Origin of the sequence: Neisseria sp. P0008.S002, from assembly GCF_051962805.1 — a bacterium.
Lineage (GTDB): Bacteria > Pseudomonadota > Gammaproteobacteria > Burkholderiales > Neisseriaceae > Neisseria > Neisseria perflava.
Genome location: NZ_JBQCUY010000002.1, coordinates 57,672 through 170,350 on the forward strand (window position 1 = coordinate 57,672; position 112,679 = coordinate 170,350).

General features: G+C 50.1%; 110 protein-coding genes, 4 tRNA genes and 1 other RNA gene (2 of these 115 cut by a window edge). 34 read left to right on the forward strand and 81 right to left on the reverse strand.

The features are described 5' to 3' along the window. Positions 1-332: the 5' portion of an outer membrane protein assembly factor BamE gene (locus ACTHSA_RS02135; protein ID WP_070587613.1), read on the reverse strand. 64 nt of this gene lie to the left of the window's left edge; the window shows 332 of its 396 coding nt (coding positions 1-332); it begins with the start codon at positions 330-332; its stop codon lies beyond the left edge, outside the window. A gap of 151 nt (positions 333-483) precedes the next feature. Here ACTHSA_RS02135 and fur point away from each other — a divergent pair, with 151 nt between their 5' ends. The 3 genes from fur to dapD all read left to right on the forward strand — a co-directional run bounded on the left by fur (position 484) and on the right by dapD (position 2,889). Next, a complete protein-coding gene (gene fur, locus ACTHSA_RS02140; protein ID WP_003682812.1) occupies positions 484-981 on the forward strand; it encodes a ferric iron uptake transcriptional regulator in 498 nt (165 codons plus the stop codon). A 77-nt stretch (positions 982-1,058) separates the two neighbouring features. Further along, on the forward strand, positions 1,059-1,805 hold the full coding sequence (gene aat, locus ACTHSA_RS02145) for a leucyl/phenylalanyl-tRNA--protein transferase (protein WP_070587610.1): 747 nt from the start codon (positions 1,059-1,061) through the stop codon (positions 1,803-1,805). Positions 1,806-2,067: 262 nt separating this feature from the next. Next, positions 2,068-2,889 (forward strand): 2,3,4,5-tetrahydropyridine-2,6-dicarboxylate N-succinyltransferase, encoded by an 822-nt coding sequence (gene dapD / locus ACTHSA_RS02150; protein ID WP_004520923.1) that lies wholly within the window; start codon positions 2,068-2,070, stop codon positions 2,887-2,889. A 198-nt stretch (positions 2,890-3,087) separates the two neighbouring features. Here the strand turns inward: dapD and ACTHSA_RS02155 are convergent, their stop codons facing one another. The 5 genes from ACTHSA_RS02155 to ACTHSA_RS02175 form a co-directional block, all read right to left on the reverse strand. Continuing rightward, positions 3,088-3,882, reverse strand: coding sequence for a glycosyltransferase family 8 protein (locus tag ACTHSA_RS02155; RefSeq protein WP_070625226.1), 795 nt, complete (start codon positions 3,880-3,882; stop codon positions 3,088-3,090). Between the two features lie 37 nt (positions 3,883-3,919). Next, complete coding sequence (gene rmuC / locus ACTHSA_RS02160) at positions 3,920-5,722, reverse strand: DNA recombination protein RmuC (RefSeq protein ID WP_070625224.1); 1,803 nt, start codon at positions 5,720-5,722, stop codon at positions 3,920-3,922. A 1,026-nt stretch (positions 5,723-6,748) separates the two neighbouring features. After that, complete coding sequence (mnmE, locus tag ACTHSA_RS02165; protein ID WP_049336933.1) at positions 6,749-8,113, reverse strand: tRNA uridine-5-carboxymethylaminomethyl(34) synthesis GTPase MnmE; 1,365 nt, start codon at positions 8,111-8,113, stop codon at positions 6,749-6,751. 112 nt (positions 8,114-8,225) lie between these two features. Continuing rightward, on the reverse strand, positions 8,226-8,765 hold the full coding sequence (locus ACTHSA_RS02170) for a DUF924 family protein (RefSeq protein WP_004520918.1): 540 nt from the start codon (positions 8,763-8,765) through the stop codon (positions 8,226-8,228). A 432-nt stretch (positions 8,766-9,197) separates the two neighbouring features. Further along, positions 9,198-9,854, reverse strand: coding sequence for an NAD(P)-dependent oxidoreductase (locus ACTHSA_RS02175; protein WP_440367516.1), 657 nt, complete (start codon positions 9,852-9,854; stop codon positions 9,198-9,200). A 119-nt stretch (positions 9,855-9,973) separates the two neighbouring features. On the opposite strand from ACTHSA_RS02175, the gene ACTHSA_RS02180 reads away from it, so the two are divergent. The 4 genes from ACTHSA_RS02180 to ubiG all read left to right on the forward strand — a co-directional run bounded on the left by ACTHSA_RS02180 (position 9,974) and on the right by ubiG (position 13,012). Further along, positions 9,974-10,864, forward strand: a complete 891-nt coding sequence (locus ACTHSA_RS02180; protein WP_440367517.1) for a LysR family transcriptional regulator — start codon at positions 9,974-9,976, stop codon at positions 10,862-10,864. Next, complete coding sequence (locus ACTHSA_RS02185) at positions 10,861-11,133, forward strand: GIY-YIG nuclease family protein (protein ID WP_070607242.1); 273 nt, start codon at positions 10,861-10,863, stop codon at positions 11,131-11,133. The genes ACTHSA_RS02180 and ACTHSA_RS02185 overlap by 4 nt, the downstream gene beginning before the upstream one ends. A gap of 469 nt (positions 11,134-11,602) precedes the next feature. Further along, complete coding sequence (locus ACTHSA_RS02190) at positions 11,603-12,136, forward strand: c-type cytochrome (RefSeq protein ID WP_440367519.1); 534 nt, start codon at positions 11,603-11,605, stop codon at positions 12,134-12,136. 162 nt (positions 12,137-12,298) lie between these two features. Further along, the gene (gene ubiG / locus ACTHSA_RS02195; RefSeq protein ID WP_199900968.1) at positions 12,299-13,012 is read left to right on the forward strand and encodes a bifunctional 2-polyprenyl-6-hydroxyphenol methylase/3-demethylubiquinol 3-O-methyltransferase UbiG; all 714 of its coding nucleotides are present in this window, start codon (positions 12,299-12,301) and stop codon (positions 13,010-13,012) included. A gap of 157 nt (positions 13,013-13,169) precedes the next feature. Here ubiG and ACTHSA_RS02200 read toward each other — a convergent pair whose 3' ends face one another. Together ACTHSA_RS02200 and ACTHSA_RS02205 are read right to left on the reverse strand one after the other, a co-directional pair. Further along, on the reverse strand, positions 13,170-13,640 hold the full coding sequence (locus ACTHSA_RS02200; RefSeq protein WP_440367522.1) for a CYTH domain-containing protein: 471 nt from the start codon (positions 13,638-13,640) through the stop codon (positions 13,170-13,172). Between the two features lie 38 nt (positions 13,641-13,678). Beyond that, a complete protein-coding gene (locus ACTHSA_RS02205; protein WP_003681587.1) occupies positions 13,679-14,098 on the reverse strand; it encodes a CopD family protein in 420 nt (139 codons plus the stop codon). Between the two features lie 234 nt (positions 14,099-14,332). Between ACTHSA_RS02205 and ACTHSA_RS02210 the strand changes: the two genes are divergently transcribed. Beyond that, positions 14,333-14,596 carry a hypothetical protein gene (locus ACTHSA_RS02210; RefSeq protein ID WP_004520905.1) on the forward strand — a complete coding sequence of 88 codons (264 nt, stop codon included), beginning with the start codon at positions 14,333-14,335 and terminating at the stop codon, positions 14,594-14,596. Positions 14,597-14,829: 233 nt separating this feature from the next. Here the strand turns inward: ACTHSA_RS02210 and ACTHSA_RS02215 are convergent, their stop codons facing one another. The 5 genes from ACTHSA_RS02215 to ACTHSA_RS02235 all read right to left on the reverse strand — a co-directional run bounded on the left by ACTHSA_RS02215 (position 14,830) and on the right by ACTHSA_RS02235 (position 20,072). Beyond that, on the reverse strand, positions 14,830-15,501 hold the full coding sequence (locus tag ACTHSA_RS02215) for a DUF4145 domain-containing protein (protein ID WP_249967793.1): 672 nt from the start codon (positions 15,499-15,501) through the stop codon (positions 14,830-14,832). A 95-nt stretch (positions 15,502-15,596) separates the two neighbouring features. Further along, positions 15,597-17,633: a M3 family metallopeptidase gene (locus ACTHSA_RS02220; protein WP_070625216.1), complete on the reverse strand. Its 2,037-nt coding sequence runs from the start codon at positions 17,631-17,633 to the stop codon at positions 15,597-15,599. A 121-nt stretch (positions 17,634-17,754) separates the two neighbouring features. Further along, positions 17,755-18,621, reverse strand: a complete 867-nt coding sequence (locus ACTHSA_RS02225; protein WP_440378792.1) for a hypothetical protein — start codon at positions 18,619-18,621, stop codon at positions 17,755-17,757. A gap of 71 nt (positions 18,622-18,692) precedes the next feature. Continuing rightward, positions 18,693-19,556, reverse strand: coding sequence for a mechanosensitive ion channel family protein (locus ACTHSA_RS02230; RefSeq protein ID WP_004520900.1), 864 nt, complete (start codon positions 19,554-19,556; stop codon positions 18,693-18,695). A gap of 21 nt (positions 19,557-19,577) precedes the next feature. After that, the gene (locus ACTHSA_RS02235) at positions 19,578-20,072 is read right to left on the reverse strand and encodes a restriction endonuclease (protein ID WP_004520899.1); all 495 of its coding nucleotides are present in this window, start codon (positions 20,070-20,072) and stop codon (positions 19,578-19,580) included. Positions 20,073-20,360: 288 nt separating this feature from the next. On the opposite strand from ACTHSA_RS02235, the gene ACTHSA_RS02240 reads away from it, so the two are divergent. Both ACTHSA_RS02240 and ACTHSA_RS02245 read left to right on the forward strand, forming a co-directional pair. Next, on the forward strand, positions 20,361-20,696 hold the full coding sequence (locus tag ACTHSA_RS02240; protein WP_039862525.1) for a hypothetical protein: 336 nt from the start codon (positions 20,361-20,363) through the stop codon (positions 20,694-20,696). 109 nt (positions 20,697-20,805) lie between these two features. Next, positions 20,806-21,162 (forward strand): hypothetical protein, encoded by a 357-nt coding sequence (locus tag ACTHSA_RS02245; RefSeq protein ID WP_004520896.1) that lies wholly within the window; start codon positions 20,806-20,808, stop codon positions 21,160-21,162. Between the two features lie 127 nt (positions 21,163-21,289). Here ACTHSA_RS02245 and dnaE read toward each other — a convergent pair whose 3' ends face one another. Then, positions 21,290-24,724, reverse strand: coding sequence for a DNA polymerase III subunit alpha (gene dnaE, locus ACTHSA_RS02250; protein ID WP_070625214.1), 3,435 nt, complete (start codon positions 24,722-24,724; stop codon positions 21,290-21,292). Positions 24,725-24,889: 165 nt separating this feature from the next. Here dnaE and ACTHSA_RS02255 point away from each other — a divergent pair, with 165 nt between their 5' ends. Both ACTHSA_RS02255 and ACTHSA_RS02260 read left to right on the forward strand, forming a co-directional pair. After that, the gene (locus tag ACTHSA_RS02255) at positions 24,890-25,123 is read left to right on the forward strand and encodes an RNA-binding S4 domain-containing protein (RefSeq protein WP_002221492.1); all 234 of its coding nucleotides are present in this window, start codon (positions 24,890-24,892) and stop codon (positions 25,121-25,123) included. Continuing rightward, the gene (locus tag ACTHSA_RS02260) at positions 25,101-25,319 is read left to right on the forward strand and encodes a hypothetical protein (protein ID WP_070625212.1); all 219 of its coding nucleotides are present in this window, start codon (positions 25,101-25,103) and stop codon (positions 25,317-25,319) included. The genes ACTHSA_RS02255 and ACTHSA_RS02260 overlap by 23 nt, the downstream gene beginning before the upstream one ends. Before the next feature lie 100 nt (positions 25,320-25,419). Here ACTHSA_RS02260 and ACTHSA_RS02265 read toward each other — a convergent pair whose 3' ends face one another. Beyond that, a complete protein-coding gene (locus ACTHSA_RS02265) occupies positions 25,420-25,881 on the reverse strand; it encodes a PepSY domain-containing protein (RefSeq protein ID WP_234394609.1) in 462 nt (153 codons plus the stop codon). 343 nt (positions 25,882-26,224) lie between these two features. Further along, on the reverse strand, positions 26,225-26,866 hold the full coding sequence (yihA, locus tag ACTHSA_RS02270) for a ribosome biogenesis GTP-binding protein YihA/YsxC (protein ID WP_070625210.1): 642 nt from the start codon (positions 26,864-26,866) through the stop codon (positions 26,225-26,227). Between the two features lie 215 nt (positions 26,867-27,081). On the opposite strand from yihA, the gene ACTHSA_RS02275 reads away from it, so the two are divergent. From ACTHSA_RS02275 to rarD, 5 genes are all read left to right on the forward strand, one after another. Next, the gene (locus tag ACTHSA_RS02275; protein WP_004520892.1) at positions 27,082-27,705 is read left to right on the forward strand and encodes a c-type cytochrome; all 624 of its coding nucleotides are present in this window, start codon (positions 27,082-27,084) and stop codon (positions 27,703-27,705) included. Between the two features lie 265 nt (positions 27,706-27,970). After that, the gene (locus tag ACTHSA_RS02280) at positions 27,971-29,923 is read left to right on the forward strand and encodes a cytochrome c biogenesis protein ResB (protein WP_070625208.1); all 1,953 of its coding nucleotides are present in this window, start codon (positions 27,971-27,973) and stop codon (positions 29,921-29,923) included. Continuing rightward, positions 29,916-31,103, forward strand: coding sequence for a c-type cytochrome biogenesis protein CcsB (gene ccsB / locus ACTHSA_RS02285; RefSeq protein WP_004520889.1), 1,188 nt, complete (start codon positions 29,916-29,918; stop codon positions 31,101-31,103). The genes ACTHSA_RS02280 and ccsB overlap by 8 nt, the downstream gene beginning before the upstream one ends. Positions 31,104-31,202: 99 nt before the next feature. Beyond that, entirely contained in the window at positions 31,203-32,273 is a 1,071-nt protein-coding gene (tsaD, locus tag ACTHSA_RS02290) for a tRNA (adenosine(37)-N6)-threonylcarbamoyltransferase complex transferase subunit TsaD (protein WP_107737696.1), read from the forward strand. A gap of 176 nt (positions 32,274-32,449) precedes the next feature. Further along, positions 32,450-33,355 carry an EamA family transporter RarD gene (gene rarD / locus ACTHSA_RS02295; RefSeq protein ID WP_070625203.1) on the forward strand — a complete coding sequence of 302 codons (906 nt, stop codon included), beginning with the start codon at positions 32,450-32,452 and terminating at the stop codon, positions 33,353-33,355. An 89-nt stretch (positions 33,356-33,444) separates the two neighbouring features. Here the strand turns inward: rarD and murU are convergent, their stop codons facing one another. The 30 genes from murU to ACTHSA_RS02445 all read right to left on the reverse strand — a co-directional run bounded on the left by murU (position 33,445) and on the right by ACTHSA_RS02445 (position 63,467). Next, a complete protein-coding gene (gene murU / locus ACTHSA_RS02300) occupies positions 33,445-34,140 on the reverse strand; it encodes an N-acetylmuramate alpha-1-phosphate uridylyltransferase MurU (protein ID WP_070625201.1) in 696 nt (231 codons plus the stop codon). A 93-nt stretch (positions 34,141-34,233) separates the two neighbouring features. Next, on the reverse strand, positions 34,234-35,184 hold the full coding sequence (locus tag ACTHSA_RS02305) for a ketopantoate reductase family protein (protein ID WP_070625199.1): 951 nt from the start codon (positions 35,182-35,184) through the stop codon (positions 34,234-34,236). An 18-nt stretch (positions 35,185-35,202) separates the two neighbouring features. Next, positions 35,203-35,703: a 4-hydroxyphenylacetate 3-monooxygenase, reductase component gene (gene hpaC, locus ACTHSA_RS02310; protein WP_070625197.1), complete on the reverse strand. Its 501-nt coding sequence runs from the start codon at positions 35,701-35,703 to the stop codon at positions 35,203-35,205. 10 nt (positions 35,704-35,713) lie between these two features. After that, entirely contained in the window at positions 35,714-36,151 is a 438-nt protein-coding gene (gene hpaR / locus ACTHSA_RS02315) for a homoprotocatechuate degradation operon regulator HpaR (protein WP_004520883.1), read from the reverse strand. A 340-nt stretch (positions 36,152-36,491) separates the two neighbouring features. Then, positions 36,492-37,001 carry a protein disulfide oxidoreductase gene (locus ACTHSA_RS02320; RefSeq protein ID WP_070625195.1) on the reverse strand — a complete coding sequence of 170 codons (510 nt, stop codon included), beginning with the start codon at positions 36,999-37,001 and terminating at the stop codon, positions 36,492-36,494. A gap of 85 nt (positions 37,002-37,086) precedes the next feature. Further along, positions 37,087-37,479: a 30S ribosomal protein S9 gene (rpsI, locus tag ACTHSA_RS02325; protein WP_003681515.1), complete on the reverse strand. Its 393-nt coding sequence runs from the start codon at positions 37,477-37,479 to the stop codon at positions 37,087-37,089. A gap of 12 nt (positions 37,480-37,491) precedes the next feature. Then, positions 37,492-37,923, reverse strand: coding sequence for a 50S ribosomal protein L13 (gene rplM / locus ACTHSA_RS02330; RefSeq protein WP_003684605.1), 432 nt, complete (start codon positions 37,921-37,923; stop codon positions 37,492-37,494). 179 nt (positions 37,924-38,102) lie between these two features. Next, positions 38,103-38,283: non-coding RNA, 6S RNA (gene ssrS / locus ACTHSA_RS02335), on the reverse strand. Positions 38,284-38,291: 8 nt separating this feature from the next. After that, positions 38,292-38,594 (reverse strand): cell division protein ZapA, encoded by a 303-nt coding sequence (locus tag ACTHSA_RS02340; RefSeq protein WP_003681511.1) that lies wholly within the window; start codon positions 38,592-38,594, stop codon positions 38,292-38,294. Between the two features lie 11 nt (positions 38,595-38,605). Continuing rightward, positions 38,606-38,929, reverse strand: coding sequence for a hypothetical protein (locus tag ACTHSA_RS02345; RefSeq protein WP_039862529.1), 324 nt, complete (start codon positions 38,927-38,929; stop codon positions 38,606-38,608). 74 nt (positions 38,930-39,003) lie between these two features. After that, a complete protein-coding gene (locus ACTHSA_RS02350; RefSeq protein WP_004520880.1) occupies positions 39,004-39,993 on the reverse strand; it encodes an NAD(P)H-dependent glycerol-3-phosphate dehydrogenase in 990 nt (329 codons plus the stop codon). Positions 39,994-40,128: 135 nt separating this feature from the next. After that, positions 40,129-42,288 carry a polysaccharide biosynthesis tyrosine autokinase gene (locus ACTHSA_RS02355; RefSeq protein WP_004520879.1) on the reverse strand — a complete coding sequence of 720 codons (2,160 nt, stop codon included), beginning with the start codon at positions 42,286-42,288 and terminating at the stop codon, positions 40,129-40,131. 26 nt (positions 42,289-42,314) lie between these two features. Beyond that, the gene (locus tag ACTHSA_RS02360; RefSeq protein ID WP_004520878.1) at positions 42,315-42,764 is read right to left on the reverse strand and encodes a low molecular weight protein-tyrosine-phosphatase; all 450 of its coding nucleotides are present in this window, start codon (positions 42,762-42,764) and stop codon (positions 42,315-42,317) included. Between the two features lie 169 nt (positions 42,765-42,933). Continuing rightward, complete coding sequence (locus tag ACTHSA_RS02365) at positions 42,934-44,061, reverse strand: polysaccharide export protein (RefSeq protein ID WP_004520876.1); 1,128 nt, start codon at positions 44,059-44,061, stop codon at positions 42,934-42,936. 43 nt (positions 44,062-44,104) lie between these two features. Further along, positions 44,105-46,006: a polysaccharide biosynthesis protein gene (locus ACTHSA_RS02370; RefSeq protein ID WP_070625193.1), complete on the reverse strand. Its 1,902-nt coding sequence runs from the start codon at positions 46,004-46,006 to the stop codon at positions 44,105-44,107. Positions 46,007-46,115: 109 nt separating this feature from the next. After that, a complete protein-coding gene (locus ACTHSA_RS02375) occupies positions 46,116-47,291 on the reverse strand; it encodes a DegT/DnrJ/EryC1/StrS family aminotransferase (protein ID WP_004520874.1) in 1,176 nt (391 codons plus the stop codon). Further along, on the reverse strand, positions 47,284-48,063 hold the full coding sequence (locus ACTHSA_RS02380) for a methionyl-tRNA formyltransferase (RefSeq protein WP_440367595.1): 780 nt from the start codon (positions 48,061-48,063) through the stop codon (positions 47,284-47,286). The genes ACTHSA_RS02375 and ACTHSA_RS02380 overlap by 8 nt, the downstream gene beginning before the upstream one ends. Before the next feature lie 13 nt (positions 48,064-48,076). Further along, positions 48,077-48,769, reverse strand: coding sequence for an HAD family hydrolase (locus ACTHSA_RS02385; protein ID WP_004520872.1), 693 nt, complete (start codon positions 48,767-48,769; stop codon positions 48,077-48,079). After that, complete coding sequence (locus ACTHSA_RS02390) at positions 48,762-49,736, reverse strand: ATP-grasp domain-containing protein (protein ID WP_004520871.1); 975 nt, start codon at positions 49,734-49,736, stop codon at positions 48,762-48,764. Before ACTHSA_RS02390 ends, ACTHSA_RS02385 begins: the two co-directional genes overlap by 8 nt. Further along, on the reverse strand, positions 49,723-50,340 hold the full coding sequence (locus ACTHSA_RS02395) for a sugar transferase (RefSeq protein WP_004520870.1): 618 nt from the start codon (positions 50,338-50,340) through the stop codon (positions 49,723-49,725). Before ACTHSA_RS02395 ends, ACTHSA_RS02390 begins: the two co-directional genes overlap by 14 nt. Beyond that, positions 50,333-51,505 (reverse strand): glycosyltransferase, encoded by a 1,173-nt coding sequence (locus ACTHSA_RS02400; RefSeq protein WP_070503970.1) that lies wholly within the window; start codon positions 51,503-51,505, stop codon positions 50,333-50,335. Before ACTHSA_RS02400 ends, ACTHSA_RS02395 begins: the two co-directional genes overlap by 8 nt. Before the next feature lie 13 nt (positions 51,506-51,518). Continuing rightward, positions 51,519-52,589 (reverse strand): glycosyltransferase family 4 protein, encoded by a 1,071-nt coding sequence (locus tag ACTHSA_RS02405; RefSeq protein WP_070503967.1) that lies wholly within the window; start codon positions 52,587-52,589, stop codon positions 51,519-51,521. Next, positions 52,586-53,896, reverse strand: coding sequence for an O-antigen ligase family protein (locus ACTHSA_RS02410; protein WP_070503964.1), 1,311 nt, complete (start codon positions 53,894-53,896; stop codon positions 52,586-52,588). Before ACTHSA_RS02410 ends, ACTHSA_RS02405 begins: the two co-directional genes overlap by 4 nt. 42 nt (positions 53,897-53,938) lie before the next feature. Further along, positions 53,939-55,366, reverse strand: a complete 1,428-nt coding sequence (locus ACTHSA_RS02415) for an oligosaccharide flippase family protein (RefSeq protein WP_070587530.1) — start codon at positions 55,364-55,366, stop codon at positions 53,939-53,941. A 170-nt stretch (positions 55,367-55,536) separates the two neighbouring features. Continuing rightward, the gene (locus tag ACTHSA_RS02420) at positions 55,537-56,844 is read right to left on the reverse strand and encodes a nucleotide sugar dehydrogenase (protein WP_004520865.1); all 1,308 of its coding nucleotides are present in this window, start codon (positions 56,842-56,844) and stop codon (positions 55,537-55,539) included. A 560-nt stretch (positions 56,845-57,404) separates the two neighbouring features. After that, positions 57,405-58,523 carry a bifunctional diaminohydroxyphosphoribosylaminopyrimidine deaminase/5-amino-6-(5-phosphoribosylamino)uracil reductase RibD gene (gene ribD, locus ACTHSA_RS02425; RefSeq protein WP_049344287.1) on the reverse strand — a complete coding sequence of 373 codons (1,119 nt, stop codon included), beginning with the start codon at positions 58,521-58,523 and terminating at the stop codon, positions 57,405-57,407. Positions 58,524-58,537: 14 nt separating this feature from the next. Beyond that, positions 58,538-58,990, reverse strand: a complete 453-nt coding sequence (nrdR, locus tag ACTHSA_RS02430; protein ID WP_004520863.1) for a transcriptional regulator NrdR — start codon at positions 58,988-58,990, stop codon at positions 58,538-58,540. 200 nt (positions 58,991-59,190) lie between these two features. Further along, positions 59,191-60,033: a class II glutamine amidotransferase gene (locus ACTHSA_RS02435; protein WP_039862509.1), complete on the reverse strand. Its 843-nt coding sequence runs from the start codon at positions 60,031-60,033 to the stop codon at positions 59,191-59,193. Positions 60,034-60,168: 135 nt separating this feature from the next. After that, positions 60,169-61,005 (reverse strand): PHP domain-containing protein, encoded by an 837-nt coding sequence (locus tag ACTHSA_RS02440; RefSeq protein WP_039862508.1) that lies wholly within the window; start codon positions 61,003-61,005, stop codon positions 60,169-60,171. A 65-nt stretch (positions 61,006-61,070) separates the two neighbouring features. Further along, complete coding sequence (locus ACTHSA_RS02445) at positions 61,071-63,467, reverse strand: penicillin-binding protein 1A (protein ID WP_070503954.1); 2,397 nt, start codon at positions 63,465-63,467, stop codon at positions 61,071-61,073. Positions 63,468-63,619: 152 nt separating this feature from the next. Here ACTHSA_RS02445 and pilM point away from each other — a divergent pair, with 152 nt between their 5' ends. The 7 genes from pilM to aroB all read left to right on the forward strand — a co-directional run bounded on the left by pilM (position 63,620) and on the right by aroB (position 70,466). Further along, positions 63,620-64,711: a type IV pilus assembly protein PilM gene (gene pilM / locus ACTHSA_RS02450; protein ID WP_440378793.1), complete on the forward strand. Its 1,092-nt coding sequence runs from the start codon at positions 63,620-63,622 to the stop codon at positions 64,709-64,711. A 4-nt stretch (positions 64,712-64,715) separates the two neighbouring features. Beyond that, positions 64,716-65,339 carry a PilN domain-containing protein gene (locus ACTHSA_RS02455; protein WP_070625188.1) on the forward strand — a complete coding sequence of 208 codons (624 nt, stop codon included), beginning with the start codon at positions 64,716-64,718 and terminating at the stop codon, positions 65,337-65,339. Then, entirely contained in the window at positions 65,339-66,010 is a 672-nt protein-coding gene (locus ACTHSA_RS02460; protein WP_070822735.1) for a type 4a pilus biogenesis protein PilO, read from the forward strand. Before ACTHSA_RS02455 ends, ACTHSA_RS02460 begins: the two co-directional genes overlap by 1 nt. Positions 66,011-66,025: 15 nt before the next feature. Beyond that, positions 66,026-66,568, forward strand: a complete 543-nt coding sequence (locus ACTHSA_RS02465; protein ID WP_049347906.1) for a pilus assembly protein PilP — start codon at positions 66,026-66,028, stop codon at positions 66,566-66,568. Positions 66,569-66,588: 20 nt separating this feature from the next. Further along, entirely contained in the window at positions 66,589-68,721 is a 2,133-nt protein-coding gene (gene pilQ / locus ACTHSA_RS02470; RefSeq protein ID WP_070625184.1) for a type IV pilus secretin PilQ, read from the forward strand. A gap of 121 nt (positions 68,722-68,842) precedes the next feature. Beyond that, positions 68,843-69,364 carry a shikimate kinase gene (locus ACTHSA_RS02475; protein ID WP_083307459.1) on the forward strand — a complete coding sequence of 174 codons (522 nt, stop codon included), beginning with the start codon at positions 68,843-68,845 and terminating at the stop codon, positions 69,362-69,364. Positions 69,365-69,386: 22 nt separating this feature from the next. Next, positions 69,387-70,466, forward strand: a complete 1,080-nt coding sequence (gene aroB / locus ACTHSA_RS02480; protein ID WP_070503951.1) for a 3-dehydroquinate synthase — start codon at positions 69,387-69,389, stop codon at positions 70,464-70,466. A 129-nt stretch (positions 70,467-70,595) separates the two neighbouring features. Here the strand turns inward: aroB and ACTHSA_RS02485 are convergent, their stop codons facing one another. The 3 genes from ACTHSA_RS02485 to ACTHSA_RS02495 form a co-directional block, all read right to left on the reverse strand. Next, positions 70,596-71,909: a sensor histidine kinase gene (locus ACTHSA_RS02485; RefSeq protein ID WP_049344271.1), complete on the reverse strand. Its 1,314-nt coding sequence runs from the start codon at positions 71,907-71,909 to the stop codon at positions 70,596-70,598. A 29-nt stretch (positions 71,910-71,938) separates the two neighbouring features. Then, positions 71,939-72,616: a response regulator gene (locus ACTHSA_RS02490; RefSeq protein WP_049344268.1), complete on the reverse strand. Its 678-nt coding sequence runs from the start codon at positions 72,614-72,616 to the stop codon at positions 71,939-71,941. A gap of 147 nt (positions 72,617-72,763) precedes the next feature. Beyond that, entirely contained in the window at positions 72,764-73,330 is a 567-nt protein-coding gene (locus ACTHSA_RS02495) for an NADPH-dependent FMN reductase (RefSeq protein WP_070587528.1), read from the reverse strand. A 136-nt stretch (positions 73,331-73,466) separates the two neighbouring features. On the opposite strand from ACTHSA_RS02495, the gene ACTHSA_RS02500 reads away from it, so the two are divergent. Next, a complete protein-coding gene (locus tag ACTHSA_RS02500; protein ID WP_049336971.1) occupies positions 73,467-74,894 on the forward strand; it encodes an MFS transporter in 1,428 nt (475 codons plus the stop codon). Positions 74,895-74,964: 70 nt separating this feature from the next. Next, positions 74,965-76,377, forward strand: coding sequence for a D-alanyl-D-alanine carboxypeptidase/D-alanyl-D-alanine endopeptidase (gene dacB / locus ACTHSA_RS02505; protein WP_049336968.1), 1,413 nt, complete (start codon positions 74,965-74,967; stop codon positions 76,375-76,377). A 287-nt stretch (positions 76,378-76,664) separates the two neighbouring features. Here the strand turns inward: dacB and ACTHSA_RS02510 are convergent. From ACTHSA_RS02510 to ACTHSA_RS02585, 16 genes are all read right to left on the reverse strand, one after another. Then, a tRNA-Asp gene (locus ACTHSA_RS02510) sits at positions 76,665-76,741 on the reverse strand. A gap of 32 nt (positions 76,742-76,773) precedes the next feature. Beyond that, a tRNA-Val gene (locus tag ACTHSA_RS02515) sits at positions 76,774-76,849 on the reverse strand. A 39-nt stretch (positions 76,850-76,888) separates the two neighbouring features. Next, positions 76,889-76,965 (reverse strand) — tRNA-Asp (locus ACTHSA_RS02520). Between the two features lie 33 nt (positions 76,966-76,998). Continuing rightward, a tRNA-Val gene (locus tag ACTHSA_RS02525) sits at positions 76,999-77,074 on the reverse strand. 69 nt (positions 77,075-77,143) lie between these two features. Continuing rightward, the gene (locus ACTHSA_RS02530; protein ID WP_440368002.1) at positions 77,144-79,126 is read right to left on the reverse strand and encodes a cation:proton antiporter domain-containing protein; all 1,983 of its coding nucleotides are present in this window, start codon (positions 79,124-79,126) and stop codon (positions 77,144-77,146) included. Positions 79,127-79,390: 264 nt separating this feature from the next. Then, positions 79,391-80,137, reverse strand: a complete 747-nt coding sequence (fabG, locus tag ACTHSA_RS02535) for a 3-oxoacyl-ACP reductase FabG (RefSeq protein ID WP_440378794.1) — start codon at positions 80,135-80,137, stop codon at positions 79,391-79,393. Between the two features lie 44 nt (positions 80,138-80,181). Then, positions 80,182-81,219, reverse strand: coding sequence for a glycosyltransferase family 8 protein (locus tag ACTHSA_RS02540; RefSeq protein ID WP_049336358.1), 1,038 nt, complete (start codon positions 81,217-81,219; stop codon positions 80,182-80,184). Further along, positions 81,212-82,282 carry a hypothetical protein gene (locus ACTHSA_RS02545; RefSeq protein ID WP_049336417.1) on the reverse strand — a complete coding sequence of 357 codons (1,071 nt, stop codon included), beginning with the start codon at positions 82,280-82,282 and terminating at the stop codon, positions 81,212-81,214. The genes ACTHSA_RS02540 and ACTHSA_RS02545 overlap by 8 nt, the downstream gene beginning before the upstream one ends. A 55-nt stretch (positions 82,283-82,337) precedes the next feature. Beyond that, on the reverse strand, positions 82,338-83,339 hold the full coding sequence (locus ACTHSA_RS02550) for a hypothetical protein (RefSeq protein WP_049336360.1): 1,002 nt from the start codon (positions 83,337-83,339) through the stop codon (positions 82,338-82,340). 73 nt (positions 83,340-83,412) lie between these two features. Beyond that, entirely contained in the window at positions 83,413-84,339 is a 927-nt protein-coding gene (gene fabD / locus ACTHSA_RS02555; protein ID WP_070625182.1) for an ACP S-malonyltransferase, read from the reverse strand. Between the two features lie 153 nt (positions 84,340-84,492). Next, a complete protein-coding gene (locus ACTHSA_RS02560; RefSeq protein ID WP_224783389.1) occupies positions 84,493-84,696 on the reverse strand; it encodes a DUF1294 domain-containing protein in 204 nt (67 codons plus the stop codon). 51 nt (positions 84,697-84,747) lie between these two features. Further along, positions 84,748-85,710, reverse strand: coding sequence for a beta-ketoacyl-ACP synthase III (locus ACTHSA_RS02565; protein ID WP_049336364.1), 963 nt, complete (start codon positions 85,708-85,710; stop codon positions 84,748-84,750). 152 nt (positions 85,711-85,862) lie between these two features. After that, entirely contained in the window at positions 85,863-86,933 is a 1,071-nt protein-coding gene (gene plsX, locus ACTHSA_RS02570; RefSeq protein WP_049336419.1) for a phosphate acyltransferase PlsX, read from the reverse strand. Between the two features lie 122 nt (positions 86,934-87,055). Further along, on the reverse strand, positions 87,056-87,580 hold the full coding sequence (locus ACTHSA_RS02575; RefSeq protein WP_049332638.1) for a phosphoribosyltransferase: 525 nt from the start codon (positions 87,578-87,580) through the stop codon (positions 87,056-87,058). A gap of 92 nt (positions 87,581-87,672) precedes the next feature. Further along, positions 87,673-87,852 (reverse strand): 50S ribosomal protein L32, encoded by a 180-nt coding sequence (rpmF, locus tag ACTHSA_RS02580; protein WP_002240035.1) that lies wholly within the window; start codon positions 87,850-87,852, stop codon positions 87,673-87,675. 33 nt (positions 87,853-87,885) lie between these two features. Beyond that, positions 87,886-88,389 (reverse strand): YceD family protein, encoded by a 504-nt coding sequence (locus tag ACTHSA_RS02585; RefSeq protein ID WP_049336368.1) that lies wholly within the window; start codon positions 88,387-88,389, stop codon positions 87,886-87,888. A gap of 55 nt (positions 88,390-88,444) precedes the next feature. On the opposite strand from ACTHSA_RS02585, the gene ACTHSA_RS02590 reads away from it, so the two are divergent. Further along, positions 88,445-89,035, forward strand: coding sequence for a Maf family protein (locus ACTHSA_RS02590; protein ID WP_049336421.1), 591 nt, complete (start codon positions 88,445-88,447; stop codon positions 89,033-89,035). A 54-nt stretch (positions 89,036-89,089) separates the two neighbouring features. Further along, positions 89,090-89,800, forward strand: a complete 711-nt coding sequence (locus tag ACTHSA_RS02595) for an SAM-dependent methyltransferase (RefSeq protein ID WP_049336370.1) — start codon at positions 89,090-89,092, stop codon at positions 89,798-89,800. A gap of 94 nt (positions 89,801-89,894) precedes the next feature. Here ACTHSA_RS02595 and yidC read toward each other — a convergent pair whose 3' ends face one another. From yidC to rpmH, 4 genes are all read right to left on the reverse strand, one after another. After that, complete coding sequence (gene yidC / locus ACTHSA_RS02600; protein WP_049336372.1) at positions 89,895-91,541, reverse strand: membrane protein insertase YidC; 1,647 nt, start codon at positions 91,539-91,541, stop codon at positions 89,895-89,897. A 118-nt stretch (positions 91,542-91,659) separates the two neighbouring features. Beyond that, positions 91,660-91,881 carry a membrane protein insertion efficiency factor YidD gene (gene yidD / locus ACTHSA_RS02605; RefSeq protein WP_003682178.1) on the reverse strand — a complete coding sequence of 74 codons (222 nt, stop codon included), beginning with the start codon at positions 91,879-91,881 and terminating at the stop codon, positions 91,660-91,662. Beyond that, positions 91,881-92,219 carry a ribonuclease P protein component gene (rnpA, locus tag ACTHSA_RS02610; protein ID WP_049343532.1) on the reverse strand — a complete coding sequence of 113 codons (339 nt, stop codon included), beginning with the start codon at positions 92,217-92,219 and terminating at the stop codon, positions 91,881-91,883. Before rnpA ends, yidD begins: the two co-directional genes overlap by 1 nt. Positions 92,220-92,221: 2 nt before the next feature. Next, positions 92,222-92,356 carry a 50S ribosomal protein L34 gene (gene rpmH, locus ACTHSA_RS02615; protein WP_002214728.1) on the reverse strand — a complete coding sequence of 45 codons (135 nt, stop codon included), beginning with the start codon at positions 92,354-92,356 and terminating at the stop codon, positions 92,222-92,224. A 319-nt stretch (positions 92,357-92,675) separates the two neighbouring features. Between rpmH and dnaA the strand changes: the two genes are divergently transcribed. Then, positions 92,676-94,244: a chromosomal replication initiator protein DnaA gene (gene dnaA / locus ACTHSA_RS02620; protein ID WP_049343534.1), complete on the forward strand. Its 1,569-nt coding sequence runs from the start codon at positions 92,676-92,678 to the stop codon at positions 94,242-94,244. A gap of 106 nt (positions 94,245-94,350) precedes the next feature. After that, positions 94,351-95,454 carry a DNA polymerase III subunit beta gene (gene dnaN / locus ACTHSA_RS02625; protein WP_004520410.1) on the forward strand — a complete coding sequence of 368 codons (1,104 nt, stop codon included), beginning with the start codon at positions 94,351-94,353 and terminating at the stop codon, positions 95,452-95,454. 137 nt (positions 95,455-95,591) lie between these two features. Here dnaN and ACTHSA_RS02630 read toward each other — a convergent pair whose 3' ends face one another. From ACTHSA_RS02630 to orn, 6 genes are all read right to left on the reverse strand, one after another. Next, complete coding sequence (locus tag ACTHSA_RS02630; protein WP_003748906.1) at positions 95,592-95,954, reverse strand: ACP-like domain-containing protein; 363 nt, start codon at positions 95,952-95,954, stop codon at positions 95,592-95,594. A 297-nt stretch (positions 95,955-96,251) separates the two neighbouring features. Continuing rightward, positions 96,252-97,838, reverse strand: a complete 1,587-nt coding sequence (locus tag ACTHSA_RS02635) for an L-lactate permease (protein WP_440367363.1) — start codon at positions 97,836-97,838, stop codon at positions 96,252-96,254. Between the two features lie 332 nt (positions 97,839-98,170). Beyond that, on the reverse strand, positions 98,171-98,806 hold the full coding sequence (locus tag ACTHSA_RS02640; protein ID WP_049343538.1) for a 7-carboxy-7-deazaguanine synthase QueE: 636 nt from the start codon (positions 98,804-98,806) through the stop codon (positions 98,171-98,173). A 107-nt stretch (positions 98,807-98,913) separates the two neighbouring features. Continuing rightward, positions 98,914-99,285: a DUF1304 domain-containing protein gene (locus ACTHSA_RS02645; protein ID WP_004520404.1), complete on the reverse strand. Its 372-nt coding sequence runs from the start codon at positions 99,283-99,285 to the stop codon at positions 98,914-98,916. A 74-nt stretch (positions 99,286-99,359) separates the two neighbouring features. Further along, positions 99,360-99,782: a 6-carboxytetrahydropterin synthase QueD gene (gene queD / locus ACTHSA_RS02650; RefSeq protein WP_004520403.1), complete on the reverse strand. Its 423-nt coding sequence runs from the start codon at positions 99,780-99,782 to the stop codon at positions 99,360-99,362. A 63-nt stretch (positions 99,783-99,845) separates the two neighbouring features. Continuing rightward, entirely contained in the window at positions 99,846-100,403 is a 558-nt protein-coding gene (gene orn, locus ACTHSA_RS02655) for an oligoribonuclease (RefSeq protein ID WP_039862353.1), read from the reverse strand. 133 nt (positions 100,404-100,536) lie between these two features. On the opposite strand from orn, the gene dxs reads away from it, so the two are divergent. The 3 genes from dxs to ACTHSA_RS02670 are packed head-to-tail and all read left to right on the forward strand — an operon-like array spanning position 100,537 to position 104,909. Next, on the forward strand, positions 100,537-102,426 hold the full coding sequence (dxs, locus tag ACTHSA_RS02660) for a 1-deoxy-D-xylulose-5-phosphate synthase (protein WP_004520402.1): 1,890 nt from the start codon (positions 100,537-100,539) through the stop codon (positions 102,424-102,426). A 36-nt stretch (positions 102,427-102,462) separates the two neighbouring features. Then, entirely contained in the window at positions 102,463-103,473 is a 1,011-nt protein-coding gene (locus ACTHSA_RS02665; RefSeq protein WP_004520400.1) for a glycosyltransferase family 2 protein, read from the forward strand. A 35-nt stretch (positions 103,474-103,508) separates the two neighbouring features. Then, positions 103,509-104,909, forward strand: coding sequence for an L-serine ammonia-lyase (locus tag ACTHSA_RS02670; RefSeq protein ID WP_440378795.1), 1,401 nt, complete (start codon positions 103,509-103,511; stop codon positions 104,907-104,909). An 80-nt stretch (positions 104,910-104,989) separates the two neighbouring features. On the opposite strand, the gene ACTHSA_RS02675 is transcribed toward ACTHSA_RS02670, so the two are convergent. Together ACTHSA_RS02675 and ACTHSA_RS02680 are read right to left on the reverse strand one after the other, a co-directional pair. Next, on the reverse strand, positions 104,990-105,211 hold the full coding sequence (locus tag ACTHSA_RS02675) for a hypothetical protein (RefSeq protein ID WP_004519529.1): 222 nt from the start codon (positions 105,209-105,211) through the stop codon (positions 104,990-104,992). A gap of 8 nt (positions 105,212-105,219) precedes the next feature. Next, positions 105,220-105,849: a C40 family peptidase gene (locus tag ACTHSA_RS02680; RefSeq protein ID WP_039862067.1), complete on the reverse strand. Its 630-nt coding sequence runs from the start codon at positions 105,847-105,849 to the stop codon at positions 105,220-105,222. A gap of 260 nt (positions 105,850-106,109) precedes the next feature. On the opposite strand from ACTHSA_RS02680, the gene hslO reads away from it, so the two are divergent. Beyond that, a complete protein-coding gene (gene hslO, locus ACTHSA_RS02685; RefSeq protein WP_004519531.1) occupies positions 106,110-107,006 on the forward strand; it encodes an Hsp33 family molecular chaperone HslO in 897 nt (298 codons plus the stop codon). A 175-nt stretch (positions 107,007-107,181) separates the two neighbouring features. On the opposite strand, the gene tyrS is transcribed toward hslO, so the two are convergent. The 4 genes from tyrS to ppc all read right to left on the reverse strand — a co-directional run. Beyond that, a complete protein-coding gene (gene tyrS, locus ACTHSA_RS02690) occupies positions 107,182-108,480 on the reverse strand; it encodes a tyrosine--tRNA ligase (RefSeq protein ID WP_004519532.1) in 1,299 nt (432 codons plus the stop codon). A 91-nt stretch (positions 108,481-108,571) separates the two neighbouring features. After that, positions 108,572-109,189 (reverse strand): hypothetical protein, encoded by a 618-nt coding sequence (locus ACTHSA_RS02695; protein WP_004519533.1) that lies wholly within the window; start codon positions 109,187-109,189, stop codon positions 108,572-108,574. Positions 109,190-109,277: 88 nt separating this feature from the next. Continuing rightward, positions 109,278-110,369, reverse strand: coding sequence for a redox-regulated ATPase YchF (gene ychF, locus ACTHSA_RS02700; protein ID WP_004519534.1), 1,092 nt, complete (start codon positions 110,367-110,369; stop codon positions 109,278-109,280). A 140-nt stretch (positions 110,370-110,509) separates the two neighbouring features. Next, positions 110,510-112,679: the 3' portion of a phosphoenolpyruvate carboxylase gene (gene ppc / locus ACTHSA_RS02705; protein WP_440367954.1), read on the reverse strand. It continues 533 nt past the right edge of the window; 2,170 of the gene's 2,703 nt are visible here — the last part of the coding sequence; the start codon falls outside the window, past its right edge — the gene reads right to left on this strand; its stop codon occupies positions 110,510-110,512.

A 112,679-nucleotide genomic window follows, 5' to 3' on the forward strand; every position in this document is an offset into this window, starting at 1 on the left:
TTTTGGATGGCATCGCCTTCGGCGCGTGCGAGGACGTCGTTTTCAAAGTACAGAGTCAGGTTGCTTTGTTCTTTGATGATGCCGTTGCGGCTGGTGTTGAAAGTGTAATCCCAGCGGTCGGCATGGAAGGCATCGCGCAGGAGTGGCGTACCGAGCAGCAGTTGGACTTGGTCGCGGGTCATACCTTGGCGCAGGGAAACCACGGAGCGGGGATTGAGCTCGTTACCTTGAATGATTTTGAGTTTGTAGGATGGAAAGTTGGATACGCGCTCGGCACTGCATGAGGCCAGACCTAAAATAGCGGCGATGGCAAGGCATAAGGCTTTATTCACGGGCTTACCTTTCTGTGTCATTTCGGGAAAGATGTTTATCATCGCTTGAATATTTTTAAAAAGCAAACGATAATCATCTTCTTAATTTTTCTTTTCGCCGATTTTCAATTGCAAGACCGGCGGCAGATTGCCGCCCTTTAACGGCCCAATAGTGGGCAAACGGGCGGAAAGTGCGTATTATAACGGTTATTACCTTACAGGGATATTGAATATTATGGAAAAATTCAGCAACATTGCGCAATTGAAAGACAGCGGTTTGAAAGTTACGGGTCCGCGTTTGAAAATTTTGGACTTGTTCGAGACTCATGCCGAGGAGCATTTGAGTGCAGAAGATGTGTACCGTATCCTGTTGGAAGAGGGTGTGGAAATCGGCGTGGCGACGATTTACCGTGTGCTGACCCAGTTTGAACAGGCCGGCATTTTGCAACGCCACCATTTTGAAACCGGCAAAGCGGTTTATGAATTGGACAAAGGCGATCACCACGACCACATCGTCTGCGTGAAATGCGGCGAAGTAACCGAATTCCACAATCCGGAAATCGAAGCGCTGCAAGACAAAATCGCCGAAGAAAACGGCTACCGTATCGTTGACCACGCGCTGTATATGTACGGCGTATGCGGCGAATGCCAAACCAAAACCAAACGTTAATCAGTTTGTATGTTGATTTTTCAGACGGCCTTGGGCATTTTCAGCCTGAGGCCGTCTGAAACTTTATGGGCTTTACGATGAAGATTCCTTTTCTTGCGCCACGGGATTATCGTTTCCCCGACCCGTCTTACGCTTTGGCGGAATGCGACGGCTTGGTCGGCGTCAGCGGCGATTTGGATACGGGGCGGCTGTTGTCGGCGTATGTGCAGGGGATTTTTCCGTGGTTTAGCCGCGACGGTTGGTTTTTCTGGTATGCGGTTGCGCCGCGAGCCGTGATTGTGCCGGAAAACCTGCATATCGGCCGTTCGCTTGCCAAAACTTTGCGTCACAAGCCGTATCGGGTAACGGTCAACCGCTGTTTTGAAAAAGTGATTGCCCATTGCGCCAATGTACCGCGTCCGGAACAGGACGGAACGTGGATAGAACCTGCGTTTCAGACGGCCTATTTGAAGCTGCACCATCAGGGGCATGCGCATTCGTTTGAATGCTGGCTACCGGATGAGCAAGGTGAAATGCAATTGGCAGGCGGGTTTTACGGCGTGCAAATCGGCTGCGTGTTTTATGGCGAGTCGATGTTTGCCTTGCTTCCCGATGCGTCCAAGATTGCGTTTGCCCGCGCCGTACCGTTTTTGGCGGATTTGGGCGTTGCGCTGATAGACTGTCAGCAGGATACCGAACATATGCGCCGTTTCAGTTCGCGGTTGATGGATTTTGCCGACTTTCAGACGGCCTTGAAGGATTTGAACGCGAAACCGTTAAAGCGGAATATCGAATGCGGCGTGGTGGCTGAAAATCTTCTGCAAAAGATTGGCGGCAAAGATTGATTTATCGGCACGGCGTGTCGGCAGAATCGACAGTTTGCATATTGCGGCTGGGAAACCGGTTGGAAAATAAATGCGATTCCATTCACTTGAACAGGCCGTCTGAAAATCTTGGCTTAGCCGAAATCCAGCCGTGTAACGCTCGGCGATAATCATGTTAATAGCTGACGAAATCGCTTTTACATGGCAAAATAACAAGTTAAATATTTGTAATAGGGTGGCCTGAATAGATTTCAGACGGCCCTGATCTCTTGAAGGAATCAACATGTCTTTGCAAAACATCATTGAAACGGCTTTTGAAAACCGTGCCGAAATCAATCCGAATACCGTTACCCCAGAAGTGCGTGAAGCGGTTTTGGAAACCATTCATCAACTCGACTCCGGCAAACTGCGCGTTGCCGAGCGTCTGGGCGTGGGCGAGTGGAAAGTCAACGAATGGGCGAAAAAAGCTGTATTGCTGTCTTTCCGCATTCAGGACAATGAAATCCTCAACGACGGTGTGAACAAATACTTCGACAAAGTGCCGACTAAATTTGCCGATTGGTCGGAAGACGAATTCCGCAGCGCAGGTTTCCGCGCAGTTCCGGGTGCGGTTGCCCGCCGCGGCAGCTTTGTGGCGAAAAATGTCGTATTGATGCCTTCTTATGTCAATATCGGCGCATACGTTGACGAAGGTGCGATGGTTGATACTTGGGCGACTGTCGGCTCTTGCGCACAAATCGGTAAAAACGTGCACTTGAGCGGCGGCGTCGGCATCGGCGGCGTACTCGAGCCTCTGCAAGCCAGCCCGACCATTATTGAAGACAACTGCTTCATCGGCGCGCGTTCTGAAATCGTCGAAGGCGTGATTGTCGAAGAAGGCAGCGTGATTTCTATGGGCGTATTCATCGGTCAATCCACCAAAATCTTTGACCGTACTACCGGCGAAATCTATCAAGGCCGCGTACCGGCAGGTTCGGTTGTCGTATCCGGCAGCATGCCTTCCAAAGACGGCAGCCACAGCCTCTACTGCGCGGTTATCGTCAAACGCGTGGACGCGCAAACCCGTGCGAAAACCAGCGTGAACGAATTGTTGCGCGGTATCTAATCGGATAACGATAACGTTGATTGAGGGTGGTATGCTCACTCTATGGTTAGTTTTGAACAAAAAAACAGGCAGAATGTTCTGCCTGTTTTTTTTTATGGCTTAAAGGCCGTCTGAAACGATTTCAGACGGCCTTTTGTTTTTGATGATGGGTTGTTTTAAGGTCAATTGAGGCAAGGGAAGGGTATTCCCTGTCTGAGACTACGCTTCCGGCCAGTCAGCGCAATAGTATTGCCAATATATTTCTTCAAAAGGAATCTTGCCGTAATCGCACAACCACGGTTTGGCGCGTGTGGTGTAGTGGATGATGGGCGGGGCGGTATCCGGCAGAGGGAACATTTCGTCAAGGTCGTATGTTTGGAAAAATCTTCCGGCGCCGGTTTGGTAATTCCAAGACTCTTCCAATTGCAGCCAGTTCTCTTGAAATACGGTGTTTAGAAAGCATTGGTCACCAAAGGGGACGGCTTTATCAATGGTGGCGGCGGTTTGCAGCAGTTGCTCCGCGATATTGTGTTTGCGCCATTGACCCAAATCGGCCAGCAGCATGCCGGAATTGAAATAGGGTGTGGTGTGCAGGCCGGTCGGATGGTTCCAATCGGTACGGGCAAGATAGGAATCTTGTACGGCGGCGACGGGATAGCCGCGCATATCGAGGTTGAACAAATCGTGCAGGGACTGGGTAACCACCATATCGCTGTCGAGGTAAAGGGCGCGGTCGACGGGCAGGTGCTGCATCATCAGGCGGAAAAATGCGGCATCCGAAATATGGGACAGGCGGCGATATTGGCTGAAGTCCATTTCAATTTTGACATCATTCAGACGGCTGCCGCTGGCGGCGAGTTTTTGGTTGGTATAGTTGATCCATTCCTTCCTGAAGGTGTTGTGCATAAGGTAGAAATTGACACCTGTATTGTGCGTACAGATGGACTTCATCAGGGTATGGACTTGTTCGGCGTAGCCGGTATCGGCGGCAAGGACGATGGTGATGTTGCTCATTGGTTAAATTCCCTTTTTTACAATGTTTTGGAGTTGGTCAGTTATTTTCTTGATTTTGTGTGGTGGGTAAAGCGGCATGGTCTTCGGTTTCCGACACGGCCTTTTCTACTAAATCCCGTTGCAGTTGTTTGCCGGCTTTGATGCCCAATTTGCGCAGTTTTTCGGTGCTGCTGATGAGGTTGCCCCTACCGGAAACCAAGCGGCTGTAGGCAGTCTGAAACTGGGATTGAGCCTGACCAAGCGCTTTATTGATGCCGTCCATGCTTTCGACAAAGCCAACAAATTTGTCATAGAGTTTGCTGCCTGCTTCGGCAATGGCCAGCGCGTTTTGGTTTTGCTGCTCATTGCGCCAGATGTTGGCAACGGTGCGCAGGGTGGCGAGCAGGGTGCTGGGGCCGGTCAGCATGATGCGTTTGTCGAAACACTCTTGGAAGAGGTTTGGATCGTGTTGCAGGGCGAGGAGGTAGGCCGGTTCGACAGGGACGAACATAAAGACGAAGTCCAGCGTTTTGACGCCCTCAAGGTCGGTGTAATCCTTGGCAGCCAAGCTTTTGATGTGGGCGCGGATACTGGCGACGTGGTTGGCAAGCTCGCGCTCTGCTTCTGCACCGGTGCTTTGCGTATAGCGGACGTAGGCGGTCAGCGATACTTTGGAGTCGATGATGATTTGTTTGTTGTCGGGCAGATTGATGAGGACGTCGGGCTGGAGGCGGCGTTGGGTACCGTCTGCTTCGTGGCGGACGCTGGAGGCTTGAACGATGTATTCACGGCCTTTTTGCAGGCCGGAATTTTCCAATACGCTTTCCAAAATCATCTCGCCCCAGTTGCCTTGGGTTTTGTTTTGCGTGCCGGTCAGCGCAGTGGTCAGCGCTTTGGCATCGTGGTGGAGCTGGGTGTTGAGGGTTTGCAGGCGTTTGAGCTCGTTTTCGATGGTCAGGCGTTCTTTGGCTTCTTTTTCATAAGTCTGCTGAACCAGCTCGCTGAAGCCGTGGATGCGTTCGTTGAGCGGATTGAGCAGTTGTTGGAGATGGTCGTGGTTTTGTTCGGTAAAGCGGCGGCTTTTCTCTTCCAGAATAGTGTTGGCGAGGTTTTGGAACTGGTCGCTCAGGTTTTGACGCGCATCTGCCAGCAGGGCCAATTTTTCTTCGGCGGCCTGACGGTCTTTTTCCGATTGGGTGTTGAGGCGCTCGTTTTGGACTTGAAGTGCGTGGTTTTGCTCCAAGAGAGCGGCGTATTCTTGTTTCAGACGGCCTTTTTCGGTTTCTTGCTGTTGCAAAAGGCTGTTTTTGTCGTCGATATTGGCTTTTTCTTGCGCCAGTTGTGTGGAGAGGCGCTCGTTTTGGACTTGCAGCGCATGGTTTTGCTCTAACAGCGTGTCGTATTCTTGTTTCAGACGGCCTTTTTCTGCTTCTTGTTGTTGCAAAAGCGTATTTTTATCCGCACTCAATGCCTGCTCTTGAACCAGCTGCGTGTTTAGGCGCTCATTGTTGATTTGCAGGTTTTGCGCGCTTTGCTGCCATTTTGCACATTCGTGTTTTAAAGCCTCGGCTTCGGCCTCGCAATCTTGCAGATAGGCAATCTGTTTTTCGGCCGCGGCAAAGCGGTTGCCCGTCTCCTGCAATTCGTCTTGCAATTCCTGCACGGTATGGCGGCTTTGCGCCAAGTCTGCTGCAGTTTGAGTCTGCACCTGTTCGGCAAACTCATGTAGGCGGCGACTTTCGGCCAATTCTTGCAAAACAATAAAGTGTCGGCTTTGGGCTTGGTAGCGTGTTATCAGCCAAGCAAACAGCGCGCCGATAAAAAATGCGGCCGCGCCGGTCAGGATTAGGGTGTTGTTCATGCTGGAAATAGTCAATACGCAGAATGTTTCACTATATCATATATTTGCAGCGCATTTTATGGTCGGATATGCGCTAGAAACGTGTGTTTTCTTTAAAAGAAGCTATCAAAGGTATTGATTTTGACTAATTGAATATTTTTGTTGTAAAAAATATAAATTCATAAAATATTGAATTTTAAAATATATTTTATTTAGAGTGCAATTTTGCAACAAAAAAAGCAAGATTTTATGGGGAAAATGAAACACGTTTGTAGTGCGTATGTAATTAAGACATCGGTGTCATTGAGAAAGACATCGGTGTCATTTTCAAAACAAAATATAAATTAACTAAAATCTTTGTTATGTATGTTTTTAGTATTTTATCTTTACGGAAAAGTTGTATTAATTAACAATTAACACGGTATGATTCGTCCTGTCGGCAGCGCAGATGCCGACGAAAAAATGTGTATGTTGTTAAATAACATTTTGTATCTATGAAAAAGGACTACTTAAAATGGGATATTTAATAACGCTTGCCACCGCTTCTTTAATCGGCATGTCGGGATACCGGCCTCCGCCCTCGGCGTCGCCTACAATATCGAAACGGTAGTACACAAATAATTCAATCATAAACGAATTAATTACAATACTTCAGAAAACGCAACTTAGGCCGTTTTTCGGCCGACAGACAAGAAAGTGAGATAAACAATGAAAACTTTAATCAAACTGGCAGCAGCCTCTTTAATCGGTATGTCCGGCCTGACCGTCGGTGCAACCAATATCGCCCACAATATGGCTGATGCCGATAAATAAAAAATACACAACACACCCTTAAATACACAGAAAAGAGTTAAAATGAAAACATTAATCAAATTGGCTGCGGCTTCTTTGATCGGTATGTCCGGTTTGACAGTTGGTGCGACCAAAATCGCAAAAAATATGGCAGAAGCTGCCAATAAATAAACGCAAGTGAAATTAAGCTTGTTTTGGTGATAAAAAAGGCCGTCTGAATATTCAGACGGCCTTTGTATTTGATGGCAAACCGTTTTATTTGCCGATACAGAAGCGCGAGAAAATCACGCCCAGCAAATCGTCGGCGGTAAATTCGCCGGTGATTTCGCTGCAGGCGTTTTGGGCGAGGCGCAGGTGTTCGGCGAAAAGCTCGATTTGGTTGTTGTTGCAGAGTGCGGCGTTTTCCAGCTCGGCTTCGGCTTCGTGCAAGGCGTTGAGGTGGCGGCTGCGGGCGAGGAACAGGCTTTCGCTTTCGCCCTGCCAGCCGACTTCCTGCAATAGGGCGTGTTTGAGCAAGTCGAGACCCGCGCCGGTTTTGGCGGACAGGCTGATGACACTTTCCACACCGGTTTGCGCGAGGCCGTCTGAACGGACGGCGACAGGTTCGCCGGTCAGGTCGGCTTTGTTGTGGATTTCGATTTTTTTCAAACCTTCGGGCAGGCTGTTTAAAATCGCTTGGGTTTTGGCGTTCACACCTTCGCGCGGGTCAATCAGAATCAGGGCGACATCGGCTTCGGAGACGGCTTTGCGGCTGCGTTCGATGCCGATTTGCTCGACCACGTCGTCGGTTTCGCGCAGGCCAGCGGTGTCGATGATGTGAACGGGCACGCCGTCGAGGGTGATTTGTTCGCGCACGGTGTCTCGGGTGGTGCCGGCGATGTCGGTTACGATGGCGATGTCGTCGCCAGCTAAGGCGTTGAGCAGGCTGGATTTGCCGACGTTGGGCGCGCCGACGAGGACGACGTTCATGCCTTCGCGCAAAATCGCACCTTGTTCCGCACTGGCAAGCACGGTTTTCAGACGGCCTTGCAGCGCTTGGAGCTTGCCGCGCGCGTCGGCGGCTTCGAGAAAGTCGATGTCTTCTTCGGGGAAGTCCAGCGTGGCTTCAACCAGCATCCGCAAAGTAATAAGGTCGTCCACCAGCTCGTGTATGTGTTGGGAAAACGCGCCTTTGAGCGAACGCAATGCCATGCGGGCGGCGGACTTGCTGGAGGCGTCGATGAGGTCGGCGACGCTTTCGGCTTGGGCTAGGTCGAGTTTGTTGTTGAGGAAGGCGCGTTTGGTAAATTCGCCCGGCTCCGCCATGCGCGCGCCCAGTTCGAGGCAGCGCGAGAGCAACATGTCCATCACGACAGGGCCGCCGTGCCCCTGCAATTCAATCACGTCTTCGCCGGTAAAGCTGGCGGGAGCGGCGAAGTAGAGCAGGATGCCGTTGTCTATCGGCTGTCCGTCGCCGCCGAGAAAGTCGGTGTAAAGCGCGGTGCGCGGTTTGGGCGTTTTGCCGCCGCTGAGGGTTTGCGCCAAAGGTAGCAGGTTTTTGCCGGAAAGACGGATCACACCGACGCCGCCGCGTCCGGGTGCGGTGGCGATGGCGGCGATGGTGGGTTGGGTTGCGGACATGGTTGGCTCGTATCTGGAATTTAATAGACGGTATTATATAGTGATTTCACGATGATGCAGGCCGTCTGAAAACCTTGATTTCGGTTTCAGACGGCCTTTGACTTTGATGGAATTAAAATGATGAACCTTCCTGCTTCAGAAATTCTGCTTCTTCTTCCGTGGTTTTACGCCCCAATACGGCGTTACGGTGCGGATAGCGTCCGAAGTGGTCGATGATGACTTTGTGTTTGATTTCAAAGGCCAATGCGTTTTCATTGGTATAGCGTTCAAACAGCGGTACGGCTTGTTCATGGATAACTTGGCTTTCGCTGTGCATCAACGGCATCAGCATGAAATGGCGTTCATGCGGAAGGAGGTCGGCGAAGCCGGGTTGGCGAACGGCTTCTTGGGCAAGAATGAGTGCAGCAGTATCTTGGGCAAACGCTTGAGGGCTGTCGCGGAACAGATTGCGCGAGAATTGGTCAAGAATAATGATTTCGGCGAGCCTGCCTTGCAGAGTATCGCGCCAGTGTGAAAGTTCGCCGCGAGCTGCCTGCTGCCAGATATCGAAAAATTGAGCGCGAATTTGGGCATCGAATCCATTGTTGCGGGCAAATTGGAAAGGGTGGTTTTCTTCGGTAAACCAGAAATCTAAGACAGTTTGAGGTGTCATGAAAACTCCTTGAAATAGAGTACAGGGAAAATTGAGGCCGTCTGAAAAATTAGAGAGATGCTTTCAGATCATCTTAACCATCAGCGCTTGCGTGAGAAAAGATCGGTAGCGGAGCGGATTGTTGCTCACAATATACAATTTATGATCTACATCTTTTCAGGATGGGCTCCTTACTACTCTGGTACAGTTCCTTCACTTTGTTCAAAATATTTTTGTAATTTTGATATAAATTGCCGACAGATTTTATTCGTATGTGGAGACGACGACAATATTTTGCACTTGGAAAACTTTGCTTGCGTTGCCGACATAAGCTGTTGCACCAATCACTGCGATTTTCATGTGTGACTTCTTGTTGAGATTCGATTGATGAGATGAGCGCATGCAAAGGCCGTCTGAAACTTTTAGTTTCAGACGGCCTTTAAATTAAGATGATTAAACAGCGGCGACGGTAAAGCGTTCAAACAAATGCGCTTTGTTTTCCGCATCGTTGGCGATGGCGACTGCCAAATCGGCCACGCTGATGCCTGCCGGAATTTCACCGTCCATCAGCAAATCGTCTTTACCCAAGCGGTATTTGCTGGTTTTGTCTTCGCTGAAACCGCCGGTCGCGCCCAGTCGTGCCGGAGGGGAAACGAAAGACCAGTTCACGTCGCGGCGCGGCAGGAGTTCTGCCAAAAGATGGCGTGCGGCATTGGCGCCGTCGAAAATTTCTTTCGGGAAGTCGGGCGTATCGATAACTTGCAAACCGGGTGCCACATACAGGCTGCCCGCGCCGCCGACGACCAATAAATAAGGCACTTGCGCTGCTTTTGCTGCTTCGACAATGCTGTTTGCGCCACGTGTGAAATCTGCGCCGATGTTGGGATTGGTCCAGCCCGGGTTGAATGCGCTGACTACGGCATCAAAACCGGCCAGTTTGTCGGCGAAATCTGCTGCGTTGACATCTGCAGAGACTGCGGCAACATTTTGCGCTTGGAACACTTTGTCTGTATTGCGAGCGAAAGCGGTTATTTCATGACCGCGGCCTGCCAATTCTTGGACGACTGCGTTGCCGACATAACCAGTTGCACCGATAACTGCGATTTTCATATTTGACTCCTTGTGGGGATGTGATTGATTAGATGAGTGCATTGTAAGGCCGTCTGAAACGCTTGATAATCCCTGATTTGCTGTTATGATTGTGAAGTTGAACTACATAATTAGTCGAAATGCAAGACATCAAACCCCTGCTTGTTTTCGCCGCCGTCCTCGAACACGGCAGCATGAACGCCGCTGCGGCCGCACTGGGCATGACGCCGTCTGCCGTCAGCCAGCACATCAACCGCCTCGAAACCCTGCATGGCATCAAGCTGTTAAACCGCAGCACGCGCAGTCTTGCGCTTACCGATGCCGGCCGCGCCTTGGGCGAATACTGCTGCCGCCTCGCCGCCACCCTTGCCGATACGCGTACCGTTATCGACAATCTGAAAACCGAACCCGTCGGCGAATTGCGTATTTCCCTGACTTCCTGCGTCATCGGTTCCCGCGCTTTTCAGACTGCGTTTTCACGATTGCAAGCCGAGTTTCCCAAAATCCGCCCTGTCTTCAATTTCAGCGATACTTTGGACGACCTGCAACACAATCAGACCGACATCGCCATACGCGGCGGCGACCGGGCTTTGGACGATCCCAACTTGGTTGCGCGCCATCTCGTGACTTGGCCGTACATCATTTGCGCCGCGCCCGATTATCTCGATCGGTATCCGCCCATTACCCATCCCTCTCAGCTTCATGCACACAGCTGGCTGCATTTTTTACCTGTCCGTACGACCTTGCAAAATGGTGAAGAAAGCTATTTTCTCGACGTCGCCGACAGCATCGCCTGCACGCATTTGGCCGCTGTGCGCAGCCTGACCGAAAGTGGTTTCGGTTTGTCTTTACAAGTGGGCGGCGAAGTGAGGGAGAAAATCGAACAAGGCCGTCTGAAAGCGGTTTTGCCTGAATGGACATTGCCGCCGGTCAGCCTTTATTTGGTAACGCCTTATCGTGTGCAGTCTGTTAAAACCGAGGTTGCCGTGCGCATTTTTACCGATAGTTTTGCCAAGGAAGGGGATTTATGAACGCGGACAATTGGAGCGTTTACCTGATTTTGTGCGAAAACGGCGCGTTTTATTGCGGCATCAGCAACCGTCCGCAAGAGCGATTTGCGGCGCATTTGTCAGGAAAAGGCGCGAAATACACGCGGTTGAACAAGCCTGTCGAGATGCGCATTGTTTCAGACGGCCTGAACAAAAGTGAAGCGCTGAAACGGGAAATCGGCATTAAGAAATTGACGGCAGAGCAGAAGCGGGGATTGTGGACTGAAGCTGAAATATTGGCAAAAGACTAATGGCGGCACTGGATTAAATTGTAGTCGGGATATGAAAAACTCTATAAACAAGTAGGCCTGCCGGTGTCTTTTGCATGGCCAAGCGGCAAATGTTTATTAACATGATTCAAAAAGGCCGTCTGAAACCTGATTGGGATTCAGACGGCCTTTTTGAGATGGGGATGGCTTTCAGGTTGACGCTACTCATGGAGAAGTCGGTAAAAATTTGAATTCTAAAAGAAACTTTGAAAATAAAATGAGTAACTGATTGAACAATAAAATGAAAATTATCACGCCAAATGACAAATGGGCGTGGATTTCTATCTGAGTAGAGGTGTGGTGTCAATATGTTTTTCCTGTTTTTGTGACAAAATCTGATTTATGCCAATATTTATTATAGTGTAGGTCGAAGGTATTAGTTTCTATGCTAGAATTTTTAAGCTGTTTATATAAAACAGTGATTTAAACTAAAACTAAGGAAAGACAGAACATGAACAAATTACTGATTGCCGTAATGATGATGGCTGGTTTGACAGCTTGTTCCCAAGAGGCTAAACAGGAGACTCAAGAGACTGCTCAAGCCGTTGCATCTGAAGTTAAAAACGAAGTTGCTTCTGCTGCCGATGCTACTGCATCTGCTGCTCAAGAAGCTGCCGATAAAGTCGAAGCCGCTGCCAGCAAAGCAGAGGAAGCCGCTAAACCTGAAGAAGCTGCCAAGCCCGAAGAGAAAGCCGAAGCGCCTGCCGCTGAAGCCAAGCCTGCCGAATCCGCCAAAGTGGACGGCAAAGCTGTTTTTGAAGCGAACTGTAAAGCATGCCACAGCGGCTTGATTCCCGGTGCTCCGGCCGTAGGCAAAAAAGAAGACTGGGCGCCTCGCATTAAACAAGGCAAAGACACCTTGCACAAACACGCCCTCGAAGGCTTCCAAGCCATGCCTGCCAAAGGCGGCAACGGCAGCTTAAGCGACGACGAAGTGAAAGCCGCAGTTGATTACATGGCCAACGAATCCGGCGCTAAATTCTAAATCGTACTGATTGAAACGCACCTTGCTACAAGGTGCGTTTTTTATGGGTGGGCGGATAAAAGTTGAAATAGTGCCGATAAACAGGCAAAGGCCGTCTGAAACATTTTATTTTGAAGCACAATCGGCTAAAATCAGGCGAATTATTTTATGCAGGAGCAAACCATGAGCAATCAACACGACAACGTAGATGCCGGCGAAATCGCCAAGTTCAGCCAAATCGCCGACAAATGGTGGGATAAAAACGGCGAATTCAAGCCCCTGCATGACATCAACCCCTTGCGCCTCGACTATATCGACGGCTATGCCGGATTGGCAGGCAAACGCGTGTTGGATGTAGGCTGCGGTGGCGGGATTTTGTCGGAAAGCATGGCCAAACGCGGCGCAGAACACGTGACCGGCATCGATATGGCGGAAAAATCCCTGCAAACCGCCGCTGCCCATGCAGCCAGCCAACATGTTGCCAATATTGATTACCGCTGCATCCGCGTCGAAGACCTCGCCGCCGAGCAGCCGCACAGCTTTGACGTGGTAACGTGTATGGAAATGATGGAACACGTTCCCGATCCGTCCGCCATCGTTCAAGCCTGCGCGAAACTGGTCAAACCCGACGGCATGGTGTTTTTCTCCACCATCAACCGCAATCCCAAATCTTATCTGCATCTGATTGTCGGCGCGGAATATCTGTTGAAATTCGTCCCCAAAGGCACGCACGACTGGAAAAAATTCATCACGCCGGCAGAGCTTGCACGCATGTGCCGCCAAGCCGGATTGGATACCGTCGGCAGCAAGGGCATGACCTACAATTTGTTGAGCGGCCGTTATTCTTTGTGCGACTCGACCGAGGTCAACTATATGGTGGCCTGCCGTCCGGCGTAAGGTTACATGGATAAAACACACGGGCTTGCCCGATATCTGAAACAGTATGTCGAAAGCAGCTTGATACAAATATCGGTAAGGTAAATCAGGCCGTCTGAAAAGAAAAAAGGCATGTGCGATACATGCCTTTTTTGTATGTGCAGAGAAGTTGTCGCCCTTATTCCGTCCAAGACGAATACGAATGTTTGCTCAAATACGCATTGGTGAATTTCCCGTCTGACGTGATTTCCTGGCCCAGCCAAGACGGTTTGGGAAACTCGGTATCTTCAGACGGCAATTCGATTTCCGCCACAATCAATGGCGCATTGTCGCCGAAATATTCGTCGATTTCATACACAAAGCCTTTAAATTCGACCCGATAGCGGTATTTTTCCATTTTAAACGGACACATATCCGCCATCATCGCTTGCGCATGAGCCAGCGGGATTTCGTATTCAAACTCGCTGCGCGTCATGTCGGAAATATAGCCTTTCAGGGTCAGCCATGCTTGAGAACCGATAATCCGCACACGGATGGTGCGCTCTTTTTCCACGCTCAAATAGCCCTGTTGCAACACCAGCGGCTCGCTTGCCGCTTCGCGCCAACTGTCATCTGCCAGCAAAAAGCGGCGTTCGATTTCGACCGTCATGAATTCTTTCCTTATTTACCAAACAGGCCGTCTGAAGATCAAAACGGCTTGAAAACCACCATATAAAGCGCAGCCACCATCATCAATACGGGGAGTTCGTTGAATACCCGATACCAGCGGTGCGAATACACATTGCTGCCGTTTTGAAAACGGCGCAGCAGCAGGCCGCAATAAAGCTGATAAGCCAAGAGCAGCAGGCCGCACAATAATTTAACCGCCAGCCAGCCGTTGCCCCACCAATTGTTTACAAACCCGATGGCCGCGCCAAATATCAGCGTTCCCCAGCCCAAAGGCGACATAAAGCGGTATAGCCTGCGCGACATATCCGTCAGCCGTACATATTCCACGCTGCCGGGTTCTAATTGCGCCAGATTCACATAAATCCGCGGTAGATAAAACAGTCCGGCAAACCAAGAAATTACAAAAAACACATGCAGCAGCTTAAACCACAAATACATTTCAGACGGCCTCAAAACCTAAAACCATTATTTTATCCGCAATACTGCTTAAGCCAAAACAAAATAGTCAAAACAATCCGATTTAGTGCGCCGCAACAATGTGTTGCAGGCATGATTTTACCCAAAAACCAAATTGTAAATTCCGCAATAATATGCAAGTTGAGATATGCACGATGCAAAAAACTTGCTAAAATTCTATGCTATTTAATTATAAAAACATTATGGACGGAAAACATGAAACAATTCGAAATCAGCAACAGCGTCAGGAAAGAGCTTAGCAACTACCTGAATACGCACAATCTAAACCTCAAAGCCGCCATGGACAACGAAACAACCAATGGCGAAGTCGCGGCCATCGTTCACGCAGGATTGCCGGCGATGATTCGGAAAATCTATTCTTTGGAAAAAATGAAAACCTTTTTCTGGACGAAAAAAGATTTGATGATGGAATTTATCAATATGCGCTTGGCAGCCGGCGATAAAAAGGGCAAAAACTAATTTTAGCGATGGGAGGGGGAGATAGGAGTCTGAAATGCGGACTTCTGTTTTTCTCGAAGTCTTGTTAGGGACAGTGCTTGCTCATTGTTCCTAATAAGTTTTGACAACCGAAAGGCCGTCTGAAATTCAAATGATAGGGCATGGGAACATGCCCTGTTTTTATGGGTGGCTTGTCTGCCTTTAGAAATAAAAAAACTATCCCTTAACTACTCCTTGATAGAATAAGGTTATGTTCAAGGTTTGGAGTTCTTTTTATCTTGCGCTTCTGCGGCGTTTCTTGCATTTTCGGGCATCAGCTGATAAAGCTCGTCTAGTTCTTTCGGTTCGGTAATCGCTTTCTTCACAATGAAATTAATTAAGTCGAACATTTTGGCAGCAGCCCTATCAAAATCTGCATCTGAAATTTGACCGGGATGGACGGCATTATTGCCGGTAATCCGCAAAGTATCGGCAACTTGGATGACTTGACCTGAGAATACACCTTTGTTTACTAGTGACCTGATGTCGGCATTGATATTTTTCCCTTCTTCTCCCAAATGAATACACAATTTTTGCAAGCCCAACCGCAATAATGCCGCTGCTCCTCTGGGCGATTGGATGAAAATTCGGGCGGCTTCTTCGTAGTCATTTTTGACATCTTTGGGCATATCTTCGGTTGGAAGTGGAGCAGATCCGCAATTTGGGTAGAGCATTTCGCCTTCAGTCGGAAAAGTGAAATGAACATGATTAGTCGCTGTTTGGGTTACTCTCCAAAGGCTATATTTTGAGCAATAAGCACAAGTAGCTTGGTAATAAACAAGAGCGTCGTTAGACTCCCATCTCATATGAGCAAATGCTCCACAGTGTGGGCAATTAAAAGCCCCTTTCTTAAACTTAGGTGCTATGTATTCTGTCATTTCTAACATCTCCCTCTCAATGCTAACAAAGCAATATTTATTGGTTTCGATAAAGACCGTCTGAAAAATTTTCAGACGGTCTTTTTATTATGTCAATCTTCCAGTTAAGCTGCGTTGTCAAAACCGCTGTGGCGGAGCAGGGCATCCAGACTTGGTTCGCGGCCGCGGAAGGCTTTGAAGGATTCTGCTGCGCTGCGCGAACCGCCGACGGCCAGTATTTCTTTCCAGAAGCGGCGGCCGGTTTCGGCAACGTCGTCGCTTTCTTCAAACGCCGCATAAGCGTCTGCACTCAAAACTTCCGCCCATGCATAGCTGTAATAGCCTGCGGAGTAGCCGCCGGCGAAGATGTGGCTGAAGCTCAAGGCAAAGCGGTTGTATGCCGGCGGTTGGGTCACGGCGACTTCTTGACGCACTTTGTCCAAGATTTGCGGCCATTCTTTCAGACGGCCTTCATCTTCCTGATGGTAGATTTCCATGTCGAAGAGGGCAAATTCCATTTGACGGACGAGGAACATACCGCGTTGGAAGTTTTTAGCCGCGTGCATTTTGTCGAACAGCTCTTTCGGTAATACTGCGCCGGTTTCTTCGTGCGAGGACATTTGCGCCAATACGTCGTATTCCCAAACGAAGTTTTCCATGAATTGGCTAGGCAGCTCGACCGCGTCCCATTCGACGCCGTTGATGCCGGATACGCCCACTTCGTCAACCTGGGTCAACAAGTGGTGCAGGCCGTGGCCGGTTTCATGGAAGAGGGTGATGATTTCGTCGTGGCTCAAACGCGCTTCTTTGTCGCCGACCGGCGGGGTGAAGTTGCAGACGAGGTAGGCGGTCGGCAGTTGCAGCGCACCGTCGGCAAAACGGCGGCGACTTTTATAGCCGTCCATCCATGCGCCGCCGCGTTTGCCTTCGCGTGCGTACAAGTCCATGTAAACGCCGCCGATGGTTTGGCCGTCTTGTTTCAGCTCGAAATAGCGCACGTCTTTGTGCCAAACGGGGACGGTTTTTTCAGCCAGCTCGATGCCGTAGAGTTTTTTGATTTGGGCAAACAGGCCTGCCAATACTTTGCTGATAGGGAAGTATTTTTTCACTTCGGTTTCGCTGAAGGCGTATTTGGCTTGACGCAGTTTTTCGGCGGCGTAGCTCAAATCCCAAGATTGCGGATCTTCGATATTCAGGCTCTCGCGTGCAAAGGCTTTGATTTCGGCAAAGTCTTTTTCGGCAAACGGTTTGGCGCGGCGGGCAAGGTCGTGCAGGAAGTTTAAAACCTGTTCGGGCGTGTCGGCCATTTTGGTTGCCAGCGACAGCTCGGCGTAGTTTTTGAAACCGAGCAGTTTGGCGGTTTTCAATGCGTTTTCGAGAGTGCGGTCGATGTTGGCCGTATTGTCGAATTTGCCGTCGTCAGACAATTCGCTGGCGCGGGTAACGTAGGCACGGTAGATTTGTTCGCGCAGTTCGCGGTTGTCGGCGTATTGGATGACGGCGAGGTAGTGCGGAATTTGCAGGCCGATTTTGTAGCCTGTTTTACCTTCGCTTTGCGCGGCGGCGGCAAACATGGCGAGGGAGTCTTCGGGAATGCCGGCAAGCGGCGCGGCATCGTCAAAGTGAATGCCGAAAGCGTCGGTTGCGTCTTGGATGTTTTGTGCGAATTTGGCACCCAGTTGCGCGCCTTCGGTTTGCAGTTGCGCCAGTTCTGCCTGCTGTTCGGGCGGCAATTCGGCACCGCTGAGGACGAAATCGCGCAAGTCGTGGTTGAGCTTGGTTTGCTGCGCCGGGGAGAGGGTGTCGAATTCGGCAGAGTTTTTGATGATTTTAAAGCGGTTGTACAACTCGATGTCTTGACCGATTTCGGTGAAGAAGATGGTGATTTCTGGCATCAATTCGTTGTATACGGCACGCAATTCGGGCGTGTCGACTACGGAGTTGAGATGGGAAACCACGCTCCAAATGCGGCCGACGCGTTCGGTAATGTCGGTCAGTTTTTCGACGGTGTTGGCCCAGTCGGTGTGCGTTTGCGCTTTGATGGCGGCGATTTGTTCGCGCGCTTCGGCAATGGCGGTTTGCAGGGCGGGTTTGATGTCTTCGGTTTTGATTTGGTCGAAACGGGGTTCTTCGCCCAAGTGGAGCAGGACGTTGTCGCTCATATGGTTTCTCCTGAATAAGATGGATTCAGACGGCCTTGTGGCCGTCTGAAAAGAAAACGATAGGCGTTATATGGTGGCAGACAGGCAGAATTAAAGTGTCCTGCCTTCCTGTCGGCCAATCTTATTCTGCGCCGCGCGGATTGGCGTGCAATGGCGCAGCCAGCTCGAGGCGCATGGTGGTGCCTTCTGGGGCATAAACCGCATTGGCAACATTGGTTTGCAGGGATTCGGCAAACGAGCCGCGATACACTTTTGCGCCTTGGTGGGTCAGGTTGGATTGCACGTCGACGTACACTTCTCCGCCGATTTGACGCCAGAGGTAGCAGAAGGTGTAGTCTTCAGACAGGTAGCGTTTGCTTTCGGGATCGACCATGCAGTCGAAGAAGCGGTAGTGCAGGCCTTTGTTTTCCGGGCTGTAGTCGCTGTCGGAGACGTAGTTCAACTCGGGGAAGGCCTCTATCATTTTTTCAAATACGCTGCGTTTGATAACCATGAAGCCGGTTGGCGCGTCATGGACTTTCATAAAACCGTCTTCATCGACTTTCAATACGATTTCACCGTTTTCATCTTTGTCGTTGGTGTTGACGGTGTAAGAAGTGTACATACGCTCAAAATCGGCTTGGGTCATGCCGGCCGGAAGGCCTGCTTTCGGCCAGTTTTCGCGTTTGAGCGGATAAACGCCGGCTACAACGTCTTTATCGGCCAAGAGCAGGCGGTAGAATGAGTCGGGAGAGAAGCCGATGTCGGAGTCAATCCAGAATAAATGCGTCCATTCTTTGTTTTCCAAAAATTTGGCCACGCAGTTGTTGCGCGCGCGCGTAATCAGGCTTTCGCCGCGCTGCATCATTACTTGCAGCGGCAGGCCGAGGGAGGCGTTGGTGTGGACGATGTTCAGAAGCGAGAGGGTGTAGTTGTGGAAATATTTGCCGTCATGGCTGGGGGTCATAATGACGGGATACATTTCGGCAAGGGCTGATTCGGGCAACATGACTTTTCCTTATTGTTGATTGTGAACTTCATTATTGTAAGGGATTTAATTGTATCAATAAACAAACCGTACTATTTTGTTTGGTTGATCAGTCGGTATTGCGTGCGCAAAAATTCGTCTAAGACGGCCTGTTGTATTTCCAGCCGTTTGGAAACGGGGGAGGCGAAGCGTACGATGATGTGGTACACCTTGTCATCATGCGGCACGCGGGACACGCGCGGCTGGGCGGCGGGGGTAATAAAGAGTTTTTGCGCTTGAACGTTTTCCAAATATTGTTGGATAACGGGAACATAGGCTGCGCACAAGGGCTCAAGAACGGCTTTCAGACGGCCTATGATTTCGTCCGAATCCAAATGAATCGGCACGGGGATTTCCACCGTATGAATCACATAATTGCCCAAAATATTGTCGCGGCGCACGGTGTGGCTCAGAAGCAGGCTGTTGGGAAACGAGAGCGTTTTGCCGGAAAGTTGGCCGATCAATGGATTAGGGCCGATTTGCATCATCAGCGTGTTCAGCATATTGATATCGACCACCCGTCCGCGCAGGCCGTTGATTTCGATGTAGTCTCCGATGGAGTATTGTTTGGTTACCGAGCGCAGGATGCTGCCGGACAAACACATAATCAGCTCTTTGGTTGCCACCACAATCGCCGCGGCCACTGCAAACATCGACAAGGCCAAAGTTTGAATCTGCGCCGCCCAAATCATCGCCAGCCCGAGCAGGATCAGCAACATGGTCACGTTGCGGCTGAACACCAGCGAGCGGCGTTTGTTTTCAATGCTCAAATCCGGATGGCTGCGAAAATGCGCCGAGAGCAAAATGCTGCGCCCGGCAATGACGGCCACAATCATCAATACCGACATCAATGCCGATTTAATGATTTCTTCACTGACAGGCAAAGCGTTCAGCCATTCATGCATGGTGTTCCACATAATCCTGTTTCCTTTCCCTTCTTAGGCCGTCTGAAAACCCACGCGTTCAAAAATTTCTGCCGCACACGCTTCCGATACCGCAAACAAAGTTGCCACGCTGCCCAAAGCCCGTTGCGTAGCCGCACTCAAATCATCACGGCACACTTCGCCCAGCCACTCAACCGGCCGCACCAGCGACATTTTTTCATCGTCCCATTGCGGACAATGTACCGCGCCGCCCGTAATCCTGCCGACCCGATAACGGCGCAAAGCAGGCGAGTAGGTCAGTACGGCATCTCCATCAGCCAATTCGTTGACAAACCGCCACACCTGAGCCGCGCCCGATTGCGCCGTTCTCAACTTCACATCCGGTACGGCCGAACGGTAAATATCGGTCAGCTCCTCACGGCCAAAACCCTTGGCCGCCGCTTCGGCCAGCATAGGCCAGGCCAATGCCGCAACACCGCGTTCAAAAAATACATCATAAAGCGCACCTTGCGTGCTGCGAACCATATAAAGTTTGGCTTGTTTTCCCATTACAGTACCTGTTTGTTTGAAGGATTCATCCCTTTGTTTCCATGTTACCTGTTACGGCTGAAAAATTCGATATTTTACATTGCCGGAAGGGTTTGAAGTTCTCGCTGAAAATAAATGAATTATAGATGAAAGGCCGTCTGAAAAATAAAATAGGCTTATATATCAACAGATGATATAGCGTAACAATATATTAATAACTGTAAAATTATTTACGTTTGCATCAAAAAAAGATAAGATGGAATAATCAATCGAGAAAGATTGCTATTCACTGAACATTAGGAGAGAAAAATGACCTGTAAAACCCACGAACATCATGACCACGTTCACAGCGCAAACTGCGGCCACACTGCCATCAAACACGAAGGCCACGTCGATTATCTGCACGACGGCCACCTGCACCATGAGCACAACGGCCACTACGACGAGCATGCTCTGAGCGTCAATGAAACCAACCCTGACGGCTGCCATCCGGTTGACACCTGCCACGGCCACGTTCACGGCGAAGGTTGCGGCCACGAAGCCGTACCGCACGGCGATCATGTTGACTACATCGTCAACGGCCGTCTGCATCACCAACATGGCGACCACTGCGACGACCACGGCCCGGTTGAAATCGTTAAATAAAACTGTTTTTCAGACGGCCTTTAATATGGAGCATCTGTAGGGAAAGGGGGGGTATTTTCACCCCCTTTTCATATATATTGTCGTACCCTACACTAAAACAGCCATTATTATGTTTGACATCATATTTGTATTGGTATTCGGCAGGCTCCAAGCCTCCGGAACACTGAATTTTCCCGATAGGCTTTATCCCATCTGGAAATGGGCGCTAGGCGCAGGCATGCTTTATGCCACGATAGGGACAATGCTGGGATACGCTTTCTCCGGTTCCTTCTCCCTAGTCAGCTTTTTGCTGATTATTGCCTTGTCATCAACCTGGTTCTCTCTGTATTTCAAACTGTTGCGGCTTACCGCCTCAAAAACTGTACTGAACCAATGTATTTACTGGGTGCTGGGTATTGTTTCGGCATTGTCGTTCCCCTTTATTGTGGGCTACTTTTCCCTATTGGCCAAAGGCTTTGTACAATAAACTTTTCAGATAATCTCCCTATACAATAAGGTCGTCTGAAAGCCTGAATCTTTATCTGATTTATGTTTTTAAAGCGCTTTTTAAATTAAAGGCCGTCTGAACGTATAGTTTCAGATGGCCTTTAGTTTTACCAATTCACGCGGACGGCCCTGCTGCCGAGCAATGTTTCCAGTTCGTCAAACAAGGCGGTGCTTGGCGTTACCATCCATTTTGGCGCAATTTTCAATTTGCCTGATGCTTTGCCGTTGCTGTACGACAGTTGCAGCGGAATGTGCGACGTGTCGGGCAGGCGGTGGGCGGTGAGGATGGCGGCGAGGCGTGCGATATCGTGGCCGGGGGCGAGGACGAGGCTGAGGCTGCGGGCGTAGCGTTCGCGCGCCATTTGCAGGGTCATGACTTGGTTTGCCATAATGCGCAGACCGTCGCCGCCGCCGTAGTCGTCGCGGCTGACTTTGGATTCGATAATCAGCACTTGGTCGGATTTGAGGTAGTCGGCGCAGTTTTCCAGCGTGTGGCCGCTGACCATGATTTCCACCAGACCGCTCAAATCTTCAAGGCTGACGAAGGCGATTTTGCCGCGTTTGCCCATCATGGTGCGCACAGCGGTAACGAATCCGGCGAGGCGTACGCTGTCTTGCGGTTTCAGACGGCCCAATTTGGTCGGGGCGATTTGGCGGACTTCTTGGGCATACGGGCCGAACGGGTGGCCGGACAGGTAAAAGCCGATGACGGTTTTTTCTTCGGCGAGTTTTTCCGATTCGCTCCACATGGGCGCGTCGATGAGCTGCACCGGTTCAATGGCGTCTTCCATCATGTCGAAAAGTCCGCCCTGATTGACGTTGGCGGCTTTTTGGTCGGCGTTGCTCATGGCAAGGTCGATGTTCGCCAAGAGCATGGCGCGGTTGGGCTCGATGCTGTCGAACGCGCCGCCGCGTATTAGGGCTTCGAGGGTGCGGCGGTTCATGTGTTCTTTGCCGACGCGCTCGCAGAAGTCCAAGAGGCCGGTAAACTTGCCGCCACTTTGCCGCGCGGCGATGATGGATTCGACGGCGGCTTCGCCCGTGCCTTTAATCGCGCCGAGTGCGTAGCGGATTTTCATGTTCGGATACGGCGTGAAGCGGTAGTCGGATTCGTTGATGTCGGGCGGCAGGAACTCGATGCCGTTGGCGCGGCAGTCGTCGTAGAAATGCTTGAGCTGGTCGGTGTTGTCCAATTCAGACGACATGGTTGCCGCCATAAATTCGGCAGGATAATGGGCTTTGAGCCATGCGGTCTGATAGGAAATCAGGGCGTAGGCTGCGGCGTGGGATTTGTTGAAACCGTAGCCGGCGAATTTTTCCATGTAGTTGAAGATTTCGTCGGATTTTTCGCGCGAAATGCCTTGTTTTGCCGCGCCTTCGGCGAAAATTTCGCGGTGTTTCACCATTTCTTCGGGCTTTTTCTTACCCATGGCGCGGCGCAACAAGTCTGCGCCGCCGAGCGAGTAGCCGCCGATAATCTGCGCCGCCTGCATTACTTGTTCCTGATACACCATAATGCCGTAGGTCGGCGCGAGGATGCCTTCGAGCAGCGGGTGGATGTATTGGAATTCCTGTCCCTTCATGCGCGCGACGAAGTCGGGGATGTTGTCCATCGGGCCTGGGCGGTAGAGCGACACGAAGGCGATGAGTTCTTCAAACTTGGTCGTGTGCGCCGTTTTCAGCATTTTTTTCATGCCGGTCGACTCGAACTGGAAGACGGCGGTGGTGTTCGCATCGCGGAAGATTTGGTAGGCAGCTTGGTCGTCAAGCGGAATCTTGCCGACATCGACAATATCGCCGGTGGTGTTTTTGATGTTGTTCTGCGCCATTTCGATAATGGTCAGGTTGCGCAGACCCAAAAAGTCGAACTTCACCAAACCCACGTCTTCCACGTCGCCCTTGTCGTACATGGATACGGGCGAGGCGGATTCGTCCGCCTGATACACGGGGCTGTAATCGGAAATCTTGCCCGGCGCAATCAACACGCCGCCCGCGTGCATACCCAAACCGCGCGTCAGGTCTTCCAGCTTTTTCGCCAGCGTAATCAGTTCGTCCGCTTCTTCCGCTTCAATCAATTCCTGAATCTGCGGCTCGGCCTCCATGGCTTTTTCCAAACTCAGGGGTTTGTTGGCTTCCAACGGAATCAGTTTGGACAGTTTGTCGCACAGCATAAACGGCAGTTCCAGCACGCGTCCGACGTCGCGAATCACCGCTTTGGACGACATCGTGCCGAAGGTGACAATCTGGCTGACCGCTTCCGCGCCGTATTTCTCGCGCACATATTCAATCACGCGGCCGCGGTTTGCCTGACAGAAGTCCACGTCAAAGTCAGGCATGGAAACGCGTTCAGGGTTTAAGAAACGCTCGAACAGCAACGCGTATTTGAGCGGATCAAGGTCGGTAATCTTCAATGAATACGCCACCAGCGAACCTGCGCCCGAACCACGGCCCGGTCCCACCGGACAGCCGTGTGTTTTCGCCCAGTTGATAAAGTCTTGTACGATAAGGAAATAGCCGGGGAATTTCATCTGGATGATGATGTTCAGCTCAAAATCCAAACGTTCCTGATATTCCGGCATTTTTGCCGCACGCTCCGCCTCGTCTGGATAAAGCTGAACCATGCGTTCCTGCAAACCCTCGTTGGAGAGTTTCACCAAATAATCATCCAGCGACAGGCCGTCCGGAGTAGGGAAGAGCGGCAGGAAGTTTTTGCCCAATGTGATGTGCAGATTGCAGCGTTTGGCAATTTCTACCGTGTTTTCCAAGGCTTCGGGCAAATCGGCAAAACGTTCGGCCATGGTTTCCGGCGGAATGAAAAACTGGCTCGGCGTAAAATCGCGCGGACGTTTTTTGTCCGTCAGTACCCAGCCGCCTGCGATGCACACACGCGCCTCGTGCGCGTTGAAATCATCGCTGCTCATAAACTGGGTTGGATGCGTTGCCACTACCGGTAAGCCCAATTCTTCCGCCAGTTTCACGCTGCCCGAAACGCAAGCCTCCCATTCAGGGCGTTCGGGCAGGCGTTGCAGCTCTAAATAAAACGCATTGGGGAACCACGCCGCATATTTCAACGCTGCCGCACGCGCCGCGTCTTCATTGCCGTTCAAGAGATTCACGCCCACTTCGCCGTAATGCGCGCCACTCAAACAAATCAAGCCGCTGTTGTCGCCGTTTTCCAGCCATTCGGGATTGAGTTCCGCATGATGGATATTGCGGTCTTTACCGACATAGGCCTCCGTCAAAAGCTCGCTCAAGCGCAGGTAGCCCGCATCGTTGCGGATAATCAGCATGGCGCGGAACGGCTTGTCGGGCGCATTCGGATTGCCTATCCACACATCCGCCGCGCCGATGGGCTTAATCCCTGCACCGCGGCAGGCTTTATAGAATTTCACCAAGCCGAATTCGTTCATCAAATCGCTGATGCCCAAAGCAGGCAAACCGTATTCCTGCGCTTTGGCAATCAGTTTTTTTATCCGCACCATACCGTCGGTAATCGAGAATTCGGTATGCAGGCGCAGGGGGATGTAGGTCGGCTCGGTCATGGCAAAATCGGCGTGAACAATAAAAGGCGTATTGTAGCAGGGTTGGCAGCTAAAGGCCGTCTGAAAACTAAATGTAATGGGGTTGGATAAAGCAAATAAAACATAAGGGGGCTTTCTTTCAGACGGCCATGTTAAAATATCGCTATTATTGAAGAGGATTAAATGATGGAAGCGACAGTTTATCTTGAAGACAATGAATACATCGCTTTGTGCGACCTTTTGAAACTGGCTGGCCTTGCCGAAAGCGGCGGACAGGCAAAAGCGTTTATCGCCGAAGGGCTGGTATTGCGCAACGGCGAAACCGAAACCCGTAAAACCGCCAAAATACGCGGCGGTGAAGTGATTGAATTTGACGGCGCACGCTTGGAAATTGCCGATGGATATGACCCTGAAGAATAAAGCCGAAGCCATCTTGGGCGAACCTCTTTTAGACGAACCCGTTCGTCCCGAATCGTGGGAATGTTGCGGCAGCGAATGCGACGATGCCTGTATCCAGACAATGTATTGGGCGGAAAAAGCCCGATATGACGCGCAACAGCGGAAGTTGAAAGAAGCAGGTTGGATAGACGGCGAAGATGGTGCAAAGGCCGTCTGAAAATGATTGGGCTTGATAGGAGCTGTGTTTCAAACAATGCTGCATTAAAGCCAATGCCGTCTGAAAGTTTCAGACGGCATTGGCTTTTTTAAAGTTTAAATTAAGATTGTGTTACCTCGGAAGCGGTTGCATTTTCAGGTGTGCCAGGTGCAGCATCGGCAGGAGCCTGATAATCTGTATTTTGCGATGAAGAGGGCTCGGCATTGTCATGTTTATGATGCTTATCATGTTTACCAAAGTGTCGTTTGTCCTGATCGTCATCTTGTGCTACTGCCAATACTTTGCCGTTTTGAGCATCAACCAAAGCTTCGTATTCGACGCCGTCTTTCAAGATTTCTACTTTGTAACGGCCGCCCAAATGTTGTTTGTATTTGTAATCGACATCTTTAACGACGCCGCCCACTTCTGCTACCGCTGCTGCGGCTGCTTGCTGGCCGGAAACCTTTGCGAACATACCTTCTTTGAAAGCCATGGTACCTGCCGCACCGGCAACGCCCAAACTTGAAGCAATAATACCGGCAATGATGAGTTTTTTTGAAATAAAAGCGTTAATGCGTTTCATGATTTTCTTTCCTACTGTGTTGTTGAACGATGAATGTATTCTATGCCTCAACAATTAGCTGAACATGAGCAAAACGCTAAGATGTGTAATGGGTTGCAATACTAAAATTAACACTTTAATAATAATGGAGATCGAAGCCGCGCTTTCAGACGGCCTTGCTAATATGTTGTGATGGCATATTTGGCGGGGATTGTGGTTTGCGTGTGAAAACAAAAAAGCGTGATGAAAAAAGGGCATGTGTGAGACATGCCCCGGATTAAATGGTAAACGCGATGGTGAGAAACCAAATGACGGAATAAGATTTGCGGTTGGTCAACTTATCTTATTCCGCCTTGTTTTACAATCATTCAGGCGATGCTTCGCCTGCAAGATTCTTGATTTCTTCGCGATGCGCGTCAAACCATGAACCGACCACCTGATTGACTTCGTCCATGCCTTGTTTTTTCAGGCTGGAGAACAGTTGAACGCTGATTTTTTGACGCTCAGTGTAGGGTTTGAGTGATTTTTTTACCGCTGCCAAAGTTTTAATCTGGTCGTTTTTAGACAGCTTGTCTGCTTTTGACAGCAGGATATGCACAGGACGGCCGGTGATGTGGAAGAAGTCCAGCATCTGAATGTCTAAAGCCTTGAGCGGATGGCGCGAGTCCATAATCAAAATCAGGCCGATCAGTTGGCGGCGTTGTTGCAGGTAGTCGCCCAAGAGTTTGACCCAGTGCGTACGGATGGCCTCCGGTACTTGCGCGTAGCCGTAGCCGGGCAAATCGACCATGAAATTGCCGTTTTCCAGTTCAAAGAAATTGATGTGTTGGGTGCGGCCTGGTGTTTTGGAAACATAGGCAAGGCGCACATGATTGGTTAAGGTATTGATGGCGCTGGATTTGCCGGCATTGCTTCGGCCGACAAAGGCAATCTCGGCCGGCGTGTCGGGCAGGTCTTTCAGATGGTTGACCGTCGTAAAGAATTTGGCGTTTTGAAAAAGGTTCATCAGTATTTCCTTACATGGAAACAAAACTGCAACATCATAATTTGTATCGGGCATTTATGTTGCAGCAGTTTGGTAATTTGAGTAGTAATTTAATGTAAACTTGGTATAGAATAGCACGTTTATAGAATTATCGGTTTTAATCGGGAAAATTCCCCGGTATTTGAGTATAAAAAAGGCATTGACGCGGTACGCAATGCTGTAATCAGGAGCACTCCATGAAACGATTGACTTTATTGGCCTTGGTATTGGCTGCCGGTGCGGTTTCCGCTGCCCCTAAAGCAGATGCTGAAAAAGGCAAACAGGTAGCGACTACTATCTGTGCGGCGTGTCACGCAGCCGATGGTAACAGCGGTATCGCAACTTATCCTAAACTGGCAGGTCAGGCTGCGGCTTACACCTACGGCCAAACCATGGCCATCAAAGACGGTACCCGTTCCCACGGTGCTGCCGGTGTGATGAAACCGATGGTGATGAACTTGTCCGAACAAGACATCCGCGACGCTGCCGCCTACTACGCCAAACAACAAGGCAAACCGGGCGAAGCCAATCCTAAAGAAAACCCAGAGCTGGGCGCGAAAATCTATCGCGGCGGCCTGAGCGCTAAAAAACTGCCGGCATGTATGTCTTGCCACGGTCCTAGCGGCGCAGGTATCCCTGGCGGCGGTACTGAAATCCAAGCCTATCCTCGTCTGGGCGGCCAACACAAAGCTTACGTTGTTGAGCAAATGAAAGCTTACCAATCCGGCCAACGCAAAAACGCCATTATGGCCGATATTGCCAACCGCCTGAGCGAAGAAGAGTTGAACGCAGTAGCCAACTTCATCCAAGGTTTGCACTAATTTCGTTTTGAAACGAGCTTATTGATACAGGCCGTCTGAAAACTCTTCAGACGGCCTTAGCCAATATATGCCGATAAGCCTGATTGGTTTTTTCAAATAGCGACAGCAAGATTTTGACTACAATATGCAGTATTCTTCCTTTCGCATCATAACGTCCATCGCAGCCCGATTGATTGGGTTGTTCAAAGCCGACAGTTGAAACATGAGTAAATCTTCATCATCCGTCCCACTTATCCGTAGACCATGGTTTGCCTTTTTCAGCTCCATGCGCTTTGCCGTTGCTCTGCTCAGCCTGCTGGGCGTGGCTTCGATTATCGGTACGGTCTTGCAGCAAAACCAGCCACAAGTCGATTATTTGGTGAAATTCGGCCCGTTTTGGTCGCAGATTTTCGGCTTTTTGGGTCTGTACGACGTGTACGCCTCGGCGTGGTTCGTTGTCATCATGATGTTTTTGGTGATTTCCACCGGATTGTGCCTGATTCGCAATGTTCCGCCGTTTTTGCGCGAGATTCGTTCGTTCCGTGAAAACGCGAAGGAAAAATCGCTGGCGGCAATGCGCCATTCCATCGTTTTAGACGGACAGGTAACGCCCGAAGTCGCGCAACGTTATTTGGAAGTGCAGGGCTACGGCTGCAAAACCGTTACGCGTGAAGACGGTTCGGTTTTGGTGGTGGCGAAAAAAGGTGCGATGAACAAATGGGGCTATATCTTTGCCCATGCCGCGCTGATTGTGATTTGTTTGGGCGGTTTGATAGACAGCAATATCCTGCTGAAAATCGGCATGCTTACCGGCCGGGTCGTGCCGGACAATACAGCGGTTTACGCCAAAGACTTTAAGCCCGAAAGCGTGTTGGGTACGTCTAATTTGTCGTTTAGGGGCAATGTCAATATTTCGGAAGGTCAGAGCGCGGACGTGGTATTTCTGAATGCGGATAACGGCATGCTCGTGCAAGACTTGCCGTTTTCCGTCAAATTGAAGAAATTCCATATTGATTTTTACGATACCGGTATGCCGCGCGATTTCGCCAGCGACTTGGAAGTCACGGACAAGGCAACCGGCAAAGTCAGCGAACACACCATCCGCGTCAACTATCCTTTGACGCTGCACGGTATTACGGTTTATCAGGCAAGTTTTGCCGACGGCGGCTCAGACTTGACGTTTAAAGCGTGGAATCTGGCTGATGCCGACCGTACTCCGGTCAAACTCAAAGCAACTTCAATGCGCGAGTTTCCGCTGGATTTGGGCAAGGCTTCTTATAAATTGGAATTCGACCAGTTTACTTCGATGAACGTCGAAGACATGAGCGAGCCGTCTGAAAAAGAGCAAAACCTGAAATCCGCCATCAATGATGTTCGTTCTGTCCGTCAGGAAGGCAAAAAATACACCAATATTGGCCCATCTATCGTTTACCGCATCCGCGACAAAGCAGGGCAGGCGGTCGAATATAAAAACTATATGTTGCCGGTAAAACAAGATGAAGACTATTTCTTCATTACCGGCACGCGCAGCGGCTTGGCGCAGCAATACCGCTGGTTGCGCATTCCAATGGATAAAAACGGTAAAATCGATACCTTTATGGCTTTGCGCCAATATTTGAAAGACGATGCGGCACGCCGTAAAACCGTTGCCAACGCCGTCAAAGGCGCACCCGCCGAAATCCGCGAGCAATTCATGGCGGCGGCGGAAAATACTTTGTCGATTTTTGCCAAAGGCGGCTATTTGGCTTTGGACGAATTTGTTACCACCAACATTCCCAAAGATCAGCAGGAAAAAATGCAGGGCTATTTCTATGAGATGCTCTATGGCGTGATGAATGCCGCTTTGGAAGACACGATCAGTACATACAACCTGCCGGCTTGGCCGCAAGATGAAAAACGCAACCGCTTCCTGCTGCATGCAATGGATGCGTACACCGGTTTAACCGAGTATCCTGCGCCGATGTTGCTGCAATTGGACGGCTATTCCGAAGTGCGCTCTTCCGGATTGCAGATGACCCGTTCTCCGGGGGAATTCTTGGTGTATTTGGGTTCGGTATTGCTGGTGTTGGGCACGGTGTTTATGTTCTATATCCGTGAAAAACGTGCTTGGCTGCTGTTTTCAGACGGCCGTATCCGTTTTGCCATGTCTTCCAGCCGCAACGAACGCGACTTGCAGAAAGAATTTCCGCAACACACACGGCAATTGCAGCAGCTTGCCAAGGATTTGAACCATGAATAACAAACATCAGGCCTTGCCCGAGCATGAGCTTCTGACACACAAATCATTTATCCGAAACCTCAACCTCTTCGACTGGGCATTCGCACTGCTGATTGCCATCAGTGCGTTTATTGCCCAAACCCAAGCCGGTCTGCACATGGACATCTACGAAATGGTGATTTTGTGGGCGAGTGCCGGTATTGCCGTTTTTCTGGGTTGGTTTTTCAAACCGATGCGCTGGTTTATCCCTTTGGGCGTGTGCTTGGCGTATTTGGCCGTTGATTTGTATGGCGGTGACATCAAACACGCAGACGGTTTCCTGCTCAAATATCTGTTAAGCAGCCAGTCGGCGATTATGTGGCAATGCGCGTTTGTGTTCTTTGCCTTGTTTGCCTATATCGTCGGCGCGATAGCGGCGGTGCGCAAAAATGTGTCGTCCAATACGCTTTTGGGCATGGGTACCGTGTTTGCGTGGGTTTCCGCGATGGCGGGCTTTGTCGGTTTGCTGGTACGCTGGCATGAAAGCTATCTGCTGCGTCCCGATGCCGGCCATATTCCGGTTTCCAACCTTTACGAAGTATTTATCTTGTTCTTGGTCATTACGGCACTGATGTACCTCTATTACGAAGGCCGTTTTGCCGTACAAAAACTGGGTGGCTTTGTCTTCAGCTTTATGGCAATTGTGGTCGGATTTGTCTTATGGTACAGCGTTTCACGCGAGGCTCATGCCATTCAGCCGCTGATTCCGGCTTTGCAGTCTTGGTGGATGAAAATCCACGTTCCGGCCAACTTTATCGGCTACGGCGCATTCTGTATCGCTGCCATGCTGGGTATTGCCGAACTGCTGGCGCTCAGAAAAGAAGATGCGGGCAAAAAATCATGGCTGCCGCACTCGCAAGTCATTGAAGAAGTTATGTACAAAGCGATTGCTGTCGGTTTCTTATTCTTCACGATTGCCACCATTCTCGGCGCATTGTGGGCAGCCTCTGCGTGGGGTCGCTATTGGAGCTGGGACCCGAAAGAAACTTGGGCATTCATCGTTTGGCTGAATTACGCTGTTTGGTTGCATTTGCGGCTGGTGGCAGGCTGGCGCGGCAGGGTGTTGGCTTGGTGGGCAGTCATCGGCCTGGTCATTACCGCCTTTGCCTTTATCGGCGTGAATATGTTCTTGAGCGGCCTGCATTCTTACGGCACTTTGTAAACCGCTTATTCCGCACTTTATTTCAGACGGCCTTTTTCCGTTTTCGGAGAAAACGCCGTCTGAATCGTTTTTAATCATTTTTTCAGACGGCCTCAAACCATGTTGGTATTAGGAATTGAATCATCTTGCGACGAAACCGGCGTTGCGCTCTACGATACCGAGCGCGGCCTGTTGGCGCATCATTTGCACACACAAATGGCGATGCACGCCGAATACGGCGGCGTTGTCCCCGAATTGGCCAGTCGCGACCATATCCGCCGTGTCGTGCCGTTGACGCAAGGTTGCTTGAAGGAAGCAGGCGTAGGCTATGCCGACATCGACGCGGTTGCCTTTACGCAAGGTCCGGGCTTGGGCGGCGCATTGCTGGCCGGTTCAGGCTTCGCCAACGCCTTGGCATTTGCCATCGGTAAGCCCGTTATCCCTGTCCACCATCTTGAAGGCCATTTGCTCTCGCCTTTGTTGGCAGACGACAAGCCTGAATTTCCATTTGTCGCTTTGCTGGTGTCGGGCGGACATACGCAATTTATGGCTGTACGCGGTATCGGCGATTACACCTTGTTGGGCGAAAGCGTGGACGATGCGGCAGGCGAGGCGTTCGACAAAACGGCCAAGCTGTTGGGTTTACCTTATCCCGGCGGTGCCAAATTATCCGAGCTGGCCAAACTCGGCACGCCTGATGCCTTCACATTCCCACGTCCTATGCTCCATTCGCACGATTTGCAGATGAGCTTTTCCGGTTTGAAAACAGCCGTTTTGACCGCTGTCGAAAAAGTCCGCACCGAAACCGGTAGCGATGAAATTCCCGAACAGACGCGTAACGATATTTGCCGCGCTTTCCAAGATGCGGTGGTTGACGTATTGGCGGCCAAAGCCAAAAAAGCGTTGTTGGATACCGGCTTCAGAACTTTGGTGGTTGCCGGCGGCGTGGGTGCAAACTGGAAACTGCGTGATGAATTTTCGCGCTTAACCGTCAAAATGCCGTCTGAAAAAGGCAAATCCAAACCACAGGAAGAAAAAATCAACGTCTATTTCCCACCGATGGCATATTGCACTGATAACGGCGCAATGATTGCCTTTGTCGGCGCGATGCGACTTGCCGAGCATCAGGCTGTCGGTGCATTCAATGTCAAGCCGCGCTGGCCGCTGTCGGATATTGTGAAGCAGGGTTGATGCATTAGACTGCTTCGATGCAATGAAAGGCCGTCTGAAAACCTGAAGATATGGTTTTCAGACGGCCTTTAATGAAACGGATGTTTGCGGTAAAACTTCATTCAAAAAGATGAGTAATTTTTTCATCCGTTTTTTCTACAATATTAACTTTGATTGATTGCAAAAGGCCGTCTGAAATGACGAATTTATCCAAAGGTTTGCTGGCTGCGATAGCGTCCAATTTGTTGTTTTCCATGCTGTTTCTGTACGGTATGTGGATGCGGCCTATGACGGGGACGGAGGTGTTTGCCTGGCGCATGGTCGCCATGCTGTCGGCTTTGTGCGCGCTGATGACGATGGTCAACGGTTGGCAGGCGGCAATGCGTTTTGCTTATGGCGTCGGCCGAGATTGGAAACGATGGCTGCTGATTGTATTGCCGACGCCGATATTTGCCAGCCAGTTATGGCTGTTTGTCTGGGGGCCGGTTAATGGGGAAGGGGTAAACATTGCCATGGGTTATTTCCTGTTTCCTTTGGCGATGATGCTGGGCGGACGGATTTGGTTTAAAGAGCGTTTGAACCGGTTGCAGAGGGTGGCGGTAATCTTGGCGTGTGCAGGCGTGGCATGTGAATTGGTGCGGTCGGGCGCGTTTTCGTGGACGACTGTATGGGTGTTCGGTACTTATCCGTTTTATTATCTGCTGCGCCGTAAGTTGGGCGTGCCTTCCTTAATCGGGCTGACCTTTGATTTGATGATGATTACGCCGTTTGCGTTGGCGTATATTCTGCTGGCAACGGATACGCCGGCGATGATTGCGGCCAAACCGGTTTTAATCTTTTTTATTGTGTTGCTGGGTTTTAATAGTGCAATATCCATGCATTTGAATTTGAAGGCGAATCAATTGCTGCCGGTAGCAGTGTTCGGCATGTTGAGCTATTTGGAGCCTGTATTGCTTTTTATTGTGTCGATTGTGTGGCTGGGCGAGCCGGTGCAGGACGGCGCATTGATCGGCTACGGACTGATTTGGTCGGGATTGTGCGTGATGATTGCCAATGGCCTGTTGGGAATGAAGAAAGAAAAGAAATGGGCAAAATTTGATTGATGGATTGAGGCCGTCTGAAAATGATTTGATCAATGTTTTCAGACGGCCTTGAATATTAAAAGGGGCGTATCGGATACGTCCCTTTTGTTTTACCAGCTTTGGGCGATACGGTCGGCTTCTTGCAGGCGTTCGACTGTGCCGACGTCCAACCAAAGGCCGTTGTGGTATTCGCCGCTGATTTGGTTTTGGCTCATGGCTTGACGCAACAGAGGGGCAAGCTTGGCAGCCTGGTGTGCCGGGGTGTCTTTGAAAAGCGCGGGATGATAAACGCCCACGCCGCTGAAAGTCATGGCTTGGCCGTCTGTGGATGATGCGGATACCAGGCCGTCTGAAAGCAGGCCGAAGTCGCCTTTGGGATGATGGGGCGGATTGTCCACCAGCCACAAATGGGCGAGAAGGTTGTGTTCCTGTATGCGCTGGGCAGCCAGTCGTGCAGCTTGGAAATCAATGTCGGTCAACACGTCGCCATTGACGACCAAAAACGGCTCGTTGCCCAAAAGAGGCAGGGCGGTGGCAATGCCTCCGGCAGTTTCCAGGCCTCCGGCGCGCTCGGGAGAATAGGCAATGTGTACGCCGTAGGCTGAACCGTCTTTTAATGTCTCTTCGATTTGTTGACCAAGCCAGGCATGGTTGATGACGATTTCAGTGAATCCGGCCTGCCGCAGGCGACGTAAGTGCCAGCCGATAAGCGGTGTACCTGCTACTTCGAGTAAAGGTTTGGGCGTGTGGTCGGTCAGCGGGCGCATGCGTTCGCCGCGACCGGCGGCCAATATCATTGCTTTCATGGGTGTGCCTATAATGTGTGAAACAGAAAAAGTCTCAGGCCGTCTGAAAAAATGAAACCGATGTTTCAGACGGCCTGAGATCCTTAAAACCTTCTAGATCGAAATCCCCTTCATATTTGCTTCCAGAATGGGCATCTCAATACCTAACTCTTGACCTGTCTGAAAGACACTTTGACAACAATAGAGGATATCTTGTTTGTCATTGTGTAATGTCATAATCTTTCGGGTCATTTCATTTTTAGCAAACATGACTTTCATAGCTTTTCCGGCAAGCCAAGCAGGAATTTTGTAAGGTAAGAGCTCAGCTTTATAAAGCTTCAAATTTACGCCACGTGCCTCAACGACTTTCAAAGCCTCTCGAATGGCTTTGATAGCTAATGATAATTCCGAAGAACTATTCATCAAGTTTAGGGCTAATTCTTCCGGGTTTTCTAGTTTTCCCGAACGTGCAGCTGTTGAAGTAACCCCCGCATTAATCGCCATATGAATCCAAATCCACTCGACCATATCATGAGGAACTTCCCACTTCAAATCTACAGAGGTCAGTAAAGTCGTCAGATTGACATAATTAAGAATTTTTGCTTTTTGCTCACCTTCTAGCATTAAATGGTCGAACAGAACGCCGTCCAAATGATCCTCGGTCATATGTCCACCAGCTGTCGGAAAAGCTAAAATATAGTCGTACTCTCCTGCCCACTCCTGGATCTCTTTTCGAGTATTCCAGAAATTGCAGAAGAAAACTAGAGTTCCTTTGATATTATTTTCTCGCAAGGTTTTCACGGCTTCTTTAACAAAACCATAACGCACACTCAGAAAAATAAAATCATATTCTGAATGAGCTTCAGCCACTTGAACCTCATAGGTATCATGTTTGCTTTCCCCTTTGGAATTACAGCGACCATCTAGCAAATTAACCGAGATAGATTTTGGAGCATTGTTCCGCCTACTGTTTCTAAGTATGTGTTTTACTTGATGGCCTGCTTTTTGAAAAGCATAGGCATAAGTCGTTCCGATAACTCCGAGTCCTAGGATTGCTATTCTCACCTAAAAATTAATTCCTTTTTATGCCAAAGATTTGAATTGCCTACGGAAATACAGCAATGCCGGCGCTTGCGTGTCGGTATTGCGGATTTCGTTGATCTGAACGAAAAAGACGTAATGCGTGCCGATTTCGCGTTGATCGACAATGCTGCCGTGCAGGTGCGCCAGCGCGCCTTCGACTTCGAGCTGTCCGGTTTGCCCCCTATGCCAAATATGGTATTCGAAGCGTTCTTCGGGCGAGAGGTCGGTCAGTCCGGCAAAGTGTTCGGCGACATCCTGCTGGCTGTCGTTGAGTGTGTTGATGCACAAATCACGGTTGCCTTGCAGGATGGGAATGATGGCGGATTGGCGGTTGATGCACAGCATGACCGTCGGCGGCTCGTCGGTAACGGCAGTTACGGCAGTCATGGTAATGCCATAGCGCCCTGCTTCACCGTCTGTCGTGATAACGTGTACGCCGGCGGCACAGGAGGCCATGGCATCTCGGAAGGATCTCTTGAGTGTGTGTGTTGAATCTGTCATCCGGCTCGCTTTATTTTAATGCCTGTTCGATTTTTGCCAGCTCTGCCAAGAGTTCTTTGAGTTGTGCCATTTTTTCTTTGGTAAGGACTTTTTCAATTGCGTCATAGCGCTCGTCAACCAATGCGCCGGTGGACTCATAGAGTTTCTCGCCTTCGGGCGTCAGTTTCAGATAAACGCGGCGTTGGTCGTTGGAAGGCTTCAGGCGCACGGCCAAACCTGCTTTTTCCAAGCGGGTCAGAATGCCGGTCAGGCTGGGACGGAGGATGCAGGCCTGATTGGCCAAGTCTTGAAAGTCGAGTGTGCCGTTTTCCGCTAAGAGCCGGATGATACGCCATTGCTGGTCAGTAATATTGGCTTGGTTCAGAATAGGGCGGAATTGGGTCATCAATGCTTCCCGTGCCTGAATCAGACCGATATTGATAGATGCATGTTTAGATTGGTTGGGCATTACTAAGTCTCCGGTGTTATCAAAAATCAAACCGTTGAAGCGTGAGGTAGATTGATAAAGGCGAATATTGCTGTTTTAAGGCTGCCGTCGGCAACCGGGTTTATGGGAACAAAAGCATCACTGCCACAATATTAGATGAAGATCTCTAACAGTTTGTTTTGATAATAATGTTTCCAATTGTTCTTATGGTTATATCTTAGTCTATTTTCTTTATAATCTCAACAAAATCATATGTTATTGGGAAAGAGATAGTTTATTTATTTATGAAGTGGAATAGGGTAAATATATTTGGCGGAGATGATTCTTTGGATTTTCTATTTTTGGTGGATTTTCAATGAATTTAGCCGAAGATGTCTGCTAAGTAAATTCTGATTTTTAAGCCGATGTAGCTGGAAAGTCCGGATGTGTGATGAATCATTTTTCCATCTTTTAATATGATAATGGTCGGTGTGACGGCTATATTCCATTTTTGAGCCATCAGACCGTCTGAATCATTGAAGTTTGGAAAGGATAGATTGTTTTGTTGCATATGGTGGGCAATGTCTGCGTCGCTTCCGGAGCGCAAGGCTATGCCCAGTGTTGGGATATTGTCTTGGTGCAGCTTTTCTATGGTTGATGATGTGTATGAACAAATACGACACCAGCTACCCCAAAAATAAACGACGGCAACCCGATTTTGGCTGAAGGATTGAAGGGAAGTGGTTTGCCCATCGGTTAAAGTAATGGTTTGTGCCGCTGATTGTAAGGGCTGGTTAGGCTTGCGTACCCAGTCGACAATCAAGGAGAGCAAAATGAAAATAATCACGGCCTGAAGCAATGATTTGGCGTAGTGGAGCAGGGTTTTCATCATATATTGCGGAGGATATTGGATTATTGTTTTATAAATGAAAAAAGCCTTGCAGAGCAAGGCTTTTTGATTCGATTCTGAAAACGTATTAACGTTTGGAGAATTGTTTTGCGCGACGTGCTTTGCGCAAACCAGGTTTTTTACGTTCAACTTCACGAGCATCGCGAGTAACGAAGCCTGCTTGAGACAGGGCTGGTTTCAGGGCTGCGTCGAAGTCGATCAGGGCGCGGGTAATGCCGTGACGGATGGCGCCGGATTGACCGGTTTCGCCGCCACCGGTTACGTTGACTTTGATGTCGAAAGATTCGGCATTTTCAGTCAGAACCAGAGGTTGACGTACAACCATGCGGCTGGTTTCACGTGCGAAGAATTCGTCAACGGGACGGCCGTTTACGATGATTTGGCCGGTACCTTTAGTCAAGAATACACGAGCCACTGAACTTTTGCGGCGGCCTGTGCCGTAGTAGTATTTACCGTTCATGTCGTGTCCTTATTATTTCAGTTCCAAAACTTTAGGTTGTTGTGCAGCGTGGCCGTGTTCGGCGCCAGCGTACACTTTCAGTTTTTTGATCATGGCGTAGCCCAGAGGACCTTTAGGCAACATGCCTTTTACGGCTTGTTCCAAAGCGCGGCCTGGGAATTGCTCTTGCATTTCGCGGAAAGTACGCTCGTAGATGCCACCTGGGAAACCAGAGTGACGGAAGTATTTTTTGTCTTCGAATTTAGCACCGGTCACGCGCAGTTTGTCTGCGTTGATGACGATGATGTAGTCGCCAGTATCAACGTGAGGGGTGTATTCGGGTTTGTGTTTGCCGCGCAGACGGTGTGCGACTTCGGCTGCGACACGACCCAGAACTTTGTCTTCTGCGTCAATGACGAACCATTCGCGCTTCACCTCGTGGGGTTTTGCAGAGAAGGTTTTCATGGTTGGAATCCAGATATATATAGAAAGTTATGGATTTTAAAGAGGAGATTGGTTTTTGTCAATCTTAATTGAGTGTGTTTGATGCATGAATATGCGGTTTTTTCAGACGGCCGGAAATCTTTACGAAAGTCTTTACTTGGAAAGGGAAAAGCCACACCTGTCGGTATGGCTTTTTTTAGGGAATCCCCACGAGTGCCGTTTAGGCTGAATCCGCTTGAACCTTGCTGACAAGGCGGTCACCTCGGGTAGTTTCGGGTGCGTCCAATAAACGGACGCTCGCGCCCACTACAGCTCCCGGCAACCTAAAGCGAACGTATTGGTTCAAAGGAATATATGCCTTCGCGAACACCGCAGGGAAAAGGGGGAAATCAGTTTTGCTCCAAGCGCGCCAGTGCTTTTTGGCACGCGTTGTTCATGTCGGTTATTTTACGCTCAAATTCACCGATTGCCAAATCGTCGTTGAGGGTGGTTTTCAAGAGGTCGTGCACGACGTTGAGGGCTGCCATGACGACGATTTTGTCTGTGCCGACGATGCGGCCGCTTTCTTTAATCGCATCGCTTTTCTTGTTGAGCATTTCAACGGCTTGCAGAAGGGTGGCTTTTTCTTCACTCGGTGTGTTGATGGTGAAGTTGACATTCATGATGTCGAGATTGACTTGTTCGATACTCACGGGGCATCCTTTTATTGTTGTGTTTCTTGGGGCAATCGGGTAATGAGGCTGCGGATTTGGTCTGCGCTTTGGGCCAGCGCGTTGCGGTAGTTTTCTTTTTCGGCAGTCAGGTTGTCAATTTTGCTTTGCAGGTCCTCTTTGAGTTTGCCGACTTGAACCAGCAAGGCTTCGCTGAGTTCGTCAATGGCCGCGTCGTGTTGGCGTTTTTGTTGCTCTTGCTCGAGTTTGAGTCTGTCGATTTCTTCGTTGAGACGGCGGTTTTCTGAAACCAGCGTTTCAAATTTTTGGACAAGTTGGTAAACGTTGATTTCCAGATTGTTCAGTGATTGGTTCATGTGTTTCCCTTCAGACGGCCTGATGGCCGCCATATTGTGCGTCAGGCCGTCTGAATGGCAGACGGCGCGACCGTTTATTCGAAGCGCGCGCTTCGTTCCATCAGTCGTTCAACGACTTGCTGCGGGGTCATTTCTTTGCGGATGAGTTGCAGCAGGGTTTGAGTGATGGGCATATCGATTTGGTATTTGGCGGCGGTGTTGAAGACTTCTTCAATGGTGCTGACGCCTTCGGAAACGTGGCCGATTTCGACAAGCACTTGATGCAACTCTTTACCCTCTGCGAGGCCTAGGCCGACGCGGCGGTTGCGCGAGAGTGCGCCGGTACAGGTCAGGATAAGGTCGCCGATGCCTGCTAAGCCCATCATGGTTTTGGGTTGTGCGCCCATGGCGATGGCAAGGCGGGTGATTTCGGCAAGGCCGCGTGTTACTAAGGCTGCGCGTGCATTGAGGCCGTATTCGAGGCCGTCTGAAAGGCCGGTGGCAATTGCCATGACGTTTTTAACGGCACCGCCCACTGCGACACCGATGACGTCGGTGCTGCCGTACAGGCGCATTACGTTGGTGTTCAGTTGGGCAGTAGTTTCTTCCACCCAGTCTTTGTTTTCGGAAGCAAACACGACGGCGCAAGGCAGTTGGGCTGCAAGTTCTTGGGCAAAGCTCGGACCTGAGAGAACGCCGATTTTTTTATTGTTAGGTAGGACTTCTTTCAGTACTTGGAAAGTCAAAAGGCCGGTATCTTGTTCAAAACCTTTGCAGGCGGCGAGAACGGGAATATCGGCGGCGTTATGCTGTTTGAGCAGCTCGGCGCTGCTTCTGAGGCCGGCTACGGAGGTAACGATCAGGGCAAGTTGGCTGTCTTTCAGCGCTTCGCCCAAATCGGCGTGAACGGTCAGGGACTCAGGGAAAGGGAAGCCGGGCAGGCCGCGTTTGTTTTCGCGATCTGCTTGCAGGGTGCGGATTTGGTCGGGATTGCGTGTCCAAAGGGCAACTTCATTGTTGTGGTGCGCAAAGTGCAACGCGAGAGCTGTACCCCACGAACCTGCGCCGATGACGGTAATTTTCATGTTTCTCTTCCATATGGGAACGGGGCTTACTTTAAAACAAACGGCTTTGGGGTGCAAGGGCGGCGTTTGTGAAAAATATTTTGTGCTGTTTAAAAAGCCTTAGGCCGTCTGAAAGTTCAGACGGCCTGCTTCGGTTTATGATTTATTGTTACCGGAATGGTAGGCATCGTAGGCGTAGTAGTCGTAGCTGTTGTTGGCTTCGCGCTTCATGCCGTTGAGGACAACACCTTTGATGTTGATGTGGTTTTGTTTGAGGCGTTCGACGCTGGCTTCAAGCTCTCGTGCACGCGTGTGCGCATAACGGCTAATCATAAGGACGGTGCCGGCATGTTGGCCGATGATGATGGCGTCGGTAACGGCCAATACGGGCGGCGTGTCCAAGATGACATAATCGTAGCGTTGGCGCGCGTGGGCGAGCAATTCGTTGAAACGGTTGTCCATCAAAAGCTCGGACGGATTGCTAGGATAGCTGCCGCTGCTGATAAGGTGGAGGTTTTCAATGCCGGTCTCTTGTACGGCTTTTGCCGGAGCTGCTTTGCCGTTGAGGATGTCAGACAAGCCGAACTCGGGGGTAAGGCCGAAGAGTCGGTCGAGGTAGCCTTTGCGCATATCGGTATCGATAAGCAGAACGCGTTTGCCTGACTGCGCCATTACGGTGGCGAGGTTGGCAGAGATAAAGGATTTGCCTGCTTCAGGCGCGGCACCGGTAATCATGAGGACGTTGTTAGGCGCGTCCAGCATGGAGAAGTAGATATTGGTGCGCAGGGCGCGGATGGCTTCGACTGCCGTGTCGGCGCGGTCTTCGCTGGCCAGCAGATAGTTGGAACGGCCGCCGGTTTTTTTGAATTTGTTTTTGAAGAAGTCGCGTTTTTGCTGGGTTTTGGAGTGCGGAACAAGAGCGACGACTTCCAAATTGAGGTTTTCGATTTCTTCGGATGAAGTAATGCCGTTTTTCATGCGGTTGCGAATCATCAGCCACAAAGCGGTCAATGAGCCTGCGGCAAGTGCGCTCAGGAGCGTGATGACGGCTTTGCGCGGGGCAACGGGGTTTTCAGGGACATAGGCATAATCGACGATGCGAACATTACCTTGTGCACTGGCTTTCATGATGTTGAGTTCTTGTTGTTTGCTCAACAGTTGGACGTAGGTTGCTTGGTTGGTTTCTACGTCGCGGGTCAGGCGGATAACTTCTTGTTGGGTGTTCGGCAACTCGGCAATTTGTTGGTTGATTTTGTTTTTAGCGCGTTCGAGGACGGCAAGTTTGTCCAATACGGCTTTATAGGAAGGGTGTTCCGGCGTGTACAGCTCGGCCAAACCTGCTTCTTCGGTTTTGAGCAGGGTAATTTGGGTTTCGATGCCGGTCAGGCTTTCCAATGCGCCTTTGGACTCGAGCGGAATGTCGAGAGAGCCTGATTGTTGGCGGTAGGCATTGAGTTTGTTTTCAGCGTCTTGCAAGGTTTCTTTCAAGCGTGGCAATTCTTCGCTGATGAAGGCCAAACCGCTGGATGCGACTTGGACGTCGCGTTCGCGGTTTTGCGCAACGTAGTTGTCGGCAATGCTGTTGAGGATGACGCTGGTACGTTTAGGGTCGGTGCCGGTAAAGGTAAGGTTAATGATGGGGCTGGTTTTACCTTTGCTGATAACAGCCAGTTTGTTTTGGATGTTTTCGATGGCGCTGATGCGGGAGAACTTGGTTAACGCAAATTCTTGACCCGGATTAGCCAGGATTTGATCGATTTTGAGGGTGGTTTGATTGTTGATTTTCAGAGGCACGCCGACCTTGCCTTCGACAACGCGTTTGTCAGGCAGGGTAAGGGTATAGGCTTTGTTGCTCTTGGCGGTCAGTGTGAAGGTTTTGTTGAACCATTCGTCTTGTACGGAAAAGCTGCCGACGGTCAGTTTGGGATCGGGGTCGCCACTGATGTTGTGCATCAGGCTGCCGATAACGGGTGTGTATTTGGCTTTGACTTCTTGGTCAAGCTGAAGGTCGTCAACGGTTTTACCCAGCACCAAGCGTGATTGAACCAACTCGACTTCTGCTTCAGACGGCGTGGTTTGGTTGTTGAAGATGCTGTTGATTTCGGTCAGGATTTGGTTTTGTCGCGTTTCAATTTCCAGCATGGCATCGGCACGGTATTGCGGAGTGGATGCCAGGCTGAAGGCTGCGCCAAGAATGCCGCCTGCAAGCAGGGCGGCGAGGATTTTGTATTTATTTGTCCAAATTACTCGCAGCTGTTGGCCGAAGTCGATTTCGTCGTTGTCTGCGCTGTAAGGTGTGTAGGTCGTTTTTTTCATTGCTTGCTTTCTTGTTCATGCCGGTTTTATACCGGTTGAGTTTTTCCGTTTAGTTTGGTTTTCCAAGTGTCTGCGGCAGCATTGAGCTGTTCAAAAACGGCTTCAAACATTTCACTGCTTTGTTTGTATGGGTCAGGTACGGTTTTTTTAGGCAACCATTGGGCAAACAGCATGGTTTTGCTGCGTGCCGGCGGATGGATGTCGGCCACCATGTCAATTTGACAGGGCTCCATGACGAGAATCAAATCGGCCTGTTCGCACATTTGGGCAGTCAGTTGGCGTGCCGTATGGCCTGCAACGATAACGCCGTGTTTGAGTGCGGTTTTGATGGCTTGGAAATCGGCATCCTTACCTGCCAGTGCTTTTATGCCAGCGCTGCTGATGCGGTGGCCGGGTAGTTTTTTCTGCATAATCCGCTCTGCGGTGGGGGAGCGGCAGATGTTGCCTAGGCAGACGATGAGTATGTTGTGGTACATGATATTGTTTCGGTTTATGGTCTGAAAAAAGCGTGAGTCAGACTATAAGGTACTGCTTTTCCGTTTGTGCGGTGTGTACGGCTTTTATATGCCGTTTATGTAATTTGGTTGGATTGTGCGTGATTTTGTATCCTGCTGTCAAACAGGGTCTGACAGCAGGAACCACTGCTTATTTAAACGTATTGTCGAGGGTATTGACGTTGCTGATGGAGTTGGTAATTTGTGACATTACGCGGTTCCAACGGGTAACTGGGGCGGCGGTAACGTAAACGGTGTCTTCGGAGCGCAATTTGAATTCGCTGCCCAGTGCGTAAGAAGTCGCATCTTTTAGGTTGAGCTGGTAGATGTGGATAGGTCTGGCCGCATCTTCAGGTGCGCGGCGGATCACGAATACGCCGGTTGCATCCGCATAGGCTTGGTTCATGCCGCCCACTTCGCCGAGCGCTTGGGTCAGGTTGAGGCCGTGATTGCCGATCGGCAGGGTGGCTTGTTTGCCGACTTCACCCATGATGTAGATTTTGTTGTTGCTGCTGTTAGGAACATAAACGATGTCACCATGGCTGAGGAGGTGGTTTTGCGACATATCACCGTATTGCAACATGTCTTGTAGGGAAATGGTGCGGTCGACGCCGTTGTGCGTCCATTTGATGTGTTGGGTGTCGGCACTTTGGGTGACGCCGCCTGCTTGGTTGATGGCATCCAAAATGGTCATCGGGATATTGGTAATCGGCAGCTGACCTGCTTGGCTGATGGCACCGGATACTGAAATGCGTTGCGAACGGAATTCGGTAACGTTGATGGCTACTTGAGGATTTTTGATGTAGCGTTTCAGAAGGTTGGTCAGGGTATTTTGCAATTCGTCCAAAGTTTTGCCTTTGGCTTGAATTTTGCCTGCTAACGGGTAAGTAATATAACCGCCCTCATCCACCCAGGCGCCGCGGCTGACTTGGTTGGTTTGCGGGTTGCTTTGCTGGATGGGGGAATTGAGGTCGGAGTGCGCCCAAACCATGATATTGAGGACGTCGCCGCTGCCGATGCGGTAGCGGTAAGCGCTTTTGCTTTGCTCCAAGCCTTGGTTGGCTTGGGAAAGTACGGGTGGCGTACGCATTTTTTCAATCAGGTTGGGCGTGATGGGGTAAACGGCAACGCGGCTGTCGAGGTTGGTATCGGCTGCGGTGTCGGTGTCGGTGTAAACAATGGTTTTGGTTCGGGTTTTGATGGTTGAACCAGGAATGACTGTTGTGCTGTTGCAGGCAGTCAGTGCGAATAGAGTAAGCAGGGAGAGTGTTTTTTTCATGTAGTAGTCCTTGCAGTATGGTGTCCGGGCCGTCTGAAAATGTTCAGACGGCCTTGTTGTTTTGTTGCCAAACCAAGTCGCAGATACCGTCTTTAGGTACGAAGCCTGTCGGTGCGCGCAACAGAAGCTGGCGCAGGCTGTTTTGGTCGCTTTGGAAACAAGCGGTTTCGAGTTCCGACAGTATGTCAGATAATTGCGTCCATGGAAGCATTACTTCACTGGCGGTCATAATACGGGGATGAGTGGTTTTTTGCACCTCGTCGCCGATGAGCAGTTCTTCATAAAGTTTCTCGCCCGGGCGCAGGCCGGTAATCTTGATTTCGATGTCGCCGTGGGGGTGTTGTTCGTCTTTCACTTTGAGGCCGCTGAGGACAATCATTTGACGGGCAAGGTCGATGATTTTGACGGATTCACCCATGTCGAGGACGAATACGTCGCCGCCTTTACCCATTGCGCCGGCTTGGATAACCAATTGCGCCGCTTCGGGAATGGTCATGAAGTAGCGGGTAATGTCTTGGTGAGTCAGGGTAATCGGGCCGCCTTCGGCAATTTGTTTTTCAAATACAGGAACAACGGAACCGGACGAACCCAATACATTGCCGAAACGCACCATGCAGAAGCGTGTTTTTTGTTCCGGCTCGGCGGCAAGGGCTTGCAGGCAGAGTTCGGCCATGCGTTTGCTGGCGCCCATGGTATTGGTCGGTCGGACGGCTTTGTCGGTGGAAATCAAAACAAAGGTGGAAACGCCTGCATCTACGGCAGCCTGTGCGCAGCAGAGTGTGCCGAACACGTTGTTTTGAATGCCTTCTATGGTGTTGAACTCAACCATAGGGACGTGTTTATAGGCTGCGGCATGGTAGACGGTGTCGACGTGATAGGCCTTCATGATGCTGCTAAGGCGTTCTTTGTTTTGAACCGAGCCTAAAAGCGGTACGACTTCGACTTGGCTGCCTTGCGCTGTTTGGGTTTCGCGCAATTCTTTGTCTATGCTGTATAGGGCAAATTCAGACAATTCAAACAACAGCAGTTTGGTCGGCCGGCAATTGAGAATTTGACGGCAAAGTTCGGAGCCGATAGAGCCGCCTGCGCCGGTTACTATCACGACTTTGTCGCTGATGTCGGCGCTCATCAATTCAGGGCGAGGTGCCACAGGGGCGCGGCCGAGCAAATCGACCACAGAGATTTTTTTCAATGAGCTGACGTTGATTTTGCCGTCCACCAAATCCTTCATGCCCGGAATGGTCAGGACTTCGCATTTGTATGCTTCGAGGCGGCGGATGATGTCTTTGCGTTCTTCCGGCGTAGAACTTGGAATCGCCAGCAGAATTTTGCGGACGCCGTAGCGGCTGATCAGCATCGGGATTTCGTTGGGGTTGTAGACGGCAAGGTCATAGATGACGGTGCGTTGGATTTTTGGGTTGTCATCGACAAAGGCAATGGCCGAGTATTCGTTAACCTGTTTGATGGCTTCCAGCAATTGTCGGCCGGATTGGCCTGCACCGTAGATGATGACGGGTGTCATCTGTTTGCGGTGATGATCGGTCAGAATCGCGCGCAGGATCATGCGCGAGCTGGTCACGCCGACCACCAAGACCAAGAAATAGACGATGGGCAGGGCAAGGTGCAGTTTTTGCTCAAAAACCAGGGTGCTCAGGCAGAACAAGACCGCCGAAATAATGCTGCCGAATGCGGCGGCGGTCAGGACGCGGATGCTGACGAAGCGCGTAACGGCGCGGTAGAGGCCGATACGGATGAAAAGGATGATGGTCAGCAACGCGGTGCTGCCGAAAGCCAGCCAGTTGGCGATACTCAACCATTCGTCGGAATATTGCACTTTGAGGCTTTGGGCAAACCAAAACGCCACGAATATCATCAAGATATCGTGGATGACGAAGAAGGTTTTTTTAAGGTTGCGCGGCAGAGCCAGCAGGGTTTCCAAGTTCATTTTATATTTCTTGTGTCTGAGTGTTGTAATGTGGCTTGGTACGGATTGTTTGAAGCAGGCTGTTTTATTTTTTTCAGACGGCCTGAAGTTGCAGGCCGTCTGAAAATGATTATGCCGTGGCTTCAGTCAATACGGCTTCGATGTTTTCTTTGCAGAACGCAATTTCTTCATCGGTCAGGGTTGGGTGCACCAAGAACATCAGGCTGGTGTCGCTCAACTCGACAGCGTTTTTCAAACGCTCTTTCGGACGCCAAGGCGTGTTGTCGAAGGCTTTTTCCAAATACACTTCGGAGCAGCTGCCTTGATAGCATGGGACTTTGCGCGCGTTCAGTTCATTGACGATGCGGTCGCGCGTCCAGCCATCTTTCAGGTGTTCGGGTTTGACGAAAACGTAGAACTTGTATTGCGCGTGTTCGATGTAATCGGCCACTTCGACTAAACGGATGCTGGCAAATTTGCCCAAGCTTTCAGCCAGTTTGGCGGCGTTTTCTTGGCGGCGCGCCGTCCATTCGGGCATACGTTTGAGCTGGATGCGGCCGATGACCGCCTGCATTTCCAACATGCGCCAGTTGGTACCGAAGCTTTCGTGCAGCCAGCGGAAACCGGGTGCGTGTTCGCGGTTGTACACGGCATCGTAGCTTTTGCCGTGGTCTTTGTACGACCACATTTTGCTCCATAGCTCTTTGTCGTTGGTGGTTACCATGCCGCCTTCGCCGCCGGTGGTCATGATTTTGTCTTGGCAGAACGACCATGCGCCGACATGGCCGATAGAGCCGACGGATTTGCCTTTGTATTTCGCACCGTGCGCTTGGGCGCAGTCTTCGATAACCCACAAGTTATGTTCTTTTGCCAAAGCCATGATGTCGTCCATTTCGGCAGGCATGCCGGCAAGGTGAACCACGATGATGGCTTTTGTGTTTGGCGTCAAAGCGGCTTTGATGGTTTCGGCGCTGATGTTTTGGCTGTTCAAATCGACATCGGCAAACACCGGATTTGCGCCGGCGGTCACGATGCAGGATGCGGAAGCCAAGAAAGTACGCGAAGTGACAATCACATCATCGCCTTGGCCGATACCCATTGCTTTGAGGGCTACGTCCAAAGCCAATGTACCGTTGGAAAGGGCGACGGCGTATTGAGTGCCGACAAAAGCAGCAAATTCTTTTTCAAATTCGCGACATTCCGTACCTGTCCAGTAGTTGACTTTGTTGGACAGCAGGACTTTGGAAACGGCATCGGCTTCTTCTTGAGTAAAGCTTGGCCATGGGGAGAGTGATGTATTAAGCATTTGTTTTTCCTGCGAAAAGACTGGTTGAGCCTTTGGGGGCGATTTCTTCCAGCAGTTGGCGATTGATCAGGGTGTATTTCTGACCGTTGATTTCGACGTATGCGCCGTCGTAAGGAGGGAACCAGAAGGCGCGGATTTTCTTCTCGATATTGTCGCCGTCGTGGATTTGCTTCATGGCTTCCATCTCGTCGCGGCTGACGTAGCGGCCACCAATGTTTGGCGTGGTTGGCAATTTGGTTTTCGACTCGATGGCGCGGGTGATGATGCGTCGTGCGAAATCTTCCAATGCCTGCATGGTTTTGCGTTCGAGCGATTGGGCGGTTTCTGTTTCGGCGTCGATAGGGAAACGGTCCACTTCGATAATTTCACCGGTATCGATGGAAGCGTCGACGTAGTGGGCAGTATTGCCCCATTCGTTCAGCTCGTCCATGATGGCCAGGTTGTAGCCGCCCGTGCCTTTGTATTCGGGCAACAGCGCAGGGTGGAAGTTGATCGTGCCTAAAGTCGGAATGCTCAGGAATTCATCACGCAGCTTGCGCCAGTAAAGGACGGACAAGCCCAAATCGTATTTCAGACGGCCTTCTCGCATTGCTTCCAAAGCCGTATCGAAGGTGTACAGGGGCAAGCCCAATTCCTGCGCGGCGGCCGTAGTCGGCGAGCCTTGCAGATGGCTGTCGGTCAAGACACCGATGATTTCGATATGGTCATGTTTGGTCAAAAAACGAAGCAGGTTGGCGGAAACCTGTTTACGACCCATAAATAAGATTTTCATGGAGAAATGTCCCTTATGCATTTGCTTTTTCGGTGGCGGAAGTTGTCAGTGTAGTCAGTTCTTCCAGGGTGTTTATCCAAAGGGTGGGCTGGTATTCACGACCGTATTGCTCGGGCTCGGCTTGATGAATATTGTGCGGCTTAGGCATAATGCCTATGGAGAGCCAACCCAGTTTGTTGGGTGCGACAAAATCTTTTTTGATGTTGTCGCCGATGTAGATGAAACGTTTTGTAGCCGGATATTTGTTTTGCAGGAAGACAAAACGCTTATCGTCGGGTTTTTCCGATTGCATGGCTTCCGAAATCAAAATGTCGTCAAACAAATCGGTCAAACCCAAGGCCTGTATTTTCAAACGCTGTGTCAGACTGCGACCGTCTGTAATCAGGGCGCGTGCGGCAAAAGGGCGCATCAGCTTCCGTAAAAAAGACGGTTCGACATAAGGTCGGATAACAGGCCTATGTAGTCGATATTGCCACAAAAGTGATTGTTTCTCTAGTTCGTTTAATTTGCAATGATGACACAAATTGTCGAGCCAGTCTTTACTTTTATTGTCTGCAATTTCATTTAGTACGTCGGCATCGTATTGCGGGTAAAGCGACGTAATTGTCCCTACAACTGCCTGTATTCCGGAGCATTTGTAGTCGTACTCAGAGTAAAGCGTATCGTCAAGATCGAAGACGATGACAGATTCTTCCGGCTTAATCATGTTCTCTTACCAAAACCTTAGCATCGTAACGAAGCATGATTAAATTGTTTTCCCAGTCGTCGGAGAAAGGGACATCTTGGCCGCCGATGTATTCTTGAATCAGCCAGCCCGGATAGTTGCCGCCTGCTGCGTAAGTCAGTGGGAAACCGCCGCCGAAACGCGGGTTGATTTCCACGCCGTAGGTCGTGCTGTCGGTTTTGCTGACGAAGAATTGCGCGGTAATGCAGCCGCGTGCGCCTTCCAATACGGCCATTTTTTCAACCAGCTCTTTATACAGGGCATTGCGTCGGGTTGCGCCTTTGCTGACTTCACCGGTGCGCACTTCCAAACGTTCGCGAGGAATGGCGCATTTCAGACGGCCTTGACGGTCGTAATACATATCGACGGTAAACTCGGAGAAAGTATTCTCAATATCGATGTATTGGGCGAACATCATTTTCGGGTCTTCGGTAATGTCGACAGTCAAATCAGCCGGTGTGTTGATTTTTTTCGCACCGATGGCGCGGCTGCCGTCATAAGGCTTGGCAAAACATGGGAAAACCAGGCGGTCCCGTTCGTAAATTTCAGGCGAACGGATGCCGTATTGTGCAAACAGGCCTGCGGTCAGGCGCTTGTCGCGGCACAGGGTAATCAGTTTTGCATCCGAAATGACAATATGTATTCCTTCAGCTTCAAAACGGTCACGTGCTTCGGCCAGTTTGAGCAGCTCGGTATCGATGGTTGGCACAATCAGACCGATGTCGTGTTGTTTGGCCAGCTCGAAAATGCTGTCAATGTATTCGGCTGCATCGATGCGCGGCACGCTGAAAGCGCGGTCGGCAACATGGCAGGCAGAAGACATGTGGGGGTTGAGGTCAGTAGCAAAAACGCCGATGCCGTCTGAAAAACGTGCGGCTTCGGTTTGGAAGTCCTGCACCAATTCGACACGGCGACCTGCCGACAGAATCAGTATGTTATTTTTTTTCATCAGTTTTATTACCCGTGAAATAAGGCATGGTGGCTTCTCCTTCGGCTGAGATGCCTTCTTTGACGAAGACTTTTTTAACCGTCAGGAACAAAATTTTGATATCCAGCCAAAAGCTGAAGTTGTCGATGTACCAAACATCGTGGGCGAATTTTTCATCCCATGAAATGGCGTTGCGGCCATTGACTTGCGCCCAACCGGTCACGCCCGGTTTCATTTCGTGGCGGCGGTTTTGGAAGTCGTTGTACAACGGCAGGTAGTGCATCAGCAGCGGACGAGGTCCAACTAGACTCATCTCGCCTTTTAAGACATTCCATAATTCAGGAAGTTCGTCCAAACTGGTGGCGCGTAATTTTTTGCCGAAATCGGTCAGGCGTTCGCTGTCCGGTAGAGGGTTGCCGTCTTTATCGATTGCATCGCGCATGGAGCGGAATTTAATCATTTTAAACGGTTTGCCATCCTTGCCCGGTCGCTCTTGGATGAAGAACACAGGCGAGCCTAAGTTTTTGCGGATGAGGTACACCAAAATCAAAAACACAGGCGACAGGATAATCAGCCCTGAAGCAGAGGCAATAATGTCAAACAGGCGTTTGAAAAATTTATTCATGAGCTAATCTTTCAATCAGGTTGACGATTTTTTGATAGGCAACGTCGCGTTTGAAGCGGCGGACGATTTCTTCGGACTGAACAGGATCGTTTTTGCGCTTCAAAATATCTTTGGCGGCTTGAACGAAACCGTCCACATCACCGGAACGATAGTTCGCATGCGGCAGCAGGGTAAGGACTTCGGCAACTTCGTCGTTGACCTGGCTGTTCAGAATCGGTTTTTGCAAAGCCATATAGTCGGACAGTTTGTTGGTAATCGACTGCATGGCGTAAGAGTGGATGGCGTTGACGGAAATGTCGCAGCCTTTGGCGACCGACATCATTTCGGCGTAAGGAATGTAGCCGTAAAACTTGATGCCGTCGCAGGCATATTGTTTGAGCCTGTCAAAATCGGGGCCGCCACCCATGATGTGCAATTCGACGTTTTCGCCGGCATCCAACAGCTTGCGAACGCCTTTGCACACAGTTTCCACGTCATAGCTGTAACTGAGCGTGCCCAAGTAGAAAAAGCGGGTTTTGTCGTCGCCAAAATCTTTGGCAGGCGCGGCATCGAGTTTGGGAAAATCCGCGCCGATATAAACGACTTCGCCAGGTACGTTCGGATTGGCTTCTTTGGCGCGGTCGAGATAAGTCTGCGATACGGCAACCAGTGCGTCGGCGTAGCGGTAGGCTTGGTTGGCGCGTGAAGCAAAGGGCAGCAGGTTGTGCGGTACTTTTTTCAAAAACGGTATGACCGAGGAGAAAGACTCCGGCCATACATCCTGCACATCGACAATCAGTTTGTAACCCAAACGCGCTTTGTGTTTGCCCAACAGCAGGTTGGTGGCAATCAGCGGATAGGCGGAAAAGACGACGTCTTGTTCGCCCGGACGGCAGTTTTCCAACCATTGTTCAAAATGTTTGACGAAGCGGTGATGGCTGGTCACGCGTCCCAAAGACACGTTTTTGCTGTATCCGCTTTCTTCCAACAGTATGACTTTCAGACGGCCTTGTGAGGCAGCCTCGGCATCTTCGGGCCGTCTGAAAGATTTGTCGTAGTGCTTGAAGTTGCTGGTAATCAGCAACACGTCATGCGACTGCGACAACAGCTCGGCAAGATACCAGAAGCGGTTGAAATGCGGCTCGGACGGTAGCGAGCAATAAGGGGCGACGATGGTAATGTTCATGTTTCAGACGGCCTTACATTTCGTACGCAGCCATGGTGGTGCGGTAGATTTCATCGTCGGAGCATAAGGTCTCAACGTGTTTGTGCAGGGCTTTGCCCATTTGACCGCGCAACTCAGGATGCTTGATGAGTGTATCGACGGCTTCGATAAACGCTTCGTCATCGCCGAAAGGAATGCAGTAGCCGGTTTGGCCGGTGATGACCATTTCCGAAATACCCGCCATGTTGTAGGTCACGACAGGTGTGTCGTAAAGGCCGGCTTCCAAAATATTGTTGCCGACACCTGCGCCGTGGTCGCCCACGCAATGCGGCGTGTTCACCAAAATATCGACTTCTTTGAAGTAGCCGGTCAAATCGCGGACGCCGCCGAGGAAGGTAACTTGGTCTTCAATGCCCAAACGTTTGGCTTGGGCTTTGAGGTTGTCCATTTCTTCGCCGATGCCTGCAACGTTAAGGCGTACAGGCATGCCGCGGTCAACCATTTTCTTCAAAATGTCCAGCATTAAATGCACGGCGCGGACGGTATCCAAACGGGAAAGTGTGCCCAGTTGGACATAGTCTTTGACCGTTTTTTCAGGAACGAAATCTGCTTTGTGCAGGGCGTTGTAAGTGTAGGTAATGCGGTTGGCAGGGAAACCGTAACGGATGAGTTTTTCGCGTTCGTGTTTGCAGTTGCCGATAATGTACACGCCCAGCTTGTCGAAAAGCTTGGCAATTTTCGGATAAGTTTCCGGATCAAGGCCGCGCGCGTGGTAGAACACTTTGGTTTTCGGTGAAGCGAACTTGGCCGCAATGGCGCAGGCCGGAACGATACGCGCCATTTGGCAGTGAATCACATCGGGTTTCTCTTTTTTCAGCAGTTTCATATAGGCGAACATGCCTTTGACGTAACCCAATAATCCGCCTTGGTAAAAATCGATCGGCTGCCAACGGATGCCCAATGCTTGCGCTTCCTGAATCAAAGGGCCGTCTGAAGAGGCCAATACGATATCGTGTCCGCGTTGTTTGAGCAGGCGGCCGAGGCGGAAAGTGGCGTTTTCAGTGCCACCGAGGCCGGACATGGAGGTAGTCAGGATGATTTTCATGATGGTTTCTTCGTATCGTATAGTGTTTCGTTGTATGCGTAAGCGGCCATATCTTTCAGCTTGGGCGCAACAAATACGCTGTAAATAAAAATCAGCAGGCAGGGCAGCCAGATAAACGGCATACGCAAAATGGTGGACGGAATAAAACCGGCCAGCAGGAAAATGCCCAAGGCAACCCAAGCCAAAACGCGCGATTTGCCGGTTACTGCTCGGTTTGAGGCGGTGTAGAGGAAATAACACGCCACAAAAGCAATAAAGCCGAGCAAGGAAATCATGCCGAAACCCAAATACAGCTCGATGATGAAGCTGTGTGGGTTTTCAAAGCCCAAGCTGCCGCTCAAATGGCCGCCGAAATATTCGCGGAAGTTTTTAGGACCGTAGCCGGTCAGCAGCAGGGGCGGATTGTTCCAGAAGTAGTTGTAAATCTCCTGACGGTAGGACACGGAGTTGTCGCTGCCCAAGTCGTACAGGAAAAGGTACACGCGGCTGGAAAAGCGTTCTAAGAACTGGTTGCCGTTGAGTGAGAGCAAAAATTCCGCAATCGCGCGTGACGGAATCATCGACAATACCAATGCCAGCAAACCAGCAACGCCGACCGTAATAAAACCGTTTCTGCGATAGGCCGTATAAACCAACAAAATCAACAGGTAGCAGCCGATGGCGGTACGCGATACGCTGGCGAAAATGGCCATGCCCAACAGCAGGAACAAGCCCCAGCCAAGTAGTTTTTCTTTGTGTTTCCGCCCTTGGAGTTGGAAGAAAAACAAAATGGCAGGCGCAAGGCAGACCGCGGTGGCGGCGAGGTTGTTCGGGTTAAAGAACAAGCCTTTGAGCGAGCCTTCGTCAATAGCCAACTCATCGCTGGCACTCACAAACTGAATACCGGTGGCCAGTTCTGCAAACGGCGGTACGGCGATAAACAGCGTAAATACGATGAGGAACTTCTGAATCGTCCCCAAAGGGTCGTCGGCGCGCTTCAATACTTGGTAAAACAAGTAGAAGAAAGCCGGAACCGCCATAAAAAACAAAATATCCATGTACTGCGTCGGCGTCAGCGACGTAATGCCCATGTGGATGGCGGGCCAGATGCACATGGCGGTCAGGGCGCAGAGCATGGCAAAAATCTTGCGCGGAATATGCTTGCTTTCCAGAAAAAATACGACAAAACCAAGCAGTACAAATATCAGGGTCAGCGGGTTGTCAATACGCGGTACGCCGACCTTAAAGGACAGCGCGGGCCCCAGCATATAGGCTGCGAGCATGATGTATAGAATGTAAGTGTATAAGTTCAGACGTTTTATTTTCATAGTCGTTCTGTTGTTATCGTAGAGACGTGAATCTCAGGTTGGCTATTTTGCCGAACGGTTTAATTTGGCTTTGATTTTTTCGGTCGCGGCAAATAGTGCGTGTTTGTATTTTAGGAACAGGAAACCCAGTCCGACTGCCCATGCCAGCGCGAACCAAATGTAGTTGTCGCGCGTACCCAGCCAAGTGTAGGCAAGGCAGATTATCAGGCAGAGCGTTGAGTTGGTATAAATCTTCAGGCGCGGCAAAGGCTGCCACAGGCGTGAAGAGAATTCGGTTTTAAAGATGAAAAACAGCCAAAAAGCCGTTGCGCTGGCCATAGCTGCACCTTTTGCACCAAATTTCGGTACCAATAGATAGAGCAGGGCGGTATTGACGATAAAGGCAACGATGTTGATGACAGTAATCAGCCAAGTCGAGCGGACGACGTTCAAACCGATGCCGCTGACTTCGGTCAGCGTGTAAAACAGGGGGAAGAGCATACACGAGAGCAGGATAAATTGAACCTGCGTGTATTTTTCCGGCAGTATCCAGGTCGCCATCGGCGAGAAAATTCCGATGAGGCAAATCATTGCGCTGATGAGGACGGTCATGGAAAGCGTGATGTCGCCGATTTTGTCCAGATTGGTTTTTTCTTCTACCCATTTGAACACCAAAGGCGCCCAAATGGTGGAGAACACGCTTTGGAAAATCAAGGCGACGGCACCAAAGCTGACCGCCATTGAATAAATACCCAACTCGTCCAAGCCTGAGATGTTTTTGAGGACAAAACGGTCAATCGAAGTCAGCCCCCAATAGGCCAAGTTGCCGAATGCCAGCGGCAGGCCGTAGCGTAGGCCGTCCCGATGCAGATCGGACGACCATTTTGCATGGGAAACGGCTTGCAAGTCTTGGCGCAGCTGATATATCAACAGTACAACGGTCAGCACTTGGGCGGCGGTGTAGGCAAAAACCAGCGAAGTGGTATTGGCGGGCAGGCCGGAAGCGATTACGGCAAAAACCAACACCAAAATCAAAAATTTCGGCGCAAGCTGGCTAACAGAAAAAGCCAATGCCTGCTCTTTCATCCGTAAAATCAGGGCTAAAAAACGGATAATCAGCGTGGTGGCTAAGAAAATCAGAAAGAGAATCCCCAAATTTGCACTGGGGATGTCAAAAATGATTTCAGACGGCCATGATGCGTTTATCAGTAACACTAAAACCACAACCGCCACCGTCAGAATCAATGGCGATAAAAAAACGGATTTGAACAGCGCGGCCTTGTCTTTAACGGCGTAATAGTCGCGAATATAGGATTGGTCCAGCCCCAAGCCCAGCAACAGGATGCTCAATCCGGCAATGGTCTGCAAGAGTACGATACGGCCGATGTCTTCCGCAGGGAAGTACCATGAGATGAGCGGCAGGGAAAGTAGGCCGAAAGCGGCGCTTCCTACCGGGCCCAATGCGTAGCCGAGGATTTTTTTCGCGTTCATATTATTTGTTTTCAGACGGCCAGAAGTTCGAGCTGAGCGTTTTTCGTAAGAGATGCGTTGTTACCGTTGCCGGTTTGCCAAGGCCGTCTGAAAAAAACAAATGGCCTTGGGAAACCGGCCGCCGTCCCGGTCGGGGAAACCGGAGGCAGCCGGATGCGTCTGAATCAAGATTATGCTTTGATGACTTTAGGATTTTTCACTGGGAATTTGCCGCGTGTATCGACAATCAGCTTGGCATGTTCGGTAATCATGTCATAGTCGAATTTGTCGTGATCGGTGGTTAGAACCACGCAATCGTATTGGGCGACAGTTTCAGGGGTCAGCGCTTCGCTCTTCAGGTCGAAGTAGTGGTGGCCGGGGATGTGCGGGAACTCCGGAACGTGCGGGTCGGAGTAGGAAACCACTGCGCCCAGTTTGTGCAGGCGGTCCATAACTTCCACGGACGGGCTTTCGCGCATATCGTCCACGTTTTTCTTGTAGGCGATACCCAATACCAAGATTTTGCTGTCTTTGATAGAACGGTTGTGATCATTCAAAGCCAGGCCGACTTTTTCGATAACGTAGTCGGGCATGTGGGAGTTCACTTCACCTGCCAATTCGATGAAACGGGTGTTTACGCCGTATTCGCGTGCTTTCCAAGTCAGGTAGAACGGGTCGATAGGGATACAATGGCCGCCCAAGCCAGGGCCTGGGTAATAAGCAACGAAGCCGAACGGTTTGGTTGCAGCGGCATTGATGACTTCGTGAATGTCGATGCCCATTTTGTCGGCAACGATTTTCATCTCGTTCACCAAGCCGATGTTTACGGCGCGGTGGATGTTTTCCAAAAGTTTGGTCAGCTCTGCCGCTTTGGTGGAGCTTACTGGAACAACTTTATCGATGGCAGGTTGGTACAGCGCCAGGCCGACTTCCAAACAAGCAGGGGTATGGCCGCCGATGACTTTTGGAATGGTACGGGTTTCAAAGTTAGGGTTACCCGGGTCTTCACGCTCAGGAGAGTAAACCAAGAACACGTCTTGACCGACTTTCAAGCCGCCTTCTTCCATGCGCGGCAGCAATTCTTCTTCGGTAGTACCGGGGTAGGTAGTGGATTCCAAAGACAGCACTTGGCCGGCGCGCAGGTAAGGTTTTACCGCATCGGTAGTGTCGATCACAAAGCTCATGTCCGGCTCGCGGTATTTGTTCAGCGGAGTCGGTACGCACAAAATGACGGCTTCTACTTCGCCGATGCGGGAGAAGTCTGTCGTTGCTTCAAACAGGCTGTTGGAAGCAGCGGCAATTTTGTCGGAAGGGATATGCTCGATGTAGCTTTCGCCTTTGTTGAGCTTGTCGACTTTGTTGGTGTCAATGTCGAAACCCAAAACTTGGTAACCGATATCCACATAGCGCAACATCAGTGGTAAACCGACGTAGCCTAAGCCAACGATGCCGATTTTTGCGGTCTTATCGGCAAATTTTTGTATCGTAATGTTTTTCATGATGTCTTTCGTGTAATGAATGAGTAAATCGGGAGTGTTTGCCCGATGCCTGAGTTGTTTGCTGCAACCGCATAGCCATAGCCGGCTGCCGTATCGTGTGAAGCCTTAAAACCATACTTATAATTACATTAGACAAAATCATAAGCACTTATCTGATTCGTCTCAATCAAAAAAGTTTAACGGTCGTTCAGGCGGCCTCTATGGTATGGAAACGGTATTTTTGAATGCTTAATTTTTAGAAATTACATTCAACCACATGTTTTGATTTTAGATATTGTTTTGTCAAATGTATGATTCATGAAATGAAACTACCGTTTATGCCGTTTAAAACCCTTCTAGAATAAAAACTTTTAATAAATTTTCGTGGCTTAACTTATCTTAATAATCCATTATTTCGTGATGAAAAAAAGGAAAATTTGTCGACAATCGGCTTGAGGATAGTTAACTTAAGTCAAAGTTTTAAATTGGAATACGCTAAAGTCATTATAATATATTGACGAAAAAATTACATTTATTGCTATATAAATGATAGATATATTCTATTTACAATGGTTTAATTATTAAGTTGAGGCAATTAGACGGATTTTTTTTCGGAGAACCCATTTAATGTCCTGCCCGATGATTTCTACCGATTGACTTTGCCAAGGGCCGTCTGAAAGTAGGGCGGCCGGATTTTCAGGGAGGGAGAAAAGAGGTTTGCCTGCGCCTAACAGTTTCGGTGCTTGGTAGAGGACGATTTCATCCACCAAGTCATCCTTCAGGAAGGCTGAAGCAAGTGTTGAGCCGGCTTCTACCAGAACTTCGCCAAAGCCAAGTTCTGCCAGTTGCGGCATGAGTGAAAGAAGATTGATGCGGCCGTTGATGTGCTCAGACGGCCTGATGATGCGGATATGTTCAAATTTACCCAGCGCCTGCAAACGTTGTTCGTCTGAGGAAAGGGTAACGATAACGGTCGGGCTGTCGGTATCGGTCACGAGGTGGCAGTCCAAAGGGATTTGCAGTCGGCTGTCCAAGACGATACGCGCAGGTTGGCGCAGGGTGGGGAAGCTGCGAACGTTGAGTTTCGGGTTGTCGGCAAGTACGGTACCGATACCGGTCAAAACGGCGCAACTTTCGGCACGGAGAATTTGTACGTCTTCGCGTGCTGCTTCGCCGGTAATCCAAAAGCTGCGGCCGTCTGAAAGGGCGGTTTTGCCGTCCAAACTGGCGGCGCACTTGAGACGGACAAACGGTCTGCCGCGTTCGATACGCGACAGGAAACCGCGGTTGAGTTCGCGCGCCTGAGCTTCCAGCAAACCGCTTTCGGTACGGATTCCGGCGGCTTCCAGCATGGATAAGCCTTTGCCTGAGACCAACGGGTTAGGGTCGGTCATGGCGGCAACCACGCGCGTTACACCGGAATGAACCAGCGCTTCGGCGCATGGCGGTGTGCGGCCGTAATGGCTGCAAGGTTCCAGCGTGACATAGGCCGTTGCGCCTTTGGCCGCCGCTCCGGCCTGCCTCAACGCATGAACTTCAGCGTGCGGCTCGCCTGCTTTGACGTGGAAACCTTGTCCGACGATTTGTGCGCCGTGTGCAATTACGCAACCGACGCGGGGATTGGGGGAAGTAGAAAACCGCCCAAGCTTGGCCAGCTCGAGGGCGGTTTGCATCATTTGGGTATCAAGTGCGGAAAACATGGTTTCAGACGGCCTTATTTGGCTTTGCATTCGGCGATGACTTGGGTGAATTCGGAAACGTCTTTAAAGCTTTTATAGACGGACGCGAAGCGGACATAAGCAACTTGGTCGATTTTTGCCAGTTCCTCCATCGCCATTTCGCCAACGATGTGCGAAGCGACTTCTTTTTTGCCCAAACGGTAGAGGCGCTGCTCGATCAGGGCAACGGTTTCATCGATTTGTTCTTGTGTGACAGGACGTTTGTGCAGCGCGCGCTCAAGGCTGGTCTGCAGTTTGTGCGCATTGAAGGGAACCCGTGTGCCGTTGGATTTGATGACTTGCGGCATCCGCATTTCAACGGTTTCAAAAGTGCTGAAGCGTTGTCCGCATTCCAAGCATTTGCGACGGCGACGGATGCTGTTGGTGTCTTCCAGCCATCGCGAGTCGGTTACTTGTGTGTTGGGGTGTTGGCAAAACGGGCACTTCATCGGGTTTCCTTGTCATACGCTCGGCAAGGTCGCTAAGCAATTGAATTTATTGTTTGTGAACTATTATTGTAGCGGATTGCGTTATTTTCGTATAGTAAAGGCTTTTGCGTAGAATTTATGTATAAAAAGGCCGTCTGAAAGGGCAACTTTGGCGAAGTTGAGCCTTTCAGACGGCCTTGAGTTTTTCAGCCAATCAAACGTCAAACCGATACGCCGACGGCACGGGCGATTTCCAAACCTTCTTCCGCGCTCATGTAAACCGGATTGTCGGGGCGGTCGCTGAGGACAATGTCGCCGTCTTGAAACATCACCAATTCATTGACTGCCAATTGCGACCAGGTTTCATCTCGCGTCAGGGGCAGGGTGGCGATGACGGAAACTTTATCGTTCGGTGTGGTCACTTCTGAAAAATCGACCATCACATCATCGTCCAGCAAACGCGCTTTGCCAAACGGGGCTTTGCGCACGATGTAGTGCAGTAAGGTACTGGCGTGGGCAAACAGGCAGTCGCCGTTGGACATGACGAAGTTGAACAAACCGAAGCGGCGGATTTCATGAGTCAGGCCGGCAATGGCGTCAAACAAAACTTCAGGTTCGGGTTTGGTGGCAAAGCGGCTGCGCAGGCGGTTGAGGATAAAGCAGAACGCGCGTTCGGAATCGGTCGTGCCGACCGCGTGGTAGTACTCTCCCTGCTCGGGGAAAAAATCAATCAAATGGCCGTTGTGTGCAAACAGCCAATATTCGCCCCACATCTCGCGCATGAAGGGATGAGTGTTCGCCAACGAGGTCTGGCCTTGCGAGGCCTTGCGGATATGGGCGATAACGTTTTCAGACTTGATCTGATAGGCGCGCACCAAGTCGGCAACGGGAGAGTTGGCGCTGGGCTTGTCGTCGTGAAACAAGCGTACGCCTTTGCCTTCAAAAAAGCCGATACCGAAGCCGTCAGCGTGGTGGTCGGTAATGCCGCCACGGCGGCGGAAGCCTTCAAAAGAGAACATGATGTCTGTGGGAGTGTTGCAATTCATGCCGAGCAGTTGGCACATGGCGTTAACCTTTATTTTTGGGGTATTTATGGGGTTATTATGGTGTATCGGGCAGGCAGTTTCAATATGTAGAGTGTGATATGTTTATAACTGTCTCATACTTGGCGGGCCGTCTGAAAAATTGCTGTCAAAAATTCAGACGGCCTTAAAGTGTTCCCAGACCGGGTGGCATTGTTCGGGTAAGTCGGGGCAGGCGCCGAGTATGCCGCCGCTGAAGTCGTTGGGGCGGTGGAAGTCGCTGCCTGCACTGGCGAGAAAGTCGAAGCGGTCGGCAAGCAGGGCATAGTTGAGGCGGTCGTTTTTACAGCAGTTGCCGCTGTGCACTTCAATCCCTGCGCCGCCGAGATTTTTAAATTCTTGGAACAGGTTTCGTTTGGCGGTGGCGGATAATTCATAGCGCATTGGGTGGGCGATAATGGCCATGCCGCCCGCGCCTGTAATCGCGGCTACGCAGTCTTCCAGTGTGGCCCATTCATGTCTGACGGAACAGGATTTACCGTCGCCCAGATATTTGGTAAATGCCTGCTGTTTGTTTTTAACATGGCCTTCGCGGATGAGGAATTCGGCAATGTGGGTGCGGCTGGCCATTTCTTTGTTGGCGGCCAATGCCAGCGCGCCTTCATACGCGCCTGTTATGCCTTTTTTCTCCAGTTTTGCCGCGATGGCTTCCAATCGTTTCAGACGGCCTTTACGGACTTCGGCAAGCAGGTTTTGCAGGGTTTCGTTGTGTTCGTCAAAGTCCAAACCGACAACGTGGATGGTGCGGCCGCGCCAAGTGACGGATATTTCCACGCCGTTGACGAAGGGGAGGCCGAGGGTATCGGCTTCGGCGCGAGCTTCGGCCAGTCCGCCGGTGTGGTCGTGGTCGGTCAGAGCGAGCAGGGTGCAACCGTTTTGACGGGCGAGTCGGACGACTTCGGTTGGGGAGAGCATGCCGTCTGAAACGGTCGAATGGCAGTGTAAATCAATCATGGTTTTGCTTTGAATTTTCTCAAAAAAGGCCGTCTGAACGTTTCAGACGGCCTTGCTTTAGAACATTAGAACAGAGAGTCCAGTTGTTGTTTGTTATTGTTGCCGGTATTGCTTGGCAGAACTGGGGTTTCGTCTGATTCTTCACGGGCTGGCGCATTGCCGCTCTCGGTGCGGCGGCGGTTTTCATTCGGAACCGCGCGACGGGCAGGTTGAGCGGGACGTGGTGCAACGCCACTGTTGTCCAAGGCCAGGTCGGAGCTGGTGGTCATGCGTTCGCGCATGTACACTTCGCCGCCGTTTGCAACCACGCCTTCAGGTGCTTTCATCGGTTTGACACTGGTGCCTTTCAGGGCAAAGCGCATGTATTCTACCCATACCGGTACGGCGATTGTACCACCGTAACCTGCACGACCCATGCTGCGCGGTTTGTCAAAGCCGATATAGACGGCAGTTACAACGCTAGGGTTGAAGCCGACAAACCATGCGTCTTTGTTGTCGTTGGTAGTACCGGTTTTACCGGCGATGTCGGCGCGGCCAAGTGCGGCTGCACCGCGTGCGGTACCAACACGGACAACGTCTTGCATGATTTTGTACATGATGTAGGCGTTGCGCGGGTCAATGGCCTGAGGTGCGTTTTCACCGGCTACCAAAGGTTGCATTTGCGCTCTCAGACGGCCTTGGCTATCGTAGATTTTGTCGATGACGTGGGCGGACACTTTGTAACCGCCGTTGGCAAAGACGCTGTAACCTTCTGCAATACGCAACGGCGTGGTTTCGCCTGTACCCAAAGCCATAGACAGGCTGGCAGGAATTTCAGATGGCTTGAAGCCGAAGCGTTGGATGTATTGTTGCGCGTAACCGATACCGATAGACATCAGGATGCGGATGGACACCATGTTTTTTGACGCGGTCAAAGCCTGGCGCAGCGTGATGTAACCGGAATAGCGGCCGTCTGAATTTTTCGGGTTCCACGCTTTACCGTTAGCACCTTTGCCCGGCAGGGAAATCGGCGCATCGTTAATCATGGTGGAAGCAGTCATGCCTTTTGCCAAAGCGGCGGAATAAACGAACGGTTTGAACGTCGAGCCGGGTTGGCGCATGGCTTGAGTTGCGCGGTTGAAGGTTTTGCTGTGGTAGTCATAGCCGCCGACCAATGCACGGACTGCACCGGTTTTCGCATCTAAAGACACCAATGCGCCTTGCAACAAAGGCTCTTGAACGACGGTAAAGGTATCGCCGCTGCCTTTAACGCGAATGACGGAGCCGCGACGGATGCGATCATCACCCATTTTTTCGTTGTTGACGGCACGGGCGGCAAAGCCTAAAGCGTGGCTGTTCAGCGTGACTTTACGGCCGCTCGGCAATTGAATCTGTACACCTTTGCGGGAGGCTTCCAATACAACCGCCGGAATCATTTTATCGACGGTGTAAAGTGTAGAAAGGTATTGGCTGACGGTTTCTTCTACGTTGTCGCTTTTGCTCAGGTCGATGTAGTTTTCTGCACCGCGGTAGCTGCTGCCGCGGTCGAAATTGCGCAGGACTTTACGCAGGGCCTCGGTGGCCACGCGCTGGTGTGCGGTGTCGACGGTGGTATATACCTTGAAGCCTTGAGTGTAGGCATCTTCGCCGTATTTCTCAAACAGCTCTTGACGCACCATTTCGGCAACGTACAGGGCGCTTTGATCGATGTTTTGTACAAAACGCTCGTAATGCAACTCTTCTTTCAAAGCCTGATCGCGTTGCTGCAGGGTAATCATGCCTTCTTCCAGCATATTGTTCAGAATATAAGCCTGACGCAGTTTGGCGCGTTCAGGATTTACAATCGGATTGTAGGCGGAAGGGGCTTTGGGCAAGCCGGCCAACATGGCGGCTTCGGCCAATGTTAACTCGTTAACATTTTTGTTGAAATAAATTTGGGCTGCAGATGCAAAACCATAAGCGCGTTGACCCAAATAGATTTGGTTGAAGTACAGCTCCAAAATCTTGTCTTTGCTCAAAGACTGCTCGATTTTGTAGGCCAACAGGGCTTCGTTGAATTTACGGGTGAACGAACGCTCGCTGCTCAGGTAGAAGTTTTTAGCAACCTGTTGCGTAATCGTACTGGCACCGGATTGGACGCCGCCGGCCATGACGTTGCCGATCGCGGCGCGCGCCACACCCCAAACGTCCACGCCCCAGTGGTCGTAGAAGCGTTTGTCTTCGGCGGCAATCACGGCATTTTTCAAAACTTTGGGAAAGTCACCGATTTTGGTGAATTCACGCCGTTGCTCGCCGTAAACGCCAATCACTTGGCCGTCTGAAGAATAAATCGTCAGCGGCATTTTGGGTTTGTAGTGTTGTAAAGTGTCCAAAGACGGCAGTTTCGGATAGGTGACCAAAATTGCAATTGCAATCAGCCCCACGCCGAAAAGAGCCAGTCCCAATAAGAGACCCAGGCAGGTCGTTATAATCTTTTTAATCATGACTAAGTAATAATTTGCCATTAATGGCGATAAATAAAGTAAAATGGGAAACGATTTCTATCAGCCACAGTTAATACTGTGCAAAGAATAAGAAGTCCTTTACGGATAACGAAACAGTTACTCACTCCTAAATGATACAGGGAAGTCAAATCATGCGCTTATTTAAAAGCACGAAAGATACCAAAACAGGCAAGGCTTCTAGTGGATTGAACAACCGCTCTGCCATCGGTGTCGATATCAGCCAACATGCCATTAAGATGGTACAACTGACAGGCCGTAGTTTAAACCAAATTCAGCTGGAAAAATACGTTATTACCAAATTGCCTAAAAATATTGTCAAAGGCAACAAAATTCAAGACTACGATCAGCTTGCTACTTACATCCAACATACTTACACACAATTACGCAGTTCTTGCAAAAATATTGTTGCGGCCGTGCCACAAAATTTGGCGACAGTCGAGCAAATTATTTACAACCCGCGTGATACCGATTTGGACTTGGAAGAGTTTGTCGAAGCGGAAGTCGGCCAATTTGCGCCTATTGAAGAAATGAACTACGACTTTCAAGCCGAAGAAGTCGGTTCAGGCCAGCATGTTTTAGCTGTTGCCGCCAAAAAAGACGATGTCGAGCCACGCATTGAAATGTTTGAGAATGCGGGCTTGCCTTTGTCCGCTTTGGATTTAGACTTGCTGGCGCAACGCAATGCCTTTGTTCATTGGATGAATACGCATGCTCCCGAAATGGCAGATGAAAAAGTTGCCGTGTTTGGCATTCATGCGACGCAAATGTATGCCCTGATCCTGCAAAACGGCCGTATCCTCTACAAACAAGAAACGCCGGTCAGTACAGAGCAGCTCAATCAGCTGATTCAGCGTACTTATCAGGTAACTGAAGAAAAAGCCGCACAAATGATGGCTTCCCAAAACAAGCCTTCCGACTACCAGTCTCAGATTGCCGACCGTTTTAATGTGCAGGTTGCACAAGAAGTTCAGCGTGTTTTGCAATTTTACTATACCACGCAAGCCACTGATTCCTTCTCTAATATCAAACACATCCTGCTGACCGGCTTTACTGCGCAGCAGGCAGGTTTGGCGGAAAGCATTTTCTCGCAAACCAATACGGCAACAGAATATCTGCATCCGATTTCATATGTGGAACGCAGTGAAAAAGTAGAATTGCCGCAGCTTCAAATTGATGCGCCGTCACTGACCTTGGCGTTCGGATTGGCATTAAGGGGACTTTGAGAACATGATTGAATTAACCAGAATCAACCTTCTCCCGTATCGGGAAGAGATTAAACAGCGCAAGCAGCAGCAATTCAAAGTATTGATGCTTGGCTCTTTTGCCGTGGGTTTGGGCTTGGCGGCCGCAACCTATCTCGGTATTGACAACGCCATCAGCAATCAAGAAGGGCGCAACAACTTCCTGCAAACCGAAATCGACCGACTCGATAGGGAATTGGGCGAAATCGATAAACTTCAGCAAGAAAAAGAAGCCTTCTTGGCTAAAAAGCTGAAAGTGGAAGAATTGCAGGAAAAACGCTATCAAGCGGCCTATATCCTTGATTCTTTGAATACGCTTACGCCCGATAATACTTATTTGACCGCATTGGAAGCCGAAAGCCCGACCAGCTATAAAATCAGCGGCCATGCCATCAGCGACAATAAAATTGCCGTTATGATGCGCTCCCTGCCGAGTACAGGTATTTTCTTGCAGCCTGAATTGTTGAGCATTAAAAAAGTAGATAACTACCAAGAATTTACTTTGAAATCTTCAATCAACCAGGTGAGTACGCCGGCTCCTGCACCGACTGCCCAAAGCAGCGGTGAAGTGGCCGAACCTGTGGCCGAACCTGCTCCGGAGGCTCAATAATGGCATCTAAAAACCTAAAACAATTGGACGTACAAAACCTGTACCTGCTCAATATGCCTTCAAAACTTTTGCTGGCAGGTTTATTGATTGTTGGTATGTTGGCTTTGGGCTACGTCGGCGTATTTAAAGATCAGATTGAAACTTTGAATACGCAGGAAGCCAAAGAAGATGAGCTGAAGGAAACCTTTACGCGTAAAAGCATTCAGGCCGCAAGTTTAAACAATTTGAAGGCCGAATTGGCTTCGATTCGTTCTGCATTCGACGTTTTGTTGAAACAATTGCCGACCGACGCGGAAATTCCGAACCTGATTCAAGAGCTGCATCAGGCAGGTTCGACCAACGGCTTGCGTTTGGACAGCGTTGCACCGCTTCAACCTGAAAACGATGGCCCGATTCAAAAACTGCCGTATCAGATTTCTATTACAGGCAAATACGCTCAAATCAGCCAGTTTACCCGTGACGTAGGCGATTTATCGCGCATTATTACGCTGGATTCTTTGAAGCTCGTAAACGCAGGCGAGGATAAAGAAGGCAAAGGCAATAAAGGCGAATTGACACTGAGCGCGATTGCGACGACTTACAAAGCCCGTCCTGCTGAAGAGATTGCCGCTGAATTGGCTGCGCAACAGGCGCAGGAAGAAGGCAAATCTGCCGAGAATGAGCAAAAATAAAAGAATAGGGAAATCATGAAAAAAATCATCTTACTCTTAAGTCTTCTTCCCTTGGCAGCCTGCACGCAAAGCTATGAAGATTTGACTCAATGGATGACGCAAACCCGTCAGGAAGCGAAATCCAAGATTATTCCGTTTGAAGAGCCGACGGTTACATTGCCCAAGCCGTATAACCCTCCAAATTTTAAAGGCTTGAATGCGTTTGATTCACGCCGTCTGGATACTGCCCCTAAAGGCGGTAATGCGCCGGATGTAAACCGTCCGAAAGAAACCTTGGAAGCCTTCAGTTTGGAAAATATGGCTTTTGTCGGAACGCTGCAAAGCGGCGGCAAGGTTTCCGGATTTATCAAAGTCAACGACCATGTTTATACCGTTTATCCCGGAAACTACATCGGTCAGAATTACGGCAGAATCCAAAGTATTACTGAAGATAAAATTATCCTGACCGAGCAAGTTGAAGACAGCTACGGCAACTGGGTGTACCGGAAGGCCGAATTGCCGTTGAGCAGCAAAGAGGCAGATTCTTCCGATAGCTCAGATAGTTCGAATTCAAATTAATTTAGGGGTCTCACTCGATTATGAAAACCAAGCACATGACAAAATTATTTGCCGGCTTCAGCGTTGCCCTCGCTGTTCAGACGGCCTTTGCAGGCAATATTACCGATATCAACGTTTCCACTTTGCCTGACAACCAAAAAATCATCAAAATCCGTTTCGACAAAGACGTCACCACACCTCATGGTTTTGTAACATCTACTCCGGCGCGTATTGCATTGGATTTTGCCAACACCAATATCCGTTTGCCCCAGCCTGTTTTGGAATATGCCGACCCCTTGCTGAATCAAATTACTGCGGCACAAAACAACGACCGCGCACGCGTGGTTTTGGGTTTGAACAAAATCAGCCAATACAATACTGAAATTCGCGGCAACGAAGTTTGGGTATTCGTAAACGAATCTACTGACCAAACCAATGCGGCCGTTGTAAATGAACGTGCGGCTACACCGTCTACCGCGCGCGCTACTCAGGCTTATCAAGCCGTTTCTGCTGCCAATATCGATTTCCGCAAAGGCGCACGCAATTCCGGCATTATTGAATTGTCTGCCCCGGGTTTCAGCGGACAGCCGGACATCAAACAGCAACGTGACCGCGTCGTTGTTACCTTGAAAAACCATACACTGCCGACACAAGCGCAACGCAGTTTGGATGTAGCTGACTTCAATACGCCTGTACAAAACGTTACGCTCAAACGTATCGGCAATTCTACCCAGCTCATTATCCGCAACAATAATGCGAATTGGGACATCAATACCAAAGCCTCTTCCGGCCGTTTTGTATTTGAAGTATCGCCTAAAGTCGCCAATACCGAATCCGGCGGCTTGAACCAAAATGCAAACAAATCGTTTAAAGGCCGTAAAATTTCTTTGGACTTCCAAGATGTAGAAGTCCGTACCATTTTGCAGATTTTGGCGAAAGAGTCCGGCGTGAATATTGTTGCCAGCGATACCGTCAAAGGCACCATGACTTTGTCCCTGAAAGATGTACCTTGGGATCAGGCTTTGGACTTGGTCATGCAGGCGCGTAATTTGGATATGCGCCGTCAAGGCAATATCATCAATATCGCCCCCCGCGATGAATTGTTGGCAAAAGACAAAGCCTTCTTGCAGGCTGAAAAAGAGATTGCCGAATTGGGTCCGCTGTATTCTCAAACCTTCCAGTTGAAATACAAAAACGTGGAAGAATTCCGCAAAATTTTGCGTTTGGAAGAATACGACAGCAATAATTCCAATACCCGCAATACTCTGTTGAGCAACCGAGGTAGCGCCTTAATCGATCCGGCCACCAATACGCTGATCGTAACCGACAACCGCGGCGTGATTGAGAAATTCCGCAAACTGATTGATGAATTGGACGTTCCGACCCGTCAAGTGATGGTTGAAGCGCGCATTGTCGAAGCAGAAGATACCTTCTTCCGCAATTTGGGCGTTAAATTCGGTTCCGGTGGTGCGAGCGGCCGTACGGCATGGGGCAGCAACTGGAGCAATGCGCAAGCCAACCATAACACCAATGCTTCGTTTAACCGTGGTGATGTCGGCTATCCTACTTGGTCTTTGGATCCGAACGTCAGCCTGCCGACCGCAGCCGCAGTCAACAGCATTGCTCTGGTGCGTGCGTTCTCGTCCGGCGCATTGGGTTTGGAAATCAGCGCGTCTGAAGAACAAGGTAAGAGCAAAACCATTTCCAATCCGCGCGTGCTGACACAAGACCGTAAAGAAGCCAAAATTGAATCTGGTACGGAAATCCCTTACCAAGAGGCATCTTCCAGCGGTGCGACTTCGATTACCTTCAAGAAAGCCGTTTTGGGCTTGACCGTAACGCCGAACATTACGCCTGACGGTCAAATCATCATGACTGTGAAGATTAATCGCGATACCCCGATCGACTGTACCGTAGATTCTCTGACAACCAAGTGTATCAACACCAAACACTTGAATACCCAAGCCATGGTTGAAGATGGCGGTACGCTGATTGTCGGCGGTATTTACGAAGAAGAAAGCACCAACGCAGTGAACAAAGTCCCCGTTTTGGGCGATATTCCTGTTGTCGGCAATTTGTTCAAATCACGCGGCAAGCGTGAAAACCGCCGTGAGCTGTTGATTTTTATCACGCCGCGCATTATGGATAATGTGGGTAACAATCTGCGTTATTGATTTTAGAATGACAAACAGGCATATCTGCAAAGGTATGCCTGTTTTCGTTTTCAGACGGCCTTTCGTTTCAGACCGTCTGAAAAACCACGAACTTTTCCAAGAAACCGCCATATCGTATAAAATGACCCTCATGGAAAAAATCAACGGCAATTTAATTTTAATCGGGCTGATGGGCGCGGGCAAAACCACTTTGGGCAAGCAGCTTGCCCAAATGTTTGAATGCCCGTTTTACGACAGCGACTACGAAATCTGCACTTCATCGGGCGTATCCATTCCGACCATTTTTGAGATGGAAGGGGAAGAAGGCTTCCGCAACCGCGAAACCAATATGCTGAAGAAGCTCGCTTCCCGGCGCAACATCGTTTTATCGACCGGTGGCGGCTCCGTGTTGCGTAGTGAAAACAGACAGATTTTGTGCCAAAACGGCACGGTTGTTTATTTGCATGCCAGCCCCGAAACCTTGCTGGAGCGTACCCGTTACGACAGCAACCGGCCGCTGTTGCAAGTTGCCAATCCTTTGGGCAAACTGCAAGAGCTGTATGACCAACGCGATATGCTGTACCGTCAAACCGCCCATCTCGTCATCGAATCCGACAGCTGTCACAAAACGCTCAAACGCCTGATACAGGCTTTAGGCGAATAAATACGCTTTGCAAAGGAATACTATGCGCACACTGACTGTCCAAACCCCGTCCCATCAATACCCCATCTTTATCGGGCATAAGCTGATTGAGCAGGCCGATATGCTGCTTCAGCCCTATCTAGGTAAAAAAGCAGCCATTATTACCAACGAAACCGTTGCGCCGCTTTATCTCAAACAGCTTCAGACGGCCTTAGACAGACTGGGCGTGCCGCATTTCAGCATTATCCTTCCCGACGGCGAAGAATATAAAAACTGGCAGACGCTCAACCTGATTTACGATGGCCTGATGCAAAACCGTGCCGAACGCAAAACCACTTTAATCGCTTTGGGCGGCGGCGTGATAGGCGATATGGTCGGTTTTGCCGCGGCGACTTATCAGCGTGGCGCACCTTTTATCCAAGTACCGACCACATTGCTCAGCCAGGTCGATTCCTCGGTCGGCGGTAAAACCGCCATCAACCATCCGCTCGGTAAAAACATGATTGGCGCGTTTTACCAGCCGCAAGCCGTTTTGGCCGATTTGACCGCCTTGCAAACGCTGCCGCAACGCGAACTTTCCGCAGGCATGGCCGAAGTCATCAAATACGGCGCATTGGGCGATGCCGAATTTTTTGCCTGGTTGGAAGAAAATATGGCCGACCTGATGGCGCAACATCAAGAAAAAATGGCGGAAGCCGTTTACCATTGCTGCAAAATGAAGGCCGATATTGTTGCCCAAGACGAAACCGAGCAGGGCATCCGCGCATGGCTTAATCTCGGCCACACTTTCGGCCATGCCATCGAAGCCGAAATGGGCTACGGCGTATGGCTGCACGGAGAAGCCGTTGCCGCCGGTTGCGTCCTCGCTTCCCGTTTGTCGCAAATCTTGGGCAAAACCCGACAGGCCGACACCGACCGCATTGCCGCTTTAATGGAAGCCGCTTCCCTCCCGTCTGCGCCGCCCGTTTTCTCCTTTGAAAAATGGATTGAACACATGAGCCACGACAAAAAAGTCAGCAGCGGCATCATGCGTTTTGTCGGTTTGGAATACTTGGGCAAAGCCAATATTACCGAAATTACCGATATGGAAATCCTCCGCCAAACCTTGCAACCGTATTTGTGAGGAATGAAGTAGGTTTGCTTCAAAATATAAAAAGGCCGTCTGAAAGTCATTTTCAGACGGCCTTTGGTTTTAAAACGTTTTCATTTATCGGATTAAAGCTAGATAAACCAATTTGGGCGGGTCAATTATTTAAAGCATCTTTTTATCCAACTCGGCAATAATCAACAAGCCGCTGTCAAAGCGTCGGCTGTCGGCCAGTTTCAGACGGCCTTGATGGCGTTTGACAATGGTGTCTGCGATGGACAGGCCAAGTCCGGTGCCTTGTTGTTCGGTGCCGAGAATACGGTAGAAAGGGTCGATAACGCGTTGGCGTTCGCTTGGGGGAATGCCGGGGCCGTTGTCTTCCACCCAGATGTTGAGGTATTCGGCGGTTTCGTCAAAGCCCAAATCGATGCGGCCGCCTTTGGGAGTATAGCGGATGGCGTTGTCGGTAAAGGTTTTGATGAGGGTGTAGATTTCGGTGTCATCGGCGTGGATTTGGCAGTCGTTTTCGACGGCGACGCCGATGTCTTGACCTTTGGCCAGCGCCAGCGGCATGAGTTCCTGCAAGACGCGGCGGAACTGGTTTTGCAGGCTGATCAGGGTTTTGGGGCGTTGGGTTTCGGGCGCTTGGGCGCGTGCGAGGGAGAGGAGTTGCTCGAGCAGGTGGCGGTTGCGCTGTATGCTTTGTTGCAACAGGGCGGACTGCTCGCGCGCTTCGGCGGACAGCTGCATATTGTTGAGCCTCTCTGCCTGAAGGGAAAGGGCGGTCATGGGGCTGCGCAATTCGTGTGCGGCATCGGCGATAAAGCGTTGCTGTTGGCGGACGTTTTCATCGGTACGTTGCAACAGGTTGTTGATGGCGACGACAAAGCCTTGGATTTCGCTGGGAATGTCTTGCGTGTCCATAGGCGAGAGGTCGTTGATTTGGCGCAGCTCCAAATCGTTGGACAGGGTTTTGACGGAACGCATGGTGCGGTGGGTAATCCAGACGGTGAGCAGGATAATCAGGGGCAGGGCGAGGAGCATGGGGAGGATGCTCTGCACGGCAGCCATTTCGGCCAGCTCTTCGCGGTAGTCGCTTTCCTGCATGACGGCAATGCGGCCTTGTTTGGTGGTGCGGGTATAAACGCGGTAGTAATCGTCGTCGTCATCAGACTGAATGGTGTGCAGGCCGTCTGAAATCTTCTCAGGCAGGCTGACAATGGGGTTGGGCGTATTGGGAAATTGAACGGAAATCTTGTTGTCGTTGTCGAGTGAGTGATTCTCGTCATCGGCATCGCTCGGGTCGAGATAGTTCGCGACTTGGCGCAACAGATCGTCTTGAACCTCTTGGGTCTCGTGATAAGTATCGTAATATGAAAATATGCCTGCAAGAATGGAGAGGGGCAGGAGCATACAGATCAGGGCGAGGCTGATCCGGACTTGCAGGGATTGTTTGATAGTGTGGATAAGGCGTTGCATGGTTTGTGTGTTGATATTGTTTTGGTTTTTCAGACGGCCTGGTTGTTTTGTGCAACCAGCCAGCCGACCCCGCGGACGTTTTGAATCGCTTCTTTGCCGAGTTTTTTGCGTAAGGCGTGAATCAGGAAGTCAACGGCGTTGCTTTCGACTTCTTCGCCCCAGCCGTAGATTTTGTCTTCCAAATCGCTGCGCGACAGAATCATGCCCGGACGCAGCAGCAGGGCTTGGAGGACGGCAAATTCTTTGTTGCTGAGCATGATGGCCTGTTCCTGCCCGACCACTTCTGCCTGATGGGTGGAAGGGTTGAGCATGATGATGCCGTTGGTTAGTAGCGTTTGCGCCTGTCCGCCGTGTCGGCGCAATACGGCGCGCATACGGGCTTGCAGCTCCGCCATGTCGAAGGGTTTGACGATGTAGTCGTCTGCGCCGCCGTCTAGGCCGTTGAGGCGGCTGTGCAAATCATCGCGCGCGGTCACGATTAAGACGGGAACGGTACAGCCGCCGTTGCGGATTTGCGCCAATACGTCCAAACCGTCTTTGCCGGGCAAACCCAAATCCAAAAGCAGCAAATCGTATGCCTGCGCCGCCACTGCTGCGGCAACTTCCGAACCGCGGCTGACCCAATCGACAGCGTAGCCGGTGTCTTTCAGGTTGGCACTGACGGCTTGGGCAATCATGGCATCGTCTTCAACCAATAATACGCGCATGGAAGTTCTCCGTGAGGATGGGTGGACAGTGATTATAACCGCACTCAATTAGTAAAAATTTAGGAGCTGTCTAAAAACTGATTTTTTGCAAAAGATGAGGCCGTCTGAAATTTCGTTTTTCAGACGGCCTGTATGCTTCAATCCCGATTATTTAGGGTTTTTCTCAATCAAGGCAACCAATTGGTCGATATAGCCTTGAACAAATCCGCGCGCGGATTCGATGAGCTGGCCGTTGTCGTCAAACAGGGTAGGCGAGTTGCCGAGAAACACTTCCGGTTGGCCGGTCAATGGCATATCGAAATACGAAAGGGCAAGGCGCAGATTTTTTTGCGCGCTATAACCGCCCATTTTACCGACAGAATGGCTGATGATGCCGGCCGGTGTTTTTTTCCAGGCAACATCGGCATTGGGTTTGGAGCCGATGTCGATGGCGTTTTTCAGGCAGGCGGGGACGGTACGGTTGTTTTCGGAAGTCACGAACAATACGCCGGCAGAGGCTTTGATGGTTTCACGGAACTCGGTATAGCTGGATGGAGTGGGGAAGTCGGTAACGGCAGGATCGTCGTAGTCGAAGTTGTATAAAGGCAAATGGCCGATTTCGACGATTTGCGCTTCGTAGCCTTCGGGGAACATGGGAATGACGTTTTGTGCGACTTTTCGTGCGAACGAGCCTTTACGCAGGCTGCCGACCAAGATGCTGACTTTCTTTGACATGTTTTTCTCCTGTTTAATAATAAAAATGAAAACAATTCTAAATTTTAGTGTTATCTGGGGAAGCGGTCAAGGTTTCAGACGGCCTGTCAAAATGGTTTATGCTAAAATAACGGTTTCGCTGATATTTCAAATTATTATGCACGCTTCTGATTCGCAAGAGGGTGAAACGGCACACGAATACTACGCCGACGATACCGACTTTCCTGCTAAAACCATTGTCGCCACCTTATTCATCGGCGCATTTTTCGGCTATCTCAACGACACGCTGTTGAATGTCGCGCTTACGCCGATTATGAAGGATTTTGGTGTCGATAAGACCACGGTTCAATGGCTGACAACGGGCTTTTTGCTGGTCATGGGGGCATTTACGCCGATTACGGCAGGCGTGATTCAATGGTTTGAAACGCGCAAAATGGTGCTGTTTACGCAGGCAACGTTTTTAGCAGGATCGCTGATTTGCGTGTTTGCACCGACGTTTGGCGTATTGGTGGTCGGTCGGATGGTGCAGGCAGTGTCTGCCGCGTTTTTTGTCCCGCTTCTGTTTAACGGTGTGTTGTCGATTTTCCCTCCCAACAGGCGCGGAACGGCGATGGGTGTGATTACCATGATGTTTACCGCCGCGCCTGCAATGGGGCCGACGCTGTCGGGCATCATCATCGACCATACGCATTGGCGCGTGCTGTTCGGTTTTACCGCGCCGTTTATGTTGGCGGCGATGGTGCTGGCGGGCAAATATTTAACGGTCAATTTGAGCAACATCAGCCGTCCGAAAATTGATATGTTGTCGGCTGTGCTGTCGATTGTGGGCTTCGGCGGGTTGGTTTATGCGAGCAGTAATTTTGCCCATATGCCGCTGCTGGAATTTATCCTGCTCTTTGCTGCTTCCGTTGTACTGGTGGGGTGGTTTGCGCGCCGGCAGTTCCGTTTGGCTACGCCGTTGTTGAACCTTCGTGCGTTTGAATACAAACAGTTCAGATATTGCGTTGTGATTTTGGCCGGTGCGATATTCCTGTTTTTGGGCTTGGAACTGATGGTGCCGATGTACACGCAGCAAGTGTTGATGCTGACCGGTACGGCAACTGGCCTGATCCTGATGCCTGCCAGTATTGCCCAAGCGGTTGCCGCGCCTTTGTTCGGCAAATTGTTGGACAAAAAGGGCGGACGCTTTGTCGTTTTGCCGGCAACAGTGATGCTGGTGGTGTCGTTGGCGGTATTGTGGCTGTTTTTGCGGATTGATACGCAAGTGGTGATGTTGACGGCGATGTTTACGCTGTTGGCGCTTTCCGTGTCTGCTTGTGTAACCGGCGAAACCCATGGTCTGAACGCGTTGCCGAAAATGCTCAATCCGCACGGTGCGGCGATTCTGACCACCATCAACCCGATTGCCGGTGCCATCGGCGCGGCGTTTTTTGTTGGTGCGACCAATATCGGCGAGAAACTTTCCAGCGCAGATATGCCGCAACAGGCAATGCTGGACGGTATCCATTTGGCGATGGGTTGCGCTTTGGTTGTCGGTGTTGTGGTCGTCATGTTTGCTTTACGTTTGAAAGCGCATCAGAAATAAAGAAAAAGGCCGTCTGAAACGTTCAGACGGCCTAAGCACCTCGTAAGAATTTATAAGATTTTGTAACACAATGAAGTTAAAATGTATTTTATCAATCGGCCTGATGATGGCGGTTTGTCCGTCATGGGCTTTGGATTTCGGGCGTATTCCTGAAAATGAGATTTCTGTTTATGTGCAGGAATTGGACAGCGGCAACGTGATTGCCGAACACCGTGCCAATGAATTGCGCAATCCTGCTTCGACCATGAAGCTGGTAACGGCGTTTACCGCGTTTCGTATGTTGGGCGGTGATTATCGTTGGAAAACTGAGTTTAAAACCAACGGCCCAATCAAAGGCGATACGTTGAAAGGCAATGTGTATTGGGTGGGGAGCGGCGATCCTGTGTTTGACCAGCATGATCTGGTGCAAATGCAGCAACAGATGCGCGATAAGGGCATACGCCATATTGACGGACATCTGATACTCGACCGCAGCCTGTGGGGCGATGTGAAGAATCCGGATGATTTTGCTTCCGATTCTGCCGAAAGCTTTATGACGCCGCCCGATCCTAATATGTTGGGGTATAAAACCGTTGAACTGCGTGCTGAAAAAGAAGAAGACGGAAGCTTGGTCATCCGTACCAATCCGCCGCTTCCGAATCTGAACATTCAAAACAAATTGACACTTGAGAATAAAGAAGGGAAGTGCAGTGTTTTAAAAAACCACATGAAGACTTCCTATAAAAACAATACGCTGACCGTATCGGGCAAGCTGCCGGAAAGCTGCTTGGGCAAAGAGCTGTATCTGAATATGTATAGCATGAAAGAATTTGTCGGCAAAAGTTTTGTCAACCAATGGCGCCAACAAGACGGCACGATTTCAGACGGCCTGACGACAGGTGCTGCGCCTCATGACGCGCATGTGTTGGCGAGTCATCAATCCAAACCGCTTGCCGATATCCTCACCGATATGAACAAGCATTCCAATAATCTGATTGCCCGTTCGGTTTTCCTTAAATTTGCCGGACATATATCTGATTACAAGCAGGCGCAGGCCAAGGCCGCGTCTATCGTAAAAAGTGAGCTGGCGGTTGCCGGTATCAATACGGAAGGGCTGGTGTTGGAAAACGGCTCAGGCCTGTCCCGCGTAGAACGGCTCAATGCGCGAATGATGGCGCAAATGTTGGAAAAAGCCTACTTCAGCCCGTTTAAAAACGAGTTTATCAGTACGCTGCCGATTGCCGGTAAAGACGGCACGCTTAAAACACGCTTGAAACAGCCCGGTGAAAACCTGCGCCTCAAAACCGGTACACTCAAAGATGTCCGCGCACTGGCTGGGTATTGGTTGGGCGAAAAGCCGTTGTTGGTTGTCGTCATTATCAACAGCCAAAAGTCAACCGATTATTTACGCGACTTGGATAAGCTGGTGTCTAAAATTGTTCAGCCCGGTGGCGAACATTGGATTGATGCTAAGGCTTCCTGCATGATTAGGTATCAGGCTTGATAAGCTAAAAAAGGCCGTCTGAAAATGTATTGACGTTTTCAGACGGCCTTTGTGTAAGAAGGACAAGTATTTATGTCTATTTTGAAGGATAATTTAGGGATTTAATGGATAAGCGTTTGGTGTAAATCCGCTTGAGATAGATGGTTTTATCTTCGGTATTTAAGACGTATGTTTTAAGTTTTATTCCCACCTTCTCTTGTCTAAATAATCGGACTTTTTACGAAAAGGCATAAGGTACAGACGAAAAAAATACCGGTAAAAACCGGTATTTTTTATTTTTAACTTGATGGCGCGGCGGACGGGGCTCGAACCCGCGACCCCCGGCGTGACAGGCCGGTACTCTAACCAACTGAGCTACCACCGCGCATCCATTGTCAGGGACAATGAAAAGTAAAGTGGTGGGTGATGACGGAGTCGAACCGCCGACATTCTGCTTGTAAGGCAGACGCTCTACCAACTGAGCTAATCACCCAAAAAAGGGAGATACTGAAGAATCAGTATTTTTAAATAATGGCGCGGCGGACGGGGCTCGAACCCGCGACCCCCGGCGTGACAGGCCGGTACTCTAACCAACTGAGCTACCACCGCGCATCCACTGTCAAAGACAATGAAAAAGAAACTTGGTGGGTGATGACGGAGTCGAACCGCCGACATTCTGCTTGTAAGGCAGACGCTCTACCAACTGAGCTAATCACCCATGCGCAAAATTGCGAAGACGTTATTAAACCAAAAAATCCTGATGCGCGCAAGATTTATTTGCCGATAATTAGATGTCTCCCTGCAAGCACCAGTTTTCAAAGGAAATAATTTCTTCCTGTTTGCCTGCGACAACCAAAATGTCGCCGGTTTCCAGAACGAAATCAGGGTCAAGGTCTTGGATTTTTCCGGTATTGCGGCGGATAAACAATAGTTTCAGATGATGGGCGGTCAAGGGCAATTCACGGATGGTTTTACCGATGGCATGTGCCTCGCCTTGCAATGGGAAGGCATGGCGGCAGACGGCCTTGCTGTCTTCGTCGGAGAAGCTGTCATCATCACTGCCGACAAACAAGTCTTGCAAAGATGCATAGCGGCTGTGACGGATGTGGGTTATGGTTTGATAAACATGGTTGTAGGAAAGGCCGTGGCCCAACATGGCATAGCTTGCCAGCACCAGGCTGGTTTCTTTGGTATCGGAGACGGTTTCTTCAGCACCCATTTCGGTAAAGGTTTTAACGTAATCGTCATTGGTGGCGCGAACATAAACCGGCATGCTCGGATGCATGGACATGATGTTGCCGAGAACATGTTGGGTTTCATGCATATTGTTCAGCGTGATGACCACTATTTTGGCACGTCCCAAGCCGGCGGCTTCCAAGACTTCACGGCGTTTGGCATCGCCAAAGGAAACCGGTTCGCCTGCGTTGCGTGCCACTTGTACGCGGGCAATATCCAAGTCAAGGGCAAAGTAGGGGATGCCTTCTTGCGCCAATACACGGGCAACCGATTGACCGCCGCGTCCGAAACCGATAATTAGGACGTGTTCGGATTTGCTCATGGTTTCCACCAGCATGGAGTGCAAGTCCAAGGCTTTCATGTCCCAGTCGGATTTAACAAAGCGGCTGACGATGGCATCGCTGCTGCCCAAAATGAATGGTGCGGCAATCATGGAGAGCAAGACGGCTGCAGTGGCTGCTTGTTCCAATTCGGGCGAAACCATATTGATTTTGCTGGAAATAGCCAGCATCACGAAACCGAACTCGCCGCCTTGTGCCAAATAAAGCGCACTCTTGAGGCTGTCGCTCGTAGGGTTTTTCATGCGCAAAGCGATGATGAAGACGACCAGTGCTTTCAAGACCAACAGGATTGCCAACAAAATCAGGATTTGCTGCCAGTTGCCGATCAGCGCCTGAATATCCAGCTTCATACCGACGGTAATGAAGAAGAAGCCCAGCAGGATATCGCGGAATGGACGGATGTCGTCTTCCACCTGAATACGGTATTCGGTTTCGGAAAGCAGCATACCGGCAACGAATGCGCCCAATGCCATAGACAGGCCTTCAAGCTCCGTCAGATAGGCCACGCCCAAAGTAACCAGCAAAACGTTGATCATAAAGAGTTCGGACGATTTGCGTTTGGCAACCAGTCTGAACCAGCGCGACATCACACGGCTGCCGACAACAAACAAAATGCCCAAGGTCAGCAACATTTTCAAACCGGCCAAGCCCAGTTCTACCCACAAGTTGCCTTCGCTGCCGCCAGCAAGTGCCGGAATCAGAATCATCAGCGGTACCACGGCAATATCTTGCATCAGCAAAACACCCATGGCCATTTGTCCATGTGGCTGACCCAGCTCGGTTTTCTCCGACAGAATGCGGCTGACGATGGCGGTGGACGACATGGTCAGTGCGCCCGCAGTGGCAAACGCCCAGTTAAACGGCGTGCCCATTGCCATCAAAATGCCCATAATCGAGAGCATGGTAATGATGACTTGCAAACCGCCCAAGCCGAATACGAGACGGCGCATGGCTTTGAGTTTGGGCAGGGAGAATTCGAGACCGATGCTGAACATCAAGAATACAATGCCTATTTCGCCCAAATAGTCGGTGGCATGGCTTTGCGGAATCAGTTTGAACATACCCGGACCGGCAATAAAACCGACCAAAAGATAACCGAGCATGGAAGGAATGTTGAACTTGCGACAGCAGATAACTGTAATGACGGAAACCAACAAGACAATGACAATGGGTCCGAGGGAGAATTCGTGCATAGAGTGGGCGGCCTTTCGTTAAGAGTAGCTATTGTTATATAGGCCGTCTGAAACACGTCGAAAACCGACAGCAAACCCAAATAAAAACGCACAGAATGAACTTCATTTCTGCGATTTGATTTCCCGTATCATGCTTATTTGGACTTACTGTTTCGAGCGTTATCTAACGGATTATTAAGATTATATCAAGATAGAATGTAAAGTAGTGTTTTGATTGACAAAAAAGGCCGTCTGAAATATTCAGACGGCCTTTAAATAAATGGTTTAAGGCATCAACATGCCGCCGTTGACATGAAGTGTCTGACCGGTAATGTATTTTGCCTGATCAGAAGCCAAGAACAAGACTGCATCGGCAATATCTTGTGCTTCACCGAATTTGCCCAAAGAAGTTTGCGCTTCAAAGGTTTTGCGGGTTTCTTCCGGTAGGGCGCGGGTCATATCGGTGTCGATAAAGCCGGGGGCAACGCAGTTGACGGTAATGCCACGGCTGCCGACTTCACGCGCCATAGATTTGGAGAAGCCGATTAAGCCTGCTTTTGCGGCTGCATAGTTGGTTTGGCCGGCATTGCCCATCACGCCGACAACGGATGTGATGTTGATGATGTGGCCGGCACGCTGTTTCATCATGCCGCGCAATACGGCTTTAGAGGCGCGGAAGACAGATTTGAGGTTGACCTGCATGATGTCGTCCCACTCTTCCTCTTTCATGCGCATTAGGAGGTTGTCGCGGGTAATGCCGGCGTTGTTGACCAGAATATCCAGTTTGCCGAATTCTTTTTCGATGTCGGCAATTAGATTTTCGATGGTTTCAGGTTCGGCAGAATTTAATGCACGGCCTTCGCCACCCCATTGTGCCAAGCGTTCGCCGATTGCAACCGCGCCACTCTCACTAGTGGCAGTGCCGATAACTTTTGCACCGGCCGCAGCCAAAGTATCGGCAATTGCCGCACCAATACCGCGCGATGCGCCGGTTACCAAAGCGATTTTGCCGCTTAAATCTTGTGTACTCATGTTTTATTCCTTAATTGTGATTGGAAAAATGGTTTCAGACGGCCTTATTTACCTGGGGAGGGTGCTTGATACCGTCGTTTGTTGATTCTTCGTAATAAATATTCTCTGTAGTATGCCCATGCTTGCTTTTTTTGTCCTTGTTTCCAAAGCCGTTTGGCTGCTTGTCTAAATTTCCTTTTAGGATTTGGAAAGGGCAACCAAGTTGATAGAGGTTGTTCTAGATATCCGTTATTCCATGGGGAATTCTTAAAATATTGATCATATGCAGGGTGGAAGCCTAATTGATGCCACGGTTTGATATGACCAACAAAATGGACTAAGCGGATATTGTTGGGATTGTCGATTAATTCACTGTATTTTTGATGCCAATGTATCCAGTTAAAGTTTTCTGAAAGCCAGTGTACATGACCTATACAGGCTAAATTCAAAATATCTTGGTCTGGACAGGAGAGTTTAAAATTCTGTTTTTCTACGGCTTGCATTTTTTCAGACAAAATTTTATCTATTGCCATATCATTCCATTTGTCAATATTGAATAGAATGACCCCAGAGTTGAAATAAGGCTCAGTATCTGTAAAACCAAATTGATTGAGTTGTTTTATATATGCTCTGTATAAGATTGCATCAGGTACGGCAGCAATCAAAGAATTTGAAATGTCGATTTCAAATAAATCATCAATGTTGCCCAAGCACAGTACATCAGTATCTAAATAAAGCGCAGTATGAGCAATACCTTTTAATAAGCAAGGGATACTCATACGGTAATACATAGCGATAGTAAAATAATGGGTAGTCTGCAGGGTAGAAAAGTATTCTGTATTTAAATGGTAAACGCTTATTGCGTAGTTTTGATTTGATGTTTCAATTTGATCGAAAATATTAAAATCATAACCTTCTGAACCACTAACTAACAAATGAAAATGTATTGGATTGGTATTGTTTTGCAGCACAGAAAGTAACGCAGTGCCGATGTGTTTGATATAGTTTTGATCGGCTGCATAAACAATATGTCTCGGCTGTTCAATGAATTCTCGTTTGCGGATATGAGCAGTTTCTAATACTAATTTTTCTCTATCAAACATTTAAATTCTCCACAACGTCTCTATCGATTTCAGGCAATCCGATAGGGATATTCGGTTCAATATCAAATGCGCAGCTGATCCAGTTGCTGAAGCTGTATTTGTGCTTCAGGCCGGGGGCAAGCGGTACATACGGCAAGGTCAGGAAGGCTTTGAGTTCGTCAAGGTTGCTTCCATTCCAGTAGAACATATTGTTCGGGTGATAAAAATCGTAATGTACGATGGTCGGATTGGTCGTAATCAGTTTTTTGTCCAAACCAATCGCTTCGAAAATCCGCAAAGAGAGGCCGTAGTGCTTGCGGTTGAGGAAATCTACCAATACGGAGGATTTGGCCGCTTCTTCTAAGTTTTGACGATAGGAGAGGGCGTTTTCAAATGAGAAGAACTCGACCTCGGGAATGCCCAAAGCCGCTTTTTCTTCTTCAATTTTCTTACTGGCCAAGCGGAAATCTATTTCTAAACCGATTGAACGTGCAGCTTCGCAAAATGCACGGATGTCATTGTTGCGGTCGGCAGCGTACGAGCCGATAAACAAGATTTTGTTTTGCGGGTTTTCAGACGGCCTGAAGCTGTCAAAGTAGAAGCTGGTGGTTGGAAAGAGTTTTTCGGCGTATTCGGGGTGTTTGCCTTGGTCAAACGGATCGAAAAAGTAAAATTTGTCGAAAAATTCGATGTTGTCGAAGTCTTCTTTTAAGAAGGTCAGGGCTTCCCAGTTGTAGTACACCATCAATTTTGAATGCGCTCTGAGCTTGGCGATGAAGTCTTTCGGGTAGGCGCCTAGCCAAATCATGAAGCAATAATCCGCTTGTTCGGGATGTTCGCTTAACAGGGTATTGAGGCGTTCTTCTACGGCGCGGAACATGGTCCGTTTTTTGAAGTCTTTTTGTCCAAGAATATTTCGATACCAGATTTTTTTCAGCCGTTGAAATACATTTTTGTATTTGAACTCTTTTTCTTCATAGGTCAGGGACAGCACTTCAAATCCGCATTTCTCCAAGTTCTCAATAATGAGTTCGTGGATTTTGAAGAGTTCCGGCATGGCGAGAATGACTTTTTTCTTACTCATAATGTATTCGATGTAATATTTTGTCAGGCAGAAGTATCTGCCGTAGGCAATAGGGTTAATCAATGCCGAGCAGGCGGTTTAGCCATTGTGTAAACGAATAATAGGCTTTGATTTCAGGGTCAGGTTGCTGATACGGGCGCGCCAAGAATTCAGGCAATGCGTCTAAATTACCGCCGTCCCATACGAACACACGGTCCGGGTGGTATAGGTCGGTCTCCAAGATATGTTTGTTGGTGGTGATCAGTTTTTTATCGAAACGCAACGCATCGAAGATACGGAATGATAAGCCGTAATGTTCGAATTGTGCAAAATCGACAACCGCACCGCAACTTTGTACTTGGCTGAGGTTTTCTTCAAAGCTGAGGATGCTGCTGCGGTCAAGATAGCGGATGCCGTTGTGTCCGAAGGCTTTTTCAGCCCTATCGTCTTTACAGTAGATATGAAAATCCAAGGGTAGGTTGAGGCGTTCGGTTTCTTGGATAAAGCGTTTGGTTTGTTCTTCGCGTCTAAGTTCGTAGCCGCCTAAAAAGTAGAGTTTGTTGGTAGGTGCATATTCTGCCACGGGAAAGTCAAAGTAAAAATTGGTGGTGGCTTTGAAACGGCATTGTGGATATTTTTGAATATCGTCGGGATCGAAAACCCAGCATTGGTCAAAATAATCCAAATATTCAATAATATCTGGAAAACGACCTACGCCATCCCATTGATAATTCACACAAACATTGCTGTGTTCGCGGATGGTGGCGATGATTTCTTTGGGGTAAATATTGGCACGGATACAGAGCGCATAATCGGCTTTTTTACCATTTAACAAGGCCAGTTTTTGTTGAATGTCGTCGAGGTGGCGGCTGTATTTGAGGTATTTTTTATAGTTGCCGTCTTTGGTGATGTGTTTGTGGTAGAGATTTTTGAGTCTGCTGCCCAAGTTCGGATAATAGGAATCTCGGTCGTCATAGCACAGGTTAATGACATCAAAACCAAGAAAACGCAGATTTTTTTCGATACATTGATCCAGTCCGTACATGTAGGGAACGGCAAGAATAATGTTTTTTTTCATAATGTATTCGGATTGGAGTGAGCTGATTTTTCAGACGGCCTTGCCTGACAGGATAAGGCCGTCTGAAAACGTTTTAGTGGGCTTCGATAAATGCAGTCACTTGATCGGCATTGGTCAATGCGCTGCACGCGGCTTCTTTATTGATGCGTTTGGCGAGGCCTGCGAGGACTTTGCCGGGGCCGCATTCGGCGGATTCAGTGATGCCTTCGGAGACAAGTGCGTTGACGGTTTCTGTCCAGCGTACCGGGCTGTACAGTTGGCGTACCAAGGCATCTTTGATTTTGTCAGCATCATCATAAGAGGCAACATCGGCGTTATGAATGACGCGGATTTGCGGTTGTTTGATGGTGATGTCTTTCAGTGCTTCGGCAAGTTTTTCCGCTGCAGGCTTCATGAGGCTGCAATGTGAGGGAACGGAAACAGGCAGCGGCAGGGCGCGTTTGGCTCCGGCTTCTTTGGCGGCAGCCATGGCGCGTTCGACTGCGGCTGTATTGCCGGCAATCACGACTTGGCCTGGGGAGTTGAAGTTGACGGCTTCAACGACTTTGCCTTGTGCAGCTTCGGCACAAATGGCTTTTACTTGATCGTCTTCCAAACCCAAAATAGCGGCCATTGCGCCTACGCCTTGCGGTACGGCAGATTGCATAAGTTCGGCGCGCAGACGAACCAGTTTGACCGCGTCTGCGAAATCCAATGCGCCGGCAGCGACGAGGGCGGTGTATTCGCCGAGACTGTGGCCTGCAACGACGGAAGGGATTTTACCGCCGGCTTCCAAGTAGGCGCGGTAGGTGGCAACGCCGGCAGCCAGCATGATGGGCTGGGTGTTGACGGTTTGTCCGATTAATTCGGCATCTTCGCCGTTAATCATTGCCCACAGGTCTTGACCCAATACGGCGGAAGCTTCGTCAAATGTGGCTTTAACGATGGCTTGCTCGGCAAAGCCGTTCATCATGCCTAGGCTTTGTGAGCCTTGTCCGGGAAAGAAGAATGCGAAAGACATGGTAATTCCTTATTGGTTTGAATGTTTGAGGGTGTCCGCCAGCAGAAGGAGGGTGGCGACAGTATTGGTTGCGGCGGTCAGTCGGAAGGTGCGGACAAAACTGAGTTTGCTGGTTTTATGCCGGAATGCGAGGCTGCTGCAATAACCGCCCGGTCAGCCGCCAAGCAGATTGAGCAGGTGCAATTTTGCTTCGGGTATGCGTCTGCCGTGGTTGCGTGCGCGCTGTTTGTCTAGGTAGTAAAGCAGGAAAACGTATGCACTCAGTGCGAGATAGGCGATTGCCAGTTTGGGCAATATTATAGCCGTTATGCTTAAAAACAGGCTGCTGATGCAGAGTGCAAACGTTAGGGATTTCATGGGTTTTAGCAGAATAGGCTGTCTGAAAGGGATGTTCAGACGGCCCAACCGTTAGTATTTTACTAAGACCGCACCCCAGGCAAAACCGCCGCCGATGCCTTCGAGCAAGAGGTTTTGTCCGCGTTTGATTTGGCCGTTTTTAATACCGACATCCAGTGCCAGCGGAATAGAGGCAGCGGACGTGTTGCCGTGGTCTTGGACGGTCAGGATCACTTTGTCCATGCTCAAGCCCAAGTGTTTGGCGGTAGAGTCGATAATGCGCTTATTGGCTTGGTGCGGCACAAGCCAATCGATTTGATTGGTGGTATAACCGGCTTCTTCGATAACGTCATCTGCGATTTTGGACAGCATTTTGACGGCAAACTTGAATACGCCGGGGCCGTCCATGCTGATGTAGGGCGAACCGCAAATCTGGCCGTTGGCAATTTGTCCCGGGACGTTCAAAAGGTTGAGGTAGTTGCCGTCGGCTTTGAGTTTGCTATGGATAATGCCCGGTTCGTCAGATGCACTTAAGACAACCGCGCCCGCACCGTCACCAAAGAGGACGCAGGTGGTGCGGTCGTTCCAATCGACGATGCGGCTGAAGGTTTCAGCGCCGATAACCAAAGCGTTTTTCGCCATGCCACTTTTGATGTAGGCATTGGCAGTGGTCAGGGCATACATAAAACCGGCGCACACGGCTTGTACGTCAAAGGCAGGGCAGCCGTTGGCAATGCCCAATTTTTGCTGCACGATGGTTGCCGTAGAAGGGAACTGCATATCGGGGGTAGCTGTGGCGACGATAATCAGGTCGATATCGTCAGCCTGCAAACCGGCATCTGCCAAGGCGCGGCGCGCTGACTCGGCGGCCAAATCGCTGGTTTTTTCGCTGTCGTCTGCAATATGGCGAAATTTGATACCTGTACGCGTGGTAATCCACTCGTCGGAAGTGTCCACTTTTTTGGCAAGGTCGTCATTGCTGACGCGGTTGGCAGGAAGGTAGCTGCCTGTACCGGAAATTTTGGCATATTGCATGAGAACGGCCTTTTTAGAGAGTTGATTCAGATAGTCGGGTATTGTAAGCGAAAATGGGAAAATTCCCAATATTAAGAATGAAGTCGGTGATTAAAGATAAAAACAGGCCGTCTGAACTTTTTGGAGTTTCAGACGGCCTGTGTATATCAGCCTTAAGCTTCCGTTGCTGGAGTAGCGGTTTCTTCCAGTTCGGCTGCTGCTTTGGCGGCTTCCAAAGCAGCCAACTGGGTGGCTACGCCTTGTTCGATTTTAGCGAGGCCGGCGGATTTGGCTTCGTGGTAGGCTTCTTCCAAAGCATAACGGAAGCCGACTTCGTCGGTTCCACCGTGGCTCTTAATCACAATACCGCGTAAACCAAGCAGGATGGCGCCGTTAAATTTGCGCGGATCCAGTTTGCCTTTCAAACCTTTGAGTGCGGGCAGGGCGGCAATGGCGGCAAGTTTGTTGAACAGGGTGCTTTTGAATTCACGACGGATGGCGCCGCTCATGAATTTAACCGCGCCTTCGATGGTTTTGAGCATAACGTTGCCGACAAACCCGTCTGCGACAACGACATCGGCTTCGCCATACAAAACGCTGTTGCTTTCGATATTGCCGATAAAGTTGAGTTTGCTGCTGCTCAACAGTTTAAAGGTTTGTTTGACGGCATCCGTACCTTTGATGTCTTCTGTACCGACGTTCAAGAGGGCGACGCGCGGGCTACCTTTTTCGGGGTGTAGCGCGTGTACCAGCTCGCTGCCGATGATGGCAAATTGAACCAGTTGTTCGGGCGTACAGTCGACGTTAGCTCCCAAATCCAAAGCCAGAGTAACGTGTTCGCTGTCGGAAGGCAGGAATTTGGCGATAGCAGGGCGCTCAATGCCGGGAATGGTTTTGAGGACGAATCGGGCGGTCGCCATCAGTGCGCCGGTATTGCCTGCCGATACGGCAGCTTGCGCGTTGCCTTCTTTAACTTGGTTGATGGCGATGCGCATGGATGATTCTTTTTTATTTTTCAGCGCAGATTGCGGTGCTTCATCCATTTCGACGACTTGCGCTGCATGGCAGACAGTAATGCGGTCCATAGGTGCGCCTGCCGAGCTTAATGCTTGGCGGACTGCTGCTTCATCTCCGACCATAATCAGATGTACGTCGGATTGCTGTTTCAGGAAATCCACTGCACCGGGGACGGTAATCGCAAGGCCTGCATCTCCGCCCATGGCATCTACGGCCAGTGTAATCATGTTGTTCTCCGGTTTGTGTGTTTCAGACGGCATCAAACAATCGGAAAAGCACACTCATCCGATTTTCAGGAGATTGAATGGAAAATCAGATGAAAAGGCTTGTTGCGATGGTCGTACCAGATTTATTGGTTTTGCGCGGCCAATTTGTTGTGTTCGTCGATGTCCAGCGCGTCCCAAGGATAGTTGATCCACCAGTCTTCAACGGTGATGCCGCTGAAATAAGGGATGCCTTCGGGAATCTTGCCAACTTTGGCTTTGATTTTTTCATGCAATACTGCCACGCCGATAGTGCCGAAATCTTCTTTCAACAATTCGTTCAGGCAGAATTCCATGGTAACGCGGCTGTCGTCCACTTCGTCAACAACCAGTACGTTTTTGCCTTTCAGTACATCGGGAACGGGATCGAGCCATTGGACTTTTTTCACTTCCTCGGTCACTTGACCTTCGTGATCGTTGTCGTAGTAGGCTGTGGTGACGGCGTAAATCGGAATTTCCAAGAAGCAGCGCAACATGCGGGCAGGGATAAAACCGCCGCCGCCAATGGCAATCATGGCATCGTATTTGGTGCCGGAGTTTTGGATTTTTTCCGCCAATCCTTTGATTACGCGGTGGATGTCGTCGTAGGTGTACCAGATTTTACGTTTCATGGTGTGCTTCCGAAGAGGAAAATACAGGGTGCAATGCAAAAAAGCCAGTCATTGCATGGCAATATTCTGGCTTTTTCAGTCAGACGAACGGATTATTCGCCTTTAGCTTTTACCACTTTACGGCCACGGTACATACCGTTTGGAGAAATGTGGTGTGGACGATGCACTTCGCCGGTTGCGCTGTCAACAGACAGAGAAGGCGCAGTCAGAGCGTCGTGTGAACGGTGCATACCGCGTTTAGAAGGGGATTTTTTGTTTTGTTGAACGGCCATTTCAAGCTCCTAGATAAATAAACTGTGTCCTAATTAACTGCTTTTCAAACCTGCTAAAACAGCGAAGGGGTTTGGTTTGTCCCGATTGACTTCGTCCAGTGTTCCATTGTTGCCGCAGTCTTCGTGTCGAGGGGAGAAAGGGAGCGACATCAGGATTTGGTCTTCAACCAGAGTCCGCACGTCAAGCTCTTTTTCGAGCAGCATGCCTTCCAATTCTTCATCGGTAAGCATGGCTTCGTCCAAACTCTCTTCATCGGCAAACAGGACGATACGGCTGGTTTCATCGAGTAGAAACGGCATGGGCGTAATGCAACGCTGGCAAATCAGGGGCATGTCGGCTTTGACGTTTAAATCGAGAAACAGACGTTGCAGCCGGTCGCGACCGCCTTGCAGCGTAAACGACACGCGTGTCTGTTTGTCGGCCGGATAATCGTGCGAACTGACTCGTTCATCCAATTCTTCGAGCAGGAAGCTGCCTTGCAGATTCTGCCCTTCGGCGGCGAAAACTTCTGGGTCAATCAAATTAGGGTATGACATAAACGGAGTATGATATAATTTTGGCAGTCTAACGTCAATGTTTTTAAGTAAAAATATGGAAGTAAAACTGCCTTTGGTTTTAGGGTCGAGTTCGGTTTTCCGCTGCGGACAGCTTCGCCGTTTGGGTATCGATTTTCAGACGGCATCGCCTGATTTTGACGAAACGCCTATTGCGGGCGAACATGCAGGCGAAACGGCGCTGCGTTTGGCGGAAGGCAAAGCCCGTTCATTGGCGGCAGCTTTTCCTGCCGCGCTGATTATCGGTGCAGACCAAGTGGCATGGTGCGAAGGACGTCAATTGGGTAAGCCGATGAACGTCGCAAATGCACAACAGATGCTGGAAAACTTAAGCGGAAAACGGATTGAATTTTACAGCGCAATCGTGCTTTTGAATACTGCTACGGGCAAGGTTCAGCATCATGTCGATCATACGGTGGTTGCCATGCGCCAGTTGTCGCAGGAACAAATCAGCCGATATTTGGAACGCGAGCCGGATGCAGTTTATTGCGCCGGTGCGGCGAAAAGCGAGGGTTTGGGCGCCGCTTTGTTGGAGCGGATTGAAAGTACGGACCCGAATGCTTTGATCGGCCTTCCGATTTTCCGTCTGATTGATTTTTTGAAAAACGAAGGTGTGGAAGTTTTATAGTTTGAGGCCGTCTGAATGTGTTCAGACGGCCTGAGATTTTTTGGAGTTGCAAGAATGAAACCGATTTTGTATTTGATTCCTACCCCTTTGGGTGCGCCTGATACGCCATGCCTGTTGCCGCATGAACAACAGGCGATTGTCGGGCTGACGGATTTTGTCGTAGAAGCGGAAAAAACAGCGCGCGCGCATTTGAAACATTTGGGCGTAACTACGCCTATCCGCGAGCTGAATCTGCAAACGCTGAATGAACACACGGATTTGAAGACTTTGCCGGAATTGCTGAAACCTTTGCAAGAAGGGCGCAGTATGGGTATTGTCAGTGAGGCAGGTTGCCCGGCTGTTGCCGACCCGGGCGCGAATTTGGTGGCGTTGGCGCATAAACACGGTTTTGAAGTACGACCTTTGGTCGGGCCGTCCAGTTTGTTGCTGGCGCTGATGGCTTCGGGTGCGAATGGTCAGAACTTTGCGTTTAAGGGTTATTTGCCGTCTGAAAAAAATGAGCGGATTCAGTGTTTGAAGGCTTTGGAACAACGTTCGCGCCAGCAGAATGAAACGCAGCTGTTTATCGAAACGCCGTATCGCAACGATGCGTTGTTGGCTGATGCGGTGGAAAACCTGCATCCTGAAACGCGATTATGCGTGGCCACGGACTTAACCTTACCGACACAGGAAATCATCAGCCAAACGATTGCGCAGTGGCGGAAAAGAAAAGAAATGCCGAATTTGAAAAAACGCCCGACGATTTTTGTGCTTCATGCCGCTTAAAACTGGATTGGGTTCAATCTCAAACTGTATTTGTTTGAGGAAATAAAAAAGGCCGTCTGAACAACAGACGGCCTTTATGTTGCCTAAGCTTTTATCAAGAAACGACTTCGCCTTGGGCGCGTTGTTTTTCGATGCTGCGGTTGATGTGCCATTGTTGGGCGATGGTCAAGAGGTTGTTGACTACCCAGTACAGAACCAAACCGGCAGGGAAGAAGAAGAACATGATGGAGAAAATCAAAGGCATGACTTTCATCATTTTCGCCTGCATAGGGTCGGTTGACGGCGGATTCAGATAAGTTTGTGCAAACATGGTCGCCGCCATAATCAAAGGCAGGATGTAGAAAGGATCCGGACGGCTCAAGTCGGTAATCCAACCCAACCAAGGCGCTTGACGCAATTCTACGGAGGCGAACAATGCCCAGTACAGACCGATGAAGACGGGGATTTGCAACAGCATAGGCAGACAGCCGCCCAGCGGATTGATTTTCTCGTCTTTGTAAAGCTGCATCATGGCTTGTTGTTGCGCCATGCGGTCATCGCCGTATTTCTCTTTGATAGCTTGCAATTTAGGTGCAGCGGCACGCATTTTTGCCATAGAGCGGTAAGAGGCGTTGGTCAACGGGTACAGCACGGCTTTGACGATGATGGTCAAAACGATGATTGCCCAGCCCCAGTTGCCGATGATGTTGTGCAGTTGGTTCAAGAGCCAGAAGAGCGGGGAGGCGAACCAGTGTACTTTGCCGTAGTCTTTGGCCAGTTGCAGTTTGTCGGCGATGTTGGCGATAACGGAAGTGGTTTGCGGACCGGCATACAGGTTGATGGCGGTTTCGGCTTTCGCGCCGGCTTGAATGGCGGCTAAAGGCACGCTGACGCTTGCGCTGTACAGGTTGTCGTTGCGACGTTTGATGTCGATACGGCAGTCGCCTGCGGCGCAAACGCTTTGGCCGTCTTTAGGCTGCAAAATCCAAGTGGACATGAAATGGTGTTCAATCATGCCGAGCCAGCCGGTCGGCATTTTGCGGATGTATTCGGCTTCGGATTTGCCGGATTTGGCATCGTCGTCCAAATCAGAGAAGCTGACTTTTTGGAAGCCGCCTTCAGGGGTGTAAACCACCGGGCCGACGTAAGAGCGGGTAAAGTAGCCTTGGCCTTCAGGTTCGCTGTGGTCGCGGACGATGCGGTAGTCTGCGCTCAGGTTGACGGGTTGGCCTTTGCTGTTGGTAATGTCGAAACGGACGTTAACCAAGTAGCTGCCTTTGGTAAAAGTATAAACTTTGTCGATTTTCAGGCCGTTGGTTTCAGGTGCGCTCAGGCGGACTTCAACTTTGTCGCCTTCCAAACTGTATTGTTTTTGCGGAGCGGTAAAGCTGATGCCTTTTAGTACGTTGTTACCTTGTGCGTCCAAAAGCTCGGATTGGGCAACGTAGGTGTATTCCTTGCCGTCGTTAAACAGGACGAAAGGTTTGTGTTCGTCACCGGTTGCTTTGTATTGCAAGAGGGTCAGCTGGCGCAGATCGCCGCTTTTTTCATCGATGACGGCTTTGACCGTGTCTGTGGTAACGGTAATGGGGGTGGCTGGAGCAAGCGCGGCTTCGGCAGCGGCTTTTGCCGGAGCAGCGGCCGTTTGCTGTTGCGCGGCTTGTTGCGCCGGATTAGGTTTGGGGCTGGGGAAAAAATGTTCCCAGCCGGCAAAAATTGCCACTGAAATGGCAAAAAACGCCATTAGTCTTTTAAAATCCATAAGAGATTCCTGGAATTGACGGATAGGTAATCGAGATGAAAACTGCTTCAGACGGCATTATATAGAAACCGACGGGAAATTAAAGGAAATCGTGTTCTTTAAATGGTTGACAGCAGCATTATGGAACAGGGTCATGTCCGTGTCCGCCGAAAGGATGGCATCGTGCGATGCGTTTGATTGCCAGCCATCCGCCTTTGAATGCGCCGTATTTTTTGACGGCTTCGACTGCGTATTGTGAACAGGTCGGGGTATAGCGGCAGCGCGGCGGAATGAGGGGGCTGATGCAGTATTGGTAAAAGCGGATGAGTGCAAGGAGGAGCTTGGAAAGCAGGGTATTCATCAGCGTTTTTTCATCAGCTGGGCAAGTTGGTTTCGAGCTTCCGGGGCAGTTTCCCGATTAAACGCCTGACGCACGCGCACAACAAAATCATGCGGCGGCAGCTGGTGTTGATTCAGCCTGAACCAGTCGCGGATGACGCGCTTCATATAATTGCGGTCATGGGCGCGTTTGGCGGTCTTTTTGCTGACGACCAAACCAAGGCGCGGATGGCCGAGCGCGTTGTCTGCGGACTGGGAGACTTGCAGCAAATCGCGGCTGCGTCGGTTTTTCAACGCAAAAACGGATGAAAAATCATCCGTTTTTAATAAGCGATACTGCTTTGAGAAGCCGTAATTCAAAATTATACAGCCAAGCGTTTGCGGCCTTTGGCGCGACGGGCAGCCAATACTGCGCGACCACCACGAGTTTTGGAGCGAACCAAGAAGCCGTGGGTGCGTTTGCGTTTGGTAACGGAAGGTTGATAAGTGCGTTTCATGATGTTTCCTAAAAATTGGTAGATAATTAAACCGTGAATTACACTCCAATTTGCCGCTTTTGTCAATCAATATAAAAACTTTTCGTTGGCCAAAGTGTGACAACGGGTTTTATGCATTGATAGAATTTGTGGATAAAATTTTGCGGCGGTTGTGGATAAAAAAGAGCAGAATGGGTATAATCGCCCAACCTTGCTTTTCTCTGTGCGCAAGGCCGTCTGAAAGCAGCGGGAGTATCGTAAGAATTTGATTTTTATCGGATTGCCTGTCTGCTCTGCCTTCTTGTATTTCCCAAATCTTCCATTTTCCGAGCTTAATCTCATGACGTTAGCTGAATTTTGGCCGCTGTGCCTTTGCCGCCTTCACGAAATGTTGCCTGCCGGGCAGTTTGCGCAATGGATTGCGCCTTTGACCGTGAGCGAAGAAAACGGCGTATGGGTGGTGTATGGTAAAAACCAATTTGCCTGCAATATGCTCAAAAGCCAGTTTGCCGCCAAAATTGACGCCGTGCGTGCCGAATTGGTGCCTCAGCAGGCTGCTTTCGCGTTTAAGCCGGGCGTAGGTACGCATTATGAAATGGCGGCTCAGACTGTTGCGCCGGTGCAAGTGCAAGAAGTCATTGAAGTTGAAGAATTTGTAGAGCCTGTTCAAATGCCTTTGCAAACTGCTGCGCCAATGGAAGAAGATAGGCCGTCTGAAACGGTTTCCAAGCCTGCCACTGCCATGACGGCTGCCGAGATTTTGGCACAACGCATGAAAAACCTGCCGCATGAGCCTCAAGTGCAAACTGCCGCTCCGGCTGAGTCTAAAGCAGTTGCCAAAGCCAAAACCGACGCACAACACGATGCGGAAGAAGCGCGCTACGAACAGACCAATCTGTCGCGCGACTATACATTTGAAACTTTGGTGGAAGGTAAGGGCAACCGCCTTGCCGCCGCAGCCGCCCAAGCGATTGCTGAAAATCCGGGGCAGGGCTACAACCCGTTTTTCTTATACGGCAGTACTGGTTTGGGTAAAACCCACTTGGTGCAGGCCATCGGCAACGAATTGTTGAAAAACCGTCCTGATGCCAAAGTGCGCTATATGCACTCGGACGACTATATCCGCAGCTTTATGAAGGCTGTGCGCAACAATACTTACGATGTATTCAAGCAACAATACAAACAATATGACCTGCTGATTATCGACGATATTCAGTTCATCAAAGGCAAAGACCGCACGATGGAAGAATTCTTCTATCTGTACAACCATTTCCACAACGAGAAAAAACAGCTGATTCTGACGTGCGACGTATTGCCTGCCAAAATCGAGGGCATGGACGACCGTCTCAAATCCCGTTTCTCATGGGGTTTGACGTTGGAACTTGAACCGCCCGAATTGGAAATGCGCGTGGCGATTTTGCAGAAAAAGGCAGAAGCAGCCGGTATCAGTATCGAAGACGAAGCCGCTCTGTTTATCGCCAATCTGATCCGCTCCAATGTGCGTGAGCTGGAAGGTGCGTTCAACCGTGTCAGCGCCAGCAGCCGTTTTATGAATCGTCCTGTCATCGACATGGATTTGGCGCGTACGGCTTTACAGGATATTATTGCCGAAAAACACAAAGTCATTACCGCAGACATCATCATCGATGCGACAGCCAAATACTACCGTATTAAAATCAGCGATATATTAGGCAAAAAACGTACGCGCAACATTGCCCGTCCGCGCCAAGTTGCCATGAGCCTGACCAAAGAGCTGACCACGCTCAGCCTGCCTTCTATCGGCGATGCCTTTGGCGGCCGCGACCACACGACCGTGATGCACGGTGTCAAAGCGGTGGCGAAACTGCGTGAAGAAGATCCCGAATTGGCACAAGACTACGAAAAACTGCTGATTTTGATTCAGAACTGACCCAATGCAATATTCAGACGGCCTGATGTCAATGTGAGGCCGTCTGAATACAAAAAATATTTTAAAATACCCAAATCAACCGATTTCAAATTCAAAGGAATGGAACATGCTGATTTTACAAGCCGATCGCGACAGTCTGCTCAAGCCGTTGCAAGCCGTTACCGGTATTGTCGAACGTCGCCATACTCTGCCGATTTTGTCCAATGTGTTGCTGGAAAGCAAAGACGGACAAACCAAACTTTTGGCAACCGACTTGGAAATCCAAATCAATACCGCCGGCCCTGAAAGTCAGGCAGGCGATTTCCGCATTACGACCAACGCTAAAAAATTCCAAGACATTTTGCGCGCCCTGCCTGACAGTGCGTTGGTGTCACTGGATTGGGCGGACAACCGTTTGACTTTGCGCGCGGGCAAATCCCGTTTTGCCCTGCAAACCCTGCCTGCTGAAGACTTTCCGTTGATGAACGTCGGCAGCGACGTCAGCGCGACTTTCTCGCTGACTCAAGAAACCTTCAAAACCATGCTTTCGCAAGTGCAATACAGCATGGCGGTTCAAGATATCCGCTATTACCTCAACGGCTTGCTGATGCAGGTTGAAGGAAACCAATTGCGCCTTGTTGCAACCGACGGCCACCGCCTTGCTTATGCGGCCAGCCAAATTGAGGCAGAACTGCCGAAAACGGAAGTGATCCTGCCGCGCAAAACGGTATTGGAGCTCTTCAAGCTGTTGAACAATCCGTCCGAGTCCATCACCGTTGAGCTTTTGGACAATCAAGTACGCTTCCAATGCAATGGCACGACTATTGTCAGCAAAGTCATCGACGGCAAGTTCCCTGACTTTAACCGCGTGATTCCTTTGGATAACGACAAGATTTTCCTCGTGTCCCGTACCCAGCTTTTGGGTGCGCTTGAACGTGCCGCCATTCTTGCCAATGAAAAATTCCGCGGCGCACGACTGTTTCTGCAGCCTGGTTTGCTGAGTGTCGTATGTAGCAACAACGAGCAGGAAGAAGCGCGCGAAGAGCTGGAAATCGCTTACCAAGGCGGAGAACTGGAAGTCGGTTTCAACATCGGCTACTTGATGGACGTGTTGCGTAACATCCACTCCGACGATATGCAGCTTGCTTTCGGCGATGCTAACCGTTCAACGCTGTTTACCGTGCCAAACAATCCGAACTTCAAATACATCGTAATGCCGATGCGTATTTGATTCGGAAAACAAACAAAAAGAGCGTGTAGGGTACACGCTCTTTTTTATAGGCTTGAATCAAAAGGCCGTCTGAAAATTGTTTTTCAGACGGCCTTTCTATCAAACCGGGATGATTCGGCTAAATAGGAAGACTGGGATTAACGTGGACGTGGTTCGCAGTTTTTCACCAGGAATGAGCCGTTAGGGGCGTTCACGCCAACTACTTCAGAAGTAGTGTGGGTGTTTTTGTCGATGAAACCGGCAGACATTACATAGCCGCGACGGTTGGTGAAAGTAGTGCCAGTGCTGTCAGAACGTTTTTTGTCGACAACCAAAGAGGCTTTTTTGCCACCGGCGTTTACGTCAGCAGTAACTGCACGGCCGCTACGGTCAAAGCCGTACATCACGTTTAGTGATTTGCCACCGTCACAACGGTAAGAAACGAAGCCGGCAGGTGCAGCGGCAGCAGAGAAGGAAACAGTAGCCAATGCGGCTGCAGTGATAACAGAAAGTAATTTCATGATCTAAGCTCCATATGAGGGTTGTGTGTTATCTTGCAAAGTGAGAAAGGGTTTCCGTTTGCAGATGAAGCGTATTTTAGGCGTTTTGTCGGTAGTGGCAATTAGGTAAATTGCAAAACAGTGTTTACTTATGATTACCCGATTGTTTATTAATAGAAAGTTGTTTGTAATTTGGTGTTGCAAAGTAGTTATGTGGGTTGTTGCGGAATATATACATTAATGATTCTTTAAGAAATATAGCGAAAGAATACAAAAAAGGCCGTCTGAATATTCAGACGGCCTTTGATATGAAGCGGTTTACAAAAAGAAAATTGCAGCCACAGTCACGGCGATGATGCCGTAGATGGTCATTGGGATGACAGTTTTCTTGATGATGGCACCTTCGGCGTTGTTCACGTTCAACACGCTGCATACGGCGATGATGTTGTTGATGCAGACCATGTTACCCATTGCGCCGCCGACGGATTGCAGGGCGAGGATGAGGGTAACGGACAGGCCGGTATCAAGCGCGATTTGTTGTTGAATCGGACCAAAAGTCAGGTTGGATACAGTGTTGGAACCGGAGAAGAATGCACCGATTGCGCCAAGGTAAGGGGAGAAGTACACCCAGTGTTCGCCTGCCATCGCGGCAAACTCTTTACCGATGATTTTCACCATGGAGTCATCGCCGCCAACCATCATCAGCTGAACCATAATCAGCGCACCCATCAGGGCAAGCAGAGGTTTTTTGGTTTGGTTGAAGGTTGCCGCGTAGAAAGACCATGCATCTTTGAATTTGGTTTGGTACAGCAGGATGCAGATCCAAACGGTGAAGACAAACGGAATCCAAGCCGGAACGTAGAGGGTTTGGTAGGAAGCGTTCACGCCTTGGCCGAAGATGTTGCCGAAGGTAATGGTCAGGGAGTCGCTGACGGTAATTTTGGATAAGTTAAACGGCAGTTGGAAGCTGAACCATTCTTCTTTACTGGTCAGCAGGCCTTTGATGCCCAACTGTTTGATACGGGTTACCACCAGCATGCCGATCAGCATACCCAAAGGAGCCAGTGCTTTGGCAACTTGTGCGAAAGGTACTTTTTCTGCATTCGGGTCTTTGGCGTAATCTTTGCTCAAGCCCCAGCCGCGGTTTGCTGCGAATACGGACACCATCAGGCCGATTGCGCCGGCAACCAGAGATGGGAATTCTTCATTGACCATCGCCAATGCAACGTAAGGAAGGGTACAGGAGAATACGGCGATACCGATAAAGCCCAGGTTTTTACGGATTTCAGCCCAAGGTACGATGAAGCTCAAGCCGATGACGGGGATGATGAAACCAGCAAAGAAGTGCATGACGCCGGTTTGCATACCGATTTCCATAATGCTCTTTTGATCCAAGCCCAAAGGCGCAAAGCCGAACCAAGTCGGAGTACCTACTGCACCGAAGGAAACAGGTACGGAGTTCATCACCAAAGCGAAGATGGCTACTTTTAACGGGTTGAAGCCCAAGCTCATCAGGATTGGCGCGGCAATGGCGGCAGGCGTACCGAAACCGGACGCGCCTTCAATCATAAAGGCGAAAGACCAGCCGATGATCATCAATTGGGCAATCGGGTTCGGGCTGATGGTGGCCAGCCATTTGCGGATGACGTCGATACAGCCGGTGGTTTCCATCATGCGGTTGAACATAATGGCACCGAAAATCACGGTAATCGGGGTCAGGGTAGAGACGAGGCCGGACGCGGCTGTTGCGTTGAGCAACATGGCGTTGTCGCCGAAATAAAACAGTTTGATGGCATAAATCAGCGCGGCGGTAATCGGCAGCGCGACGTAGGACGGCATACTGTTTTTCTTAACCATCAGCCAGATCAGCAGCACGATGGGAAAAATACTGAGAAAGAGAGCCATGGGATTATCCTCGGGGCAACGGGCATCATAACCGTCAATCAATGGCGGTTTGATGCGATGTGTTGAGTAATAGATGTTTTTCGAATAAGGATTGCCACCTTTTTAGATGCAATCAGTTATCAGGTAAATTGGTTTTACCAATTTATGAAAACTGTTGCACACTTTACGTAATCTTATGTAATCGGTCAAGGGGTTTGTAATAAAAAAGGCCGTCTGAAATAGGGTTTTCAGACAGCCTGAGAGCATTGCCAGTAGTGCATTTGGTCGAATATGGAATGGTATTTACATTAAATATTTTGTAAAGGTTTTGTTTTTAATTGATTTCAAACGAATTATTCTATTCCTGCCCATTTATGCGTTTGTACGCTCAGTTGCCAATGGACGGGGGCGTCGGCTCGGCTGTTTAACACGCCGATTTGGCGGATGGTGTCGTAGATATTCATTGCGCCGTCTTGTTCGCAGGGGGAAAGATAGTAATGTCGGGCGCGGATTTTGCGTTCCATCTCTTGGCAAAACGAAATGACATCACCGTCGGCGACAATGCGCACTTCGTCTGCTTTCTCGATGCAACTTTTTTCGTATTTAGCGGCGTAACAGGCTTTGGGACTGGTGGCAACGTAGTCGATTTGCGGCGGCGCGGGGTTGAGGCCGTTGGTTTCGATACACAGAAAATAGCCTTCGGCTTTGAGTGCATTGAGCAGGGTATCCAAATGCGGTTGGATGGTAGGTTCGCCGCCGGTAATGATGATGTTGCGCGCCGTGTAGGTTTTCAGACGGCCTAAAATATCGGACAGGCTCATCATGCCGAATTTAAGGTAGTCGGTATCGCACCAGCTGCACGCGAGATTGCATTTGCCCAAACGGATGAAAACGGCGGGCATGCCTGTATTCCAGCCTTCGCCTTGCAGGCTTTCAAAGATTTCGACAATGCGGTATTGGGGATTGTTCGGCGTGATGTGAATGGTCATGAATGTCGGGTGTGTGGGATTGAATCGTTGTGGTGAAGCGTTTTGAGAAATCGGTTGAGGCAGCCATTCTTTCTGTCAGTTCAATAGGAAAGAATGGCTGGGTGTGCTTAAGCGGCAATGACGGCTGCTGCGGCCAAAAATGCCGGCAAGCCTTGTTTGAGCAAAATGCTTTTGTTGCCGGATGAAAACGCGCCCCATGCGGCGGCGATGAGGACGAAGCCGAGGAACAGGATGGTCGCGCCGTAAACCGCGTTGTCGGGTGCGGCAAAGCGCGCCCATACCAAGCCGATGGCGAGGAAGCCGTTGTACAGGCCTTGGTTGGAAAACAGGGTTTGTACGCGTTTTTGTTCCATAAATTCGTAAGGCATGTTGAACAGCTCTGACGCTTTTTCGCTTGGGATTTGCGTCATTTCGAGCCAGGCGATGTAGAAGTGTTCGACAGCGACGAAAAGGACGAGGAGGGTGGAGATGATTTTCATGAAGATTCCTTTTGATGTTTAGCGTATGGATATGTTGGGGGAACAGGCCGTCTGAAAAAATACAAAATGCCGGTTTATTCCCCTTCATATTCCGCATACGAGGTCGGCGTTTCCCATAGTTTCACGCTGCACACTTTGACACCGGCGTTTTTCAGACGGCCATACATTTCTACGCTCATGTTTTCGGCGGTGGTGCGGCAGGGCAGGCGCAGGGTTTTCATGTTCCAGCCTTCCAAAAGCGCGGCGATTTGGCTTTCGCGTTCGTTGTTGCCGTGATAGATGAAGGCATGGTCGAACGGGTCGTTGATGTGTTGTTTGACGATGGATTTCAGGTCGGTAAAGTCCATCACCATGCCGTCTTTTGCGCCGCCTTGGATAACGGGCGCGGAGACAGTGATTTCGAGTTTGTAGGTGTGGCCGTGCAGGTTTTGGCATTTGCCGTCATGCCCGTCGAGCATGTGCGAGGAATCGAAGGTAAAAATTTTGGTGATTTTCATGAGATGAGGGAAGCTGATGAGGCCGTCTGAACGGTGTAAAACCTGTTTCAGACGACCTTGGGATTATTGTTCGGAAGGGAGTTTGAGGAAATGCTCGCGATAATGGCGCATTTCTTCGATGCTTTCGAGGATGTCGTCCAATGCCTTGTGCGAACCGCGTTTGACCACGCTTTTGGCGACGGCCGGATTCCAGCGTTTGGCCAACTCTTTCAGCGTGGACACGTCTAAGTTGCGGTAGTGGAAATAGGCTTCCAAACGCGGCATGTATTTGACCATGAAGCGGCGGTCTTGATGGATGGAGTTGCCGCACATGGGCGTGGATTTCTCGGGTATCCATGCGGACATGAAGTCCAACAGGTTTTGCTCGACTTCAGCTTCGGTCAGTTTGGATTCGCGCACGCGTTGGGTCAGACCGGTGCGGCCGTGGGTGGCGGTGTTCCACTCGTCCATGCCGTCGAGCAACTCGTCGCTTTGATGGATGACGTAAACGTCCGATTGTGCCAGTACGTTCAAATCGGAATCGGTAATGATCATGGCGACTTCGATAATGCGGTCGTGTTCCGGGTTGAGGCCGGTCATTTCCATATCGAGCCAGCAGAGGTTGTTTGCGTTTTGGGTCATTTCAGACGGCCTTGTGTTTTCAGTTGGCAGTATTATAAAGGATAAAGGTTCGGGCCGTCTGAAAGCATTTGTAACAAGTTGTGCAATCTCTTGATATAATCGTCCGTTACACAAAAAATCACCGCCAAAAATCATGAACCCAAGCCCTTTGCTCGATATTATCGATACGCCTCAGGATTTGCGCTGTCTGGAGAAAAAACAGCTGCCGCAAGTCGCCGCCGAATTGCGCGAATTTCTGTTGGATTCCGTCGGTAAGACGGGCGGCCATTTCGCCAGTAACTTGGGCGCGGTCGAGCTGACGGTGGCGCTGCATTATGTGTACGACACGCCAGAAGACCATTTGGTCTGGGATGTCGGCCATCAAAGCTATCCGCACAAAATCCTCACCGGCCGCAAAAATCAAATGCACACCATGCGCCAATACGGCGGTTTGGCGGGTTTCCCAAAACGCAGCGAGTCGGAATACGACGCGTTCGGCGTGGGGCATTCTTCCACATCCATAGGCGCGGCTTTGGGCATGGCCGTTGCGGACAAACAGTTGGGCAATAACCGCCGCAGCGTCGCTATCATCGGCGACGGCGCCATGACGGCGGGTCAGGCGTTTGAAGCCCTGAACTGCGCAGGCGATATGGATGTCGATTTGCTGGTTATCCTCAACGACAACGAAATGTCGATTTCCCCCAATGTCGGCGCGCTGCCGAAATATCTTGCCAGCAACGTCGTGCGCGATATGCACGGCCTATTGAGCACCATCAAAGCCCAATCGAGCAAAGTATTAGATAAATTGCCCGGAGCGATGGAGCTTGCCCAAAAAGTCGAAAACAAAATCAAAACCTTGGCAGGCGAAGCGGAACATGCCAAACAGTCGCTGTCTTTGTTTGAAAACTTCGGTTTCCGTTACACCGGCCCGGTGGACGGCCACAACGTTGAAAATCTGGTGGACGTATTAAAAGACTTGCGCGGCCGCAAAGGCCCTCAGTTGCTGCACGTCATCACCAAAAAAGGCAACGGCTACAAATTCGCCGAAAACGACCCTGTCAAATACCATGCTGTCTCCAAGCTGCCGAGCGAAGTGCCTGCGCCGGAAGTCAAACCTGCCGCGGCTAAACCGACTTATACGCAAGTTTTCGGCCAATGGCTGTGCGACCAAGCGGCGGCTGACGAGCGTTTGGTTGCCATCACGCCTGCCATGCGCGAGGGCAGCGGCTTGGTTGAGTTTGAACAGCGATTCCCCGACCGCTATTTCGACGTCGGCATCGCCGAGCAACACGCCGTTACCTTTGCCGGCGGTTTGGCATGTGAAGGCATCAAGCCCGTCGTGGCGATTTACTCCACTTTCCTGCAACGCGCTTACGACCAGTTGGTACATGACGTTGCTTTGCAAAACCTACCTGTTTTGTTCGCCATCGACCGTGCAGGTATTGTCGGTGCAGACGGCCCGACCCATGCCGGTTTGTACGACTTGAGCTTTTTGCGTTGCGTGCCGAATATGATTATTGCCGCACCAAGCGACGAAAACGAATGCCGCCTGCTGCTCTCAACCTGCTATCAGGCAAATTCGCCGTCTGCCGTCCGTTATCCGCGCGGTACAGGCACGGGCGCAACCGTTTCAGACGGCCTGGAAACCGTTGAAATCGGTAAAGGCATCATCCGTCGCGAAGGCGAGAAAATTGCCATTATCGCCTTTGGCAGCATGGTTGCCCCATCATTGACCGCCGCCGACAAGCTGAACGCGACCGTTGCCGACATGCGCTTTGTCAAACCGATAGATGAAGAACTGATCGTCCGTCTTGCCCGAAGCCATGACTACATCGTTACCGCTGAAGAGAATGCCGAACAAGGCGGCGCAGGCAGCGCGGTGTTGGAAGTGTTGGCGAAACACGGCATCTGCAAACCGGTGTTGCTGTTGGGTGTAGAAGACAAAGTTACCGAACACGGCGACCCGAAAAAACTGCTGGACGACTTGGGTTTGAGTGCCGAAGCGATTGAAAAACGCATTGCCGGCTGGATTAAGGCCGTCTGAAAAATGATTAAAACCTATCAATACATTGCATAATTTATGGGAAAAAAACTAATCAGCATCAGCATGGTGCGCAACGAAAACGACGTTATCGAATCGTTTGTCCGTCATAATCTCGAGCTGATGGATGAAATGCACATCATCGATCACGGCAGCAGCGATGGAACAAGGGAAATCCTGATTCAATTGAAAGAAGAAGGTTTGCCTATATTTATCTATCAATATCAAGCGCTCAAGTACAATCAAGAGCAATTGGTAAACCTGCTTATGAAGCAGCTTGTAGCAAAAGATGAAGCGATAGATTTCGTTTTTCCGCTGGATGCGGACGAATTTATTTCATGTCCTAGCCGTATCATGCTGGAACAACTTTTGGATGTCATCGGCGAAAACAGGATCGGCATGTACCTTTGGCGCGGCTATTTGCCGACATCGTTGCAATACAATCCCGATTTCACCACTCAATTTACCGAGCAACGCCTCGAAACGCTCTTTACCCCCAAAGTCATTATTCCTAGATGGGCTGCCGAATCTTGCAGCGTGATTATCGGCTGCCATTACATGTTGGATAAAGATGGCAACAAGGTTAAATCAACCCTGTTTCATTCGCCGGATTATCGAGGTTTACATTCCTGGTTTATCGAGCAGTTTTCCGCCCAATTTGCGGAGACCGATTTGTTGTGGCTGGGGCATTTCCCAATCCGCTCCTTGAACCAGCACATCAAAAAAATCCTCGAAAAGTCCATCTTGATTGCCATTAAAGACGGAAGCAACGATATTGCCTGGGAAAACCAGTTGCGCGAATTGCTGGACAACGGCATGAAGATGGACTTGAACGATTTACGGCTGTTGGCATACAGATACCGCGCCGGTTCTACAAGTTTGGAAGACCCGCATTGTAAAGTCAGCCATTACGAACCCTTGCGTAAAAAACCGCTGATGCTGAAATACACCTCGCCGGAAGCAGGTGATCCTTTGATGACTGTCGGACATTTGGTACTTGCATTGGCAAGCGGCGCACAAGATTCCTCTTTAGGCCTTAAGGCCGTCTGAAAAACACAGCCCGCACACACAATAATAGGAAAATTATGATCAGCATCTTTGATATTTTCAAAATCGGCATCGGCCCGTCCAGCTCGCACACCGTCGGCCCGATGAAGGCCGCGGCCGCTTTTGCTGATTTGCTGAATGCCGAAAACTTGGATACACAAGTGGCGCGCATTGTCATTGAAGTGTACGGTTCACTTGCTTTGACCGGTATCGGACACGGCACATTCGACGCATTATTGCTCGGTTTGGAAGGCAGCCTGCCGCACGATATCCCGCTTGCGGACATCCCTCAACGCTTGGAACGTATCCGCACGCAGCACGTTTTAAAACTCAACGGCCGTGAAATGGCCTTCAATCCTGAAAAAGATTTGGATATCCGCGGCGACAAAGTGTTGCCCAAACATCCGAACGGCCTGAACTTTATTGCCTACCATTCAGACGGCCAGAAGCTGAAAGAGCAGATCTATTATTCGGTCGGCGGCGGTTTTGTCGTTACAGACGAAGGGTTTGCACAAGAGGCGCAGGAAAATGCCGATGTGCCGTATCCATACAAAAACTGCGACGAGTTGTTGGCACAATGCCGTCTGAACCAGTTGAATATTTCCGAAGTTGTGTTGGCCAATGAAGCGGCGTTGGCAGGTTGCGATGAGGCGGAAGTGCGCCGCCGTGTGGCTGCCGTAGCCGATGTGATGGAAAACTGCATCAAGCGCGGCTTGGGTGCGGAAGGGCAGTTGCCGGGTGGCTTGAACGTTCGCCGCCGTGCGCCGCAGTTGGCAGCCAAACTCAAAGTCCTGCGCGAGAGCGAAATCGTCAATACCCAACTTTGGCCGATGGTGTACGCCATGGCGGTCAATGAAGAAAATGCCGCCGGCGGCCGTGTCGTAACCGCACCGACCAACGGCGCGGCAGGCATTATTCCTGCCGTTTTGCACTATTTCCGCAAATTTAATCCGCACGCCAACCAATCGCGTGTCGAAGATTTCCTTCTGACTGCCGGCGCCATCGGTATTTTGTATAAAACCAACGCGTCGATTTCCGGTGCGGACGTCGGCTGCCAAGGCGAAGTTGGCGTGGCATGTTCCATGGCGGCAGGCGCATACGCCGAAGTTATCGGCGGTACACCGAAACAAGTGGAAAACGCCGCCGAAATGGCCATGGAACACCACTTGGGCCTGACTTGCGACCCTGTCGGCGGCTTGGTGCAAATCCCCTGTATCGAGCGCAACGGCATCGCCGCCGAAAAAGCCCTCAAACTCGCCACCCTCGCGCTTTTGGAAGACGGCACAGACAAAAAAGTCTCACTTGATGAAGTGATTCAAACCATGCTGCAAACCGGCCGCGATATGAAGGCAACTTACAAAGAAACCTCACTCGCCGGTCTAGCAATTACCTTGCAGAAAAAAGCCATACCGGTATCCGTGCGCGTTGTGGAATGTTAGCAATAGGGTAAGGGATCGGCACGATAAAAAAAGGCCGTCTGAAAAACTTTCAGACGGCCTTTTTTGTATGGATCGAATAACTAACCGTTTTTTTGATAAGGGTTTTCTAGTCCGGCCATTAAGTCGCGGAAGTATTCGCGCAACTGTTTTTCGGAGCAACCCATCAGCAGCGCGTCTTCAAATGCGTCCTGCGCTATTTGGTACAGTTCGTTTAAGTTTTCGGTCATGACTTTGACTTTTTCGGTGCAGGAAACAATCTGACCGTCGTCGTCATACCATTTGGGCATTTGCGGCATCGCCATCGTGCACCTCAATTCAAGAAACGGGATGGGTCGTTTTTCTTCACGCGGCGGGCAAAGGCGTATTTTCCGTTCCAATATTTGTGGCCGAGGCTGGTAATTTCGATACGTTTGCCCGTTCTCGGCGCGTGAATGAAATTGTTGTTGCCGATGTAAAGGCCGACGTGGGAAATACGGCCGCGACCCATGGTGCGGAAAAAGACCATGTCGCCCGGCTGCAATTCCGAACGGTTCACGGCAACGCCCATTTGCGCCTGTTCGGCAGAGGTGCGCGGCAGGTTTACGCCCATGGCGCGTTTAAAGATGTGTTGCATGAAGCCGCTGCAGTCAAAGCCGGTAGAGGCTGATGTGCCGCCGTAGCGGTAGGCCACGCCAAGCAAGCCCATGGCGCTGCCGATTAACTCATCTGCATTGCCCGAAGGTGCGCGCGTATTGTTGCTTGCGGCAGGATAGGTATTGGTGGGATGGACAGGGGTTGCCTGACGCGTATTGCCGTAAACGTTGGCGTTGTCGTTGAATTGGTTTAAAACACGCTGACGGGTGGTAATCAGGTTTTCCAAATCATCGGCGTAAGAAAAATTGACGCTCGCAAGCATGGCGACCGAAGTCCAAACTGCTGCGAGCCGGAGTAAAAAATTCATTATAAAAACTTCCGTTTCAGAAGGCATTCCCTGCCGATTGCAGGCACATTGCCGGTTTCTGAGATGTTATCCCGTATCATTCTCTTGTTATCTGCTTGATTGTATTCAAAAACCGTCTTTTTGGCAAAAAAACTGCTGTTATTTTGCGTTAAACCCTTGTTTCCAAACAAACTAGAAAAACATCAAACGCGGTTTCGCTTGATTTATCCGCCGCTGCAACCATATAAGCGGCATTCATTGATTTATTTTCAGAGACTGACATGACACAAAATCACAGCGATATCCGTACACGCTTTATCTTCGACGATATGCCTATCCGCGGTATGCACATCCGCCTCGAAAAAGTTTGGCACCACATCGTCAACCAAAAACATTATCCTATCGCCATCCGTCGTGCATTGGGCGAATTGTTGGCCGCCGGTTCTTTATTGTCTGCCAACCTTAAAAACGAAGGTACGCTGATTGTTCAGGTTCAAGGTCAGGGCCGTCTGAAAATGTTGGTGGTGGAAGCGACTTCTGAAAATACTGTCCGTGCTACCGCGCGTTGGGACGAAACTGCTGAAATCCGTGATGATGAAAGCCTGACTGCGCTGTTAGGCGAAAACAGCGTGTTCGTTTTGACCCATCAGCCTAAAGATGCCGACCCTTGGCAAGGTGTTGTGCCGCTGGAAGGCGACAGCATTGCGCAAATGCTGGTCAACTATATGAAACGTTCCGAGCAGCTCGATACCTATATTACGCTTGCCGCCGACGACCAAGCCGCAGGTGCATTATTGCTGCAACGCCTGCCGGAAGAAGAATTGGATGATGCCGCATGGGAACATGTGACCACGCTTGCACAAACGCTTACTCCGCAAGAGTTGACTGGTTTGGATGCGCATCATGCCCTTTACCGCCTTTACCATGAAACCCCGCCCCGCGTTTTTGAACCGGAAGCCATTGAATTTGCCTGCACCTGCTCCCGCGGCAAAGTCAGCGATATGCTGTTGATGCTTGGCGGTCAGGAAGTAGGCGGCGTGGTGGCAGAACAAGGCAGCATTCAAATCGATTGCGATTTCTGCCATACCAAGTATGTGTTTGATGAAACCGATGTCAACGCTTTGTTTGGCGCGGATGTGGTGAATGCCGTACGCCAAGAAAATGAGCGTTTGCAGTAAGCAAGCGATAAAAGTTTCTTAAAGAAATTGGATAACTTAATAGAAGGGCAGGTGCAAAACCTGCCCTTTCTTTTTGGGAGAACTGAATATCATCAATAGAAAATGCCGTCTGAAAAAAGCGTGGCTGATTTCAGACGGCATGATTATTTTAAACGATGCGTTTAATGTTTCAAGATTATTTCCAAACCAACAAAGCGTGGTTGCGTTTGCCGCGGCGGACGATGGTGTATTTGCCGAAACGTTTGTGTTCGTCGGTCAGCATGTAGGCATCGTCAGGTTTTTCAGCGGCATGGTTCGGATTGTTGGCTTCGGCAGGTTTGCCGTTGAGCAAAACCGCTTTGCTGTTAACAAAGCCGCGCGCTTCTTTGTTGGAAGACGCCAAACCGGTTTTCACCAAAGTTTCCACCACGTTGAGGCTCTCGGAAACTTCAAAAGTCGGCAGGCCGTCGAGTGCCAGCTGCTCGAAGTCGCTTTCGGTGAGATGGCTTTGGTCTTCGGCAAACAGGCTTTCAGAAATGCGTTGGGCGGCGGCAAGGGCTTCTTCGCCGTGAATCAAGCGGGTCATTTCCTCTGCAAGAATGCGTTGCGCTTCAGGTTTGGTGCCGCTGGCTTTGTCTTTGGCTTCGATGGCGTCGATTTCTTCGATAGACAGGAAGGTAAAGTATTTCAGGAATTTATACACATCGGCATCGGCCACTTTCAGCCAGAATTGGTAGAACTGATACGGAGAAGTTTTCTTCGCGTTCAACCATACTGCGCCACCTTCGGTTTTGCCGAATTTGGTGCCATCTGATTTGGTTACCAAAGGCAGGGTCAGGCCGAATACTTGTTTTTGGTGCAGACGGCGGGTCAAGTCGATACCGGCAGTGATGTTGCCCCATTGGTCGGAACCGCCGATTTCCAAAACCGCGCCGTGGCGTTTGTTCAATTCGGCAAAGTCGTAGCCTTGCAGCAGGGAATAGGCGAATTCGGTGAAGGAAATACCCACATCGTCGCGCTCGATACGCTGTTTGACAGATTCCTTGTTCAGCATGGCGTTGACGGAGAAATGCTTGCCGATGTCGCGCAGGAAGTCGAGGCAGTTCATGCTGCCGAACCAGTCGGCATTATTGGCCATAATGGCCGCATTGTCGCCATCAAAGCTTAAGAAAGGGGTCAGTTGGTTGCGGATGCTTTCAACCCAACCGGCAACGGTTTCGGCAGAATTCAAGCTGCGTTCGGCGGCTTTAAAGCTTGGGTCGCCAATCATGCCGGTCGCGCCGCCCACCAAAGCAATCGGCGTATGGCCGGCTTGTTGGAAACGGCGCAATGCCAATACAGGCAGCAAGTGGCCGATGTGCAGGCTGTCTGCTGTCGGGTCAAAACCGCAATAGAGGGAAATTTTTTGTTCGTTCAACAAAGCGTCTAAGGCTTCGATGTCGGTAGTTTGGGCGATTAAGCCACGCGATTGTAGGTCTTGGATAACTGATTTCATTGAAACTTCCGTTGATTAAAATAGGCTAGATATTGATTTAGCAATTTCATGAATTTAATTATTTCTAAATTTTTGATCTTTTGAACATTATTTATACGGTCAAGTTATGTTTTTTATATAATTTAGCTACGGTCCATTTGTGAAAAATTGTTTCTATGTAATGAAGCTCAGTTAATGCTTGGAATCTTAAAAATCTTATTTTTATTTTGTCAGCTATTTTAGCAGCTTCTTCTAAATGTTTCGGATAGTTAGCGGGAAAATGCTCTCCTGATGGATAAAAACTTTCAGCTTTCTTATTGAAATACCACGCTGATTTTCCATTATCGTCATTGTATCTAGGCTCCCATTCCGGAACTTGTATGTAGCTTCTTAGGTTGATATATTCATTTATAATTTCTTTTAGTTCGGTATCGAAATAGCATGAAATATGACTGGAAAAGCGTGTGCATTGTTTTTTCTCGCTAATATCATTACTTAAAATATCTATATCTACAAAAAATTCACTAGAAACACAACGATGGGAATAAATACTTGAATCTAAGTATAAAATCCTATTTTCTCCAATTCGTTCAATTATTTTCCTAGCATTTTGAATATCTTGTTGAAGTTTGCTTTCAAATACTGGGCGAAGAACCGCAAATAATCCTGCTGACGAACCAATAAAATAAAATATATTTTTTACAATATCTATAAGATTGATATTAGACATTTTCCCTAAACTTTGAAGGAAGGTAGGCTAAGAAAAGCTTAGCCTACCAAATTTGATTTGCATTCTTTATGCTTTCAGACGACCTTACTTACACGTTAAACAAGAAGTGCATCACATCGCCGTCTTGTACGACGTATTCTTTGCCTTCCACACGCATTTTGCCTGCTTCTTTGGCTTTGGCTTCGCCGCCTAAAGCGATGAAGTCTTCGTAGGAGATAACTTGGGCACGGATGAAGCCGCGTTCAAAGTCGGTGTGAATTACGCCGGCGGCTTGTGGCGCAGTGTCGCCTTTGTGGATGGTCCAAGCGCGGACTTCTTTTACGCCGGCGGTAAAGTAGGTTTGCAGGCCTAAGAGGTCGTAGCCGGCACGAATCAGACGGTTCAGGCCCGGTTCTTCCAAGCCCATTTCGGCGAGGAATTCGGCTTTTTCATCGTCTTCCAATTCGGCGATTTCGCTTTCCATCGCGGCACATACGGCCACAACCGGCGCGTTTTCTTTTGCAGCCAATTCTTTCAGGCGGTCGAGGTGCGGGTTGTTTTCAAAACCGTCTTCGGAAACGTTGCCGACATACATGGCAGGTTTGGCAGTCAGCAAGAACAGTGGTTTGAGCATGGCGAGTTCTTCTGCGTCTAAGCCGAAGGAGCGTACAGGCTTGCCTTCGTCCAGATGAGGTAGCAGTTTTTTGCACAGATCGACCAGTTTTTGCGCGTCTTTGTCGCCTGAGCGTGCACGTTTTTCTTCGCGGACGATGGTTTTTTCGACGCTGGCTAAGTCAGCCAGTGCCAACTCGGTGCCGATGGTTTCGATGTCGGCAATCGGATCGACTTTGCCTGCGACATGGACGATGTTGTCGTCGTCAAAGCAACGCACGACGTTAACAATCGCGTCAGTTTCACGGATGTTGGCGAGGAACTGGTTGCCTAAGCCTTCGCCTTTGCTCGCACCTGCAACCAAACCGGCGATGTCGACAAATTCGACGATGGCGGGCTGCATTTTTTGCGGATTGACGATTTTTGCCAATTCGGCCATACGCGGATCAGGGACTTCAACGATGCCGACGTTGGGTTCGATGGTACAGAAAGGATAGTTTGCCGCTTCGATACCCGATTGGGTCAGCGCGTTAAAGAGGGTGGATTTGCCGACGTTGGGCAAACCGACGATACCGCATTTCAAGCTCATGGTTTTTCCTGAAAAGATAAAAGTTTAACGGCGGATTATAGCATATTGTAGAGGTACTCAAAACAGCCGCAATGCTGGTGTATATTCATCATAAAAAGGCCGTCTGAAAATTGTTTCAGACGGCCTTTTTCCGTGCTGCCTTAACCGGTATTACGTAAACCTTGCGCCACGCCGTTGATGGTCAGGTGAACCATCAGCAGGGCGTGAGGATTGTCGGGCTCTTTGCGCAGGCGTTTGAGCATGGCGACTTGCAGGCCGTTGAGGGCGTTCAAATATGGAATCCTCAAGGCAAGCGAACGGGCGAGGCTGCGGTTGTCGCGCAGGAGCTCTTCGGTTTGCAACAGGTCGAGCAGTGCTTTGCGGCTGCGTTGGTATTCTTCCTTAATCATGCCGAAGATGACTTTTGCTTTATCTGGCGATTCGCTCAAGCCGGCATAGTTTTCTGCCAAGGTGATGTCAGTTTTTGCCATTACTTGCTCCATATTGGAGAGCATGGCTTGGAAGAACGGATTGCTTTGGGCATGTTCGCGCAGGGCGGCCAGTGTGTCGGGATTGCCTTCGCACAAGGTTTCCACTGCGCTGCCGAAACCGTACCAAGCCGGCAGCATGAGGCGGTTTTGCATCCATGAGAATACCCACGGAATCGCACGCAAGTCTTGAATCCGCGCCAAGGTTTTGCGGCTGGCGGGGCGGCTGCCGAGGTTGAGGGTGGCAATTTCCTGAATCGGGCTGGTTTGCAGGAAGTAGTCGATGAAGTCGGGGTGGGTAATCAGTTCGCGGTAGTATTTGAACGATACGTCCGACAAGTCCTGCATCAGTTTGGCATCAGGGTCTTTTTTATCCGGCAGGATGCTGGCTTCCAACGTCGCGGCAACCAAGGTTTCCAAGTTGCGTTGGGCATTGCCCGGGTCGGCATATTTGGCGGTAATGACTTCGCCTTGCTCGGTAATACGGATTTGTCCGGCAACGCTGCCTGCAGGTTGCGCCAAAATAGCTTGGTAAGAAGGGCCGCCGCCGCGACCTACGCTGCCGCCGCGGCCGTGGAACAGGCGCATGCGGACATCGTATTTTTTGAAGAGTTCGACCAAGCCCAACTCTGCCTGATACAGACACCATGAGCTGGTAACGTAGCCGCCGTCTTTGTTGGAGTCGGAGTAGCCCAGCATGATTTCTTGGATATTGCCGCGGCTTTCGAGCAGGGCGTCATACCAGTCGAGGCGGAACATGGTTTCCATGACCGGACAGGCATTTTCGAGCGCTTCGATGGTTTCAAACAGAGGCACGATATTGATGCGGCTGTGCGGTTTGCCGTTTTCAACCACCAACAGGCCGCTTTCTTTCAGCAGCAATGCCAAGGCGAGCAGGTCGCTGGGTTGTTCGCAGTTGGAAATAATGCTTTGTGTAACGGCATCTTCGCCAAATTCGTCTTTGATTTTGCGCGCTTCGTTGAAAATTGCCAGTTCGTGGCGGGTATGGTCGCTGTATGTGATGAACGGGCTGTACAGCGGACGTTGATGGCTCAATTCGCGCAACAGGGCGGCTTGTTTTTGCTCTTCGTTCAGGCTGTTGTAGTCTTCCAAGCCTGCGTGTTGGAAAAGCTCGGCAACCACATCGGCGTGTTTGCCTGCGTGTTGGCGCAGGTCGAGCGGCATCATGTGGAAGCCGAACACGGACACGCTGCGGATAATGTCGGACAGACGGCCTTCTGCCAGCAGTTGGCTGCCGTTTTCGTGGAGCGAGCGTTGCAGTTTTTTCAGGTCGTTGAGGAACTCTTCGACCGTGGCATAAGGCTCGAGGAAGCCGAATTTGCAGCCCATGCCCAAACCGAGTGAGCGTGCCTTGCCCATGGCGCGTGCCATGATGTAGGCGATGGCGCGGCGGTAGGGTTCTTCGGTGCGGGCGATTTCTTCGTCAGGCGAGAGGGCGGCCAGTGCCATTACGTCGTCGTTGACTTTGACGCGGCGGATGGAGAGCGGCAATTCACGGTAGAGTTTGTCGAGTTCGCCACGATAGAAGCGGAACACTGCATCGGCATGCCGTCTGAACGCAAAACGCAAGGTTTCAGCAGAAACAAACGGGTTGCCGTCGCGGTCGCCGCCGATCCAGCCGCCGATTTTAAGGATATTCGGAACGCGGACGCCGGGATAGGCCGTCTGAAAATCGCGTTCCATTGTGCGGTAGAGTTTGGGCAGGGCTTCAAAGAAGCTCATCGGGAAGATGGATACACCGTTGTTGATCTCGTCGTTGACGCTGAGTTTGTGGCGGCGCGTTTCGCTGGTCTGCCACAAGCCCAAAAGCACGGTGTCGATT

Coding starts and splice junctions, on each gene's coding strand:
- aat (WP_070587610.1), top strand. CDS start 1,059: ATGAAGATTCCTTTTCTTGCGCCACGGGATTATCGTTTCCCCGACCCG.
- dapD (WP_004520923.1), top strand. CDS start 2,068: ATGTCTTTGCAAAACATCATTGAAACGGCTTTTGAAAACCGTGCCGAA.
- ACTHSA_RS02155 (WP_070625226.1), bottom strand. CDS start 3,882: ATGAGCAACATCACCATCGTCCTTGCCGCCGATACCGGCTACGCCGAA.
- rmuC (WP_070625224.1), bottom strand. CDS start 5,722: ATGAACAACACCCTAATCCTGACCGGCGCGGCCGCATTTTTTATCGGC.
- mnmE (WP_049336933.1), bottom strand. CDS start 8,113: ATGTCCGCAACCCAACCCACCATCGCCGCCATCGCCACCGCACCCGGA.
- ACTHSA_RS02170 (WP_004520918.1), bottom strand. CDS start 8,765: ATGACACCTCAAACTGTCTTAGATTTCTGGTTTACCGAAGAAAACCAC.
- ACTHSA_RS02175 (WP_440367516.1), bottom strand. CDS start 9,854: ATGAAAATCGCAGTTATCGGTGCAACTGGTTATGTCGGCAACGCAGTC.
- ACTHSA_RS02180 (WP_440367517.1), top strand. CDS start 9,974: ATGCAAGACATCAAACCCCTGCTTGTTTTCGCCGCCGTCCTCGAACAC.
- ACTHSA_RS02185 (WP_070607242.1), top strand. CDS start 10,861: ATGAACGCGGACAATTGGAGCGTTTACCTGATTTTGTGCGAAAACGGC.
- ACTHSA_RS02190 (WP_440367519.1), top strand. CDS start 11,603: ATGAACAAATTACTGATTGCCGTAATGATGATGGCTGGTTTGACAGCT.
- ubiG (WP_199900968.1), top strand. CDS start 12,299: ATGAGCAATCAACACGACAACGTAGATGCCGGCGAAATCGCCAAGTTC.
- ACTHSA_RS02200 (WP_440367522.1), bottom strand. CDS start 13,640: ATGACGGTCGAAATCGAACGCCGCTTTTTGCTGGCAGATGACAGTTGG.
- ACTHSA_RS02205 (WP_003681587.1), bottom strand. CDS start 14,098: ATGTATTTGTGGTTTAAGCTGCTGCATGTGTTTTTTGTAATTTCTTGG.
- ACTHSA_RS02210 (WP_004520905.1), top strand. CDS start 14,333: ATGAAACAATTCGAAATCAGCAACAGCGTCAGGAAAGAGCTTAGCAAC.
- ACTHSA_RS02215 (WP_249967793.1), bottom strand. CDS start 15,501: ATGTTAGAAATGACAGAATACATAGCACCTAAGTTTAAGAAAGGGGCT.
- ACTHSA_RS02220 (WP_070625216.1), bottom strand. CDS start 17,633: ATGAGCGACAACGTCCTGCTCCACTTGGGCGAAGAACCCCGTTTCGAC.
- ACTHSA_RS02225 (WP_440378792.1), bottom strand. CDS start 18,621: ATGTTGCCCGAATCAGCCCTTGCCGAAATGTATCCCGTCATTATGACC.
- ACTHSA_RS02230 (WP_004520900.1), bottom strand. CDS start 19,556: ATGTGGAACACCATGCATGAATGGCTGAACGCTTTGCCTGTCAGTGAA.
- ACTHSA_RS02235 (WP_004520899.1), bottom strand. CDS start 20,072: ATGGGAAAACAAGCCAAACTTTATATGGTTCGCAGCACGCAAGGTGCG.
- ACTHSA_RS02240 (WP_039862525.1), top strand. CDS start 20,361: ATGACCTGTAAAACCCACGAACATCATGACCACGTTCACAGCGCAAAC.
- ACTHSA_RS02245 (WP_004520896.1), top strand. CDS start 20,806: ATGTTTGACATCATATTTGTATTGGTATTCGGCAGGCTCCAAGCCTCC.
- dnaE (WP_070625214.1), bottom strand. CDS start 24,724: ATGACCGAGCCGACCTACATCCCCCTGCGCCTGCATACCGAATTCTCG.
- ACTHSA_RS02255 (WP_002221492.1), top strand. CDS start 24,890: ATGGAAGCGACAGTTTATCTTGAAGACAATGAATACATCGCTTTGTGC.
- ACTHSA_RS02260 (WP_070625212.1), top strand. CDS start 25,101: ATGGATATGACCCTGAAGAATAAAGCCGAAGCCATCTTGGGCGAACCT.
- ACTHSA_RS02265 (WP_234394609.1), bottom strand. CDS start 25,881: ATGAAACGCATTAACGCTTTTATTTCAAAAAAACTCATCATTGCCGGT.
- yihA (WP_070625210.1), bottom strand. CDS start 26,866: ATGAACCTTTTTCAAAACGCCAAATTCTTTACGACGGTCAACCATCTG.
- ACTHSA_RS02275 (WP_004520892.1), top strand. CDS start 27,082: ATGAAACGATTGACTTTATTGGCCTTGGTATTGGCTGCCGGTGCGGTT.
- ACTHSA_RS02280 (WP_070625208.1), top strand. CDS start 27,971: ATGCGCTTTGCCGTTGCTCTGCTCAGCCTGCTGGGCGTGGCTTCGATT.
- ccsB (WP_004520889.1), top strand. CDS start 29,916: ATGAATAACAAACATCAGGCCTTGCCCGAGCATGAGCTTCTGACACAC.
- tsaD (WP_107737696.1), top strand. CDS start 31,203: ATGTTGGTATTAGGAATTGAATCATCTTGCGACGAAACCGGCGTTGCG.
- rarD (WP_070625203.1), top strand. CDS start 32,450: ATGACGAATTTATCCAAAGGTTTGCTGGCTGCGATAGCGTCCAATTTG.
- murU (WP_070625201.1), bottom strand. CDS start 34,140: ATGAAAGCAATGATATTGGCCGCCGGTCGCGGCGAACGCATGCGCCCG.
- hpaC (WP_070625197.1), bottom strand. CDS start 35,703: ATGACAGATTCAACACACACACTCAAGAGATCCTTCCGAGATGCCATG.
- hpaR (WP_004520883.1), bottom strand. CDS start 36,151: ATGCCCAACCAATCTAAACATGCATCTATCAATATCGGTCTGATTCAG.
- ACTHSA_RS02320 (WP_070625195.1), bottom strand. CDS start 37,001: ATGATGAAAACCCTGCTCCACTACGCCAAATCATTGCTTCAGGCCGTG.
- rpsI (WP_003681515.1), bottom strand. CDS start 37,479: ATGAACGGTAAATACTACTACGGCACAGGCCGCCGCAAAAGTTCAGTG.
- rplM (WP_003684605.1), bottom strand. CDS start 37,923: ATGAAAACCTTCTCTGCAAAACCCCACGAGGTGAAGCGCGAATGGTTC.
- ACTHSA_RS02345 (WP_039862529.1), bottom strand. CDS start 38,929: ATGAACCAATCACTGAACAATCTGGAAATCAACGTTTACCAACTTGTC.
- ACTHSA_RS02350 (WP_004520880.1), bottom strand. CDS start 39,993: ATGAAAATTACCGTCATCGGCGCAGGTTCGTGGGGTACAGCTCTCGCG.
- ACTHSA_RS02355 (WP_004520879.1), bottom strand. CDS start 42,288: ATGAAAAAAACGACCTACACACCTTACAGCGCAGACAACGACGAAATC.
- ACTHSA_RS02360 (WP_004520878.1), bottom strand. CDS start 42,764: ATGTACCACAACATACTCATCGTCTGCCTAGGCAACATCTGCCGCTCC.
- ACTHSA_RS02365 (WP_004520876.1), bottom strand. CDS start 44,061: ATGAAAAAAACACTCTCCCTGCTTACTCTATTCGCACTGACTGCCTGC.
- ACTHSA_RS02370 (WP_070625193.1), bottom strand. CDS start 46,006: ATGAACTTGGAAACCCTGCTGGCTCTGCCGCGCAACCTTAAAAAAACC.
- ACTHSA_RS02375 (WP_004520874.1), bottom strand. CDS start 47,291: ATGCTTAATACATCACTCTCCCCATGGCCAAGCTTTACTCAAGAAGAA.
- ACTHSA_RS02380 (WP_440367595.1), bottom strand. CDS start 48,063: ATGAAAATCTTATTTATGGGTCGTAAACAGGTTTCCGCCAACCTGCTT.
- ACTHSA_RS02385 (WP_004520872.1), bottom strand. CDS start 48,769: ATGATTAAGCCGGAAGAATCTGTCATCGTCTTCGATCTTGACGATACG.
- ACTHSA_RS02390 (WP_004520871.1), bottom strand. CDS start 49,736: ATGAAAAAAAATAACATACTGATTCTGTCGGCAGGTCGCCGTGTCGAA.
- ACTHSA_RS02395 (WP_004520870.1), bottom strand. CDS start 50,340: ATGAATAAATTTTTCAAACGCCTGTTTGACATTATTGCCTCTGCTTCA.
- ACTHSA_RS02400 (WP_070503970.1), bottom strand. CDS start 51,505: ATGAACATTACCATCGTCGCCCCTTATTGCTCGCTACCGTCCGAGCCG.
- ACTHSA_RS02405 (WP_070503967.1), bottom strand. CDS start 52,589: ATGAAAATCATCCTGACTACCTCCATGTCCGGCCTCGGTGGCACTGAA.
- ACTHSA_RS02410 (WP_070503964.1), bottom strand. CDS start 53,896: ATGAAAATAAAACGTCTGAACTTATACACTTACATTCTATACATCATG.
- ACTHSA_RS02415 (WP_070587530.1), bottom strand. CDS start 55,366: ATGAACGCGAAAAAAATCCTCGGCTACGCATTGGGCCCGGTAGGAAGC.
- ACTHSA_RS02420 (WP_004520865.1), bottom strand. CDS start 56,844: ATGAAAAACATTACGATACAAAAATTTGCCGATAAGACCGCAAAAATC.
- ribD (WP_049344287.1), bottom strand. CDS start 58,523: ATGTTTTCCGCACTTGATACCCAAATGATGCAAACCGCCCTCGAGCTG.
- nrdR (WP_004520863.1), bottom strand. CDS start 58,990: ATGAAGTGCCCGTTTTGCCAACACCCCAACACACAAGTAACCGACTCG.
- ACTHSA_RS02435 (WP_039862509.1), bottom strand. CDS start 60,033: ATGTGCCAACTGCTCGGCATGAATTGCAACACTCCCACAGACATCATG.
- ACTHSA_RS02440 (WP_039862508.1), bottom strand. CDS start 61,005: ATGATTGATTTACACTGCCATTCGACCGTTTCAGACGGCATGCTCTCC.
- ACTHSA_RS02445 (WP_070503954.1), bottom strand. CDS start 63,467: ATGATTAAAAAGATTATAACGACCTGCCTGGGTCTCTTATTGGGACTG.
- pilM (WP_440378793.1), top strand. CDS start 63,620: ATGCGCTTATTTAAAAGCACGAAAGATACCAAAACAGGCAAGGCTTCT.
- ACTHSA_RS02455 (WP_070625188.1), top strand. CDS start 64,716: ATGATTGAATTAACCAGAATCAACCTTCTCCCGTATCGGGAAGAGATT.
- ACTHSA_RS02460 (WP_070822735.1), top strand. CDS start 65,339: ATGGCATCTAAAAACCTAAAACAATTGGACGTACAAAACCTGTACCTG.
- ACTHSA_RS02465 (WP_049347906.1), top strand. CDS start 66,026: ATGAAAAAAATCATCTTACTCTTAAGTCTTCTTCCCTTGGCAGCCTGC.
- pilQ (WP_070625184.1), top strand. CDS start 66,589: ATGAAAACCAAGCACATGACAAAATTATTTGCCGGCTTCAGCGTTGCC.
- ACTHSA_RS02475 (WP_083307459.1), top strand. CDS start 68,843: ATGACCCTCATGGAAAAAATCAACGGCAATTTAATTTTAATCGGGCTG.
- aroB (WP_070503951.1), top strand. CDS start 69,387: ATGCGCACACTGACTGTCCAAACCCCGTCCCATCAATACCCCATCTTT.
- ACTHSA_RS02485 (WP_049344271.1), bottom strand. CDS start 71,909: ATGCAACGCCTTATCCACACTATCAAACAATCCCTGCAAGTCCGGATC.
- ACTHSA_RS02490 (WP_049344268.1), bottom strand. CDS start 72,616: ATGCGCGTATTATTGGTTGAAGACGATGCCATGATTGCCCAAGCCGTC.
- ACTHSA_RS02495 (WP_070587528.1), bottom strand. CDS start 73,330: ATGTCAAAGAAAGTCAGCATCTTGGTCGGCAGCCTGCGTAAAGGCTCG.
- ACTHSA_RS02500 (WP_049336971.1), top strand. CDS start 73,467: ATGCACGCTTCTGATTCGCAAGAGGGTGAAACGGCACACGAATACTAC.
- dacB (WP_049336968.1), top strand. CDS start 74,965: ATGAAGTTAAAATGTATTTTATCAATCGGCCTGATGATGGCGGTTTGT.
- ACTHSA_RS02530 (WP_440368002.1), bottom strand. CDS start 79,126: ATGCACGAATTCTCCCTCGGACCCATTGTCATTGTCTTGTTGGTTTCC.
- fabG (WP_440378794.1), bottom strand. CDS start 80,137: ATGAGTACACAAGATTTAAGCGGCAAAATCGCTTTGGTAACCGGCGCA.
- ACTHSA_RS02540 (WP_049336358.1), bottom strand. CDS start 81,219: ATGTTTGATAGAGAAAAATTAGTATTAGAAACTGCTCATATCCGCAAA.
- ACTHSA_RS02545 (WP_049336417.1), bottom strand. CDS start 82,282: ATGAGTAAGAAAAAAGTCATTCTCGCCATGCCGGAACTCTTCAAAATC.
- ACTHSA_RS02550 (WP_049336360.1), bottom strand. CDS start 83,339: ATGAAAAAAAACATTATTCTTGCCGTTCCCTACATGTACGGACTGGAT.
- fabD (WP_070625182.1), bottom strand. CDS start 84,339: ATGTCTTTCGCATTCTTCTTTCCCGGACAAGGCTCACAAAGCCTAGGC.
- ACTHSA_RS02560 (WP_224783389.1), bottom strand. CDS start 84,696: ATGAAATCCCTAACGTTTGCACTCTGCATCAGCAGCCTGTTTTTAAGC.
- ACTHSA_RS02565 (WP_049336364.1), bottom strand. CDS start 85,710: ATGCAATATGCCAAAATTTCCGGTACAGGCAGCTACCTTCCTGCCAAC.
- plsX (WP_049336419.1), bottom strand. CDS start 86,933: ATGATTACACTGGCCGTAGATGCCATGGGCGGAGATGCAGGCCTTGCG.
- ACTHSA_RS02575 (WP_049332638.1), bottom strand. CDS start 87,580: ATGAAACGTAAAATCTGGTACACCTACGACGACATCCACCGCGTAATC.
- rpmF (WP_002240035.1), bottom strand. CDS start 87,852: ATGGCCGTTCAACAAAACAAAAAATCCCCTTCTAAACGCGGTATGCAC.
- ACTHSA_RS02585 (WP_049336368.1), bottom strand. CDS start 88,389: ATGTCATACCCTAATTTGATTGACCCAGAAGTTTTCGCCGCCGAAGGG.
- ACTHSA_RS02590 (WP_049336421.1), top strand. CDS start 88,445: ATGGAAGTAAAACTGCCTTTGGTTTTAGGGTCGAGTTCGGTTTTCCGC.
- ACTHSA_RS02595 (WP_049336370.1), top strand. CDS start 89,090: ATGAAACCGATTTTGTATTTGATTCCTACCCCTTTGGGTGCGCCTGAT.
- yidC (WP_049336372.1), bottom strand. CDS start 91,541: ATGGATTTTAAAAGACTAATGGCGTTTTTTGCCATTTCAGTGGCAATT.
- yidD (WP_003682178.1), bottom strand. CDS start 91,881: ATGAATACCCTGCTTTCCAAGCTCCTCCTTGCACTCATCCGCTTTTAC.
- rpmH (WP_002214728.1), bottom strand. CDS start 92,356: ATGAAACGCACTTATCAACCTTCCGTTACCAAACGCAAACGCACCCAC.
- dnaA (WP_049343534.1), top strand. CDS start 92,676: ATGACGTTAGCTGAATTTTGGCCGCTGTGCCTTTGCCGCCTTCACGAA.
- dnaN (WP_004520410.1), top strand. CDS start 94,351: ATGCTGATTTTACAAGCCGATCGCGACAGTCTGCTCAAGCCGTTGCAA.
- ACTHSA_RS02630 (WP_003748906.1), bottom strand. CDS start 95,954: ATGAAATTACTTTCTGTTATCACTGCAGCCGCATTGGCTACTGTTTCC.
- ACTHSA_RS02635 (WP_440367363.1), bottom strand. CDS start 97,838: ATGGCTCTCTTTCTCAGTATTTTTCCCATCGTGCTGCTGATCTGGCTG.
- ACTHSA_RS02640 (WP_049343538.1), bottom strand. CDS start 98,806: ATGACCATTCACATCACGCCGAACAATCCCCAATACCGCATTGTCGAA.
- ACTHSA_RS02645 (WP_004520404.1), bottom strand. CDS start 99,285: ATGAAAATCATCTCCACCCTCCTCGTCCTTTTCGTCGCTGTCGAACAC.
- queD (WP_004520403.1), bottom strand. CDS start 99,782: ATGAAAATCACCAAAATTTTTACCTTCGATTCCTCGCACATGCTCGAC.
- orn (WP_039862353.1), bottom strand. CDS start 100,403: ATGACCCAAAACGCAAACAACCTCTGCTGGCTCGATATGGAAATGACC.
- dxs (WP_004520402.1), top strand. CDS start 100,537: ATGAACCCAAGCCCTTTGCTCGATATTATCGATACGCCTCAGGATTTG.
- ACTHSA_RS02665 (WP_004520400.1), top strand. CDS start 102,463: ATGGGAAAAAAACTAATCAGCATCAGCATGGTGCGCAACGAAAACGAC.
- ACTHSA_RS02670 (WP_440378795.1), top strand. CDS start 103,509: ATGATCAGCATCTTTGATATTTTCAAAATCGGCATCGGCCCGTCCAGC.
- ACTHSA_RS02675 (WP_004519529.1), bottom strand. CDS start 105,211: ATGGCGATGCCGCAAATGCCCAAATGGTATGACGACGACGGTCAGATT.
- ACTHSA_RS02680 (WP_039862067.1), bottom strand. CDS start 105,849: ATGAATTTTTTACTCCGGCTCGCAGCAGTTTGGACTTCGGTCGCCATG.
- hslO (WP_004519531.1), top strand. CDS start 106,110: ATGACACAAAATCACAGCGATATCCGTACACGCTTTATCTTCGACGAT.
- tyrS (WP_004519532.1), bottom strand. CDS start 108,480: ATGAAATCAGTTATCCAAGACCTACAATCGCGTGGCTTAATCGCCCAA.
- ACTHSA_RS02695 (WP_004519533.1), bottom strand. CDS start 109,189: ATGTCTAATATCAATCTTATAGATATTGTAAAAAATATATTTTATTTT.
- ychF (WP_004519534.1), bottom strand. CDS start 110,369: ATGAGCTTGAAATGCGGTATCGTCGGTTTGCCCAACGTCGGCAAATCC.